General features: G+C 49.7%; 104 protein-coding genes and 3 pseudogenes (2 of these 107 only partly in view). 33 read left to right on the top strand and 74 right to left on the bottom strand.

Annotation, left to right across the window (positions count from 1 at the left end):
* The 3 genes in view from L0M14_RS02340 to L0M14_RS02330 are tightly spaced (at most 2 nt apart) and all read right to left on the bottom strand, a layout consistent with a single transcriptional unit that may run on beyond the window.
* On the bottom strand, positions 1-665 hold the 5' portion of the coding sequence (locus tag L0M14_RS02340; RefSeq protein WP_311198819.1) for an ATP-binding cassette domain-containing protein. Its footprint begins 34 nt before the window's first position; 665 of the gene's 699 nt are visible here — the first part of the coding sequence; it begins with the start codon at positions 663-665; its stop codon lies beyond the left edge, outside the window.
* On the bottom strand, positions 658-1,035 hold the full coding sequence (locus tag L0M14_RS02335) for a GntR family transcriptional regulator (RefSeq protein ID WP_235120488.1): 378 nt from the start codon (positions 1,033-1,035) through the stop codon (positions 658-660). Before L0M14_RS02335 ends, L0M14_RS02340 begins: the two co-directional genes overlap by 8 nt.
* Positions 1,036-1,037: 2 nt before the next feature.
* Positions 1,038-1,778, bottom strand: a complete 741-nt coding sequence (locus L0M14_RS02330) for a hypothetical protein (protein WP_235120487.1) — start codon at positions 1,776-1,778, stop codon at positions 1,038-1,040.
* A 319-nt stretch (positions 1,779-2,097) separates the two neighbouring features.
* Here L0M14_RS02330 and L0M14_RS02325 point away from each other — a divergent pair, with 319 nt between their 5' ends.
* The 3 genes from L0M14_RS02325 to L0M14_RS02315 all read left to right on the top strand — a co-directional run bounded on the left by L0M14_RS02325 (position 2,098) and on the right by L0M14_RS02315 (position 4,521).
* A complete protein-coding gene (locus L0M14_RS02325) occupies positions 2,098-2,532 on the top strand; it encodes a MarR family winged helix-turn-helix transcriptional regulator (RefSeq protein WP_235120486.1) in 435 nt (144 codons plus the stop codon).
* Between the two features lie 182 nt (positions 2,533-2,714).
* A complete protein-coding gene (locus L0M14_RS02320) occupies positions 2,715-3,254 on the top strand; it encodes an NAD(P)H-dependent oxidoreductase (protein ID WP_235120485.1) in 540 nt (179 codons plus the stop codon).
* 361 nt (positions 3,255-3,615) lie between these two features.
* Positions 3,616-4,521, top strand: a complete 906-nt coding sequence (locus tag L0M14_RS02315) for an SDR family oxidoreductase (RefSeq protein ID WP_235120484.1) — start codon at positions 3,616-3,618, stop codon at positions 4,519-4,521.
* A gap of 59 nt (positions 4,522-4,580) precedes the next feature.
* Here the strand turns inward: L0M14_RS02315 and L0M14_RS02310 are convergent, their stop codons facing one another.
* From L0M14_RS02310 to L0M14_RS02290, 5 genes and pseudogenes are all read right to left on the bottom strand, one after another.
* A complete protein-coding gene (locus L0M14_RS02310; RefSeq protein WP_235120483.1) occupies positions 4,581-4,913 on the bottom strand; it encodes a hypothetical protein in 333 nt (110 codons plus the stop codon).
* 16 nt (positions 4,914-4,929) lie between these two features.
* The gene (locus tag L0M14_RS02305; protein ID WP_235120482.1) at positions 4,930-5,628 is read right to left on the bottom strand and encodes a pirin family protein; all 699 of its coding nucleotides are present in this window, start codon (positions 5,626-5,628) and stop codon (positions 4,930-4,932) included.
* 91 nt (positions 5,629-5,719) lie between these two features.
* Positions 5,720-8,212 carry a stalk domain-containing protein gene (locus L0M14_RS02300; RefSeq protein ID WP_235120481.1) on the bottom strand — a complete coding sequence of 831 codons (2,493 nt, stop codon included), beginning with the start codon at positions 8,210-8,212 and terminating at the stop codon, positions 5,720-5,722.
* A gap of 199 nt (positions 8,213-8,411) precedes the next feature.
* Positions 8,412-9,446: a FecCD family ABC transporter permease gene (locus L0M14_RS02295; RefSeq protein ID WP_235120480.1), complete on the bottom strand. Its 1,035-nt coding sequence runs from the start codon at positions 9,444-9,446 to the stop codon at positions 8,412-8,414.
* Positions 9,439-10,439 (bottom strand): annotated as a pseudogene (locus L0M14_RS02290) (FecCD family ABC transporter permease). The gene L0M14_RS02295 and the pseudogene L0M14_RS02290 overlap by 8 nt, the downstream one beginning before the upstream one ends.
* A 249-nt stretch (positions 10,440-10,688) precedes the next feature.
* On the opposite strand from L0M14_RS02290, the gene L0M14_RS02285 reads away from it, so the two are divergent.
* Positions 10,689-11,657, top strand: a complete 969-nt coding sequence (locus L0M14_RS02285) for an ABC transporter substrate-binding protein (protein ID WP_405031025.1) — start codon at positions 10,689-10,691, stop codon at positions 11,655-11,657.
* Positions 11,658-12,044: 387 nt separating this feature from the next.
* Here the strand turns inward: L0M14_RS02285 and L0M14_RS02280 are convergent, their stop codons facing one another.
* The 28 genes from L0M14_RS02280 to L0M14_RS02150 form a co-directional block, all read right to left on the bottom strand.
* On the bottom strand, positions 12,045-13,019 hold the full coding sequence (locus L0M14_RS02280; protein WP_235120479.1) for an aldo/keto reductase: 975 nt from the start codon (positions 13,017-13,019) through the stop codon (positions 12,045-12,047).
* A 200-nt stretch (positions 13,020-13,219) separates the two neighbouring features.
* Positions 13,220-13,693: a Cys-tRNA(Pro) deacylase gene (gene ybaK, locus L0M14_RS02275; protein WP_235120478.1), complete on the bottom strand. Its 474-nt coding sequence runs from the start codon at positions 13,691-13,693 to the stop codon at positions 13,220-13,222.
* 88 nt (positions 13,694-13,781) lie between these two features.
* Complete coding sequence (locus L0M14_RS31355) at positions 13,782-14,039, bottom strand: PhzF family phenazine biosynthesis protein (protein ID WP_311198818.1); 258 nt, start codon at positions 14,037-14,039, stop codon at positions 13,782-13,784.
* Entirely contained in the window at positions 14,036-14,575 is a 540-nt protein-coding gene (locus L0M14_RS02270; RefSeq protein ID WP_311198817.1) for a PhzF family phenazine biosynthesis protein, read from the bottom strand. The genes L0M14_RS31355 and L0M14_RS02270 overlap by 4 nt, the downstream gene beginning before the upstream one ends.
* Complete coding sequence (locus tag L0M14_RS02265; RefSeq protein WP_235120477.1) at positions 14,572-15,975, bottom strand: PAS domain-containing sensor histidine kinase; 1,404 nt, start codon at positions 15,973-15,975, stop codon at positions 14,572-14,574. The genes L0M14_RS02270 and L0M14_RS02265 overlap by 4 nt, the downstream gene beginning before the upstream one ends.
* A gap of 551 nt (positions 15,976-16,526) precedes the next feature.
* Entirely contained in the window at positions 16,527-16,754 is a 228-nt protein-coding gene (locus L0M14_RS02260; protein ID WP_235120476.1) for a hypothetical protein, read from the bottom strand.
* 344 nt (positions 16,755-17,098) lie between these two features.
* The gene (gene comI / locus L0M14_RS31350) at positions 17,099-17,194 is read right to left on the bottom strand and encodes a competence inhibitor ComI (RefSeq protein ID WP_311198816.1); all 96 of its coding nucleotides are present in this window, start codon (positions 17,192-17,194) and stop codon (positions 17,099-17,101) included.
* Between the two features lie 336 nt (positions 17,195-17,530).
* The gene (locus L0M14_RS02250; RefSeq protein WP_311198815.1) at positions 17,531-17,920 is read right to left on the bottom strand and encodes a nuclear transport factor 2 family protein; all 390 of its coding nucleotides are present in this window, start codon (positions 17,918-17,920) and stop codon (positions 17,531-17,533) included.
* Between the two features lie 168 nt (positions 17,921-18,088).
* Positions 18,089-18,304: a hypothetical protein gene (locus L0M14_RS02245; RefSeq protein WP_235120475.1), complete on the bottom strand. Its 216-nt coding sequence runs from the start codon at positions 18,302-18,304 to the stop codon at positions 18,089-18,091.
* A gap of 266 nt (positions 18,305-18,570) precedes the next feature.
* Positions 18,571-20,286 (bottom strand): hypothetical protein, encoded by a 1,716-nt coding sequence (locus L0M14_RS02240; RefSeq protein ID WP_235120474.1) that lies wholly within the window; start codon positions 20,284-20,286, stop codon positions 18,571-18,573.
* A 40-nt stretch (positions 20,287-20,326) separates the two neighbouring features.
* On the bottom strand, positions 20,327-22,435 hold the full coding sequence (locus L0M14_RS02235) for a phage tail protein (protein ID WP_235120473.1): 2,109 nt from the start codon (positions 22,433-22,435) through the stop codon (positions 20,327-20,329).
* A gap of 36 nt (positions 22,436-22,471) precedes the next feature.
* On the bottom strand, positions 22,472-24,721 hold the full coding sequence (locus tag L0M14_RS02230) for a putative baseplate assembly protein (protein ID WP_235120472.1): 2,250 nt from the start codon (positions 24,719-24,721) through the stop codon (positions 22,472-22,474).
* Between the two features lie 217 nt (positions 24,722-24,938).
* The gene (locus L0M14_RS02225) at positions 24,939-28,013 is read right to left on the bottom strand and encodes a baseplate J/gp47 family protein (protein WP_235120471.1); all 3,075 of its coding nucleotides are present in this window, start codon (positions 28,011-28,013) and stop codon (positions 24,939-24,941) included.
* 52 nt (positions 28,014-28,065) lie between these two features.
* A complete protein-coding gene (locus L0M14_RS02220) occupies positions 28,066-28,467 on the bottom strand; it encodes a GPW/gp25 family protein (protein WP_235120470.1) in 402 nt (133 codons plus the stop codon).
* 28 nt (positions 28,468-28,495) lie between these two features.
* Entirely contained in the window at positions 28,496-29,221 is a 726-nt protein-coding gene (locus L0M14_RS02215; protein WP_235120469.1) for a phage baseplate assembly protein V, read from the bottom strand.
* Complete coding sequence (locus tag L0M14_RS02210) at positions 29,221-30,312, bottom strand: phage late control D family protein (protein WP_235120468.1); 1,092 nt, start codon at positions 30,310-30,312, stop codon at positions 29,221-29,223. The genes L0M14_RS02215 and L0M14_RS02210 overlap by 1 nt, the downstream gene beginning before the upstream one ends.
* Positions 30,313-30,359: 47 nt before the next feature.
* Entirely contained in the window at positions 30,360-30,941 is a 582-nt protein-coding gene (locus tag L0M14_RS31785) for a CIS tube protein (protein WP_350340489.1), read from the bottom strand.
* Between the two features lie 27 nt (positions 30,942-30,968).
* Positions 30,969-36,497 carry a hypothetical protein gene (locus L0M14_RS02195; protein WP_235120466.1) on the bottom strand — a complete coding sequence of 1,843 codons (5,529 nt, stop codon included), beginning with the start codon at positions 36,495-36,497 and terminating at the stop codon, positions 30,969-30,971.
* Between the two features lie 21 nt (positions 36,498-36,518).
* On the bottom strand, positions 36,519-36,956 hold the full coding sequence (locus L0M14_RS02190) for a phage tail protein (protein ID WP_235120465.1): 438 nt from the start codon (positions 36,954-36,956) through the stop codon (positions 36,519-36,521).
* Between the two features lie 9 nt (positions 36,957-36,965).
* Positions 36,966-37,121, bottom strand: a complete 156-nt coding sequence (locus L0M14_RS31345) for a DUF6760 family protein (RefSeq protein WP_350340504.1) — start codon at positions 37,119-37,121, stop codon at positions 36,966-36,968.
* Between the two features lie 41 nt (positions 37,122-37,162).
* Positions 37,163-37,540 carry a phage tail assembly protein gene (locus L0M14_RS02185; protein ID WP_235120464.1) on the bottom strand — a complete coding sequence of 126 codons (378 nt, stop codon included), beginning with the start codon at positions 37,538-37,540 and terminating at the stop codon, positions 37,163-37,165.
* Positions 37,541-37,618: 78 nt separating this feature from the next.
* Complete coding sequence (locus L0M14_RS02180) at positions 37,619-38,053, bottom strand: phage tail protein (protein ID WP_235120463.1); 435 nt, start codon at positions 38,051-38,053, stop codon at positions 37,619-37,621.
* A gap of 46 nt (positions 38,054-38,099) precedes the next feature.
* A complete protein-coding gene (locus tag L0M14_RS02175) occupies positions 38,100-39,833 on the bottom strand; it encodes a phage tail sheath subtilisin-like domain-containing protein (protein ID WP_235120462.1) in 1,734 nt (577 codons plus the stop codon).
* A 127-nt stretch (positions 39,834-39,960) separates the two neighbouring features.
* Positions 39,961-40,764 (bottom strand): hypothetical protein, encoded by an 804-nt coding sequence (locus L0M14_RS02170; protein WP_235120461.1) that lies wholly within the window; start codon positions 40,762-40,764, stop codon positions 39,961-39,963.
* Between the two features lie 43 nt (positions 40,765-40,807).
* On the bottom strand, positions 40,808-41,314 hold the full coding sequence (locus tag L0M14_RS02165; protein ID WP_235120460.1) for a Pvc16 family protein: 507 nt from the start codon (positions 41,312-41,314) through the stop codon (positions 40,808-40,810).
* A gap of 261 nt (positions 41,315-41,575) precedes the next feature.
* Positions 41,576-42,184, bottom strand: a complete 609-nt coding sequence (locus tag L0M14_RS02160) for an ATP-binding protein (protein ID WP_235120459.1) — start codon at positions 42,182-42,184, stop codon at positions 41,576-41,578.
* A 38-nt stretch (positions 42,185-42,222) separates the two neighbouring features.
* The gene (locus L0M14_RS02155) at positions 42,223-42,918 is read right to left on the bottom strand and encodes an ATP-binding protein (RefSeq protein ID WP_235120458.1); all 696 of its coding nucleotides are present in this window, start codon (positions 42,916-42,918) and stop codon (positions 42,223-42,225) included.
* Between the two features lie 92 nt (positions 42,919-43,010).
* The gene (locus tag L0M14_RS02150; RefSeq protein ID WP_235120457.1) at positions 43,011-43,778 is read right to left on the bottom strand and encodes a hypothetical protein; all 768 of its coding nucleotides are present in this window, start codon (positions 43,776-43,778) and stop codon (positions 43,011-43,013) included.
* Positions 43,779-43,965: 187 nt separating this feature from the next.
* On the opposite strand from L0M14_RS02150, the gene L0M14_RS02145 reads away from it, so the two are divergent.
* From L0M14_RS02145 to L0M14_RS02135, 3 genes are all read left to right on the top strand, one after another.
* Complete coding sequence (locus tag L0M14_RS02145) at positions 43,966-44,931, top strand: diguanylate cyclase (RefSeq protein ID WP_235120456.1); 966 nt, start codon at positions 43,966-43,968, stop codon at positions 44,929-44,931.
* A gap of 94 nt (positions 44,932-45,025) precedes the next feature.
* Positions 45,026-45,388, top strand: a complete 363-nt coding sequence (locus tag L0M14_RS02140) for a response regulator (protein ID WP_235120455.1) — start codon at positions 45,026-45,028, stop codon at positions 45,386-45,388.
* Positions 45,389-45,484: 96 nt separating this feature from the next.
* Positions 45,485-46,129, top strand: coding sequence for an SOS response-associated peptidase (locus tag L0M14_RS02135; protein WP_235120454.1), 645 nt, complete (start codon positions 45,485-45,487; stop codon positions 46,127-46,129).
* A 381-nt stretch (positions 46,130-46,510) separates the two neighbouring features.
* Here L0M14_RS02135 and L0M14_RS02130 read toward each other — a convergent pair whose 3' ends face one another.
* The 6 genes from L0M14_RS02130 to L0M14_RS02105 all read right to left on the bottom strand — a co-directional run bounded on the left by L0M14_RS02130 (position 46,511) and on the right by L0M14_RS02105 (position 52,276).
* The gene (locus tag L0M14_RS02130) at positions 46,511-47,443 is read right to left on the bottom strand and encodes a sugar phosphate isomerase/epimerase family protein (protein ID WP_235120453.1); all 933 of its coding nucleotides are present in this window, start codon (positions 47,441-47,443) and stop codon (positions 46,511-46,513) included.
* On the bottom strand, positions 47,415-48,224 hold the full coding sequence (locus L0M14_RS02125; protein WP_235120452.1) for a phytanoyl-CoA dioxygenase family protein: 810 nt from the start codon (positions 48,222-48,224) through the stop codon (positions 47,415-47,417). The genes L0M14_RS02130 and L0M14_RS02125 overlap by 29 nt, the downstream gene beginning before the upstream one ends.
* 165 nt (positions 48,225-48,389) lie before the next feature.
* Positions 48,390-49,244, bottom strand: coding sequence for a helix-turn-helix domain-containing protein (locus L0M14_RS02120; protein WP_235120451.1), 855 nt, complete (start codon positions 49,242-49,244; stop codon positions 48,390-48,392).
* Between the two features lie 273 nt (positions 49,245-49,517).
* Positions 49,518-49,943: a DUF1284 domain-containing protein gene (locus tag L0M14_RS02115; RefSeq protein ID WP_235120450.1), complete on the bottom strand. Its 426-nt coding sequence runs from the start codon at positions 49,941-49,943 to the stop codon at positions 49,518-49,520.
* Between the two features lie 36 nt (positions 49,944-49,979).
* Positions 49,980-50,549 (bottom strand): NUDIX hydrolase, encoded by a 570-nt coding sequence (locus L0M14_RS02110; RefSeq protein WP_235120449.1) that lies wholly within the window; start codon positions 50,547-50,549, stop codon positions 49,980-49,982.
* Between the two features lie 299 nt (positions 50,550-50,848).
* Entirely contained in the window at positions 50,849-52,276 is a 1,428-nt protein-coding gene (locus L0M14_RS02105; protein WP_235120448.1) for a hypothetical protein, read from the bottom strand.
* Between the two features lie 409 nt (positions 52,277-52,685).
* On the opposite strand from L0M14_RS02105, the gene L0M14_RS02100 reads away from it, so the two are divergent.
* Entirely contained in the window at positions 52,686-52,907 is a 222-nt protein-coding gene (locus L0M14_RS02100; RefSeq protein WP_235120447.1) for a hypothetical protein, read from the top strand.
* A gap of 16 nt (positions 52,908-52,923) precedes the next feature.
* On the opposite strand, the gene L0M14_RS02095 is transcribed toward L0M14_RS02100, so the two are convergent.
* The 5 genes from L0M14_RS02095 to L0M14_RS02075 form a co-directional block, all read right to left on the bottom strand.
* Complete coding sequence (locus tag L0M14_RS02095) at positions 52,924-53,253, bottom strand: ArsR/SmtB family transcription factor (RefSeq protein WP_235120446.1); 330 nt, start codon at positions 53,251-53,253, stop codon at positions 52,924-52,926.
* A gap of 1 nt (position 53,254) precedes the next feature.
* Positions 53,255-53,680: an SRPBCC family protein gene (locus L0M14_RS02090; RefSeq protein WP_235120445.1), complete on the bottom strand. Its 426-nt coding sequence runs from the start codon at positions 53,678-53,680 to the stop codon at positions 53,255-53,257.
* Between the two features lie 85 nt (positions 53,681-53,765).
* A complete protein-coding gene (locus L0M14_RS02085; protein WP_235120444.1) occupies positions 53,766-54,863 on the bottom strand; it encodes a Ger(x)C family spore germination protein in 1,098 nt (365 codons plus the stop codon).
* The gene (locus L0M14_RS02080; RefSeq protein WP_235120443.1) at positions 54,860-55,918 is read right to left on the bottom strand and encodes a GerAB/ArcD/ProY family transporter; all 1,059 of its coding nucleotides are present in this window, start codon (positions 55,916-55,918) and stop codon (positions 54,860-54,862) included. The genes L0M14_RS02085 and L0M14_RS02080 overlap by 4 nt, the downstream gene beginning before the upstream one ends.
* Positions 55,919-55,949: 31 nt before the next feature.
* The gene (locus tag L0M14_RS02075) at positions 55,950-57,302 is read right to left on the bottom strand and encodes a spore germination protein (protein WP_235120442.1); all 1,353 of its coding nucleotides are present in this window, start codon (positions 57,300-57,302) and stop codon (positions 55,950-55,952) included.
* A 310-nt stretch (positions 57,303-57,612) separates the two neighbouring features.
* Between L0M14_RS02075 and L0M14_RS02070 the strand changes: the two genes are divergently transcribed.
* Positions 57,613-58,830: an MFS transporter gene (locus tag L0M14_RS02070; RefSeq protein ID WP_235120441.1), complete on the top strand. Its 1,218-nt coding sequence runs from the start codon at positions 57,613-57,615 to the stop codon at positions 58,828-58,830.
* Positions 58,831-58,956: 126 nt separating this feature from the next.
* Here L0M14_RS02070 and L0M14_RS02065 read toward each other — a convergent pair whose 3' ends face one another.
* The 3 genes from L0M14_RS02065 to L0M14_RS02055 all read right to left on the bottom strand — a co-directional run bounded on the left by L0M14_RS02065 (position 58,957) and on the right by L0M14_RS02055 (position 62,205).
* Positions 58,957-59,607 (bottom strand): DsbA family oxidoreductase, encoded by a 651-nt coding sequence (locus tag L0M14_RS02065; RefSeq protein WP_235120440.1) that lies wholly within the window; start codon positions 59,605-59,607, stop codon positions 58,957-58,959.
* Between the two features lie 152 nt (positions 59,608-59,759).
* Entirely contained in the window at positions 59,760-60,596 is an 837-nt protein-coding gene (locus L0M14_RS02060) for a VanW family protein (RefSeq protein ID WP_235120439.1), read from the bottom strand.
* Positions 60,597-60,690: 94 nt separating this feature from the next.
* A complete protein-coding gene (locus L0M14_RS02055) occupies positions 60,691-62,205 on the bottom strand; it encodes a DUF4153 domain-containing protein (protein WP_235120438.1) in 1,515 nt (504 codons plus the stop codon).
* A 131-nt stretch (positions 62,206-62,336) separates the two neighbouring features.
* Between L0M14_RS02055 and L0M14_RS02050 the strand changes: the two genes are divergently transcribed.
* Positions 62,337-64,139, top strand: coding sequence for an ABC transporter substrate-binding protein (locus tag L0M14_RS02050; protein ID WP_235120437.1), 1,803 nt, complete (start codon positions 62,337-62,339; stop codon positions 64,137-64,139).
* Between the two features lie 540 nt (positions 64,140-64,679).
* Here L0M14_RS02050 and L0M14_RS02045 read toward each other — a convergent pair.
* On the bottom strand, positions 64,680-64,940 hold the full coding sequence (locus L0M14_RS02045) for a YqkE family protein (RefSeq protein ID WP_235122780.1): 261 nt from the start codon (positions 64,938-64,940) through the stop codon (positions 64,680-64,682).
* Between the two features lie 59 nt (positions 64,941-64,999).
* A complete protein-coding gene (locus L0M14_RS02040; protein ID WP_235120436.1) occupies positions 65,000-65,461 on the bottom strand; it encodes an ester cyclase in 462 nt (153 codons plus the stop codon).
* A gap of 263 nt (positions 65,462-65,724) precedes the next feature.
* Between L0M14_RS02040 and L0M14_RS02035 the strand changes: the two genes are divergently transcribed.
* Positions 65,725-66,198, top strand: coding sequence for a MarR family winged helix-turn-helix transcriptional regulator (locus L0M14_RS02035; protein ID WP_235120435.1), 474 nt, complete (start codon positions 65,725-65,727; stop codon positions 66,196-66,198).
* An 18-nt stretch (positions 66,199-66,216) separates the two neighbouring features.
* Here L0M14_RS02035 and L0M14_RS02030 read toward each other — a convergent pair whose 3' ends face one another.
* The 4 genes from L0M14_RS02030 to L0M14_RS02015 all read right to left on the bottom strand — a co-directional run bounded on the left by L0M14_RS02030 (position 66,217) and on the right by L0M14_RS02015 (position 69,837).
* A complete protein-coding gene (locus L0M14_RS02030; RefSeq protein ID WP_235120434.1) occupies positions 66,217-67,449 on the bottom strand; it encodes an NAD(P)/FAD-dependent oxidoreductase in 1,233 nt (410 codons plus the stop codon).
* 237 nt (positions 67,450-67,686) lie between these two features.
* Positions 67,687-68,454: an EcsC family protein gene (locus tag L0M14_RS02025; RefSeq protein WP_235120433.1), complete on the bottom strand. Its 768-nt coding sequence runs from the start codon at positions 68,452-68,454 to the stop codon at positions 67,687-67,689.
* Between the two features lie 200 nt (positions 68,455-68,654).
* Positions 68,655-69,095 carry a GNAT family N-acetyltransferase gene (locus L0M14_RS02020; protein ID WP_235120432.1) on the bottom strand — a complete coding sequence of 147 codons (441 nt, stop codon included), beginning with the start codon at positions 69,093-69,095 and terminating at the stop codon, positions 68,655-68,657.
* On the bottom strand, positions 69,073-69,837 hold the full coding sequence (locus L0M14_RS02015) for an MBL fold metallo-hydrolase (protein WP_235120431.1): 765 nt from the start codon (positions 69,835-69,837) through the stop codon (positions 69,073-69,075). The genes L0M14_RS02020 and L0M14_RS02015 overlap by 23 nt, the downstream gene beginning before the upstream one ends.
* Positions 69,838-69,964: 127 nt before the next feature.
* Between L0M14_RS02015 and L0M14_RS02010 the strand changes: the two genes are divergently transcribed.
* From L0M14_RS02010 to L0M14_RS01995, 4 genes are all read left to right on the top strand, one after another.
* Positions 69,965-70,393, top strand: coding sequence for an Lrp/AsnC family transcriptional regulator (locus tag L0M14_RS02010; RefSeq protein ID WP_235120430.1), 429 nt, complete (start codon positions 69,965-69,967; stop codon positions 70,391-70,393).
* A gap of 44 nt (positions 70,394-70,437) precedes the next feature.
* A complete protein-coding gene (locus L0M14_RS02005; protein ID WP_235120429.1) occupies positions 70,438-71,397 on the top strand; it encodes an AraC family transcriptional regulator in 960 nt (319 codons plus the stop codon).
* 244 nt (positions 71,398-71,641) lie between these two features.
* Complete coding sequence (locus L0M14_RS02000) at positions 71,642-72,847, top strand: MFS transporter (RefSeq protein WP_235120428.1); 1,206 nt, start codon at positions 71,642-71,644, stop codon at positions 72,845-72,847.
* 31 nt (positions 72,848-72,878) lie between these two features.
* Positions 72,879-73,097, top strand: coding sequence for a hypothetical protein (locus L0M14_RS01995; protein ID WP_235120427.1), 219 nt, complete (start codon positions 72,879-72,881; stop codon positions 73,095-73,097).
* A gap of 73 nt (positions 73,098-73,170) precedes the next feature.
* On the opposite strand, the gene L0M14_RS01990 is transcribed toward L0M14_RS01995, so the two are convergent.
* Both L0M14_RS01990 and L0M14_RS01985 read right to left on the bottom strand, forming a co-directional pair.
* A complete protein-coding gene (locus tag L0M14_RS01990; RefSeq protein WP_235120426.1) occupies positions 73,171-75,213 on the bottom strand; it encodes an ATP-binding cassette domain-containing protein in 2,043 nt (680 codons plus the stop codon).
* Positions 75,210-76,085 carry an ATP-binding cassette domain-containing protein gene (locus tag L0M14_RS01985; RefSeq protein WP_235120425.1) on the bottom strand — a complete coding sequence of 292 codons (876 nt, stop codon included), beginning with the start codon at positions 76,083-76,085 and terminating at the stop codon, positions 75,210-75,212. The genes L0M14_RS01990 and L0M14_RS01985 overlap by 4 nt, the downstream gene beginning before the upstream one ends.
* Before the next feature lie 125 nt (positions 76,086-76,210).
* On the opposite strand from L0M14_RS01985, the gene L0M14_RS01980 reads away from it, so the two are divergent.
* From L0M14_RS01980 to L0M14_RS01960, 5 genes are all read left to right on the top strand, one after another.
* On the top strand, positions 76,211-76,816 hold the full coding sequence (locus L0M14_RS01980) for a biotin transporter BioY (RefSeq protein WP_235120424.1): 606 nt from the start codon (positions 76,211-76,213) through the stop codon (positions 76,814-76,816).
* Between the two features lie 147 nt (positions 76,817-76,963).
* Positions 76,964-77,305, top strand: a complete 342-nt coding sequence (locus L0M14_RS01975; protein ID WP_235120423.1) for a YrdB family protein — start codon at positions 76,964-76,966, stop codon at positions 77,303-77,305.
* A 56-nt stretch (positions 77,306-77,361) separates the two neighbouring features.
* Positions 77,362-78,198 (top strand): aminoglycoside phosphotransferase family protein, encoded by an 837-nt coding sequence (locus L0M14_RS01970; RefSeq protein ID WP_235120422.1) that lies wholly within the window; start codon positions 77,362-77,364, stop codon positions 78,196-78,198.
* A gap of 339 nt (positions 78,199-78,537) precedes the next feature.
* Positions 78,538-79,584, top strand: coding sequence for a stalk domain-containing protein (locus tag L0M14_RS01965; protein WP_405031022.1), 1,047 nt, complete (start codon positions 78,538-78,540; stop codon positions 79,582-79,584).
* A 276-nt stretch (positions 79,585-79,860) separates the two neighbouring features.
* Positions 79,861-81,291, top strand: a complete 1,431-nt coding sequence (locus tag L0M14_RS01960; RefSeq protein WP_235120420.1) for a sensor histidine kinase — start codon at positions 79,861-79,863, stop codon at positions 81,289-81,291.
* Between the two features lie 94 nt (positions 81,292-81,385).
* Here L0M14_RS01960 and L0M14_RS01955 read toward each other — a convergent pair whose 3' ends face one another.
* Positions 81,386-82,384, bottom strand: coding sequence for a virulence RhuM family protein (locus L0M14_RS01955; RefSeq protein WP_235120419.1), 999 nt, complete (start codon positions 82,382-82,384; stop codon positions 81,386-81,388).
* Between the two features lie 191 nt (positions 82,385-82,575).
* Positions 82,576-83,004, bottom strand: coding sequence for a MarR family winged helix-turn-helix transcriptional regulator (locus L0M14_RS01950; protein ID WP_235120418.1), 429 nt, complete (start codon positions 83,002-83,004; stop codon positions 82,576-82,578).
* 157 nt (positions 83,005-83,161) lie between these two features.
* Between L0M14_RS01950 and L0M14_RS01945 the strand changes: the two genes are divergently transcribed.
* A complete protein-coding gene (locus tag L0M14_RS01945; protein WP_235120417.1) occupies positions 83,162-84,472 on the top strand; it encodes an amidohydrolase family protein in 1,311 nt (436 codons plus the stop codon).
* Positions 84,473-84,646: 174 nt separating this feature from the next.
* Here L0M14_RS01945 and L0M14_RS01940 read toward each other — a convergent pair whose 3' ends face one another.
* The 3 genes from L0M14_RS01940 to L0M14_RS01930 all read right to left on the bottom strand — a co-directional run bounded on the left by L0M14_RS01940 (position 84,647) and on the right by L0M14_RS01930 (position 86,120).
* Complete coding sequence (locus L0M14_RS01940; RefSeq protein ID WP_235120416.1) at positions 84,647-85,114, bottom strand: phage tail protein; 468 nt, start codon at positions 85,112-85,114, stop codon at positions 84,647-84,649.
* Between the two features lie 25 nt (positions 85,115-85,139).
* Entirely contained in the window at positions 85,140-85,619 is a 480-nt protein-coding gene (locus L0M14_RS01935; protein ID WP_235120415.1) for a GyrI-like domain-containing protein, read from the bottom strand.
* Between the two features lie 93 nt (positions 85,620-85,712).
* The gene (locus L0M14_RS01930; RefSeq protein WP_235120414.1) at positions 85,713-86,120 is read right to left on the bottom strand and encodes a DoxX family protein; all 408 of its coding nucleotides are present in this window, start codon (positions 86,118-86,120) and stop codon (positions 85,713-85,715) included.
* Between the two features lie 155 nt (positions 86,121-86,275).
* Here L0M14_RS01930 and L0M14_RS01925 point away from each other — a divergent pair, with 155 nt between their 5' ends.
* Positions 86,276-87,241, top strand: a complete 966-nt coding sequence (locus L0M14_RS01925) for a helix-turn-helix transcriptional regulator (RefSeq protein WP_235120413.1) — start codon at positions 86,276-86,278, stop codon at positions 87,239-87,241.
* Positions 87,242-87,408: 167 nt separating this feature from the next.
* Positions 87,409-88,704, top strand: coding sequence for a hydroxylamine reductase (gene hcp, locus L0M14_RS01920; protein WP_235120412.1), 1,296 nt, complete (start codon positions 87,409-87,411; stop codon positions 88,702-88,704).
* 232 nt (positions 88,705-88,936) lie between these two features.
* Here the strand turns inward: hcp and L0M14_RS01915 are convergent, their stop codons facing one another.
* From L0M14_RS01915 to L0M14_RS01900, 4 genes are all read right to left on the bottom strand, one after another.
* Complete coding sequence (locus L0M14_RS01915; protein ID WP_235120411.1) at positions 88,937-89,536, bottom strand: response regulator transcription factor; 600 nt, start codon at positions 89,534-89,536, stop codon at positions 88,937-88,939.
* A 304-nt stretch (positions 89,537-89,840) separates the two neighbouring features.
* The gene (locus tag L0M14_RS01910) at positions 89,841-92,057 is read right to left on the bottom strand and encodes an S-layer homology domain-containing protein (RefSeq protein WP_235120410.1); all 2,217 of its coding nucleotides are present in this window, start codon (positions 92,055-92,057) and stop codon (positions 89,841-89,843) included.
* 44 nt (positions 92,058-92,101) lie between these two features.
* Positions 92,102-94,663 (bottom strand): carboxypeptidase-like regulatory domain-containing protein, encoded by a 2,562-nt coding sequence (locus tag L0M14_RS01905; RefSeq protein WP_235120409.1) that lies wholly within the window; start codon positions 94,661-94,663, stop codon positions 92,102-92,104.
* Positions 94,560-98,264 carry a TolB family protein gene (locus tag L0M14_RS01900; protein WP_235120408.1) on the bottom strand — a complete coding sequence of 1,235 codons (3,705 nt, stop codon included), beginning with the start codon at positions 98,262-98,264 and terminating at the stop codon, positions 94,560-94,562. Before L0M14_RS01900 ends, L0M14_RS01905 begins: the two co-directional genes overlap by 104 nt.
* Positions 98,265-98,583: 319 nt before the next feature.
* Between L0M14_RS01900 and L0M14_RS01895 the strand changes: the two genes are divergently transcribed.
* Positions 98,584-99,285: a glycosyltransferase family 2 protein gene (locus tag L0M14_RS01895; protein ID WP_235120407.1), complete on the top strand. Its 702-nt coding sequence runs from the start codon at positions 98,584-98,586 to the stop codon at positions 99,283-99,285.
* A gap of 31 nt (positions 99,286-99,316) precedes the next feature.
* On the opposite strand, the gene L0M14_RS01890 is transcribed toward L0M14_RS01895, so the two are convergent.
* Positions 99,317-100,231 (bottom strand): LysR family transcriptional regulator, encoded by a 915-nt coding sequence (locus L0M14_RS01890; RefSeq protein ID WP_235120406.1) that lies wholly within the window; start codon positions 100,229-100,231, stop codon positions 99,317-99,319.
* Between the two features lie 159 nt (positions 100,232-100,390).
* Here L0M14_RS01890 and L0M14_RS01885 point away from each other — a divergent pair, with 159 nt between their 5' ends.
* The 6 genes from L0M14_RS01885 to L0M14_RS01865 are packed head-to-tail and all read left to right on the top strand — an operon-like array spanning position 100,391 to position 106,319.
* On the top strand, positions 100,391-101,401 hold the full coding sequence (locus L0M14_RS01885) for an extracellular solute-binding protein (protein ID WP_235120405.1): 1,011 nt from the start codon (positions 100,391-100,393) through the stop codon (positions 101,399-101,401).
* Positions 101,398-101,523: a hypothetical protein gene (locus L0M14_RS30865; protein WP_260115432.1), complete on the top strand. Its 126-nt coding sequence runs from the start codon at positions 101,398-101,400 to the stop codon at positions 101,521-101,523. Before L0M14_RS01885 ends, L0M14_RS30865 begins: the two co-directional genes overlap by 4 nt.
* A gap of 4 nt (positions 101,524-101,527) precedes the next feature.
* Positions 101,528-103,240 carry an ABC transporter permease gene (locus tag L0M14_RS01880; protein ID WP_235120404.1) on the top strand — a complete coding sequence of 571 codons (1,713 nt, stop codon included), beginning with the start codon at positions 101,528-101,530 and terminating at the stop codon, positions 103,238-103,240.
* Positions 103,224-104,426, top strand: coding sequence for an ABC transporter ATP-binding protein (locus L0M14_RS01875; RefSeq protein ID WP_235120403.1), 1,203 nt, complete (start codon positions 103,224-103,226; stop codon positions 104,424-104,426). Before L0M14_RS01880 ends, L0M14_RS01875 begins: the two co-directional genes overlap by 17 nt.
* Positions 104,427-104,428: 2 nt before the next feature.
* Positions 104,429-105,457 carry a metallophosphoesterase gene (locus tag L0M14_RS01870; RefSeq protein WP_235120402.1) on the top strand — a complete coding sequence of 343 codons (1,029 nt, stop codon included), beginning with the start codon at positions 104,429-104,431 and terminating at the stop codon, positions 105,455-105,457.
* Positions 105,429-106,319, top strand: a complete 891-nt coding sequence (locus L0M14_RS01865; RefSeq protein WP_235120401.1) for a hypothetical protein — start codon at positions 105,429-105,431, stop codon at positions 106,317-106,319. Before L0M14_RS01870 ends, L0M14_RS01865 begins: the two co-directional genes overlap by 29 nt.
* 148 nt (positions 106,320-106,467) lie before the next feature.
* Here the strand turns inward: L0M14_RS01865 and L0M14_RS01860 are convergent, their stop codons facing one another.
* Together L0M14_RS01860 and L0M14_RS01855 are read right to left on the bottom strand one after the other, a co-directional pair.
* The gene (locus L0M14_RS01860) at positions 106,468-106,755 is read right to left on the bottom strand and encodes a hypothetical protein (RefSeq protein ID WP_235120400.1); all 288 of its coding nucleotides are present in this window, start codon (positions 106,753-106,755) and stop codon (positions 106,468-106,470) included.
* Positions 106,691-107,566: a hypothetical protein gene (locus L0M14_RS01855; protein ID WP_235120399.1), complete on the bottom strand. Its 876-nt coding sequence runs from the start codon at positions 107,564-107,566 to the stop codon at positions 106,691-106,693. Before L0M14_RS01855 ends, L0M14_RS01860 begins: the two co-directional genes overlap by 65 nt.
* Before the next feature lie 938 nt (positions 107,567-108,504).
* On the opposite strand from L0M14_RS01855, the gene L0M14_RS01850 reads away from it, so the two are divergent.
* Positions 108,505-108,831, top strand: a complete 327-nt coding sequence (locus tag L0M14_RS01850) for a hypothetical protein (RefSeq protein ID WP_235120398.1) — start codon at positions 108,505-108,507, stop codon at positions 108,829-108,831.
* Between the two features lie 1,219 nt (positions 108,832-110,050).
* Here L0M14_RS01850 and L0M14_RS01845 read toward each other — a convergent pair.
* Positions 110,051-110,782, bottom strand: a complete 732-nt coding sequence (locus tag L0M14_RS01845) for a ThuA domain-containing protein (RefSeq protein WP_235120397.1) — start codon at positions 110,780-110,782, stop codon at positions 110,051-110,053.
* 206 nt (positions 110,783-110,988) lie between these two features.
* Between L0M14_RS01845 and L0M14_RS01840 the strand changes: the two genes are divergently transcribed.
* Positions 110,989-111,951 (top strand): helix-turn-helix domain-containing protein, encoded by a 963-nt coding sequence (locus tag L0M14_RS01840; protein ID WP_235120396.1) that lies wholly within the window; start codon positions 110,989-110,991, stop codon positions 111,949-111,951.
* 207 nt (positions 111,952-112,158) lie between these two features.
* On the opposite strand, the gene L0M14_RS01835 is transcribed toward L0M14_RS01840, so the two are convergent.
* The 3 genes and pseudogenes from L0M14_RS01835 to L0M14_RS32175 form a co-directional block, all read right to left on the bottom strand.
* Positions 112,159-112,977, bottom strand: a complete 819-nt coding sequence (locus L0M14_RS01835) for an SPL family radical SAM protein (RefSeq protein ID WP_235120395.1) — start codon at positions 112,975-112,977, stop codon at positions 112,159-112,161.
* A 28-nt stretch (positions 112,978-113,005) separates the two neighbouring features.
* Positions 113,006-113,482, bottom strand: a pseudogene (locus L0M14_RS32180) (methylated-DNA--[protein]-cysteine S-methyltransferase); the annotation flags it as partial.
* Between the two features lie 154 nt (positions 113,483-113,636).
* Positions 113,637-114,211, bottom strand: a pseudogene (locus L0M14_RS32175) (bifunctional transcriptional activator/DNA repair enzyme AdaA).
* Positions 114,212-114,455: 244 nt separating this feature from the next.
* On the opposite strand from L0M14_RS32175, the gene L0M14_RS31340 reads away from it, so the two are divergent.
* Positions 114,456-115,343: the 5' portion of a DNA-3-methyladenine glycosylase family protein gene (locus L0M14_RS31340; protein ID WP_311198814.1), read on the top strand. Its footprint extends 225 nt past the window's final position; the window shows 888 of its 1,113 coding nt (coding positions 1-888); its start codon is at positions 114,456-114,458; its stop codon lies beyond the right edge, outside the window.

The raw sequence follows: 115,343 nt of genomic DNA, 5'->3' as shown, positions 1-115,343 counted from the left end.
CGAAGAGCCTCTGATTCATGCAATTCCTCCACATCAGCCATCCGAAGCAGCGAACCGTCTTTAAGTGCAATGAAGCCGTCAATTAAAGTCTCGATTTCCGAAACCTCATGGCTTGCCATAATAAGGGATTGGGATTTTAAATCCACGTACGAAATGATTCCTTTCACGATAGACTCGCGCTTCATTGGGTCAAGCCCGGATAAGGGTTCATCCATCAGGATATAGGGGGCCTCTCTGGCCAACGTAAGCACGATTTGCAATCGGCCGCGGTTGCCTTTCGAGAGCTCTTTGACCTTCATATGAGGATCCAGCCGCATAAGCCGCATAACTTCTTCCGCTTTAACAAGGTTAAAGTCGGTGAATTGCGAAGCTTGAAACCGCACCGCATCTCTCACCGAGAACGTCGGATAAAAGGAGCCTAAATCAGAAGAATACGAAACGACTTTGCTGGTTCTTCGATTGGCCATCTCTCCGTTTACCGTCACACTTCCGCTCGTAGGCATCAATAGACCGGACATTAACCTCAATAATGTCGACTTTCCGCTGCCGTTCCCGCCAACGATACCGATAATTTTACCTATCGGCACCGTCAATGAAATATCCTTAAGCGCAATCTGTTTGATATACCTCTTCGTCACGTTCGTCAGCCGGATCATATCACTCATCGCCCTTCTCAACGTTGTTCAAGTATTCTTCCAGCCCAGACAGGATCTCCACTGCGCTGTATCCCATTTCTTGCATGACGTGAACGAATTGTTGAATTTGTTCAAGCTTCAACTTGTCACGTTGTTGTACCAGGCGGTCCTGTCGTTCCGAGACGAACGTACCTTGGCCTCTTCTCGTCTCTAAGATCCCCTCGCGCTCCAACTCGCTGTATGCGCGTTGAACGGTGTTGGGATTCATGTTGTAATTGACCCCCATATCGCGGATCGAAGGAAGCTTCTCGCCCGCCTTCAATTCTCCGCTTATGATTTGCCTGTGAATGCGATCCGCTAATTGCAAATAGATCGGCTTTGAAGCATTAAATTCATCCATCGTTATCCCTCAACTTTGTGGTCCACGAGCCATGCGGCTAGTATGAATAAACCAATCATAATGATGAAGTCATATATATACCCGCCTACGTAGGTGTGTATCGGATCCGATATTAACGTAGGAAATTTATAAGTAAGGCATCCCCGATCCGCCATGAACCGATACAGCTTGGAGGTCTCGAACCAGGCATCTATGCCTCCCGCTAGGATGGCCGCTCCAGCAACCACCGTCCAGCTCCAACGCCCGATTCTCCGTTTGAGGTATTGGTACAGGGCCCAAAGAACCATCACCCCTAAGCCAAGCTCAATAGAAAACCAAATAATATGAGGAAAAGTGAATAATCCCACTCTCCAAATATCCGTCCCATACGGCTCAATGAAGCTAAACTTGGCTGCCACCAGCAGTCCGGATAACGCAAACAATAAAATTAATGAAATCATAATCATCAACAAGCCGTTCACAATTTTACTGAGCAGCAATTTAGAAGCCGATTGGGGATTGCTCAGCCAGATGTGCAAATGGTTACCCTCCGACTTCAAACTGATGAATACAATAATCGGAACGTACGCCACATGAATCACAGCGGCAACCGCTAATGGTACGAACATAAGCAAAGAATCCCCAGCTGTCCTCTCCAAGTAAAGCGTCAGCATCGCAATCAATATGTTCATGACGAGACCCATTAGAAACACGCTTCTTGATAACTTGAAGTCCTTAACAAATAAAGCTGACCATTGATGCATAGGCGCCTCACCCTTTTTAGTAAATTAATCACAAACAGTGCACTAATGAAATAGTACACTAATTCACTATAACATGTAAATGGGTATATGAAAAAAAGGCAAGCAGGAGTCCGCTCGCCGTTCCACCATTGCCTAGGGAGCAGAATAACCGGGCTTACTTAACAGACTAATTTATAACCTGGTAACATTAGCATGTACCGCGTTATCTTGCCCGCTCGCCTAACAACAGCAGCCAATTTTGTACTATATTTTCTGTACTTGACCTTCCTATCTTTTCATGTTAATTTGTATATGCAAATGAAAAAAAGGATTTGATCTAATGAACGAGGAAGAACAGGTACTCATCCACTGTCTTTACTTTACAGCCAGCCGATTTGCTCGTAACATTACCAAACTAGCTGAACATACATTCGATTTTGGGGACCTTGCTCCTTCGTATCTGTACATGATTATGATTGTGAAGTTCCATCCGGAAATCACACAGAAGGAACTATGCCACAAATTGTCCATTGCTCCTTCGACTAGTACGAGGTTTATTGATAAACTTGAAAAATTAAAACTCGTCACTAGAAGAATGGATGGAAAACAAACATTTATCTCATTAACAGAAGAAGGCGAAAAGATGTACCATCAATTTCGTATTTCTTTAAAAGAATTGTATAACAGCTATTCCAAAGTCCTAGGAAACGAGTTCAGTAAAGATTTAAGTAACATGCTTCACGAGGCGAGCACTAAGCTAGAAGGAGATCTATAAATTTTTTTACCCTTTCATTTGCATATACAAATAAAGATAGGAGGCATGTAAGAAGGAATGAAACAATGATTGTTAATGAAATGAAAATTTTTTAACCCTTCATTTGTATATACAAATATTATGAGAGCAACGAAAAGTGAAAGCATTTCTACAATACTTTATTTAAAAAAGGAGACTTCCTAATGAAAACTCTTGTTATTATCACTCACCCTAATTTAGAACAATCTCGAATTAACCGCGCCTGGATGCAGGAATTGAAAAAACATGAAGAAATTACGATTCATACTCTTTATCAGGCGTACCCTGACGGGAAAATAAACGTAGCTCACGAACAAAGCCTGTTGGAATCACATAACCGCATTATTCTTCAATTTCCGTTCTACTGGTATAGCACACCTGCTTTGCTCAAACAATGGCAGGATGAAGTGCTCTCCTATGGCTGGGCATATGGTGATGGCGGTGACAAGCTTCACGGTAAAGAGTTAGGTCTTGCGATATCGACTTTTGGACCGGAAGAATCGTATCAGTCTAGTGGATACAATCGTTTTACCATGGAGACCCTAACAACTCCTTTACAGCAAACAAGCAATCTGATTGGCACGAAGTTTTTACCCCTGTTTGTATTGAATGGTGTTATGCATGTTTCAGAGCAAGAGCTTGCTGACAATGCTAAGGCATATGTTGAGTACGTTCTTCGGCCTTCAAAGATAGAAGAAGCATAAACTTAGCCGAAAAAAATACCTTGACCTCAACTTAGGTTTAGGATGTATCCTCTACATTGTAACTAAACAGTAGAACCTGGATTATTCCTTGGTAGGACAATAAGGAAATCCTATGAACTATCCGAAATAAAAAATGAGTAAAAAAAGACCAATGACTGGTCTTTTTTTTACTATTATGAGGGCATTTACACAAAACAGCCGGTTTGCAGTTATTTCCCCTGTAGGAAGTGTCTTGTGCGGCTAAAAATAGTTCGATCTCCCTTTTTCATCCTTACTCCTTCCCTGTCTTTCCGAACCGGTTGGGCTCCTCATGAATATAGTAACTCGAATTGTTATTTTCTGATGATGTGGAGGCCCTGTTATGCATCCTTATCCGGTATATCCGTATTACGGCAAGAAAACCGAATGCAAAGAGCAGCCTGTTGCTTTTCCGCCCCAGCATCAAGATCAGCAGCCCGGTCTGGAATATCTCATGACTCCGCAGCCTATCTTTGAGAATCCGTCCTACAAAGGCAGCGGTAAGCTCTCGGGCCGTGTTGCCATTATCACGGGTGGAGACAGCGGCATCGGCCGGGCAACTGCGATCGCTTTTGCCAAGGAAGGAGCGGACGTTGTTATTGCTTACCTCTATGAACAGGAGGACGCTCACGTAACCGCCGCGAGAATCCAAGAGCTCGGTCGGCGCTGCTTACCCCTTTGCCTCGATTTGCAATCCAAAGCAGCTTGCTCGTCCGTTGTAAAGCAGACCATGGCTGCCTTCGGCAGACTGGATATTCTCGTTAACAATATCGGCGTTCAATACCCGCAGGAAAGCCTGCTGGACATCTCCGAAGAGCAGCTCGAGCAGACGTTTCGCACCAATATCTTCTCTTTCTTCTTCATGACGCAAGCCGCGCTCCCGCATTTGCAGCAAGGAAGCTCAATCATCAATACAGCCTCCATAACGGCGTACCGGGGCGAAAAGACATTACTTGATTACTCCGCAACCAAAGGAGCCATCGTTTCCTTCACCAGATCCCTAGCTCTGAACCTCGTCGAGAAAGGCATTCGCGTCAATGCCGTCGCACCTGGTCCAATTTGGACCCCGCTGATCCCCTCAAGCTTCTCTGCCGAAAGGGTTGCTACCTTTGGTACCGATACGCCCATGAAACGCGCGGGGCAGCCTTTTGAGCTTGCGCCTGCTTATGTGTATCTCGCCAGCGATGACTCGCGGTATGTAACCGGAGAAACCATTCACGTCAACGGCGGAGATTTTCTTACATCCTAGCCAAATCATCCCACATTGAAAACGGGCCTCCTTGGTAGGGAGGCCCCGTCACCACATATTCAATAATTGCCGCTAAACTTGTCTGGCACATACTCCAGTTTGGAGGAGGCTGCAAAGGTTAGTGCAGCCTTCTGCTCATTGTATTGAACGGACCCTTGCTTCACGTAGTACCAGATTTTCAGAGTAGGTTCATTCTCAAACTCCCGGAAAACAAACACGTTCAGCTCATCCTTCCAAGCCAAAAGCTCCTGCATCGCCTCATCAAGAGGAGCTTGAACTTCAAACAACCATTCTTCGCCATCCTGATGGATTTGGTAGGGGACAGACTGCTTCGCCGTATCAACGAATGTCCGTCCTCCCACGGCATGCTTGATCAAAAAGGTTTCTTTCATAGCCGCTTCCTCCTGTCTATGGCAGATCAATCAGCATCAAATAAGCGTCTTCCACCGCTTCCAGGACGAGCTCAGGCGTATCCTCAATGCGGGCTGTATCCTTCGCTTTCATGTCCAAGCCGTTTACATGCAAGGCGCCCTCAATGACGAACAAGAATATCTTCCGTCCCGCTTCCTGAAGATACTCAAGCTTCTTGCCAGCGTCCAGCCTGCTTAAATAAATGGTCATATCCTGATAAATTCGCGCCGCCTGATCGGAGCCTGTTGGGGATACAACCGCTAGTAAGGCATTTCTCATGAGCTCTGGATTATACACGCTGTTCTCAAAGGACGGCTCCCGCCCCCGCTCTGCAGGCATAAACCACAGCTGGAGCAAACTCAAGTCCTCCGTATCTGAGGCGTTATATTCGGCATGGATCACGCCGGTTCCCGCAGACATACGCTGCACGCCGTTGGGACCAGTAACCGCTGCATGGCCTAAGCTGTCTTCGTGCTTGATATGCCCCCGCAGGACGATGGTGACAATCTCCATGTCACTATGCGGATGCGGCCCGAAGCCTCTTCCCGCGGCAATATCATCATCATTACATACTCTCATTACGCCGAAGCTGGTATTATCAGGATCATAATAATCCCCGAACGAGAAGCTTCTATGGCTAGTCAACCAACCAAGATCAACCGAACTGCGCGATTTCGCCGGATAAATATGTATCAAAGGAATGCCTCCTTCATATGGAAAACTGTTCAGCTCCATTGTACTCTTTTCAAATGCAAGAACCAACTACATCCCCGTTGACAAAAAATGACTAGTTCGTACCGCCTACGCTCGAGGTTGAAGATTCGCCGTCTCCGCCTGCCATATTCATCGTCCGAGTTGCATCTTCCCATGTGACCTCATACCCGAACGCTTCTGCAACAAAACGTGCAGGCGCCATGGTGCTGCCTTCAATCAGGCGAGGGGGTAGCTCCAGACGGACCTCTTTACCATCGATTGTTGCCTGATTCGAATCCAGAGACAGCCTAACTGTGATACTTCCCTTTGTGCCTGTCACCGTCTTCGTACTTTCATCCCAAACTACTTGCGCTCCTACCGCTTGAAAAAGTGCGCGAACCGGCAGCATTGTCGAACCTTCCACAATGACAGGGTGTACATCCAACTTGAGGTTGTGACCGTTCACTCGGACACGGATCATGGATGCCGGCATACCGATCAGGATCGTGCCGCCCCGGCCCGCAGCTACGAATTTTTCGCCGTCCCAGGTCACGGACTTGAGGTCATGATTGGTGACAGGTGTCTGGCGTTCATAGCTCATGCCATTGTTCGAGACGAATACGGTTCCATCTGAGCCAACAGCTGCGAATGACTCTCCGTTCCATGCCAGCCGATTGATATGTTCGTCCACATGCTGAGTGTACCAGTGAATGCCATCCCATGAAACAGCCGCCGTGTTTTCTAAATTATATGCACCAATCAGTGCAAATTCATTACCCGTATATACGATGTCGCTGACGAGAATGTCCTGCTCATATTTTCCATTTTTCACAGTAACCTTATCCCAGTTCACTCCGTCGGCAGAGCGGTATAGGACATCCTGATCCATTTGCTCATCACTAAGGCCAACCATGATACTGCCATTGCTCAAAATCTTCTTCATTCTGTGAGCGGTCTGCTGAATCGGGCTCCAGTTCACCCCATCCTGGGAAGTGACATAGCCCTCAATACCAGATACGTAAAACTCTCCATTCACAATCACAGGCTGCAGAAGTCCGTGCAAACCCTCAGGGAACTGTTTCTGTTCCCATACGCCCGGCTTTTCCGAGTAATAATAGATTTCCCGATCCCTGCTGCCCATACCATAGCCTGAAGCAAGCAATACGCCGTTTCCTGCTGCCAAAGCGCTCCAGTGAAAGCCGCTGCTCACATCTTTGACTTCTGTGGGCTTCCAGTCATACCCATTGTCAGATTCCCAGATGACACCTGAATAACCGGTAGCCACATAGCGGCCTGCGCCGTCATATATCATATCGTCGAATTCCGCAGCCTGCTTCTCTGCCGCAACCTGCCAGTCATCCAGCTTGCCCGCTGTCAAAATCGTACCGTTGTTTCCTACTGCCACATATCGGCTGCCGTCGTACGAAATCTTATGAATATCGGCTCCCATACCGGCATATTTGACATAGCTCATGGGATTAAAGGATCCCTCGCTCTCCTTCTCCACCTTCCAATTCCGTCCATCCGGAGAAGTTAGCACGATCCCCATGTTGCCGCCCACAACGAACTGATTGCCATCCCATAGAATCGTGTTCATGTCGATATAAGCAAATCCGTTATAATCCAGTTCCTTCTTCGCCCATTCTACATCGGTGGAGCCTAGACTCGCATCTAAGACAACCTCGCTCCAGTTGATGCCGTCTGTAGACGTATATACAATGCCTGTCAGCCTAGGCTTGTTCTCTCCCATGCCTAAAGCTCCGTCCCAGCCTACCGCTACGAATTGACCGCCGTGAAAAGCAAGTCCGGCCAGCTCACCTTTAATCCCCGGATCGTGCACTGTCCAATCGTATAGGTCGGACGAAGTCAATATGTAGGAGCCTGCTGTCAGTAAATACATGGAGCCTGTGTACACCAGCTCGCCTAATTCCTGCGGGTACTTCGATCCTGTGTCCATGCTCGACAGTTGAGGCTCAACCCCCATCATTTGAAAGCCCCAATCATGTCCATCTGTGGAATAGCACTCGATAAAGCGGCTCATCAGAATCGTTCTGCCCGTGGCGTAGGTAAGCTCCCCCACAGCTGCATACCGCCATCCATCCCAAATAACCTCTGTGAATTGCAGGTTTGCCTGCGTAAACGGTTCATTCCAGTTGATATCGGGATATCTGCTGCTGTAATCATCGCGGTCGCTCCCTTGGATGAATTGTCCTAGTGTATAAGGAACGTTAACTGATGCCTTTGTCCAGCTTTTCCCATCGTTAGAGGTGACAAGTGCACCGTGATCGCCAACCGCTACAAATTGGCTGCCATTCGTCGCAACTGCCTTTACATTCCCTGACACGCCGGAAGCCTCATGCTCCCAATGATCGCCATCGGATGAGGTCAGAATGGTTCCGTCATCCCCTACAGCCGCATAGGTATGCGAGCTATTGAAAGCAACATCGTGAAGATCGTTAGCCTCTGATGTGCTCGTTGTTTTGGACCAAACTATAGGGTCCGTCGACTGCGCCATAGCCCCAGATACAGGTAACAATGAATACATAAGTGCCACAGCCATGAAACAAAGAATGATGCGTCTTTTCAACAATCTTCTCCTCCAAGCTCTTTTATGAATGTCACTTCCTTATTTAACCATAGGTTATTTATTGTGAAAATAGGGAAACAAAAAACCTTCCAAGTCAAGGCACTTGAAAGGTCAGACTGTTGGTCTATGATTGCGCCCCAATTTGATGAGCAAACCGGAACTTGAAAATTGTTGGCTAACGCGGTCCACTGCTCTCCAATTAGGATCGCCTAAACAATAGATACAAGAAGAACGGAGCCCCGATTCCTGCCGTAAACACACCCGCAGGTACGTCCAGAGGCTGAAACAACATTCGTCCCGCAAGGTCTGCCAGAAGCAATATGAGTCCGCCAATGAATCCGGAGACGGGCATCAGAATGCGGTAATCGCTGCCGACAAGCCGGCGGGCCATATGGGGAGCGAGCAGTCCGATGAATGTAATCGTACCGGCGATCCCGACCGCAACGCCTGCTAATGCTACACTGAACAGCAATAGAAGAAAACGGTCCCGCTGCATACGACTGCCTAAGCCGGTTGCGAGGACATCGCCCAGTGCTTGGATATTCAGCTTGTAGGCAAACAAGCAAGCGAGAGGAACAAAGACAGCCAGATAGGGCACGAGCGCCGCAATATGCTTCCAATTGGTTCCGTAGATCGTCCCCGTCATCCAGCCTAGCACCTGAGAAGCCAGATAGGACGGGCCGCTGATCAGTAAGAAAGTCGTCAGTGCTCCCATTGCCGTCGATATGCCGATTCCGATCAAAACAAGTCTAAACGTAGACAATCCATGCTTCCACGCGAGCACATAGTTCAAGGCTGCTGTCGCAAAAGCCCCTGCCACCGCAATCACAGGAACCCAGTGGATGCTGTATTGATTGGCAGTCAACGTCATAAAGGCTACAACGGCCACCGACGCACCGCCGGTTACACCAATTAAGTCCGGTGATGCAAGTGAGTTACGGATAACTCCCTGCATCAGAGAACCTGCGATCGCCAAGGCAGCCCCAACCAGCACTGCCGCCACGACTCTAGGCAGTCTGAATTGGAGAATAATCAGCGCATTGCTGCCGCTTGTGTCACCGAACAGCACGCTGACAATTTGTCCAATTGGGATGCGCAAGCTGCCAAGCGAGATGCTAACTAGCGCTATAAGCACAGTCGCGACAAGCATCGCCACAAGCACGATCAGCCCTTTTCTCCGTTTACGGCTTAATAGTACTGTAATTTCATTCGTGTAGATGTCCTGTTTAGGCATAGTTCCTCCTCCTCGCGACATAAATGAGAAACGGAACGCCTACCAGCGCTGTAGCAACACCTACGGGGACTTCCTTGGGCATTATGATGAATCTGGATGCCAGATCCGCCAACACCAGCAAAATCCCCCTGCCACAGCACTATAAGGAATCAGCCAGCGGTGGTCGTTCCCCACCAGAAACCGGCACAAATGCGGAACGATAATACCTACAAAAGCAATTGGACCTGCAACTGCTACGGAACCTCCTGCAAGAAGAACAATAGCGATGGAAGCCGCAATTTTGACAAAGGCAGCTCTTTGACCAAGGCCCTTGGAGACTTCGTCGCTCAGCGCCAGTACGTTCAAGGAAGGGGTGAGCATCATCGCAATGAGCCATCCCGCGGTTAGAAATGGCAGGACCAAAGTGAGATGATGCAGCTCACGATTGGCAACAGAGCCTATCAGCCAAAACAGCGCCTGCTCAAGCGATTGCTGATTTATCAGCATGACTCCGGAGGTCACCGAAGTAGCAAATGCTGCTACTGCCGCACCGGCAAGCGTAAGCTTCACAGGTGTAAATCCCTCCTTGCCCTGAGAGCCCAGGAAGAACACGAATACAGCCGTTACACCTGCACCTGCAAGCGCAATCCAAATCATACTGTTTAAGGACAGGTTGACGCCGAAGATCGTAAGACCCAGCACAATAAAGAGAACGGCTCCCGCATTTACTCCGAACAGTGAGGGAGAAGCCATGGGATTTCTTGTAAGCACCTGCATGAGAGCTCCGGCGATCGCGAGGCTTGCACCGACGCCTGCCCCAATCAGCGCTCGCGGAACTCTTGTATGGGTCAGAATAATATGATCGTTCGATCCGTTAAAATGAAAGTACGCATTCCAGAGCATAGATATATCGAATTGCTTGAGTCCGAATAACGTGCTTGCAAGCATGCAAGCCAGCAGCAGCAGCGTCCCTGCGACTAATCCCACAGACTTCGCTTTGCCGCTCAACAGCAGATGCACCAAGGAAAATCCGCCTCCTGGTAGTAGAATATGAAAGCTTGTGCATAACCTTTATCCATTGTAGAGTCGCTTACAAAGACTGTCAATGATTATGAGAATCATTTTCATAATTATGGTTGACAACAATGATGATAGACCGTATAGTTGTTTCTGATAATGAGAATCGTTATCAATATATAATTAATCCATATGTCCTAGGGGGATACCATTGTGCCATTTTTTCAAAAAATACGATTCCAATCAATGCTTCTACTAACCGCCATCGTAATGCTGATCGCGGGTTGCGGCAATACGACAGATTCAAAGAACGAAACACCGGATGGCAGTCCTGCTGCATCAACTGCTGCCGCAAAGCAAGATGAAGTGAGAACCGTCAAGCACGCCATGGGTGAAACACAAATAAAAGGAACACCTCAGCGCGTCGTTATTCTAACCAATGAAGGTACGGAAGACCTGCTTACGCTAGGCGTTAAACCGGTAGGCGCTGTGAAATCGTGGATCGGCAGTCCATGGTATGATCACATTAAGACGGATATGGAGGGCGTACAAGATGTAGGCGAAGAAACGCAGCCGAATTTGGAGATGATCGCAGGACTCAAGCCCGATCTGATCATCGGCAACAAAGTGCGCCATGAGAAAATCTACGAACAACTCAAGCAAATCGCTCCAACCGTATTCGCCGCCGATCTTCGCGGGGACTGGAAGAAGAATTTCGCTCTATATGCAGAAGCGGTTAACAAAAAAGCCGAAGGTGAGAAGGCCATGGCTGATTTTGATCAGCGGGTCGCGGATGTCAAAGCGAAGCTTGGCGACAAAACCGCAACCAAGGTATCTGTCGTGCGTTTCAGCTCTGCCGATGTCCGTATCTACCAAGAGCAAACGTTCAGCGGTGTTTTACTCAAGCAGCTAGGTATTGCAAGACCCGCTTCACAAGCGAAGGACCAGTTCATGGAACAGCTGACCAAGGAACGTATTCCTGACATGGATGGCGATGTGCTCTTCTATTTCGTATCCGGCACCGGTAATTCAGGCGACGCTTCCACGAAGGTGGCGAAAGAGTGGACGGAAGATCCGCTGTTCAAGAATTTACAGGTTTCCAAAAATAACAAAGCGTTCCAAGTCAATGAAGTCGTGTGGAATTTGGCCGGAGGCTACAAAGCAGCGAACCTGCTGCTCGACGAGATCGCCAAATATTTCGAAGTCGCCCAATAAAAATATTTATTTTGTATGATATCTTACAGAATTGATGGATCCTTTGACCTATAATAACAACTGACGATATGAAGCGTGCGACCGAACCGAACCGAACGTCACTCCCCGCAAGTTAGCCTCGTTAGAACCTCCTCTCTCTCCTATGCGCAAAAGCCACACCCGCCAAGGTGTGGCTTTTGTCTTCCTCTCGATAAAGCAGAAGTGGAGAGCTCCGTAGTTTTCGGAGAAGCGTAGCGGTCGCCTTTGACAGTTTGTTATCACATTAGAAGCCTTTATTTCAATCAAATAACAAATGTCAACAGCGATTGGAGAAAAGCTGCGGAAGCTCGTAATGGACCCTACTTTATCTACAAAAGCCACACCCGCCAAGGTGTGGCTTTTGTCTCTTTATTCCCCTCTATAAAAGTTACGGATCCAGCGATGCGCCTTCAGCTTATCCTGAACATCGACCGGCAGACCGCGTCCGTCTCCAACTTTCATATTCCGTTCCACGTTGCGAACCGACCGCATTCCGGGAATGACCGTAGACACGGCCGGGTGGCTCAGCACATAACGAAGCGCCGTTTCAGGCATATCCTCCAAAGAGATGTTCAGGTCCGATACGATGCTCTGCACACGATCAAAAACCTCCTGCTTCCGTGTATCTCGGAAATAGCCGTTGCGGAAATCCCCTTCGCTGAACACGGTATCCGGCGTGATGCTGCCGGTCAATCCGCCTTCATCCAGCGCTACACGAACGATCACACCAACATTGTGTTTAAGACAGGCCGGCAGCAGCTGGTCTTCCGGACTCTGTTCAAAAATATTATAAATCACCTGCACCGTGTCAACCAAGCCTGTCTCAATCAGCTTAATCGCATTGTTCGGTTGATGGTCATTAATCGAAATGCCAAAATGTCGGATCTTTCCCTGCTCCTTCAGCTTACGAACAGCTTCTAGCCAATCTCCCTCACCGACCCATTCATCGGACCATACATGAAACTGCTGAACATCGATCGTATTGAGGCCCAGATTGCGAAGGCTTTGCTCCGTACATGCTATGACATGATCCGCTGGGAAGGCTTCCTGTGCCTTGACTCCATCTCTTGCGGGCCACTGGAGGTTCTTGGGAGGAATCTTGGTTGCCACATAAACCTTACTATCACTTTCCCTAACGACTTGTCCGACTAGCCGCTCACTGTGCCCATCCCCATAACCTAGTGCTGTATCGATAAAATTTAAGCCGAGCTCAATCGAACGGTTCAGCGCCAGAATGGATTCATCATCCGATGCGCCGATCCAGGCTGTTTTGCCAATCCCCCACGCTCCATAACCAACTTCGGATACCTGTAAGCCCGTTTTCCCTAATGTTCTGTCATTCATAATTGAAGTTCACACTCCTGATCGGAAAATGTACATCGTTCTCTATTTCAGTATAGTTGAACGCGCGTTCATTTGTAAGAACTGAAAAATTGTTCAGTTAGTTACCTAGAAGTAAGGGCAAGGGGATGCTTACGATAGTAACATACAATCCGCTAATCAGCTCCAAGCGACCCCCCATTGGTTCTGGCCTCATTCCCAAATCACTCGGTCAAATCGGCCAGGATCGCCTCAGTCGCCGCAGCCAGGTCGTCACCCTTAAGGAAAATTTGCAGTCCTCGCTTCCCTCCGCTGATGCTGACCAATTCCCTGCCTGCGACCGACGAATCCAGATAAAGCGGGTACTTTTTCTTCATCCCTAGCGGCGAAACGCCGCCCCGGATATAGCCAGTGAGAGCCTGAAGCTCTTTTACCGCGACCATTTCCACTTTCTTATTACCGCTTGCTGCGGCTAGCTTTTTCAAATGCAGCTCCTGATCACCAGGAATACACGCCGCAATCACACCTGTTTTGTCTCCACGCAGCACCAACGTTTTGAACAGCTCTCCGACAGACAGCCCTACCTTCTGCGCCACTGTGGCAACGTCTAACTGATTCTCATCCCATTCGTATTCATGAAGTGTGTAGGCAAGTTTCAGCCCGTCTAACAGGCGGCATGCGTTCGTTTTTGATGACAACGCTCATTCACTCCTTTCTTCCTATATACGATGATTCATCCTGCTGGGCGTCAGCGCTTTATCCTCTACCATTAGGCTAACCTCTACATCAAACTTGAACCAATTCACTCTTGAGTACCGTGACAGCCTGGCCTGACAGCCTAACTGCGTCATCCATCACCTCTACCCCAAGAACTCCGCCTCTGCGGGAGGCTTGATAAGCGCGCAGCTTGCTTTTGCCCAACTTGCTCTTCCAGTACGAACCCAGCGTGCAATGCGCAGAGCCGGTAACAGGATCTTCCGAAATGCCAACGGCCGGGAAAAAACAGCGGGATACAAAATCATATTTCTTCGAACGTGCTGTCACCAGCACCCCTCGAGCCGGATCCGCTCAAGCGCAGCGAAATTAGGTGCCAATGTTCTCACCTGTTCCTCTGTTTCAACCTCCACTATGATGTCAGCCACCCCTTTGCCTATATAAAGCGGCGTTTGTATTCCTAGAGCTTGGAGCAGCTCATTGTCATCATCCAAGAAAGGCGCAGGTTCGTCTAAGGGAAAGCTCATCTCGATCCAGTCTCCCCGCTTGAGTGCCGTCAGCAATCCGCTTCTCGTATGAAAACGGGCCTGCTCACCCTCCCCCAGATAGCCCTGCTCCCACAACGCATGAGCAGTCGCAAGCGTAGCATGACCGCAAAGATCCACCTCCGTCGCGGGAGTGAACCATCGCAGTGAATACCCATCCGAAACCTGTTGGATAAACGCTGTTTCTGACAAATTCATTTCAGCGGCCACCTGCTGCATCCACTCCTCATTCACCGGTTCGCTCAAGATACAGACAGCGGCTGGATTTCCTCTAAAAGGCTCATTAGTAAAAGCATCTATGACGTAAATAGGCGTATTCATTCGTTCTTCTCCTGCTTCGTTGTAGGATGTATAGGTAAATGGATCAAAACTGTCGTACCTTTCCTTTCTTCACTCGACACATTAAGGAGGCCACCGTGAGATTGGATGATTTTAAAAGTCGTCATCATTCCAAGACCCGTACCTTTTTCCTTCGTCGTATAGAAGGGTGAACCAATTTGCTTCAAAAAGGCTTTAGGAATTCCATGACCTTCATCGATGATCTGAATCTCGATCTGTTCTTCGCTTACTTTTCTTGCTGCTATGCGGATCTTGCCTCCTTGCGGCATTGCTTCAATTGCATTTTTAATCAGATTAATGAATGCCTGCTTTAATTGAGTGTTAATGCATGAAACTTGGGGGAGTGCATGGATATCCGTAACATCAAACTCAACATTGTTGATCAGCGCCTGCGGGCCTAACAGCATGATCACATCATTTATGATTTTGCCTATGTCCTCACATTTAAATTCTTGGGCTTGCGGTTTAGCAAGGACGAGCAGCTCACTTGTAATCATTTCGATGCGGGTCAGCTCATCCGTCATAATGGTGAAATATTCCTTCTTGATACCCGGCATTGTATTTTCGATTAACTGGAGGAACCCTTTCAGAGAGGTAAGCGGGTTTCTGATTTCATGTGCGATCGAAGCTGCAAGCTGGCCTACCGCCGTAAGCTTTTCGGAATCCAACAGCCTTATTTTATTCTTGTTCTCTTCCGTAATATCCCGGGCCACGCCATAGACCCCTACAGCCGTATCATGCACAATAATGGGCATATTCGTTACTTTGACATCTACAACAGTGCCGTTCTTATGCATAGCCTTGGTCTCATAGTGCTGGGTATTGCCTTTAGCAGCCTCTGAGAAATGTTCGACGGTCATGGCCAACTCGTTGGGAGGGATTAAAGGGAGAAACGACATTTGCAGCAGTTCTTCCTCCGTATAGCCTAACAATCGTTCCATGGCCGGATTAACGCTCATATAGTTTCCCTTCAGATCGAACGAAAACACCGCATCCGGATTATATTTGAATAGAGATTCATAATGCTGGTCGATTTGCATCCAGGCCATTTTTTTCTCTGTAATGTCTCGAAAATAAACGGTAAGCCCATCGGTAATGGGATAAGCCTTGACCTCAAACCATCTGGAAAGCGGAGGGAAGTAGGCCTCAAATTCAACCGTGACCTGTTCGTGCATGGCTTTGTTGTAATGTTCAAAAAAGGGCAGCTCCACCGCTTCGGGGAACTCGTCCCATATGTTTTTGCCAATGACATTCTCCGTTTCGCATGACAAGACTCTACCCGCCTCACGGTTCATGTAGATAAAGGTCCAACTATTGTCGACAGCAAAGAAGGCATCCGTAATTCTGTCCAGTATCTCATTTAGCTTCAGTCTTTTCGGCATGTATGTTCCTCTCTTGGTGCCTATAATCCGTTAGGTATGTAAACCATTACATAAATCAATTTACTTAATAATAGATCATAGCATAAAATGCCGCGTGAAACTGTATTAGATGGAGTCCATCTCTTCCTCCAAAAACCCACAAAAAAATCTGCAACCATTATTGCAGACGCTTTAACTCTAAATTGAATAAATCAATATTAAATTTCCCATCTAGTAGGATGTCGAGGCCCAATAATCCATTAACATTATGGTATTTAAAAGATGTAAAATCTAATTCCACGTTTTCTATTATATAATCACCTAGTGCGATGGACTCACAGTTTTAATAAAAGCGTGTACTTCTCCCCCATTCCGAAACTTGTAATAAAGTGATCCTCGCGTGCTGCTCTTATCTCAATTTCATCTACAGCATCTTGCGAAATCAAAGTATGACTTGCATCAGTATCTATTACTATATTATCAATCTGGCTAGCCCTTACCATTAAATTGAATTGTAACTTCGGTAAACAGGAGACCGTCACGATAAGCTAGCTTCATCTACAAATATCTCCTTAATCGATGTTTTTTCTAATAATGACTTTAACTTTTTCCTTTGACGTATGATATATGAGAGTTCGGTTTTTACAGTTTAGCAATTCATGAGTAGCATCCTCATCCTTTACCGGACCTATCAAAGCAAATTGATCAATGATTTCTTTATCTCCCTCTTCAAATGAATGAAGAATCTCAAACTTTACAAATTGATCTGGATAAATGCTTTGAACTTCTTGCCACTTCACACATAAACCCTTCCAAAATGCTTTTAAATTTATTGTATCATTTATTGAATTAAAAAGCCTTAGATAGAATTTCACCTAACGTTCTTGTTTCTTGTATTCACAAACCCTCACTGCCTTAAAAGACCGAAGGGAGTGGCCGCGAGGCGGTTAGGCTGTGCAAGGTTGTTCAGATCTTTATTCACTTCTCATTTTCAGGTTTTCATCGTCTCGTCAATATGGTATCATTTGTATTAGAAAAACCGAGTGCGGGAACACTCGGCTATACAATTGGCTTGGATGGGGTTATCCCTTCTAGTCAAGAGGACAAAGAACCCACCTTCGGCGGTCAACCTTGGGGTGGGTTTTTACTTTCTCTTGTTGTTAGAGTTTATGTAAGTTAAAAGTGCAAGGATAAACATCCCAAATAGGAACATGATCTGCAATGCATCTTTAACCTCCATGGCCTCACCTCCTTTCGAAGGGAAACCATGACCACCCAAGATTCAATTGTACTTTCCTAGTTTACCACATTTATCCATCATTTGATAGAACGTTTGTTCGGTTTTGTCTTTTATATGGTTTGCCGGAATTTCCTATAACGTTCCAGCATTCACGAACCCTCACTGCCTTAAGGGAACGTAGTGACCGGCCGCGATGCGGTTAGGCAATGCAGGGTTGTCCGCTGATTAAGCTGCTTGAAGAAATGCTGCTCGCGGACCGAGGGCCGTTAGGCCCGATGCGTGAATGCGATATTATCTGATGTCAGGGCCATCCATGAATAACTTTCAAAATCGGTCCTAACTGTAGTCTTCAATTAATACTAACTTCTCATCCTTCATTTGATATATAGATTTACCCTGAAGTTTTAATGATTCTCCTGCCTTCATACCATTAGGTAAATCAATTGACAATATCCCTTCATAATCAATTTCAACTTCTGCTTTAACATCTGTAAGAGTAATGCTCTTAATCACTTGACATCTTTGGGAAAAGATCTGGACTGACTGTTCTGCCAGAGCACGGAATTCCTCAGTTCCCTTTGTTTCCGCATTTACCTCACCGTTTGAAATGTTTTTAAAATGGATGTTTTCATGTAAAAGATCTACCATTCCATCAATGTTAAACGAATTGTACTCCCTCAAATATTGTTCAATTAAATCATGCAATTTCGAGTTTTTCAATTTCAACTCACGCTCCTTGGTTTTGATTTGTCGGTTTTGCCCTGATTTCAGATAACTAATGTATTCGCGATGCGGTTGAACTATCCTACCAGTTAGTTTAATAAAAAGAACGCTTCCGCGCTTTCGCTTGGGCTACCCCGAAGCTCTCTGTACTATATTAATGCCCTCGTTTTATTAAGATGGCACCGAAAAATTGCATACTATTTCCGTTCCCGTTAATTTCCCAGCTAATGAAACAGCACCTATCCTCTCCGTTTTCATGGGCAGCGGTAATTTCAGCAAATCTGTTGTAAAGGAGTCAGCAATCAAATCGTTTACTAATGGAATGGTTATGAAAGATAAAATAATGGCAACAACAGTTGTAATCATGATTATCAGTGCCTTTCTCAAAATCACACCTCTTTCTGAAATGAGCCTCCATCCGATTATTTACCTCCCTAACTATAGGATTTCTCGCAAATATACGCATTCAACGACACTTCATATATAGCAATATATATCTCCTTAATAGCTTGTAGCTGCCTATTTGCCGATAACTTATGAAGCGATTCTCTAGAAAGAATAGTTAGAAATTCCCACGTGTCAAACATACAAAAAAAGCCTTCCGAACCTTGATTCGGAAGACCTTGTGCTTATTTTAGGTATATTAGAATTGACTACTCCTGCTCCTCCGGCTTACTGCCCGCCGATGCTGCTTCCATCATGGCCGAGAAAGCTGCGTCAATCGGGTCCTCTTTCCCTTTCTTGAAGCCAATCTCGGGAATAGCCGCATTCCCCGCCGAATCCGCCTGTGTATAAGCCCACCAGCGAATGCGTACATTGGAAGCCTCTGTACCTTGCTGAACCTTGACCCCAACACGGAAGGTGCCTTTCTGGGGATACGCAATCGTACCGATTTGCACGTCCGGAAGATCGGGCTCGAACTCGCTTCCCTTGAAAACATCCGCCGCTCCATAGTAGACCCTATCACTGCTAGAGAGCATATCCGAGAAGGCATCGATGCTGCTCTCCTCTAGGCTTGTGACGATGAGGACATTGCCCTCACCTAAACCGTGCGCAATTTCTCCTGAGAAGAAGCTTTTTGCCGCTTTTCCAAAGGGTGAAACGGATATTTTCGTAAACGGCGCAATCGCAATATCAACAGTACCTGTTCGAATACCTGCTATTCCCATGCCTCCAGTAGGTATGGATAAGTCAACGGACAGCTCGCTGCTGGCTTTGTCGAACTCGACCTTCAGCTCAGGCGGTTGACCAGGGGCAACACTTCTTACCTTGGATTTGGTGATCAATTGCCCTGTTGCAGTATCCACTCTATCTTGCTCCGCCTTCTGAAGACGGTGCATAACCGAAGAATTATAGACATACTCTCCAAAAGGCACCTGCTCGACACGCTCGATGACATAAGTAGGTCCCATTTGCAGCAGGCCGATCCGGGCTAAGTAGATGCATGGCTCTGACGGGGCATCCAGAGAAGCTTCCAAGGAATGCTTCACAAAATCATCCATTAACCTGTCAGCTACCGATCCCATGATGATTTGGATCTCTCCCGCATCCTTGGAAGTCAAATCAAGCTGACGGTCTCCGAGTCTTAGCACGGCACTGCCCGGCTTTACGCCAATCGATCCTTTGACCGAGGCGGTACTGTCAGCCCTCAGGAGTACCTTCATTTCATACTCCGTCTCCTGCAGCTCCTGCGGCTCCATAAACTGAATGGTTTCCCCGTTGATAGCTTCTAGACGGTCTGCTGCCACATCGTATTGGAATAAGATTTTGCCCGCTTGCAATGTCTTCTCGAAACGCAACGTCATCTCAAACAGCTGACCCGGATTTACATAGCGGGGGGTAGTTTGCAAAACGCGAAGCTGTGCATCCTGATACAGCACGACGGTCTGATCGGTCAACTCGGCAAGCGGCAGTTGCGATGGGTCAGGGGCGTCTTCCCGGATAAAAAGCCGATAGCTTTCCAGAACACGGTTGTACTCGCTAATCTCATCGGAACGAACCGTCGAGTTGGCTACTGAATGGACCGGCTCCTTGCCCTTTTCGTCATAAGCGATACACAGATATACATTCTTGGCGTACTCATTATTGGTGAATCCATCCATCATCGAGAGCTTCAAGGTCACCGGAGAAGGGACAATGATCTCCCTGCCGAGCGCGTCAATCGCCGCTCCCATCTCAACGGACACCGACTTGTCATCCACCGCGATGACCTGCAGGCCCGTCATGACGCCGGACCCATGCAGCAGACGGTTCATCATGCGCCGCTTGTCATTGAAATACTTTTGCTCCGACTCAAAATCACGCACGGTCAAAAGCTTGCCGTAAAAATACCGATTTCGTTCAAACGGATAATAGCGCGTCTTCTTCATAGCAATCTCCTCACCCTCACTTTGTCATGGCTCGTATCATTTAATCAAGCTCAGAATCCAGTTCCAGTCGTGTATGGATATCCATCCGCTTATCGCGGTCCACATCAATCAGTACGGTATTGTAAGGCATGGATGAACGTTCATCCAGCGTAAGCAGCGTAGGCTCAGACAGGTATGTATTAATACCCAAGTAGGTATGCATATCCGCATACATCCAAGGCTGCAAAACAATTAGCTTTCCATCCGTATAGGCGGGCTTGCCATCTTCAATAATCGACTCGATCGTCATCCTCTGTTGATCGGTCCGCACGTATTCCGGCGGAAGCATGACACAAAAGCAGTAAGGATTGTCTCCATATAGCTGTTCGAAGAGCCTCCTAAGCTCGGACGTTTCTTGCATTTGCTTGAACTGAAAATATTCCAGCAGAAACGGTTCGGTTCCTGTATAAATGCGCAGCATCCGAATTAACCCTTCACGGGTTCCGCGCAGCTTATACAGTGTGGGCGCCTCACGGATCAATTGCCTCAGCTTGACCTCTCCCCATGAATCCCGGTCTGAGATAGCCAGCCATCGGCCGAGCCACTCCAAATAAGGTCCCGAGACTGCATCTGCGTCGAAATTCGCGCTTATCCGTTCGATCCGATCCTCCATATCGTCAAAAAACGTACCGAACAGAGCCAGGAATCGCTCTAGGAAAGGGCTGTGCTCCTCGTCCTGCTGATAGATCGCAGGCAAATAGGTCAGAAGCGAGGTCCTTGGAAAATAGACGCGCAGCTTACGGATCAGCGGCGATTTCTGTCCGCTGCCGAGAAGCTCGATTTTCAGCCATAGATATTGTCCCTGCGCCTTCATCAGCAGCGCATCTTGAGGGTTGACAATCGGCTCCGACCAAAGGTGTCCGGTAGCACGAAGCTTATCTCGGATGGATACCTCCTCACTTGTAAGGAAGTCCGTATAATCCACGAATTGCCCGTCCAGCAGTCCTTCTTTCCTATCGGATGCGAAATAGGAAATCCGTATTTGCGTTTCCTCGGGAATATCGGCATCCAGGCGGATTTTGTGCCAGATCGTCTCCGTCTCCGTCGTGTCCAGCTCCGCAGAAAAATAGACACCCTGCGGCAGTCCCGTCTCTGCCAGAGTCATGGTGCGGGCTTGCAGCTCCAGCCGTGTAATCTGTCCGCTGAAGCGGTCAAATACATACATGCGGTTTCGGCTGTCGTGCAGGAGCTTCTCGGCCCTGCCCCGAAAGCCCGACACCTTTTCCACGAATTCCCCATTCCCTCGGTATTTCAAAATAAACCGTTCATTTCCGCCTTCGTGCCAATCGGCACCACTGCTGCCTATATACAGATTATGATTCGTATCAATGGAAATACCCGCAAAGCTTCCTTCTTGGTCGACCGTAAAGCTCATCGCGCTGCGATCCGCACCGAAAAAAACGGTTACGCCCTTTCGATGCGAGTCGAGCACAGCCACCGTTTCATCATAAGCTGACAGGGAAAACCGGCCCCGCAGCTCCTCAATAGAAGCTGCTTCTTCGAGTCTGAGCGATTCATGCTCGTACACCTGTATCGTCTCTCCCGCTTCGCTCCACTCCAGAACAACCAATTGCCCGCCCGCAGGCACTTCAAGATTTCCATTCATGCCAACCGTAATGGTTATAGGCACCAGTGTATATACGCTTCTCAGCTTACCTCCGGCATACAGGGATAAAGGAAGCAGCTCCAGACCGTTCCACTCGCTCGCAGCCCACAAGGTCTGCCCGTTGGACATGGCGTATACACCTAATCTGCGTTCACTGTTCGGATCTGCCGTCACCCAGACGTCGCTTAAACTAGCAAGCATTGCGCTGCCGCTAAACAAGGGATGGCCTTGACGAAACAGCGGTTCGCGGTGCTGGTTCTCATCATCGTACACCCATACTCCCGCATGGTCATCCATGAGAAGAAGCTTTCCACTCGGAGTAACGCTTGCATCGCTGATGGATTCCATACCTTCCAGCTCGTCCAAGCGAACGATGCGGTATACACCGTATTTTTCCGTGCTCCGGATGGATAAGCCTTTTGTCGACATATCCATGTTGGCTGCGCAGCCTTGCTCCCAGTCCAGTGGTTTATTAAATGAGAAAAATGACTGAGTATCCTGCATCGTTCATCCCCCCTTGTCTCATATTGGTAACTGTGATTATAAGTCTGTCTGGCTGATCAGCTCGACCTCGTGATCGCCTGAATATACAAGTGCGTAGGGCGGGATTTGAATATCTCCGCCAGCATCCCGGTACATGCCTGTGCCCTCGGCATCGAGCCAAATGTCCTGCACGTAGACAACGCCTTTCAGTCTGCTGATCACGCCGTAAATATCGCCTTTATATACCGTCCGGCCAAAACGCCAGCCCTCAGTCCCGTTCCTGTGGTCCATCGGTTGAAGCAGCTGCCGCAGCTCGCGAAGCACCCGCTGCGCATCCTGCTTGTACTGCGGCTCTACCACAACGACGGCGTGCACCGTGACTTTGATGTACGCCGCCGGGATCACGTGCAGCTCTGTAGTGAGCAGCCGATGCCGGTCCAGATGGCGACGGACCGTTTCCAGGTAGCCTTGGCTCGCCGTCGGCTTATCGTTCTCGCTGTACGGAACGACGGCGACGGTCATCTGGGCCGGAGCTTTCACCTTCGGATAGTCCCGCAGCCCCGGCTTGTAAAGCGGAATCGCCTTCACCCTGGCCACCCGCAATCCCGGCGTAGCCTTCGCGATCGCCTCGTAGTCCTCGGCGGTCACGGCGCGGGTCGGCGCATTCAGCTCAATCTGAGCGCGCAGCTTCGCTTCCTCCAGCGATTCCGCTTCGGCTCCGCCCCGCGCCGGAAATGGATTGGTCATGGTAATTCCCGACCAATCCGGGTGCCCATTCGTGAAGGCGGCCACCATGCCGTCCTTCACGTTGCCCCGATCGCCCCCGCCCGCTTGCAGCGCCAGGAACCGAATGTTCGGTTCTGTCATCTTGGGCGGGATGAGGCCCGCTTCGTTGTTGCCGAAGCGGATGAGCCCTGCCGCAGCGTCGTAGACGTAATGCCTGTCCGTGGACGACGAGTTGTCGAAGTCGTCCACGGACTGCCAGTCGTCCCAGACGACGCTGTCTGAGCCCTTGGGCCGGCGGCCTACCTGCAGCAGCATGCTGCCGAGCTTGTAGGTCCGGCCCCTGGGCAGCTCAAAGGTCTGGCCTGGCAGACCATTGCTGCTGCCCACCAGACGGCCGTAATCAAACTCGGCCGTATACGCAATCAGCCGCACGCAATCAGCTCCTTGCGGCGGGATGCTGCCGTGCTTCCCGTCTCCGAAGCGGATTCTTGTCGTCCTGCTCGCAGAATCCTGCTGCATCTCGCAGCAGAAGTCGTCGGGGCCGCATGCGCTCAGCTCGCTGACAGTACTCCAGTCACGCCAAAAGCCATCCTGCTCCTGCACCTGAATCGTGTGCAGGCCCGTGTAGGCCAGATAAGAGCTGACCGTGAAGCTCTGTCCAGGCTCGCCGCTGCTGTCAAACGTGGAGACTTCGCTAAAGGTCGTCTGTTCCATCGCTTTCACGGAATTCAAACATAACTTCTGAATCTTGGGCGCCAGCTCATAGCCTTCTATTTCCAGCGTACAGCAAATCCATACGCGAGGCTTGTCATCGGCAGGGTACAAGAGGATCGGCTGCATGTCAGAAGGGACTTTGAAGAGCAGCTCCCCACTTTGAGAAAGGTGCAGGGAGCCATCACTGACCACTTCAAGCGGATGCCACGCCTCAGCCCTTCCCTTTGAGCCGCTGCCCGCATAGGTCCATGCCACCTGTGCCGAGGATACGAAAGCTTCTTGCTCTTCATGCACGTGACCGCCTTTGGCTACCGGATAATCCTCAAACAGCTTAATCGTAAGCGCAATCTCCGTTTGCTCCGGAAGCGGCCGATCAAAACCAAGGTACAAATGGGCACCTTTCTGTGCCTTTGGCCCGAATGCGTAATAAGCAACTCCCGCGTCATTATTGGAGGTGTAATCCCCAGCGGACGTCTCCGTTCGCACAATAACCTTTTCCAGACGCGCAGGAATCAGACGCAGCGTTTGCAGTGTTTCGAACTGTTGGTCCATGGCTTGAAGCGGTGTACCTTGAGGCAGCACAAGCTGCTCGTCCATACCAGAAAATACAACCTCGCATACGGCGGACGCTGCTTCTCGCTGGCGAACGCCAAGCAGCTTCAAAAATTTCCGCTCATTCTTCTCCGTTACACGGTTCAAATAATACTGCTGCATCTCGGTCATCCATGACATGAGCTCCAGCAGCGTCATACCCGGGTCGTGCGCATTCTCATCCGTCCATTGCGGATACAGCTTGGGAATCGATTTGCGCGCTTCCTGCAGCATCTCCTCAAACATCCGGTCATCCAAATTCGGTATAGGCAGCACTCGTGCTCACCTCCTTTTCCAGTTCACTCACTCACTCACTCACTCATTCATTCGCTCATTGCTATTCAACTTAAGATTCTGTTCTCACACGTTCATTCAATCATTCAATCACTCATTCAATCACTTATTCATTTATTCATTCATACATTCACTCAGTCACTGATTTTCACTCAGAATTAGAGTTTACTCCACCATTCCTAGTCCTAGCCCTAGGGCATTAAAGAACCTGTACAACAACCTTGTGTTTGCCGCTGACGACAATGCCATGGGGCAGTGCCGGCAAACGGTTGACATCCAGCTCTTTTCGCTCTCCGTCCTCAATCTGGAACACAGTCATGAAGAGCTTCTCCACATGGTTGATAGCCCGGATGGATTTCAGCAGCGCATAAAACACGGAACTGTGAATTTGCTGCCCGATGCTCCAACCCTTGCCGTCAAAATTACCGGTCAGCGGATCAAGAAACTTATCCAGCTTCTCCAAAGCCTGAAGCTCCGTTACAACCACAGCATCCATGCCTTCAATCGCGACTACCGCTGTTACGGATATTTCCATATACACCGGTTCAATTACCTGAATCTGATCCGGAAAGGCAATCAAGCTGGGCGCCCTTTCCATAAGGTAAGCTTCAACTTGCTTTTTAAGCTCCGGAAAAGCTGCACTCCCCTGTTGGCCTTCCTTCGGTAAAATGACCAGTGTCATAGCGCCGACCTCTCTGGCCATATACGCATTGTGGTTAGGAATACATCTAACTTTCGCTATATTCGGATAAGCCTCACGGGCCAGCCATTCATAATCCTCCGCCGTTACGGCGCGCCCTCTGTGCTTGATCATCTCAGGACCGCGCTGCAGCGCCGAATCCAGCTTCTCAGCTTGACAGCCCCCTGCGGCAGGCTCGGGATTGTAGACCTCGCCGACAAACGCAATCGAGTCCTGCATTTGATTGATCTGCCTGGCTCCGACGTTACCGACTTGACCCGAGGTCACCTGATACGTTACCTTGACCTGATCAATGCCTCCCTTTGGCGGCTTCATACCATGAACGCCATTACCAAAGCGAATCCGCCCGAACGTTCGGTCGATCGTATAGTGCCGTTCGGAGCTGCCTGAATCCGCTAGCTGCGATACCTGAGACCACTTCACCCACAATCGCTGGACGTTCCCCTCGCTGTCCCGAATAAGATCCAGCTGAGGTTCACCGGCTTGCTCATATTCAGCAATCAGCTCATCCTTGATACAACCCGTTTCATCCACCCATACTTCCTCAGATACAATACCATTTCGGCTTAATTGATACTCCGTTTCTTCAATACCCTTGGGTTCGGGTACCTCACCGACAATCGTTTCCTGCTGAATGACCTGAACAGTATTCATGTACAAACCGTGAATGACAGGAATCGGTGTCCGTTCTTCCACATCGTCATATTTGTCATCCCGATTCACGGCCCGAATAAAGCAGCCTGCCGTACCAAATAGCATCGAATAGGCGAAGTCGGAGGGCCCTACGAATTGGAGAGTGCCGCTTTGTGTTAGGGAACGGGTACCGTCAATGACCTTTAATGCGGCCCAATAAGGAGAATCTCCCGGAAGCTGACCTTCCCTTAAATACTCCCACTCCAGTAAGGGGATATCCTGCTCGGCCATCCGCTTCTGCTTGACGGAAACATAGAGAGACACAGGACCCTTCACAGGCGCAGTTTGAAAAGCAAGATGCAGGGAAGGATGCTCTCCTTGCAGGGGTTGGAAGGGCTCAAACCCTCCCTCCAGCTGCCGGCTGTGCCGCGTACGGTCCACAAACTCCGTATTGTTAAAAGCCAAACAGCGCCGTGCCGGATACATTCGGTTATCGTAGCTGTACGTCAGCTTCGTCCCCTCAATCCATGGAGATAAATAAATGGCCTGCGCCACATAGGCATTCTCAAGTTGTAAAATTCTTGCCCGAATCCAGTAGTTCTCATGGCCGTTCACATAGGTAGTCTCCACGTCGATCGGACACCGGAAATGAACCTCTTTCCGAACGTGCTCCTCCTGCGGATAATAAAACAGCTTCTCCGCATCTTTATTGACTTCAAGACGAACCCAAGAGCTTCCGTTCCAATATTCCCATACGACTTGGAGCACCGTAACGTGCATAACCGGAGCTTTGTCAAATTGGGATTTCTTCATAATCAGCTTCCAGTCGATCTGCTCGGCAGCCTCCGGTTGAAAACGGTTAGGTACAGCTTTGAGATCGAAGCTCAAGCTCACATCGCTGTCCTTCTTGGAGAACACTTCGCTACTAGATATATAAAAGCTGCCGTACAAGGCAAATTGGTCGCCAAACGGGTAAAAGCCCGCAGGGTCCGCCTCAATATCGTTGTAAAACATCTGCTCCGGCTGGATTCCGCCTGTTTCGTGCAAATCCACATAGTCAGTTTTCATCGAAAGCTTGTCCATGGACAGCCTGCTGTCCGCCAGTGTGCGTCCCGCTTCCTGAACAGATTTCAATCGGCACTGAATCCAGCGTCCCGCCGTTCCGTTCACCTCTTGCTGGGCAAGCTCTCCTTCGGCGGCCTTGGTCAATATTACGCTTACTCCCTTGTACTCCACCTTATCGAAAAGCTTCCATCCGTCCTCCGAAGCATACAACCACTCCGTAAGCGCCGGGTCCGCCAGCTGCCGGCAAATTTCCGCTTCGTCATAGCGCTGCCGGGAATTACGAAACTCAATCTCGATCCGGCAGGTGCTTCGCACCAGAAAAAGGGAGCTGTGCTCCAGAAATAGCGCATGGGCTTGCAAATTATCGCCCTGCTGTAAGCGAAACAGCGCTGTCGGCGCCGCTTGCCCTTGCCTGGAAGCCGCCAGAAAACCATCCTGTATGCGTAAGATCTTGTCCTGCCTGCGGCTCGTTACATAGACTGCTTGCAACGCTGCAGGCGTTAGAAGCACGCTTCGAGCGGTTTCATATAAGATGCTGCCCGCATCGCCGGAGGCTGCAACCTGAGTGCCTGCCGAAATCCAGACAGGTTCTCTTGTCCCCTCGTTCAGAGCGAAGGTAACATAGGCACTCGCCGGACGGGCCGGGAGAAGCGTCATATCGAACATGTTCAAGAACGCGATCAAATTTTTGGTCGGAACCCGGTTAAGCCGCTTGATATTCTCATAAAACATATCCGCGAACATCTGAAACAAAGCGCTGCCGGGATCGGGATTCTCGGGTGTAAACCGCCACTCCGGCGTGTAGTAAGGAGCCATTTCTTTCATCTGCGAAATTAAATCAGGTATATCTCGCGGATCAATTTGGGGGGGCTGCACAGCTCCACCTCCTTTCTGCAGGGATACAGGCTAAAATAGGGTGACCCAGGGTCTATTTAGAGCCCTCATGTAAGTAAAATGGATATACTTGGTTAAACAAATTATTAGTGGTTCGAACGACATAGCTAATGCGAATCATGACCTTGCCTGGATCTTCGCGATCGGGCACAGCCTGAACCTCCACCTCATGTACACGAGGCTCCCAGTTCCGAATCGCCTCTTTCATGTTGCTCTCGAGAAGCCGAAGCGTCGTTGCATCCGTAGGTCCGAATACGAATTCCTGAACGCCGCAGCCGAATTTCGGACGCATCACTCGTTCACCTTGGGTAGTCCCTAAGATAATCCGAATGGCTTCGGCGATATCCTCCTCATACTCGGAGGTGCGAATTCGCCCTGTTGCAGGATCAACCTGAATCGGGAATTTCCAGCCCCTCCCTAAGAATGCCTCGGACATCCGCTACCCGCTCCTTTCACCAACGCAATTAATTGATTTTAACCATACTACCCTTAATATTGATCATTCCGTCGGACTTGATATCCAGCGTCGCCGCCGCTTTCAGCGCCATCGTCGCAGAAGCCTCGATGTTGATCTGCGTCGATTTGATCTTAATCTCTTTGGCGCTCTCAATGGAAACCTCGCCTTTGGCATTCAGCACGATTTTGGTCGCGCTGCTTTTGACCGTAATCTCGTTGGCAGAACCGCCTTTAATCAAGATTTCGTTGTTCCCGCTTTGATCAGCGATTTTAATGCTGTCGTCTTTATCGGTCAGTTCTATGGTTTGGCCCTTTTTGGTTTTGACGGTGATGCTTTCATCCCCGCTTTTATCGTTAAAAATCAGCTCATGGCCAGAGCGTGATTTGATTTTGCGGATATCGTTCTTATCTGCAGGAGCCGGCGGTTGATTCTTCGGATTCCACAGCATGCCGATGACAAAAGGCTGACGAACTTCTCCAAGATGAAATGCGACCAGGACTTCGTCGTTCACCTCCGGTATAAAGAGGCTGCCCATGTCCTTGCCGCCCATCAGGGTCGCAATGCGTACCCAATCGGTCTCCGTCTCGGTTTCCTGAAGCGGAAGCTTCAGCTTGACACGCCCCAAATTATCAGGGTCTTTGTTGTTCGTCACGACAGCCACCATGACACCGCTGATTTTTTGACTAGCGAAATCAATGGAGCCGTTCCACGTAAATTCCGGCATATCGAACATTAGACTGCATTCCCCCCGACTTGGAACCTCGTCACGTACCCATCGTCGTTGTACAAGTGCGTCGCACCGGTAACATAATACGGCTGGTCCAGCTTGGAGCCTAATCCGCTCAGCTTGATATATCGGCCGGAACGAATCTCGGGAATCCTGATGCATTCCCCGGTTCCGCTGATCAAGCGCATAGACCGGCGATTTAACAAGGCGTCTGCATAGCTCTTGGCTTCCTCTTGGGAGGCAGCATTGGTGTACATATATTCCGTAAAATCACCGCTGGATGCCAGCAGATCTTTCCCGGTCTTCGAATTCGAGCCCAGCTTGGTAATCGAACCAGACTTTCCCTCAATGACCTTTAGTTCTTTGTTATCCCAAGCCCGAACGGTTACGCCGGTAATCTGCTCGGCCAGGTTCATATCAATCGAGAGATTACGCAGTGTTTTCCCCATCTCAAGTGTAAGGACAGGCGTCATGTTCGTAAGGGGCTTGCGAAAATACAAATTTTTGCCTACAACGAAAAAGTCATAATTCAGCAGCTTGGCCAAATGCTCGATAAAATGATAATCGTCCGCCTGGCTTTGCGAGATGGTCGGAAACTGGGTGGTGGTAGCGTCAACGTTCGCTTTCGCCCCGTATTCCTTCGCAATCTCCGAGACGACATCGCTGTATTTTTTATTATTCCATGAACGGGATTTAGGCCCCTTCATCATCAGATAAGATAGATCCATACCTCGTACGATCAGTCCGGGATTCTCTCCTTCGGGAAAATCAGCAACGACTGAAGTGATGGTTCCCGAAAACACAGGAGTAAACTTATCAACATAACCGAGACTGATATCGATCGATTTATTGAGCGTAAACACATTGAGCCACTTCAGCTCGCTATTGGTGATGTCGTACGCATTTGTAATCCGAAACGAGAAGGAATCCGCCGTACCCTCAATAGAGGTATCTACACGGATCATGGAAACGGCGATTTCATCGGCGATTTTTGTACCATCCACTTTGATCTCATACGCCGGCGCGAAAAAGTCCCGGTACTTTTTCTCCAATTGATCCATTGTATAAGAGGTGGTATCTAAGCTTAATTGTGCCATGAGTTAATCCAACCTCGGTACCGAGATGCGGCGCCCTGTCTGCACTCTCAGCGGATTATCAATTTGATTGGCCTTCGCAATTTCGCGCCACATTCCCGGGTCTTCATATTCCTGAGCCGCCAGCATCCAGAGCTGTTCGCCCTGCTTGAGCATCTTCTGCTTCGTACGATCGGCAGAATGCCGGGGAATCGTCTGCAGCTGCTCTTTTTGTTATGCCAGGAGCGAAATGTCACCTTCAGCTTGGCGCGAACAGGAATGCCGCTGTCCAGAAACATCGTGAAGCTCTGCGTAACTTTTTCAACGACACCTTGGAAATCCAAGGATCCCCAGACGAACCGGCAGATGGGAGGGGCATGAAGCTCGCTCTCCACATCCAGAAGCCCGGATATTTTGCGGGTGTAGTCCCGGACGTCGGTCCCTTTTTCATAGGTATCAAAAAAGAAATCCATCGTGAGCGAGGTCGTTCCCCCGCTAATAAACTGTCCGATCGGCATGGACATCCCCGGCACCGTATTCCACGAATAGCTGTTGCTCGTATCCAGGGAGTATTCGCTTGGATTGAAAAGCACTTCGAGATTCTCTTTGCTGTTCCCCTTGTCCACGATAATCATGGCTTTCTTCAGCGCCACGGGCGTCCATCCCTTTCTTCATATGATCTATATACCACGGCGCTGCCGTTCGAATTTCATTCGCTTCTCAATTTCGCGGTACACCTTGTCCGCGATTTTCTTAATGTCCGGCTGCGGCAGCTGCTTCATCAGCTCCTGCAGCTGCTCCATATCCAGCTGCGGGGATTGCTGTGCCGCAGGGACGGCTGAGGCTGAGGGAACCTCAGCTGCGCTCATTGTGCGCAGCCAATCCATCTCCAGCGGCTCATCTGCGAGCGGGCTGGATACCGGCTTCGGAGCCGACTTATGCTCCAGCTCTACTGCCGAGGCCTGCTGCCTCGGGTGCTCTAAGGAGCGCTGGACGGTGGAGCTGTCGGCCGCTGTGCCCGTTCGCGGCACGGTCGGGGATTGCTGCGCACCGTAGATCGGTGCGCTTGCGCTTGTCGCCGTGCCGGTTCGCGGCACGGCCAGTGCTTGCTGCGCACCGTAAACTGGTGCGCTTGGACTTGATGCCGTGCCCGTTCGCGGCACGGCTAGTGCTTGCTGCGCACCGTAAATCGGTGCGCTTGCGCTTGCCGACGTGCCGGTTCGCGGCACGGCCGGGGTTCGCTGCGCACCGTAAACTGGTGCGCTTGGGCTTGACGCCGTGCCCGTTCGCGGCACGGCCAGTGCTTTCTGCGCACCGTAAATCGGTGCGCTTAGGCTTGATACCGTGCCGGTTCGAGGCACGGCCAGGGTTCGCTGCGCACCGTTGATAGGTGCGCTTGGGCTTGACGCCGTGCCCGTTCGCGGCACGGCCGGGGCTTGCTGCGCACCGTAAATCGGTGCGCTTGCGCTTTCGACGTGCCGATTCGCGGCACGGTCGGGGATTGCTGCGCACCGTACATCGGTGCGCTTGGGCTTGACGCCGTGCCGGTTCGAGGCACGGCCGGGCTTGCTGCGCACCGTAGATCGGTGCGCTTGGGCTTGACGACGTGCCGGTTCGCGGCACGGACGGGGTTCGCTGCGCACCGTTGATAGGTGCGCTTGGACTTGATGCCGTGCCCGTTCGCGGCACGGCCGGGGCTGCGGCGCACCGTAGATCGGTGCGCTTGCGCTTGCCGACGTGCCGATCGGCGGCACGTGGGAGAGCATCTGCCGCTGCACCATCGGTGCCAGCGGCGCTGCTCCCATGGCAGCGGCTGATCTGCCGCTGCCTCTTGCCTGCTCCGCGCTCTGCGAAGCGGCGCGGAACAGGCTGCCGGCAGCATTGCCGTAGGCAGCTGCCGAACTCCCCAAGCCGCCCGATATCTGGGCGGCTTGCAGCATGTCAGCAGCTGGCGAAGCCGCTGCTGAATGCACGGCGGAAGCGCGCGCGAAGCTGCTTCCTGCACGTCCCGCTGCGTCCGGCGAAGCCGCAGCGTTCACATCAGGAGCCGCATTACCGGCTCCTGTGCGGGCTGTCAGCGTGGTCATGTCACGCTGAGTGACCCGCTGCGGCCGACTGCCGACTGCCGCTGCCGTACTGCTCGCGCGAGACGAAGGAGCATTGGCTCCGCCTATGATGCTTGGCAGCATTGGCTGCCGCTGCACGCGCGGATGATCGATAGCAGCGACGTTCCTGCGCACGGCTTTCGCCGTGCCAACACTGCCATGCTTCTTATCCGCCTGTGCAACCCCACCGGCTAACTGCATACCTTCCTCGGGTTGCAAGAAAACATCCGCCATTGCTTGCTGTTGTCCAATTCCCGCTTTGAGTCCCGCATACCCAATTGAAGGCGGCTTCGTTTGCAGCGCCGACCTCCGCTCGGAATGACGAAGCGGCTCCGCATCTTTCCTACTGACATTCGTATGTCGTCGAACAGCGTTAACGGATGAAGCAGACGTTGAATCAACAGGTAATACTCCAAGCTGAGATCCTGGAAGACCCTCCACAGAACCCTCGCCAGCCCCTGAAGCTCCCCTCCACTCATTTGGATGCGTGTATCGCGGACTCCTCCAGAGCTTCCGTTCTCCACTCTCAGGTATCTCGCCCGTTTCTTCATTCCGCCCTAAGAGGCTTGCCGAAACCTTGCTGAACATGTGCTCAGACAAGCTGGTGTTCCATTCCGACCGACTTGCCATATAACCTTGAGTAACAGCGGCTTCTTGGCTTTCCCCTGCCCCCTGTGTATGCATATCTCCTTCAATTTGCACGGAACGGTGTAATATTTGAGAGTAAGGCTGGCTTACCTTAGGTGTCTTTCTCGAGTCTGTAAGCTTCGAGCTCTCTTCCGAAAGTCTCGAGCTTGAATTCATTAAAGTTATCGATACAGGAATTTTACCTGATTGATGCTCATCTCGTCTTCTGGAAAAAGTATCAGGCTCCTTCTGCTTACCGCTTGATTCCGGCGCAGGTAGCGAGATTCCCCTTTTTGCAGCTGGCATCATCGCATTCGCACTTCTACCAAAAGCTATTTCCTTGAGTCCACTCACTTCTGAATTTACACTTGCTCTTACAACTGAGCTTACTTGATTCGCTGTATCTGTAAGTCTATTTGCACGTTTTAAAAGCACTGTATTGGATTGATTGCCGGGTCGCGAAGCTGCTCTCTGTATGGGTTCAGCAGCGATAGGCGATCGATTGATCTTCTGTGGGATTTCTCCTTGTCTATTCAGCAAGGGATATCCCGCTTGTAAGCTGCTCACCAAATCTCCGGTAAGCCTGAATGAGCTGCTCCGCTGCAGGAAGCCTTTAGCACTCGCTCCATCGATAGACACTTGATCTAGATAAATCATTTCACTACTCTGGCGGGAGCTAGCTTGTTTGCTGCTTCGCCCAGATGACCACACGTGACGATTTCGAGCGTCACCGGTTGCTGTGAGGAATGCGGCATCATCTCCCAGGCCTGGAAGATCACTCTCGAGCACGCGACTTGTCCGCCTGCTCGTGACTAATTTACCAGGATGGTTTTTACCAGCCGTTATTCCCATCGAAAGGAGTGACGCTCCTATACGATGAGCCTGCCATTTTTGTCTGAGGTCAGGTCTGGGACTTTTCTCAGTATCCGCACTGCTTTTACCTTGAATCAGCATCCGCAGTTCAGCGTCCTTGCTCTCAATCTTCGGATGACTCAATTGGCTTAACCACTGCAGACCTCTTCCAGACTCAGCTTGTACACCATGCTCCATAGCTGCCGAATTCCGGTGAATGAATTGAGGAGAGGGTACCCACCCTTCTGGCGCTATTACACTGCTGCGCTTGAACTGTTGAAGTTCTTCTCCCATGCTCTGATCCGCCGATTGTTGCCGTGACATTGGCCTGGTTGACTGCTGCGGTACTTTATCGGTAGCAGCCCTTTTCGCAGGGGGCAACGTTCTTTTCTCTTCTGACGACCTAACAAGTGAGGCTTTTCCTTCTAGATGCGACTGACTTGCGATGTCGCCTTGTTCATGACCCTGAATGCTTTGCATCCTAACAGCGAGAGACTGTCTCTTGCTTGGCCGATCCATCCGTGAGATCGCGTTGATGTATGCTGCCGATCGCATAATGAGCGGAACTGGAGTGGTCATATGCGCTGCTTGAACTGCCGACAGAGTATTTTTTCTCGTCAAGCTGCTTCTTTGATCCGTATGTAATCCTCTGTCTGGTACCCGAATACCCTTGACTTTTACATTTACAAGCTCTGATTTGTTTTCGCCTGCTTGTCTTGTCTCATGGCTTGATGACGAAACCGCATGGCCGTCCGTCATATTCCTTGACTCTTCTAACTCTCGCATTGCATTCGTGCCTATTGGCTCCCGACCGGTTGAAGAACTTGCCGTTACATTCGCCGATTGCGTATTCTTGCCTAGAGTTGGAGATGCAATTGTTGTTTCTGATCGTGTTACCGCCTGCTGATCTGGTGACGCTGCTTGATCCATTGCAGCAGCTGGTTCCGTTACTTGTCTATGTATTGTTGGCTGAATATGCGTGATATCCAGCTGTGCTGACGAAACAGCCCCCTGTGTGTAGCTAGAAGTTTGTTGCGACTGGGCTCCTTGTATGGGGCTTAATGCCATGGCATCCGTTACAAGGGGTTTCAGCCCTTGCTGCGATGCTTCAGGCGTCGATTGGTTCCCTTTAGCCCGCTTCCTCCGCTCGGCTACCTTGCTGCTTCCACGTGCTTGGCCACTTCCAGACGTTTGTTCAGAGGCAGTGCCCTTATGGGACTGCTGCTCCGCTTCTTGTCTTATGGTGACTTGGCTCCCTGCGACAGTTTGTTCCGCCAGCGCGTCTGGCGATGGCGTTGGCGATGCGGTCTGCGCCGCTTGTAAAGGTATAGCCGACGACACTAGCGACCCTTTAGCCTGCTCTGCGGATTGCTGCGCTTCGTGTATTGTTCGATGCTGCAGTCTGGCTTGGCCCGTATACCGTGATACTGAAGAAACCCGATTGCCCCCCGCATGCTGCTGATCATCCAATACCGTGGAGTGCCGCTGCTTGATACTCTTAAGAAGTGATAGAGATGCTTCCGAACCGGTGCTTGTAAAGGGGCCTGCTCCTAGACGCAAGGACTGTCTACGACGACTCCCCTTATCTTGTGTCGTTACAAACGTACTCCCCAGAAATTGTTTCCCATTCCTTGGTTCCTCCGTTTGTCCTTGAAGCTCTCGAATCCATTCGAATGCTTGTTTACTGGCTTCCACATAACGAATGACGTCGGCATGTTCAGGTGAACTTCTTGCAACGGTTGCGCGAGGCACTTTCATTGTGCTTGAAGCCGTCAAGCTCCTTGAACCTGTGCGATTGCCGCTATGTAACAGGCTGAATTCCCTTGCTGCCAACTGCTGGTCTACCCTAGGCGAGTCGAAACTGTTTTGCAGATTGCCTCGTCTAGCCTGATGAAAAGAAGGTGAAATCGTATCATATAATCGGGATGCCGGCTGTACAAGCGGCATTCCCTGCTTGTTGTCAAAGTTAACGGTCCCCTTCGACCGATGCTGAACCTTGTTTACAGGCTCTTGATCTGAGGTCCATTGTAAAGCTGCTTTATGGGTCGCGGGAAGCGATCTTCCTGCCATTTGTGATGCTGCTGTATCTTTCATTCGTGATTCAGGCTGTGTATCGCCAGACTTCACATTTCCAATGAATCGTTCATTCTGCCCACGTTGATAGGGATCAACAGCGGATGCTGCAAGTTGTTGGTTCTGCTGTACAAATTTAATTGGTGATTCAGATGTTTTGGGACTACGACGCTGAACAGCTTCCATCCCGCTGTATCTTTGAATCAAGCGCTCTAGACGATGAATCGTTTCACGCCTAGTCAACATATGTCTGGATTCCGCATGCTGTAAGCTGTCTAGCTGCATTTGAAGCCGAATGATCCACTCTCGTTCTGTTGGACCCGTGTAAGGCGTGTGCTCCTCGTCATCAAGCATGCTGCCTTGCTTGAATATCAACGCCATAAATCCTAAATAAGGCGACCTTGAGAAGCCATATTTCCCCATGATGCCATGGGCGAACTGTTTCGAAGCACGGGCTGTTTGCCCGGTATGGCTTTCGACCTTGACCTTCTTCGTGACCGGCGAAGTCTGCTTCTTTCCTTTATTGCGGGGGATATGCGATTGTCGGGACATGTTGAACAATCCCCCTGCCGATTATTTTTTGAAAATCGTCTTAATCCCTTCATGCACAAGCTCCACCGATTCAATCGCCACTTGACCGCTGATTGCGTTCAGATCGGGGCCCTTCCATTTCACGGGAAATGCATTAAAAAAATTCCAACGGCACAGTTCCTGACCTGTTGCATTGTGCAGAATAACCGCACCGTTCTTACGTTTAATGCTGCCGCTTACCACGCCGTCATACCAATCCCACAGCTCGCTGGAGCCCGCTATGCCTCTCTTGAGCACCAGGTTCGGGAACTTCGTATGCTCGATCATGTAATGGGGGTGTGTATTCACTCCACCTTCCCAAAAGGGCTTCACTTCGGTCTCCGACTGTAATCCGCCAACTTCCGAAAAGCCTCCGACAATCAGTCCGTCAAGCTCCACGAGAAAGCGAAAACTGCTGCCTATTTGATGCGGTTTGCTCATACTTCTTTATCACCTCTTGCCAAACACATCAAACGGATTGTCCGGCTTTTTGCCGTCATCATTCAAATTGCGGTTGATGCGGGAGATTTCCTCGCACCACTTGCGGCGTTCCCGATGCTCCATTGACATGATTTCATCGTGTGACCAGTGGAAGTAGTAGGCGATAAAGCCCGCTTCCTCATAAATCTTATCAATGGGGTATCCGGTTATGCCCCCGCCATCTCGTCCAAAAAAGACACTTCCACGTCGAATTCATGCTCGCATTTCGGACAACTTGTGTGTACGGTCGGCACTTCCATTTCATTGATTTGCCGGTAGAAGTTTTGCAGGAAAGCGAGGTCCGCCGTAAACAGCTTCTCTACTACGCGAGTATCAATGGCCCGTAAATCGCCAAGCTTCGTAATCACTCTTGTAAGCAAAATGATCGTCAAATAGCCCGGATTCTGCTGAACACGTTGGTCTCTCATAGGCAAGATCTCATCTGCCGCAGTTGCAAGACGCATCACGCCTCTTTTATGAAGCGTACCGTTCTCGTCTACATATCCTCTTGGAAGTTCAAATTCGTATTCTGTTTTAAACGCCATGACGGTTCCTCCTTCATATGGAAAAAGAAGAGATAGGAGCTGAAGCGCTTAGGCTCCAGCACCTCTATCTACCCTTTCTTATTTCGTGCGTGTCATGCCTTCGTGGGCAAGCTCAAGATTTTCAATTGCGACTTCATTACCGGAGCCGTTGAAGTTTGGCGCCGTATATTTGGAAGGCCATGCTTCAATAACCTGCCATGTAGCCACGTCGCTGCCTTCTTCATTGATCGCGATAATGGTTACGGTTTTCCGTGAAATTTTACCTTGGATCGACTCCGCCATCCAGTTGTACATATCCATGGAATCCGTCACACCCCACTTGAGTGTGATGTTGCCATATTTGGCAAGTCCAGGAAGCTTGCGGGGCGTGATTGTTTCATTGCCCTCGCGATATTCGATTACCGATAAAGAAGCGTCAAATCCGGAAATCTCACTGAATCCGGCCTGCTGGATACCTTCAACTTCAATTCTGAATCTAAAATTGCGGTATGGATCTTTACGTTCGCCAGCCATATAATACCCCTTTCCACGTTATGAGAACGTACGCTTTCATCCCAAATTATTCTTCTCTTGTTTTCTGAGTAATGCGGAAGATGACGAATTCGGCAGGCTTCACAGGCGCTACGCCGATGACACATATCAATCGTCCGTTATCAATGTCATCCTGTGTCATCGTGCTTCGGCCAATGTTGATATAGAATGCCTCGGAAGGACTGCCTCCCATGAGGGCGCCATCTCTCCACACACGTGTCATGAATGCGTCAATGGTACGCTGCACACGAGCCCACAGCTGTTCGTCGTTCGGCTCGAATACGACCCAGTTCGTGCCATTCTTGATCGACTCTTCAAGGAAGATAAACAAACGGCGGACGTTGATATATTTCCACAAGCCGTTAGAGGAAGTCGTGCGCGCACCCCATACGCGGATGCCTTGTCCGGCGAAATGGCGGATCAAGTTCACGCCTTGCGGGTTCAAAATATCTTGTTCACCTTTGTTATATTGGCAATCCAGACCTACTGCTCCGCGAACGACTTCGTTCGCAGGCGCTTTATGTACACCGCGAGTCTGGTCGGAACGGGAATAGATACCGATTACGGAGCCTGAAGGCGGGATGTAGATATTGCGTTTATCCAGCGGATCAAACACCTGAAGCCATGGATTGTACATCGCTGCGTAGCTGCTGTCGAAAATATTGCGGTGTGTCATCACATCCGCCACTTTCGTCTTATCGCGTGGAATATCCAGCACCGCGAAGCGGCTGCCCAAGTTCTCACAATGAGCGACCAGAGACAGCTGAACGTTAGGGTCTGTTACGCCCGGAACGGCCATGATGCTGACCACATCGTTGTCGATAAACGACTGAATGCCCGTACGCTTACCAGGGCCACGGTCTACACCCATAAAGTCGCCTGCGGATAGATTCGCTACAGAGCCGTTGCTACCGCCGGAAAGTGCGACTTGGAACTTACCAGTGGTCTCTGCTTCGCCGGAAAGGACCTCAAAAGGAGACACAGCGCCGAAGTCTTTACCTTCGGAAATATCTTTAACCGTTACAATATTGGAACGAGCCATCATTTTTTCCACATGATTCGCTGCGGAAATGTTAAGGGACATCTTCTCGTAAGTCTCTGCTTCATCCCCGTAGAATACGTGCATGGTGAATTCACAGGTCGTAAGCACTTTGGCAGGCAGCAGATTGGCATCTACAACCTCTCCGTCCAGCTCGGAAGCCAGCTTAATAATATTGTCCTGCGAAGAGAGAACCTTGTTATACTGCTTCTCGCCGTCCGCTTCGAAAGCCACGACATCGCCAACGTTAAAGCCGGCATTATTTTTCACGCGGTATTGATTGCCTTCCAGAACTTCATAAATTTGCGTCTTGGCTTTGCTGGATGGAACAATAACAACGCGAATTTGATTACCCCAGGTGCCTGGGTTTTTGGAAGTAATGCGCAGTACGGAAGCTTCTTTATTGCCGCTGCTTTGATTGGTTGCCAGCTTGGCATCCGATGGAGCGACACGCATAACATAGCAGCGGGAGCCTCCATTTAAGTAAAAGTGCTCGACTGCATAAGACAGAAAACGGTAATCCCCGAACTCATTCTCCGACAAGTAGCTGCCGAATAAGCGATGGAAATCCGCTACGCTGGTTACCAGCTGAGGCACACCTTCAATTTCCCCTCTTTGCGCAAGCCCTATAAAACCGGCCGTACTTGTGCTTGCACCCTCCAGCGGTTGCGCACCGCTGTCAAACTCTTCCACATAGACCCCAGGTGATAAATACTCAGCCATTGTTCCCCGGTTCAGCCTGCATCTGTGTAGCTTCTAGATGTACTGCAGCAGACATGATACCAGTTCTCTCCTTTCTGCTTGTGATTTTGTATAGAAGATGGAGCTTGAACCCATCCGCTAAATAAAGTTATGTCAATACCTGTGTTCCCAAATTCGTAACAGCGCCTTCTGACACCATCACCTCCTTCAAGAGCCTGCGGGATTCCCCGCCTTCTCTTGCGATTGTTATGTTAACCCCGAAGGAGGAGTTCCTGCCGGTTCTAAATGGAAGAACCAACTCTCCGCGTTCTGTACTGCGGGTCTGAATGACCGGAAGCAGCACTGCTCCACGGCTGAAGCTGCCTTCTAACGGCTGCTGCAGCTGAAGGCGTTTCTGAAATTCCAGAACTTCCTTGATGCAGATCCATTCATCAGCTGCTTTCGCCCCTCGTCCCCGAAGAACGAAGCTGCTTCCTGCTGTTATCGCTCCGATTACCGAGCCAACCGTAAGGAGATCAGCGCCTTTCTCAACCTTCTCGGACATCAACCTGGCGCTTGCGCATTCTTCCGATTCTACAGTGGCAGTAACCCTAGCTCCTCGAATAGGAGAACCGTTCTGATCCTGAAGAATAGCTCGAATCAAGGTAGCGCCTTGCGAAAATGGATAGGATGGCAGCGGTTGTAAAGGAATGTGTTCGATCATGCGGACTAGGTTCGTGGATAGGGGAACTTGTATATCGAAATAGTGTTCAGCATTTACCCGCAGTATATAGTCGCCATGCGGAAGGTCGCTGAATATGTAGGATCCGTTCGATTTGTTAACTGCTTTGGTTCTTACGCCTTCGAGTTCGAGCGTTATCTTGCCAATAGGAGCTTGGCAGGTCCAGGCATCGAGCAGAGAAATGACAAGGGAAACTCGCGAGCTAAAGCGAATTTCGCGTTTAAGTTCCAACACGATTGCCTCCTGACATGTAAAGTTCGCAGCGAGATTCCTGCTAACCCTCTATACGAATATCGCGCTCCAATACCCGCTTCGTTGTTTTGATACGGGTTGAATCGATATACACGGGTCCGACCGTATAGCTCATCGACAGGCGGAACGGCGTATCGGCAAAATTCCACATATTCATCATACCGTCGCCGGAGATCGGAGCCATGACAACCCGCACTTCTTCTTCTTTCTCGGCAAGTGTACCTACCGTAAGGGAGCCTCTCAGAACCGAATTATCATACAGCACCTGCATCGCTCTACCTAGGATCCGGTGCTCATCTAGAGCGCGGGACTGGAGCTCAGCAGGCGACTGTGCCGTCAGCAAGTAATGCAGGTCGACAACCATCGGCGGGTATTGAATTTCATTTGTTCCTCTCGCTACCATCTGGGTCCGGCGGTTATCCCCGCTTTCTTTGATGGCATACAAAAAAAGAGACAGATAGAAATCCCCTTTATCGACCGGCGATGCAAGACCGATCATCTCCGGCTGCGGGATGGGGTCCGGGGTCATGTTTTCTCTGAGCAGCTTGATTAAGGAAGCGCTGACATCAGCAATTACCGAATAGTCGCCTATGGGAATTCACTCCTGACTCTTTATACCAATCTATGACTATCAAAAAAGGGAGGATTGTGTCAAATGATGTATCTTTTTCTTATTATAATAGGTATTCGCTCCGGTGACTACATGATTCTTTTCAGGAAGTTTTCCCAGTAAGACGCAGCGTTTAAAAAAGACAGGCACACCCTTACGGACCGCTACCTGTCTCCGATTTTATTCGTAATCTTCCCATTCAGATCTAGCGACAATTTTTCCTGATTTCTGCAATTCGTGTCGAATTGAGCTGATGATATGCTTCATTCGAATTTCTTCTCCTGATTCTGCAGCGAGGAAAGCAGAGGAGAGCACGACATTTTTAATATTACCTCCGGCAATTTCAAACCTTTGCGCCAGATAGGTAAAGTCCACTTCTTCACTGACAGGTGCAGCCGGAGGAAACATGGAGCGCCAGATTCGCTCGCGGTACTCGCTGTCAGGGAAGGGAAACTTAATGACATAATTGATCCGGCGCAGGAATGCCTCGTCGATATTATTGAGCAAATTCGTCGCTAGAACCGTGATTCCTTGGTACTCCTCCATTTTTTGCAGCAAATACGCCGTCTCAATGTTCGCATACTTGTCGTGCGAGTCCTTCACTTCGGACCGTTTGCCAAATAAAGCATCCGTCTCATCAAAGAACAGAACGGCATTGCTGAGCTGCGCCTCCTGGAAGATTTCATGCAGATTCTTCTCGGTTTCTCCGATGTATTTGCTGATAACCTGGGAAAGGTCGATCTTGTAAAGCTCCAGCTGAAGCTCTCCGGCTACGACTTGAGCGGACATCGTCTTTCCTGTACCTGGAGGACCCGCAAACAGCATACTTAGTCCTTTGCCGTAAGCGAGCTTCTTCTCAAAGCCCCACTGACTGTATACGACTCCGCGATATTTGACCTGATTGCAGGCGTTGCGAAGCTGGTCTTTCTGCTCCGGGGCAAAATGACATCGTCCCAGCCGTATCTGGGCTCGATCCGTGTCGCCTTCCGCTCCAGCCTGTGCTGCACCTGCTGATAGCAAGCTCGATAAAGGGCCGCCGTCTCGATGCGCACCGTTCCGGATGCCGGCTCCCTGCCGGCTCCACCCGTTTGGCGCTGCCATGCCGAGTAACCGCTCGACAGCGTTAGAGCCTGACGGATCTGCCCGGGGGTGAACCGGAACTTCCCGCTCATAACTGCCCAGTCTATGTCAGATTCAATCAATAGCTCTTCAGCATACTGCTTCCACATCATCATTCTCTCTGCTTCATCCGGAACCTTGAGCTCATACTCCAGGAGCAGACGGTCGCTCGGCTTCCAGCCGAGCTTTAGCGCACGATCCGCTAACAGGAACAATAACCCTCCATAGGCGTCCAGCTGCTCGAACCATTGCCCAATCCTCTGCCTCGCAGCCAGGTCCGGCTCCTCGGGAAACATGGCCTCTACATGCGAGAAGCACAGCACAGCTTGATGAAGGATCGCTTCCCTGATAATTCTGCGCAGGTAATCGGCAAAATTAGGGACATGCAGGAGCATCTCTTCCATATTGACAATCAGCACCGGTTTATGAAAGCTGCGGCATAAGTGGCGAACGTGGTGCTTCTTGCCTGCCCCGGTATTTCCCCACAGACTGAATGCTAGACGCTTACGCTGAGGCGCAGCCCCTCGTAATGCTGCCGAATAAATTGCTGAAGCTGCATTTGAAAATTCTCATGAATATGCAGCGGATCCAACGGGTCGTCGGGATACAGCATGTTGGCAGCAGGCTTCAAGGTCTCGTCCGGTTCACCGGTATCCAGCAAGAAGGCAGCGATCCGCTTGTCCAGGCATACCGACTTGGATAGCAGTGACCTTCCAGGCTGATCCAGCTCTTCCCGCTGCAGCACATATTTCGCCAATTTGCCATTTGGCAGCAAAAAAGATACGCGAGCGGCACGCATGGCCTCTGGAGTACGGCACGCCGTTTGAAGCGCGAGACTGACATTAGGCGCTTTGTTCGTAAGGTCGTCCTGCAGAAAGCCGATAATCCGTTCGTATTTCCGATCCAATTCGACCGCGAGCGCCAGCATCACGATCCGCTGCTCCGCCCGGGAAAGCCCGAATACGGAAGACAAATAGAGCAGCGGCAGCGACACGCCGCTGCTCTTGCCGCCAGCCTGCAGCCTGCGTTCAATCCGTTCCTCCAAGCGTTCTATCTCCTCAAGAAGCACCGCTTCCTCCTCGGCAGGCACTTCATCCTCCTCTTGGGCTCCGATGAGCCTCATGAATTCGTCCTCCGACACGAACATGCCGCGGAATGAATCCGTTTGCACGTCTGCGGTTTGAACCTGTCTGCGCAAATAAATCAGCTGAAGCCTTTTATCTAGAAGGCGGAGCTCCTCGTCATAATGCTCCCAAGCATGCATATACGGTTGAATAACAACCCCTCCTCAACGAAGAAAAATGTCGATTTATTTATATTATTGTCGAAAGTAAATAGTCCCTCTTGCCTAAGTGTCATTCCTTTCTTACAATAACGGTAACACGCATTCTAGCCGTTTTAACAACTTCATATCTATCAGTCCTTCACAGAAGGAAAGGAGCTCAACATCTTTGGAAGACCTCCCCGTCAATGACCATAATTGGAACAAGAAGCTCATTCGAATTTTTTGGTGGATTTTTTTCATCTATGAAGTCGCCGCTGCCTTCGGATTCATTGTTATTGCGTATCAAACACCGGATCAATGGCTGCATGGCTTGCTGCGCTTTCAGGTTCTCCCATCCTGTCTCCAGCTGCTGTTAATGGCTGCAGGCTACATCAGCCTCCATACACTGAAGCGTTATAGTGATTTTATCATGATCCTATGGGCAACGACTATGGTCACGATCTATATCCTGTGTATTCCCGAGTTGACGAACAAGTACGAACTAATGTGCATTCCTATCGTGTTATCCTCTATTTACTTTCAAAAAAAACATATCATTTTCGCCTATTCATCAAGTATTATTTATATGACGGCAATGATCGCATGGAATATGACTCAGGACATCTATCTGACTATGTTTGAAGCCATTATCTACGCAGCAATTGTAACGGCCACAGCCTTTGTGTGCTTTGCCATTATGGATAAAGGACATTACATTATTAATCAGCTTAAAGATTCGATTGTTCGAGAGCAGGAGCTGCTGGTTCGCAGCGTAATGGTCGACCGGATGTCGAAAATTGATGCTTTGACCGATCTATTTAACCATCGTTCATTTCAAGAGCATACCGACCATCTGATTTCCCATCTTTCCTCGGACACCTCCTTAGAGCTGGCCCTGATGGATATCGATAATTTTAAAAAAATAAACGATACCTACGGACACTGGATCGGAGACGAGGTTCTCAAAACGATCGGTTCCATTGTGAAGGAAACGCTTAGCGCGGACGATATGGCTTTTCGCTATGGAGGAGAAGAATTGGCTCCTTATAATCGAAGCATGTTAAAGAAGGCCTGGTTCCAGCATGTGGACGAATGCTTGTACTCCGCTAAGCGCTGTGGAAAAAATCGCATTCACTCACGGGTTTTCGATTAAATCTCCAGAGTATTTTTTTACCAATCCATACCCCTAACAAAATGGCGCCTCCCATCCGAATATTATAGTATCGGACAGGAGGTAGTCAGTCGCCATGAAGCCAACTATTTTAATTGTTGACGATGCAACAAGTCTTCGCGGAATGATCAAACAAATGTTAACAAGCCTGGGCTTTCATGTCCTGGAGGCTTCCAATGGGGCTGAAGCGATAGAATCCTATCAAACTTACAAGCCGGACCTCATCACCATGGACCTGTATATGCCCGAAATGAATGGGATGGATGCTCTAAAAAAGATCAAAGAATTTGATCCGTCTGCCAAGGTCGTGATGTGTTCCTCCTATGCCAATTCGACCACAATGATCGAAGCGATTCATGCGGGCGCAAAAGATTTTGTACTGAAGCCGTTTCGCGAAACGAGCCTATTGGAAACCATCAAGAAACAGCTTGCTTTGTAGCCCGTATCGAATAGGATGCGGGTTTTTCTTTTGGGTATACATGGTTTTGGCGGAAACAGGTAATAATAGCCAAAATCGAATAAGGTGGTCTTACCCATGTGCACTTCCATATCCATGCTTGCCGACATATCCCGGCTTAGCACCCAATTCCGTATCGATCGGCTTCTATCCTATAGCTCTAACCGCTATGAAATTTCACCTAGACAATCTCTGTCCGCTATTGTCTCGAACCGCAAGTCCGAGCGGCTACTCGATGAATTCAGATGGGGTCTGATGCCATTCTGGGCCCGGGAGGCTGTTTGCGGCGATAAAGAATCCATCTTTCGCAATATGGCTTTTGACCGATTGATCCGCAAGCAGCGCTGCGTTATTCCTTGCAGCGGGTTCTATATCAGCCAAACCGCAGGCAAGCAGACACAGTGGTTCCGCTTTAACATGCGCAGCGGCACCTTCGGCATCGCCGGACTTTATGATGTATGGCGCTCTCCCTCCGGCGAAGAGCTGCGTACCTGTATGATGCTGATGACCGAGGCAAACTCACTCATCTCGCCTCACCACCATTCCATGCCCGCTATCTTGGAGGAAGCCGACATCGATGCCTGGCTGCAGCCACCTGTGAAGGAGGCTGCTCCGCTAAAATCGCTGCTCCAGCCAATGGATGAGCTGCGCATGGTTCGAAGCTCCCTCGCCTCCGAGCAGGAGAAGCTGGAGCTTCAAACCGATATGGGTGCGTTGGCATAGAGCATAGAGCGAAGTGAGAATATCATCGTTCAGCTGTTCAAAAAGGGCTGCCCATGGCGGTCACTTTACAGCTATGAACTGAAGAAGCCCTTGGATCTCATGAACATCTTCAGTTTGTTGATAAAGCAAGGTCCATTACGAGCTTCAGCAGCTTTTCCTCCGAGTGCTGTTGACATTTTGTTATTCGATTGAACTTAGAACTTCTAAGGTGATAACAAAACTGTCAAAGGCACCCGCTACGCTTCTCCGAAAACTACTGAGCTCTTCACTTCCGCTTTATCAACAGTCTGAAGAAGCCCATGGATCCCAAGGGCTTCTGATTATTACTAAGGCTATTTCCATTACAAGTTCTTCACAAGCTTGAACAGCTTGTCTCCAAACCTAGGCCCGTTCCCATAAGGATCGGGCCATTCTTGCAAACAGAAGCGCTTGCGTCCAGCGGTCACTCGCCTCTCGCTGCACGCCGTCCGGGCTTCGTGTCGTAATCGCATAAGGCGGCGGACCCAGCTCGCAAACAAACGGCAGCACATCGCCTTCCTGTGCCGATTGGCGCCAGCTGCGCATTCCTCCAAGCCACCAGTGTTGAAAATGCTTCAAGATAGGCAGTTCAGCTTCATAGTCGAACTCGATATCAGCAGCAGCCGCTTCACCTCCGGTGAAGCTAGGCACCGGCACCTCTACCTGCACTTGCTCCCCGTTCGATATGCGAGCATGCATGCTCTTCGTTCGGGGCAGCAGCTTCTGAAGAAGCTCATCTGCCTCCTCCGACACGGTCCGCATTTCACCGGCAACGACATAATGGGAGAAGTCGATGGTTAGCATCAGGTCAGGCAGTACCTGAACATACTCCACTGTGCGAAGCAAATCCTGCGTAATCGTGCCGCGATGTGTTTCAATATATGCCGGGATGCCGGCAGACCGGGACAACTCCATCATCTCGGCAAGCAGCCGAACCGCCTCTTCCCCGACCAGAAATGGCTTCATCACCTGAACGTTAACAAAGTCGGCTTTGCCAAATAATTTTGCTTTGTGAAGGAATGCATCTAGCTCTTCCGCTGTTTTCGGATACGCATTTACGCTGTAAGAAAGGTGATAGGTCTCCAGAAGCCGAAGCCACTCTTCCGCCTCTTCCCCTTCAGGCAGCATGCCGTTAATGCCGTCGTAACCCGCTTCAGCAATGCGCCGCACCTTCTCCTCCATGCTCCATTCGGCACCGGCGCCATTATGGGCTCCCAGTCCGTTCATCCCCCACCAGGACATCAGTACTTCGAGCCGCGGCTCACGCTTAGTGGACATAAGGGGTATCGTACTCAACGCCGCATGGACCTCCATTCGGATTGGTTTCTAGCTCCACCGCTGTGCCGTCCGCACGAAACAGAGGTCGATAATGTGTAGCAATTCGCATAGCCGAGCTGTTCGCATAATGACAAATGAACGAGCGGCGGAAGCGGTCTTTTGTCTTATTTCGGTAAGAGCCGTGAATCAAATTCCCATTGAAAAAGAGCACATCGCCCCGTTCCATCACTACGGGTATCGCCTTCTGATCTTTCGGCGGCTTCACGTAATGCGTGGTGAATGACTCCTTGGCATCGGACAGGTCGGGACATACAATCTCATACGTGCTTGTCTTGGGCACAACCAGCAGCCCGCCGTTCTCCTCATCCGCCGGATCGATCGCCGTCCATGCAGCAATGCAGTTTCCCGGCTCGACCTTTAAATAGAAGTTATCCTGATGCAGCGCCTGCCCACGCGCACCCGGAGGCTTATAATAGAACATGCTTTGCGCCGCCAGTGCTTCTTCCCCATACAAATCGGCGAGTACATCCAAAACAGGTTGATGGAGCATATATCGTTTGGCTGTTTCATGAAACCGATGCGGATGCATGACCCGCGGATAACGCTTCAGAGGATCGCTCGCTTCCTGCAGCAGGTCCGGCTCGAAATACCCCGGAATCACCTGATGGCTGATATCCTCAAAGGTACTATCGATTTCCGCCAGCTGCTCCGCCGTAAACAATCCTTTGACAATCAAATAACCTTCGGTTTCAAACTGCTGTTTTTGCTCCTCCGTTAACACCCGAGTCTTATATTCCATAGTATGATCCTCCTTTTTCTGCTAAAGACGATATTTGAATATCGTCATTATACAGCTGAAATACAGCCGAGATGAAGGTGGGATCTTGCTAACTAACCGTACGATCCTGCTATTTCAACGCAGGGACCCTGCTTTCTTTTATCCGTAAGATACACGACCCTGATCTCATGATCGTCCTCTCTCGGACGGTTCAAGCTTCATCTTGCGGTATTGGGATGGCGTTTGACCATAAGCCTTCTGAAACACTCTCGTGAAATGGTCAGTGCCTTCGAAACCGACATCATTTGCGATTTCCGAGATTTGCCTTGTTGTGCAAGCCAAGAGCTCCGCTGCCTTTTCAGCGCGAATCTTGTGCAGTACATTCAGAATGGACTCCCCGACTTGTTCTTTAAACAAGTGGGACAGCCTGGATGGAGACAAACAGCATCGTTTGGCAAGCTCAGGGATTCGAACGGATTCCCGGTATTCGTGCTGCAAATACGTTAATGCTTCAGCAACTCGGGAATCCATGGTCTCTTCGAGATTTGCAGGCGAAGCCGAGCATAGATGAAGGAGTCCCTCCTCAAGGGCTAGCATCGCCAGTCTTGTGTGAATCGTAGAACTGCTTTGGCTGCTGTAGCGATTCATACGCTCCCATGCCTGAACCACAGCAGTCCTCAATTCCAAATCTGTTAAAGACATTTTTATAAATCCATCTACGAATTGCGGTAAACGAAGCCAGGACAGCCATAGCGGGTCCGGAATAAAATGCACCCACCCAAATTCCCAATTGTCGTGGCTAGTACCATAGTGATGGGGTAAGCCCGGCAGCAGTATGGCAACGTCACCTTCCCGACATGCGATACGTTCTCCTTCCACTTGAACGATCCCCTCGCCCGCCACTGTATACATCAACAACCAGTCCATGGTGCCCGACGGCCGCTTAACTGAATAATTCTTGTCTCGTGAGTAGTATCCCGATATTAAAATTCCGTAAGGCTTATATTCTGATATAGCATAATCAATCGGTTTGTTAGGCATAAGCTACCACCTCATTTCTAGTGACTCAAGGATAATCGACTTCGTTGTCCTAACGGGACGGTCGCCAGTAGCAGGATTTATCGTTTCTTTATTTTATCTCGATAATGAGGCTCAGTGAAAGCATTCGGTATCAAATGCAGCTAAGGAGCTTCGAGTTTGTTGCAACACAAAAAGCCCCACCAGCTTGATCGAGGCCACTTAAAAGCACATAAAAGCACTTAAAAGGTTCAGCGGACTCACTTGTTCTGGAGGGGGCTTCGCTTTCCGTCACAATTATTTCTTAATCGGCGGCAGCTCCCGGCCTTCCGTAACGAGCCGGACGCCTTCGGCGCAAACGCCGTAATGCTCCCAAGGACATGTCGCGCAGATTATGCCGATGTCCTGGGGTTGTAATTCGGCAGCCACTGTCACCAGAATATCCGCCCACTTCCAGCTGGAGCCAAGCTTGATACCAAGCCTCTCCAGAATTCCTGCGTCCTTGCTGAGGACCGTGTGGTTCTCACAATGATATCGCTGGTCGCCGATAGGGAATGCAGCGCATATGTCATCAGGACCCTCGACAATCTCAATCTCCGTCTCGGGCTGACTGCGAAGCGTCTCATAGATTTTCGTCATATTGACGCAAAATTCCGGCGAATAGCCCATCCCCCGAAATCCCAGCAGACACAATAGGTGATGGCCTCGTAGCTTGATGATCATCGCAGAAAGCCTCCTTGATTTTACAAATTCATAGCCTTATTTCGCGGCGGGGGCTCGGTACAAGCCGTATCCATCCATAGGTACGATCGGATGCTCGTCCACTGTTAATCCTTCTGTATCGGCATGCACAACTACATCTACCAACCAGCGGGTGAAAGAAGCTACATTCATGGAGGCCATCTCTTCCAGACTATAGAATCCGGCGGCATCCACTTCTACATCATCCGGCTTCGGCTCTCCGCTTACATATTCCATTTCAAAGGCGATGTAAAGATTATGTATGCTTCTGGGCAAGTCGCGAATGGCTACAATCCGTTTTACCGTCGCTTCGACGCCTGTTTCTTCCATGACTTCCCGCTTGATCGTTTCATGAATTAGCTCCATCTGTTCGATGTAACCTCCCGGGTTAGTCCAGTTGCCCTTGCCGGGGTTCTGCGCTCTGCGGACTAGCAGCAGCTTGCCTTCTTTCATAACGAGCGCTCCTACGCCGATGCTGTAGTTACCCCAATGTACAAAGCTGCAGGCAGGACAAGCCCTGCGCTGCTCGCCTCCAACCTCACGAGTTTCCAGCCCCGTCCCGCAAGATAAGCAAAAATTCACTTCCATCCCATCCATCTCCATCCGGTACATACTTTCATGGCATTGTGTTTCCTTATTATCCTACGAAACGCAGGCCCTGTCTACGAATGCGCAGCTTACAGACAGATACTACACGCACAGCACCTTAAAGCCTCCCAAGGGATTCGCCGAAGGGAGGCTGAGGTATTACGTTATCTACATTGTATAGAGCCAAGCTGTCTCCCCAACCGGATCGTCAGGGTCGAAGTTGAAGGCGTAGAAGTTAGTACCGCCGCAGCCACGTGTTTCACTATATTTTCCGTAAGGGGACTGCCCTTCCTCTCTCGTTACACTAGGAACATAGCCACAACGGTAGTCACGGTTAGCCCGATCAACACCGGAACCAGGTTCCTTCTTGCCAGCTCGAACGGACTCACGCCGCAAATCGCTGCAGCCGGAATTAGTGCCCATGGGATCAAAGTACCGCCGCCTACCCAGATCGCCGCTACCTGGCCTAAAGCCGTGAGGGTCGCAGCCCCGGAGCCGATAGCCGTTGCAAACAGATGCGCGATGGACCCTGCCAGTGAGATACCCGAAAACCCTGAACCATCGAGACCCGTAATGGCTCCAGTCACGGTGAGCGTCACAGCGCCTACAGCCCCATTCAGAGGTACCGTATGAGCAAGCGCTACGCCAAGGTCATTGACGATCCCCTGTGAGCTCTCGGGAAGCACTTTCCCGAACAATTCTCCGAAAGCCGAGTCTCCCAAGTAAAAGAAGGCAGCAATCGGTATCACCGGTCCGAATACCTTAAAGCCGAATTGAAAGCCCTCAATGAGATAGGCTGTTGTTTGTTCCAACCCTTGATTGCGGTGCGCCAGTAAAGTAACGGCGACTAGAATAAGAACGGCAGTCCCTCCAATTAGGGCAGTGGCATCCCCGCCTTGGAGATGTAGGAGGAACATGGCGATGACATCTGCCGCGAATAACAAAGGAATGAGAACCGCAAGCCATTTCTTCAAGCCTTGCGGAAGATGCACTTGGACCTCCGTCGAGCTTGCATCTACTGGGCCCGTACTGCCATCAAGCGAATTCGCCGAATTGGACGATACAAGTCCATCTCTCCACGTGCCGTTCTTCATATCCCTGCGCATCATCCAGAATGCCGTTACTGTTGTCACGAGCCCCATAACAATGACCAGCGGCACGCTAGCCTCCATCACTGCCGAGACGGGCAGCCCTGCGGCATCTGCGGTAAGCTTAGGAGCCCCTTGGATGATGTAATCACCTGACAGCGCAATACCGTGGCCGAACAGGTTCATCGCCATTGCTGCCCCGAGCGCGGGTAAGCCTACGCGGACGGCAACCGGAAGCAGTACAGCTCCAATCAGGGCAACACCGGGAGAAGGCCAGAAAAACCAAGAGCCGATCATCATAATAATGCCGATGCCCCAAAAGGCTAGCGCCGGCGTACGTAAGAAACGCGTCAACGGCGCGACCATCTTCTCGTTGATGCCCGTGACGATGAGCACACGGCTCATCGCCACAACAATGGAGATGATGAAGATGGTTCCGATTAATTCCTTCGTCGCATAGATGAAGCTGTTAAAAATGCCTGTGATGGAACCGCTTACTGTTTCCGTTGCCATGAAGCCCAATGCTAAAATACCGACAACGCAGATCATTGTCGTATCGCGACGCTTAATCAACAGCGCCAGAATAAAAACGATAAACGCCAAATACACCCAATGAATCGGCAGCAGCTGAATATCCACTAGGGATCACCCTCTCATGAGTTGCAATATAGGTGATATATCCTATGCAGGTGCCTATGCAGGCGTTCGTACAGACACTACCTGAGACTCCTGAACTCGCAAGCCGCAGCCATCGTCTAACTAGGTACAACAATCAACAGCTCAGGAATATGCCGCGGCATGGATGCATCGGGACCCCGAGAATGGCCTAAAATGGGTCACGGAGGCGTGGAAAGCGGATAAAAGCGCTTTATGAATTTTATACCGGACAGAGCGATCAAGATATCGGACTTCCCTTTGATAAAGGGTATGGGATTCCGTTAGAGGTGGTCAGACAGGGAACAGACGAATGGGGTGAGGAGGTTTGGCGAGTCAGCCCTTAACCTGTGGTACAATAGGTAGCAGCACATGAATAAGGAGATTGCAGCACATGTCACGTAACCATCGATTACTCACCGACGCCGACTTCCAGGAGGCTGTAGACCGGCAGTCCAGCATACGCATATTCAAGGACGATCATATCGTCGACTCGAATGCGGTGATTCTGCGGTTCAGCGATACGACCGTCGTCGTTCAGACGAAAGTAAGCGAGATTACTTATTACGATCGCAACGCATGCGAGTTTTTTGAAATGAGAAAGGCTTCCCGATAGCGGGAAGCCTTTCTCATTATTGCTCCTCTTCTGATTCGACGAGGTGCTTCAGCACCGACAAACGATTCTCCCAGAATCGTTCATAGTAAGCAAGCCACCGCTTCAGCTCCTTCAGCGGCTCCGGCTCCAGACGATATCTCGTCTCGCGGCCGACCTTTCTCTCTTTGACAAGCCCCGCCTCCGCCAAAATCCGCAAGTGCTTGGAGACAGCGGTCCTGCTCATTGGATAATGGCCGCTAATGGCATTGACCGGCATCTCCTTGTCAACCAGCAGCTGAAGCAAGCTGCGCCTAGTCGGATCGGCGATAGCCTGGAACACGTCATGCTTCGGAGACGGTTCGGCCATCTTAAGCCTCGACGTAGGAAGACAGCTTCTGAACAATGCCTGTCCAGCCTTGATCCATGTGGCCGCGTACGACCGAGTGAGGCTGACCAAATTCCGTAACCATATCAGCATTCCAACCGGAATGGATTAAGGTAAATTCTGTTTTGCCCTCCAGCGCAACTAGTTCGAAAGTAAGCGTCCAATCCTTCCCCCATTTGAAGGACAAGCGGTTCGGAGGATCAAGTTCCGTCACTTTGCACGGCGATTTACCGAAATTACCTGCTTCAAGATGAAACTCATAGCCTACCTCAGGTTGAAAGTCATTGGGCATAAACCATGCTGCGATACCTTCGGAGGTCGCTACTGCACTCCACACCTTTTGAATCGATGCGTTTAGAATAAGGGTCTTTCGAATATCCGTTAATGTCTGCTGTTGGCTGTTATCCACTTATAGTCCCTCCACATTTTCCTAATGGCTCTCTTGCATGAATCCATTATATGAAACCATTTGGTTTCACGTCAAGCTTTTAAAGCTATTTAATTACACCTGATCCTAGTATTTTCATTTCCATGTTAATATCAATTGGAAGCTTCGGGTACATTTCCTGCCACTGCTGCCATTCCTTCTTGCTCGTGTGCCCCATCGCCCGGTAACGCAGCCCGAATCCGATAGGATCGACGTTGTTCTCCTGAAGCTGAGACATTAAATTTTTAACTCGCTGCTTCATTTGCCGCTCAGCCATTTCTTCAAGCACATGCCAATTATCGTCATACATTTGGCGGCTTGCCTCTTCGATCATGCCGTCTGCTTGAACATTGATTTGAAGCTTTGGCAGGTCTGCATTCGCTCCGTCCAAGATATTGAATTTTGTCTTTAAGTGATTGATTGCTATATCAAACGAATCACTGTCTTCTTTGGTATGAATGTCCACTTTTTCGAAATTTCTGACTAGCTCATTGAGGACCCGAGTTTCTTCGGTATCCAGTATGATCTTTACCTTCTGCTTATCCAGTACGGCAACCTGGTCAATTTCGAACGTATCCTTCACCGGGCGAATGATCGGAAGATATGGATCCTTCCCTCTTTCCGTAAAGCGCCGGTAAAAGTCAGACAAATTCTCCGTCATAATATAAGAGGATTCCGTCCCTTCCCGATCAAAGCTCAAAAAAAGTGCATTAGCCGGAAGACGTTCTGAGATAGCTCCTGAATTTAGCACCTCTTCCGCCGTCGGTTCTCCGATGGCCACAAAACCGATCATTTGAATATCTCTTCTTCGCACAAACCAATCCAATGGACTCTCTATATTTTTATTGGCGAGTTCTTTTCCAAATACGAACATTTTAGCATGACCAAAATCAAGTTCCTTATCCACTTTCGATTTTAACAGTCGGATAGCCTCTGTAATGCTCTCAGCATCCTGGGTAACTAGCTGGAACTTGTTGGTTTGCCCGGGTTCGATCTTAGGCGAGGGAATACCAAGCTTCAGCGATACATGATAGGGCTTATCGGGATTATCCGATTGATCCACGCCTATTGCAAGCACGAAAAAGCGTTTATCTATGTCCTTAAAACCGCAACCGCTGACCGCAAACATACATAGCAGCAAAAACACAAGGAAGCATTGTTTCATGACTTACTCCTTCTTCCCAGCCAAAAAATGAGCAAGACTAAAGCTACCTCACTCGGCAGGCGAAGCTGAAACCATGCTGAAGTAAGCATCATGTAGTGCTTTTCATCAAACATTCGCGCGGTCCATTCCGAGAGAAGCAAAAACACAGCAATGATGACCCCAGAAGTCATTCGCGGCCTCCGCCCTGCATACTCCTGATATTTCTTAGGGATTACAGACTTCATAAGCTCTGCTCCTACATGCCAGGTTACTGTGATAAATAACATAGCGACGTTCAGATAGAGCAGCAGAAACACGAACAAGACTCTCTCTACAAAACCAAATTCCATTCTCATGGAATCCGCCGTACTCACCCAGGTATAGATAAAATCATCAACTCCTAAAGTTCCAAAGAAACCAATCGGGATGATAAAGGTTGAGGTCAGCACTAATGTGCCTGTGAGTGTTACGATCCATAAGAAGGAGAGCCTGCCGTCCACTCGAAAGGTTCTATTGAAGATCGCCCAGTTGATATACCCTGTAAATACATAGGTGGATGCCGCTAGAGACTCCCAATTCGGCCATTGCCAAACGTAGTGTATCATGACCCGGACCGCATCCCAGTCCATATTCTCGTTGGTAACGGTTTTAAATAAAATGAAGCCGATCATCGGCAGATTCAGGAGGAGTACAATTTCCATCAGGTACATAACGCTTCTGCTGCCGTTCGTCGCTACCCAACCGCAGGCTATGCCGAGAAAAGCAATCAACAGGAACAAATTCAAATCCGGATTCACAAATCGCTGAAGGATTCGGCTGTAAGAAACCGCAACCAGCCCTCCCGATGCAAACCACATGAAGCCCAAATAAATCAGGAGTACGGCGTTCACCCATTTTGGCAGGAACATCTCGAGGATTTCGGGGATACCTTTACCGTTAAATGTCATCATCGCATGGGTGAACAAATAAGTCAGCACGGAACCAATCAACACACTTAAGAGCATAGAAGGAATGGTTCCGCTAAAACGATGCTTCATCAGTATGCTGGGGATGAACAAGATGGTATTGGTCAGCATACACATCAATACAGGGTAATAATAATAGCGATTAATCTGTATCACCTTCTGACTTGGGGAAACTCACATTCCTTTCTCCAATAAAAAGCTTCAAATAGGGCTCGCCAAAGCTGCGCAGGCTGGCCAGATAGCCGATTAGCATAAAGAGACCTGCCATGGTACCGATCAATCCGAAAAAGGATGCTAGCAAAATCAGGATATATTTAACGAACCTCATCGCAAAACTCATGGAATTAATGGGAATGACGAAGTTTGAAATCGCTACGGCGGACGTAATAATGATCATAATGCTGCTAACTAGTCCGGCTTGTTGGGCTGCTTGTCCAAGAATAAGTCCTCCGACCGTAGTGGCTGTTGACCCAATAAACTTGGGAAGCCGCAAGCTGGCTTCCATCAAGGCTTCAATCATAAATAACATAATCGCAACCTCAACATAAGAGGGATAAGGAACGGCTGCGCGGCTCCCCGAGATAGATAGGGTCAACTGTACCCTGAAAAACTCCGGGTTGTACGAAACAATAGATACGTAAATTGCAGGCAGCAAAATAGTAATAAACAGGCCTATATAACGCAGAACGACCAAAGCTCGGGAAATCCAAAATGACTGGTACAGATCATCCATCGCAGCCATAAAATCGAAGAACACAGCCGGTAAAATCAGAGCAAACGGGGTACCCTGAATAAAAAGCACGATTTTGCCGTGGGCTAGATTTAGTACGACACGGTCAGGACGTTCCGTGATCATCATCGTAGGAAATAAAGAATATTTTTGCTTATTAATGAGCTTTTCAAGCTGTCCTGCCGACTGAAGAACGTCAACCTCGATTTCAGAAAGTCTTCTCCTTACTTTATTAAGAAGCTCCTCGTTGGCAAATGAAGCGTCATACATCATCATGACCGAGGTTTTCGTCACAGAGCCAATATCAAATTCTTGCGAAGACAGTTCCTTTCGAAAATATCTGGAGCGAACGATAGCCATATTGACCATTATATTTTCAGTGAACGATTTATTGGGGCCAAGCACCGTATTTTCCGTTTGTGTCGCTTCGGGGGAATCATTCAGCGCTTTCTTGATCGGAAGGCCGTATACCTCCGAATAGTACACAACGATAACATATCCGTTAAGCATCCGGGGCACAATCTCCGATACATCCTCAATAGACTCGGCGCCGAAAGCAAGGAAAGCTGTCTTGAATCGCTCAAAGCTGTCGCTTCGTAAGAGTGGGGTCGAAACAAACGACTGAATCTGTTGGGCTTCAATCATGGAGCCTAGAAAGAGGACATCCATCTCAAAGCTGCCATTGTCTACATGCTGAACGTTTAAATCGGCCGACGATGACAAATTCATCTTGATGCGATTGACTATTAAGTTATCGTTACTCATACGTCCGTCAGCTCCATCACTTTTGTTTCTGTTCCTCAGTCTAACCATTTCATACCTCGATAAAACGATTTCAACCGAATATGTCTATTGGAGGAGCACAAACGAGCCAGAATTTTAAGCTAATTTTCAGGTGGCTTTGTCGAAGAGGGTTTGCTAAAGCAGTATTTGATTCATGAAGTGACCAAGTCGTTTCTAGATGTGATTATGCTTGCTTTACTGACTTAGTTTGTTCCATGCCGCTTTTGTTCATTGCCCCCTATATGCCGCCATGCTATAATACTGAAACTGTCAATCAGGAAGGAGTTTAATCATGGCGCAATTGGGTACTGCCCTTCACTCAGGGCAAACGATTCGGCAAACGAAGCCTTTGTCCAAAGCACTCATTATATTCATGGCGGTTTCGTGCGGCTTGACCGTCGCCAATCTGTATTATAATCAACCGCTCCTCGCCGATATCGGAAGAAGCTTCGATGTCGATGCAAGACACGTTTCATTTGTCTCCATGCTGACGCAGATCGGATATGCGGCCGGCATGTTTTTGTTTATTCCATTAGGAGACATTCGGGAGAGACGCAAGCTGATCGGGCTGCTTTTGTTAGCGGTCGGTATTTCTCTCATCGGGGTAGCTTCCGCTCAAAATCTAGCCTGGATGTATACAGCGAGCCTCGCTGTCGGGATCACAACCGTAGCACCGCAGATGATCGTCCCTCTCGCCGCGCAGCTGGCAGCTCCCCATGAGCGGGGCAAAGTAATCGGCAGCGTCATGAGCGGTCTGCTCATCGGTATTCTGCTCGCGAGGACCGTATCAGGGTGGGTGGGAGAATGGCTGGGCTGGAGATTCATGTACGGCCTCGCCGCTTTACTTATGTTCATACTGGCTTTCCTCGTATTTCGTGTGCTTCCCGTGAGCAAGCCCGACGTTCAAATGTCATATCCCGACTTGATGAAGTCCATGGGCACCTTAGTTAAGGAGCAACGGACACTGAGAGAAGCCGCCTTGATCGGAGTGTTCATGTTCGGTTCATTCAGCGTGTTTTGGACTTCACTTACTTTCTTTATGGAGGGACCTGACTATGGGTACGGCAGCGGTGTTGCCGGGCTATTCGGATTGGTTGGTGTTGTCGGGGCTGCCGCAGCTTCCGTCATAGGTCGATTAGCGGACCGACTAAGACCTGCTAGTATGGTGGGTTTCATGATAGCAACCGCCCTTGTCTCCTATGTAGGTTTTGAGTTATTCGGGACTTCCATCTGGGGGCTGGCTATCGGCGTCATCCTGCTGGATTTGGGTATTCAAGGCGCCCAGGTATCCAATCAGGCTAGAATCTACGGTATGCTTCCAGAAGCCAGAAGCCGATTGAATACGATCTATATGGTCAGCTCCTTCATCGGCGGAGCAATCGGGTCATCGGCGGGGGGATATGCCTGGAGTATTTCAGGTTGGAGCGGCGTATGCCTGGTGGGCGGCGGTATGGTACTGATCGCATTCCTCATATGGACTTGGCACAGATTGAAATCCTCTACATCCTAAATTTGTAATCGAAATGAAATGTGTTTTTCATCTGGCTTTAATGTAAATGGGCTATTCTATAGATGACCCCCTTTAAAATATAAAACTTAAGACCCGCCGGCTTCGAGCCAGCGGGTCTCTTTCTGTCTATTCAGCTTGCGAGTGCTTCTCGCTCCATGCTTTCTCCAGCACATCCAGGAAGACTTGACTCGGCTGTGCGCCGGATATGCCGTATTTGCGATTCACTACATAGAACGGTACACCGCGAATACCGAGCTTCTCTCCCTGCTTTTCATCTGCACGCACTTCGTCTCCGTACTGACCGCTCTCCAGCATAGCCGCGGCTGCTTGGCGGTCGAGTCCGGCCTCCTCTGCGATCGAAGCCAGCACGGAGTAATCGCCGATATGCCTCGATTCGGTAAAATAAGCCCGAAATAACAACTCCGCTACCTCTGCGCTTTTACCGGAGCTTGCGGCGAACCGAATCAACCGATGTGCATCAAATGTATTGGTCAAAACCATCGTGTCAAAACGGTATGTCAAGCCTTCCTCCGCAGCTTGGCTGCCAACCTGTTCGTTCATGGCGATCGCCTCTTCACGGCTCATGCCGTACTTAGCCGCCAGCATGCCATGTACATCAACTTCAGATTCACGCGGCGCGCCAGGATCCAGCTCAAAGCTTCTATACACCACTTCGACCTGCTCTTGATGAGCAAACTGTCGCAGTCCGGCTTCAAACCGGCGCTTGCCAATATAACAAAACGGACACATCACATCCGACCAAATCTCAACCAGCATCCCATATCCTCCATTTCAAGGGCTTTCAACCAAATGATACGATATCCCCTGGCAAAAAGATAGGCTGCCCAAGGTCATCTCGACCTAACCGGGCAACCTGCTTACACCACTCACATCTGGAATTTGATCAACTGAGTGTGTCGCTTCACGCCTCATTCCGAGTTGACAGCGCGCAGCGCATATTTGACTTCCGCAAGATTGTCTATAATCTTCTCTTCCTTCATGATAGAGCCCGACGGCTGCACGGTCAGACGCCAAATCTCATTTTGCCGGTACCATCGGCCCTTTGTCTCAAAGAATCGATGCCCCCGCTCTTCCACCCGATAGCTCGCTTCAGGCAGCGTCTCCCTGTACAGCTCCCCGACGAGAAAATCATCCGTTAGCTGAAGCTGAATCTGGTACGAGGTATTCGTTCCATTATAAATTCGCAAATCTACATAATTATAGAACACACTGGTCCCACTCCCGAATGGCACCGTTCTTCGATCATCCGGGAACATATCGAAGCTGTGATGATGTCTCTCTGCAATGGTTAGCGGAGAATGAAGCGCCAGCCAGAACAGCATGTTCGCCAGCTGGCAAAGACCTCCTCCCGTACCGCTGGTTACTTCTCCACGGGATAGCACCAGGCCATCGAGAAACCCTCTTGCCGCAGTGACCTTGCCAATCCGGTTCCAGAAGGAGAAGGTCTCCCCAGGCCGAATCACGATGCCGTGAACAAGCGGAAGGCTCAGCCGCAAGTTGACAATTTTATTTTCCTGCAGCTGCGGGTCCGTGCCTGCCAGCCTGCGGCGAAGCACAGACTTGTGCTTTTTGCATAGATACGGATATCTCGCCTCCGATTGCAGCGACGCGAACCGCAGTCCGGCTCGCGAATCGCGCCATCTTCTTGCCATTTGAAGCTGCCAAATGCGCACGTGGTACAAAAAGGGAAACATTCGTCCCAACCAGGCTTTCCAAGCCAGCATCGTCTCACCGACCTTTATCACATCATGTTTACCTACTTAGACGAGATATGATGCCGATTCGTTCGGAATTTGGCCCATTTTTCCCTTTATATCCCAATATAGATTTTTCGAACGCTCATCGATGGGCTTTCCATCGCGAAAGATTCCATGATGCCCATGTATGCTCATCAGACGAAGCCGTCCGCATTCGCTTCAGAACAGGCTGCAATGTGAGCAGCTCCGGATGACGGGACTGCAGCTCCGCTATTGCGGGCAAAGCATCAACCGAAAGCCTGCTTAGATACGGAATGTCGATAACACCCGTTTCTTCGAACCGCTGTATATTATTCAAAGCGATCCTCGCGTCGATATTCGCGTAATTCATGATCAAGTAAGCCGCCACGGATATGCAGACGGTCGCTTTTGCTAGAGAAAAGCGTTCCTTCCATATCCGGCACAAGGCGATTAGAAGCAGCACAGCCAAGTAGAGCATGAAGCCGTGAACCAGCAGCCTGGACTGCGTGTAGCCGTAGGCATGCTCATAGAGCGAGAGCCTGCTGTATGCCGAAACGAGCATGACAAGCGTACAGCCCACCAGCATGCTGAGCAGGAGCTTACGCAGCAGCTCCGCGGCTCTGCCTCCTGCCTCAATCAAACGCAGGCCCCCAAGCAGCAGCACAATATTGATCAGCGCAACAAGAACCAGCTCAGCGAAGCCTCTTCGCGCATATTCTGCATAAGCGACGCCCGTAGGCAGCATTCCATCCGCTGCGCCAAATAAATAAGAAAACTGAATCGCTGCAAACAGCACATACACGCTATTCACACTAACGAGAAGCACAGCCGCCGTAATGGGGCTCATGCTCAGATTGATAACCGGATCCGCGTCCGAAGCGGAGTATTCTAAGGCTGCATCTGCCCTTTCTTTGATGAGAGGGAAGAGCAGTCCCCATATGTAACAAAACGTATAAAGCGCTATGAAGGAACCTGCGGCAATTCGCGCAATGCCATCACCGATCGAAATTCCGCTCAACCACTGGGGAACCTCACTTACCCACGATTGAAAGATGGAATCGGCCGAAGCCAGCAGGGCAACCACAACGAACAGAATGGGTAGCGCCAGCAGCAATCCGAGCAGCCCTTGCCTGATTTTGCCCCAATTGGACTCCCGTTCCGAATGCTTCCCATTACCTGAAGGAAACAGCTCCTTGATCATTCGAAATGGAACGTTTAGATAACGAAGAGGCTTTGCCACACTTTGGCTGACAAGCTCCTGAAGGAACGGCCAGCGGTACCAAGGATTTGTGCTTGTGCGGGTCATAATGACCGTCTGGCCCAACACTAGAAGCAGCAAGGCAAATAGATTCAGAAAAGCAAACAATCTGTTGTCATACAGCACATAGGTCAGTGCAAGCAGCGCAATAACCGGCAGCAGCGCCCAGCTGGCCAAGCTTTGCCCCCGCCATTTATCGAAGCCCCCGAGTCTGCCTCGAATCGCATAGGCATAGATCCCATAGAAGCCTGCCACCGTTACTACGACCGATATGCCTGGCATCTTGTCGATAAATAAATACTGACTGACAACTCCAAACAAAATTGATAGCAGCAGCAGTCTGCCGTACCTTTTTTGCCAAGGTGCCGGATCTCTCATGTCTGTTCACTCCATTCGCCTGCATCAGAGGCGGTTTGTTATTTCCTCCCTTTTATTGTAACCTTGAAAACAAGAAGAAAAAGTGCAAGTTTGATTTTAAAAATTTCATATTTTACATGCAGGTGATTCTTATGAAAATACGTCGTCACTATTTAGCTCTGCGCAACGCTTTTCCCGATATTTCCGAAGATACACCTCTGGATATTACCGTTCAGGAGCTGGCCGATCTATTAACCTGCACCCATCGCAATATGGTGCTGCTTCTCAAACGGATGCAGCAGGAGGGTTGGCTCGTCTGGACTCCGAAAAAGGGCCGCAGCAACCGCTCCACCTTGATCTTCACCGCCAGCCGGGAACGGGTCATCCTTGAAGAAGCGCAGGAAATGGTCGATAAGCAAAACTTGCGATCCGCGCTGGACCTCCTGCACACCGAGAATTCTTCAACCGGTATCCGCGGACAATTCCAGGACTGGCTCTCTGAGCAATTCGGCTTTCACTCGGAAATTCAGGGCCAGCGCAGAATGGACATCCTGCGTTTCCCGCTGCCGCAGACGATTCATTCTCTGGACCCTGCGGCCATCCATTTCACAGGAGAGTCCCATCTGGTCAATCAATTATTCGACGGGCTTGTCCGCATCGATTATAAAGGGCAGTCCGTGCTGCCTCATCTGGCCCATGCGTGGGAAGCAGACGCAGCAAGGACAACATGGACGTTCTACCTCCGCAAAGGCGTCCGCTTCCATCATGGCCGGGACATGCACTCGGGCGATGTCAAATATTCACTGGAGCGACTGCAGCGAATGGCGCAGCGAGGTCTCTACAGCTGGGCCTATGCCGGGATCGAAGCCATCGAAACGCCCGACGATACGACGGTTCGCATTCATCTGGCAAAGCGCAATGAAGCCTTCCTCCCCTTCCTTGCAACAAATCGGGCCTCGATCGTTCCGCAGGACTTCTGTGAAGCGGCAGGCGGAGATTTCGGCTTGTCGCCAGTCGGTACAGGACCGTTCCGGCTTGCCGGGAAAGAGCAGGGGATCTGGGTGCTGGAAGCATTCCCGAGTTATTTTCAAGGGCGGGGCTTTCTGGACCGGGTAGAGGTTTGGAGCTTGCCTGAGGGAGAGCAGCATGACGCTTCTGCGCCGCTGCCTGCTTTTCAAGTCATGCATAATGCCCGAATGCCGGACATGGAGGAGAATTGGCGGCAGGTCCGGCAATCCGGCATGACGTGCAAATTCATCACCGTCAACGAAGAGAAGGAAGGCCCCCTCACAAACGAAGTCCTACGCGCCGCGGTGGATGAAGCATTAGACCGCATTTATTTGCTGGAGCTGCTTTCGGGGGATGTCATCGAAGGCGGAGACAGCTTCTGGCCGCAGCTGGAAGAGACAGCCGCTAGGCCGCTGCCGAAGTGTGTCAACGATGTTAAGCAGCAGCTCGTTAACTCGGGCTACAGGGGAGAGACGCTTATTCTTGCGACGATCCCGCAGTACGAGTTCGATGCTAGGGCCGTACAGGAAGTATGCCGGCGAGCGGGCATACAACTGGACATCCGGCTCCTTCCTGCGGAGGAGTTCAAAGGGGAAACCCGCATGTCGGCGGACCTATTGCTCTTTGCCGTAATGCTGGATGAGCACCGTGAGCTGCGTCTGATCGACCTGTTCAAGAGCATGCAGGAGCACGCCATGCCGGATGTGAAGAATTGGATGGACGACAAGCTGGAGCATATCCTGACGGAGTCAAACGCAAGCGAGAGAGCGCGCCATTTTGTAGAAATGGAAACGATGCTGAAACACCGGCACAGCCTCCTGTTTCTATACCGGAAGCATTTGAAAACGGCCTTCCACCCGTCCATCCGCGGTATTTCCCTAGAGTCGCTAGGCTGGGTGCGTTTTCGTGACCTGTGGTTTATACCGTCGGGTACGGATTCAGAGTGAATAGACCGAAAATGGTGTACGGGTTAATCGTTCTTTTTTTGTTTGTTTTTGTTCTCAATATATTCCCAAAGATCATATGTGCCCCAAAATACTACGGCTACAATCAATGTAAAAGGTCTTAATTCCCGAGGTAAATAAAATGCTAGAAATATTACAACCAACAGGAATGGTGGTAGAAGGATCCAATATTTTTTACTTCGCACAGTAGGACTCTTCCTCCCTATCACAAATGTAATTCCCATTATTGCCGTTTTAACGTATATGCTTCATTAATAACTTACATGCACATATACATACTACCACAAATTGGAATTCATCTACCCATTGATCTCTGACAGCAACTTCTGTCGATACGCTTTTACGTGCGCACATATCGCCCATAAGCAAATAATCAAGCCGCGAAGGTCCTTGCCCCTCCTGCGACCGGACTTTCACCGGCTGGAGGTTGCGTGTCTCTGGGCACGCTCACATCAAAAAAGGTTGAACAGAGGCATCCCCCTATCCAACCTTTTCTTTGACACAGTACGTACATCTTCATTGCTATTTATGCTTGCGCCAGTCCAGACTGCTTTTATTCAGCAGATGCTCAAAGTCGTTTTCCAGCCGCTTCTCTTCCGCCTTGCGGGCTTCTTCCGCCTGCTTCCTAGCTTCTTCTTTGCGCTGTGCTTCTTCCGCTTTCATAGCGTCCGCTTGTGACTTCAGTTTGTTCACGATATCCGGATTCAGCATATCCTTGAGCGTTGCCGGTTTCTCCCCGGCTGATGGCGCGGGAGCGGCGTTTTGCCATTTTTTCTTAGCCACTATACTCACCTCTGTTTCACTCCCATTATAACGCTTTATGGGCGTGATATACAGATCACCTAGCCTCGCTTGATTTGGCATACGGTTTGTTGATTCAATGTACCGCCGATTTGCGACAGTAAAGCGGCTGTGTCGAAAAGCGCCCAATGCTCGGCAATAAGGCCCTGCTCCAAGCGGTATTCCCGATATAGATTGACCTCAACAGACAGCCCCGTCGGCTCTACTCCTCGAAAGGTCCCTTGGTGAGTCCCTCGCAGCACAAGCCTTGCGACGACTCGATCCCCATCGCCAACGATGCTCTGAATCGAGGATTGTTGGTCCGGGAACGCCGCAAGCAGTACACGGGACATGCCGATCAGACCGTCCTTGGTCCCTGGTGTATACGCATGATCCTTATAATCGGTGCTGAGCATCGTTGCTGCCAACTCCGTACGATTCTCATTCCAGAAGCCTTCGATAAAACGGCGAACCAGATCCTTGTTCTCCTCCAATTGGTTTGATGCTTCTTGTAACATTTCCATTCCCCCACCTCGAACTATAATAGTCAATTTAGTTGACTACATAAGCATAAGATCTTCTCGGTTATGTTGTCAAGTAAATTGACTATATAAACTAAGAATCTCCTCAGCTCATTGTCAAAGAATGGACTATATAGTAATAAGTAACCCTCACACCCCTCAACTTTGCTAAAATAGTCAATTGATTTGACTACTTAACTGGACTTATAATAAACGTGCGCTTTACACCCGCATCCCAAACTTATTGATTCGAAAGGTGATCACTTATGGCACATGATCTGCCCCTACAAACTGATTTAGCAGCACTTCTATCCATGTCATTCAGCGCGATTATTCATGAACTTCATCAACGTCTGGATGCTTTAGGCTTTGACGATATAAGGCCTGCCCACGGATTCTTATTTCAACGTATCAATCCGGACGGCGCGACCGGCATGGAAATAGCCGAGCATCTGGGCATAACCAAGCAAGCGGTCAGCCAGATGATCGACTATTTGGAACAGCACGAGTATGTCGCAAGACGCCAGCACCCGAAGGACGGGAGAGGCAAGATCATCGTATTGACCGAACGCGGATGGCAGCTCATACATGCCAGAGAAGCCTTTTACAAGGAAATCGAACAGCAGTGGGCTGCCATAATCGGCTCAGAGCGTTTGGAGCATATCAAGTCCGATTTGAGCCATATCATCCTAAACATACATGCAGGAGAATTCCCTCAGCGGCTGCGGCCTGTCTGGTGAATGGAACAGATTCCTTCGCTACATCCATACATGATGATTCCCAGAAATTGCTCCTTGTTTAAAGATCATTTTCTTCCACACGAGGGGAATGCCGCCTATGAGATATAAATATCGCGCGTCAATGAGCTTTTTCAGCAAGGCTGCCTTGCGGCCCTTCACCTTCTTGACTTTCAGAAGCCCGACGGCCTCCCCTCGGCCAAGCGAAGCTACGGTGCCCTTATAGTCATAATCAAAAGGCTGCATAGGACGCATTCGTACCGAACAGACCAGATTTCTCGCCACATTATAGCCCTGCTGCACCGCAATCTGCGCATTGGCCGGATAAGGAGTTCCCTCGGGACTCATCACCATCGAGCAATCACCGATGATGAATACATGGGGAAACTGCGGAGAGCGAAGGCAATCGTCTACCCGCACACGTCCTCGTTGAACCTCAAAGCCCGCCTTCTCCAGCAGAGAATTCCCCCGAACCCCGCCTGACCAAATCACCGTAGCCGCTCGAATAAAATGGCCGTCCCCGAGCAGAACTCCCTCCGGCGTGCATTCCCGAATCGGCGTGGACAGCTTATATTGGACGCCTTTGCGGCGCATAACGTCCATTCCGTATTCCACAAGATCAACAGGCATATCAGGCGGTAACGCAGCCGGCGAAGCATCCACATTGATAATCCGAACCAGAGAAGGATCTACATCGTAGCAGCGGCACAGCACAGGTATACGATCGGCAAGCTCTCCTACAAATTCGGTTCCCGTAAACCCGGCTCCGCCTACGACGAAGGTTAAGTAGTCCTTGCGCTGCGGCTCCATTTTATACTTGGCAAACATGTACTCTACATGCTGGCGAATGAACCGAACGCTGTTGATGCTTTTGATCGACATCGCATATTCCTTTAAGCCCGGAATACCGAAGGTCTCCGCTTCGCTGCCCAAGCCAATCACCAAATAATCATACTCCAGCGTCTGATCCTCGAGGATCACCCGTTTATGCACGGGATCAACTCTCTGCACCGTAGATTTAATAAAATGAATCTTCCGTTCGTCAATTAAATCGGCGATTCGAACGCGCGCATTGTCATGGTGATCGGTACCCGCGGCAGGCATATGCAGATGCGTAGTCATGTAATGGTAAACGTGCTTATTGACTAGCGTGACCTCAGCTTCTCCGGCTCTGAGCTTCTTCTGGAGCCTGATCGAAGTGACTATACCGCCATAGCCTGCTCCCAGGATCACAATTCTCGGTGTCTTGGCCATCATATCCTCTCCTTCAAAAAGCCTATTTCTTCATGTACAAGGATAAACGACTTCATCGTCCTTAAAGACGAAAAAACCTCCCGAACAGTCCGCCATATTCCTAGCTCCCTTCTTCACCATGTATGTTGTGAAAATATTCACAAATACTTGCAAGGGAGAAGCCCTGACTGCTTCATATTCCTAGCCGGGCCCCTTTTCATCGAAAGTACGTCTCTTCCCACATTCACTTTAGCCTGCTTATTTAGTTGAGAACATCTTCTCTTTGTCCTGCAGCTTTCTCATTCGAAAGCAATTCATGCCCACCTCGCCCAGCTCCTCCAGCAGTCCGTAATTCGCCCATGCTCCTACAATCGCACCAATGCCCGGCACCAGCTGCAGCAGCTTACGTAAATCGAGCGTATCCCGGTACTCCTGCTGCAATTGCAGCCAGTCGACATGCTGCATATACGAGGAGGACGGGGGGAGTGAGCCCCTTGTTTGGTCCCATGCCCCAATCGCTGACAAGAGCTCAGGCTTCTTGCTTTGACTGGAAAAGGCCAGCTGAAATACGTACAAAAGAAACAACCGCTCCCGATAATCCTGCGTTGAATATCCGTAAGCGTGCGCGAGCTCAAACAAAAATTTCATCTTGATACCGATCAAGATCGGAAAATCCGCCAGCCCGAGCAAAATTCCTCCGGCACCTGTGCCTGCACCTTCAGCGGCGGCGATCTTCTTATATAGCGAGAGCAGCTCCTCCGCTCTGGCATCGCTTTGAGCGAGAGATGCCTCTGCAAGGGGCTCGCTCCGGGGCATGTAATCCATGCCGAACAGTGTCGTCTGGAACATCCCTTTCACCGTTGCTGTGATCGTTTTGTGCACCTGCTCCGGTATCATTTTATTTATGCGAGCCGAAACGGATTTAGACGCTTTTTCCATCATTCCGGGTTCTTTTAACATTCGGATCTTCCAACGTCTGAGCGATTTTATCGTCTGTTCTTCGTAAAGCGTAAAGCCCATATCCATTTCAAACATCTCCCTCATGTTCGACGAACCGGTCCAATGCGCACTGCTGATTACCGGCAGATATAAGTCATACGAGCGAGAGGGGAGCTGCGTTGCATGAAAGTGGACCCAATTTGCAGCAGGGGAGCCAGTCTAGGACGATTCATCCAAGGCTGACGCTATTTAAGATTTCAGGCACAAACCCTAATTTCGCTTCTACATTATTCTTGAAAAATCTGCATCCAATGCGAGCCATCCTGCAAGGGCTGAAAACCGAATTTGGCATACAGGCCGCCGGCGTCTTCAGTAACAAGAAGAAACCGCCGCAGTCCTTGCAGCTTCGGGTGTGCTAATACAGCCTCCATGAGCTTGCGCGAAAGACCTTTTTCCCGGTATTCCTCCAATATGAATACATCGGTGAGATAGGCAAATGTAGCACAATCCGAGATCACTCTTGCAAACCCGACCTGCCGGCCCCCATTCACTTCATCATAGAGTCCGAACACTACCGCTGAATGCTGGACGGCACGCTCAAATTGCTCCAAGGTAAGCGACTTTGCCCAGTACATCTGTTCATGCAAATAGCGGTAAACTAGCGGCATATCCACCCTTGCCGGATCGCTATCGATGTGTATGCCCTTATCTAGGATTGGCTGTCTCAACCCATTCACCATCTTCCGGAATCAATACTTGCTCCGATAAACCCGCTTGCTGTAAACCTTGCCTGAGATCACTCCTCGTTACTAGGCAGTGGTTAATGGCATCCATATGCACGGCGATGACCTTGGTATACGGCGCATAGCGGCATACATGAATGACATCTTCTTCATCCATCGTAATCGGCTCACCGATAAGAAACCGCGCTCCACCTGCGTTGACAACGGTAACATCCGGATGATAGGCATCCAATGCAGCCTTAACCTCCTCGCACCAAATGGTGTCACCTGCCACATAGACGGTCGGCTCCGCGTCAGATTGCAAAACAAACCCAGACACTTTGCCCATCTTTTGTCCGATCAGACCTGTTCCATGTTGCCCGTCTGTTCGACTGATCGTAATACACTGAAACGTAAGGCTCTGATCCACTGCTGTAACGGATGTGAAGCCATCCTCCATGAAGTTCCTTTCATCTCCTGGCTGACAAAAGATAGGGACCGATTTCAGCAGGCTTGAAGAAGCAGCTTTGTCCCAATGATCCTGATGGAGATGCGTGACGAGCACAGCATCCGGCTCCAACCACTGCTGCCGATCGGATGGCAAAGCCACCAAAGGATTTCTATGTAGATTCGCCGAATTCACGATAGGCGGATTCGCCTTGGCGTCGCTGAACATAGGGTCCACCAAAAGACGCAGCCCCGCATATTCCACCCATAATGTCGCATGCCGCACCAATTGAATATTCACTATAAAACACCTCTCTCTGCTTACTTTCGATCTGTTACAATTATAAAAAAGCATGGCGGCACATGCATACAACCCGGTGAAACAGATCCTGCCGTTTTATTTTCAAAATGAAAGGAATTAAGCCTAGATGAATCCTGCTACCCTCGATGAGACGGACACTCGCATTTTGCAAATCCTGCTGGAGAATAGCTCTCTGACCCATAAAGAAATCGGACACATGGTGCACCTCACAGGTCAGGCTGTCGGCGCAAGAGTACGAAGGCTTCAGGATCTTAGGGTCATCGAAGGATACACCCTTCGCTGGAACCCGGAAAAGATAGGCTTAACCGTTCAAGCCTTTATCGCGGTATTTATGAAATCCAGCACGGCTCATCAGGACTTCCAAAGTTACGTGAATGCTCACGAGCAGGTCGTAGAGACCCATCGTGTCAGCGGTGAAGGCTGTTACTGGATCAGGGTTCGCGTGCGATCATCGACCGAGTTAAATCAATTCCTTGATGAGCTTCTGCATTACGGCAACTACAGAGTCAGCATCTCCATCGGACAAATCAAATAATCGAAGGTCGAGATGTTAAGACGGTAAAGGAGGTTCATGGAAGAATGGGAGTAATTGAAGATCGTGCAGTTGCACGAAAGGACGGGGCAGCTGATGAATCCATTGAACTAGAAGCGGCCCGACTTGCGCATTTGGCCAACACCTATGCGCCACATGACGGTGTGTCTCAGCCTGGTATTCCGGGACTGTACATCAGCCGTTATTCACAAATGAATAACACTACTATCAAAACTTTCTATACACCCTCTTTACTTCTTGTTGCACAAGGAGCGAAGACCATTACAGCAGGACAAGAAACCTACCGCATCGCAAAATCGCAAATACTCCTGCTTCCTGTAGCCCTGCCGATTGCTACAAATTCCGTGCATGCCGCCCCCGGCGAGCCCTTTCTCGCCATACGATTGGAGCTTGATCTTAATCGAATCGCCGAGCTGGTTCTCAAGGTGTTCCCGCAAGGTATTCCTCCCGTTCAAAAGCGTCGCGCAGGTTACGTCGGGGATGCTGACCTCCGCATGATGAATGCGGCGAAAAGACTGCTAGAGTGCATCACCCAGCCTCATGATGCTGAACTCTTGGCCCCTCTCATCTTAGATGAGATCTTGATCCGAGTTTTGCGCAGCCCGATCGGCATACATGTCGCCGAAACCGGCTTTGCGGAATCAAGCGTACAGCGAGTAGTGAAGGCCATAGTATGGCTCCGTGAAAATTTCTCCCTGCAAATGAAGGTCGCGGAGCTGGCTGAACAGGTCCACATGAGTGAATCCTCCTTTCACGAGCATTTTAAAGCCGTCACATCCTTGAGCCCGCTGCAATACCAAAAAGCGCTGCGTCTTCATGAAGCAAGGCGTCTCATGGTCTCCGGTTCCATGGATGCGTCGACCGCATGCCAGCTCGTAGGGTATGTAAGCGCCTCACAATTCAGCAGAGATTACAGCCGCTTCTTCGGGAATCCGCCCCGAAGAGATATCGTGCAAATGCGGCAGCAGCCTCAAGCAAGGAACTGATCGTATCGCAGATGTCAGCATGCAGCCAATATCGAAAAGACTGTCTCCATCTCCACTCTGCTGCCGAGCTTGATTGAAGTTGATTTGGCTAGCGTATTTGCGAAATCACTCAGCAGTCCATCATTAGCGGTTTCTGGAGGATCAGGCAAGAAGTGTAAGGGAACAGGCAAACATCGAGGTAGTAAGCAAACTATAATAAGTTACAGAATTGCTATTGAACCCTCTTCTCGAAAGGATGTTTGCCATGACAGATCACGCTCTACAAGTAAGTCATCCCTCGACACCACGATACTCCATGCTAACTGCCATCTTCGTCTGGTGCGCCCTAGTGGTCGTATCGGGGTTATACGTTACCCTTCCCATGGGTCCCGTGTTGGCTGGCGTTTTTCACGTGTCGCCAGCTGATGCGGCGTGGACCAGCAGCGCTTTTTCACTCGCCTACGCACTTGGCTTTCTCGTGTTCGGGCCATTGTCCGATCGGTTCGGCCGGTGGCCTATGATGTTTTTTGGCCTGCTGGCATTATTTATCATCACGCCTCTGCTCGGTCTTGCTCCGAGTCTATCCGTCCTGGTCGCGCTTCGTGCCCTGCAAGGCTTAGCCTCAGCGACTTTTGCGCCATCTGTAATTGCCTATGTTGTTGAGAGGTTCCCCGCGGAACGGAGAGTGACGGCAGTAGGATTCATCAGCACCGGATTTCTTGTCTCGGCCATCGCCGGACAGCTGTTCAGCAGTGCGGTCAGTGAGTACTGGGGCTGGAACTATGTGTTTTATCTTCACGGGGGATTCGTGCTTATTTCCGCCTTGCTGTTAGGCAAGCTGATCCCCAGAGGACACGCGTTCCACACGAAAACGGGGTTGGCTGCTTTATACAAGCAGCTGCCTGAGGTATTTCTCTACAAACCGCTGACTCTCTGTTATTTGATCTGCGTGACTGTCCTGCTATCGCTTGTCGGCATGTACACGATTTTCGGGAGTTACTTGATGAAAGCCCCCTTTGAACTCACTGCTGCACAGCTTCTGCAGGTGCGGGCTATGGGACTCATTGGAATGGTCTTGTCGCCATTCGCAGGGCAATTGGTCGCGAAATTTGGCATGAAGACCGTGCTGCAAGCCGGACTTTTGCTTGCTGCAGCTGGACTGGGCTTCATCGGTTTTTGCACGTCGCTGCCCGTATTAATCGTCGTCAGCATCCTATATATTGCCGGCATATCCGTCATCATCCCTACATTGATTTCCCTTGTAGGAATGCTTGCGGGAGCTAGACGCGGCGCTGCCGTTACGGTGTATTCGCTGGTGCTGTTTATCGGGGCATCGGTAGGGCCGCTAATCGCATTGAATGCTCTGAAAACGGGCAGCGGTTTGGCAGCTTTTGAAGCGCTGGCTATGCTTTTGCTAATTGCTTTTGGAGTATCGTGCTTCATTCGAGTTTCTGAACGCACAGCGCATTGATCCTGAGACCTGTAGGAAAAGGAGAGATTCGATGTACCCGGAGATGGCATGCGGTGACTACCCATTCGCAAGCTCCTATAAGCTTTATGAAGAAAAGTCTGAGTTGCTTTTCGCTTATCTAAAGGAGCACGGAGCGGATCGTGCGGCTCTGCAGGAATTACAAAAAGAGCCGCTTCCCGATGCCTTAAAGGGGCCGTTCCCTCATCATCGAAGAATGATGGAGGATCGGCCCCTGAGACTATCCATATAACGGAGTGAAGCGTTCGGAAGTTTCCGCAGCTTTTTTCAGTAAAGCGTTGTATTCATTCATAGTGTCAAGTTCATCATCTGCCAGACCAAATGGCAAGTAAAATAAAGCAAACCACACCTGCAAGCACGGTGACCGTATCTCTCTTAGCCCAGTTCAGCATATGCTTCTGAGCCGTCAAAGGCTGTCCGCCCATACGTTTCAATTCCATCGCCATGGTCATCTCCTCCGCCTTATAGAACAAAGACAGCAGGAGCGGCACAACCAGCGCAGGAATATCCCGCATACGGACAGCGCCAGGGCGCAGCGATGCTTTTCCCCGGGCGCGGACAATCGTGGAGAACCTTTGCCATTCTCTTAAAATAAGCGGTAAAAAGCGGAAAATCAAAGAAACAGCCAAAGCAAAGGAATCCACGGGGATTTTTACCTTTTTCAAATATTTCAGCACCCAGCCGAGCCCTTGGACCATTTGTCCGTAAGGTGTTGTCACCGCAAACCAATAGCCCGCAACGACCACCAGCAGCAGCCGGGATACATTCAGTACGGTTTCCGCCGCACGCTGCGTATCGAAGCCCAGCGTAAACGGGCTGGGTTCGAATGAAATTTGCAGCCCGGCTAACGCGACAGATACGATCATGAAGATTACAAATGACCGCGCAACTTTCACGCCCCCGCGAATCACCATACGCGGCAGACCGATGAACCCAAGCAGCACCGGAACAGCTGCGGCCGCAAGCCCTGTCCAGTGATGCTGCAGCATCGCTGCGATGACCAGCAGCACATAGAGCATCCATTTGGCGCGGGGGTCCACGCGATGCCAAGCCGCTCGAGGCGGAAGTGCATCTTCTTCTGCTTGGACGGATGCTGCGCCGAGTGATTTCGGCGAGGTGTCAGTGGACGGCATCGCACCCGATGGGCCGGCCGATGACAGCGGAGAGGCTGCTCTCGGCAGTACCGATGAATCGGCAGCAGATGGCTGCACGTTTGATGGACCGGGCGAAGATGGCGAGGCTTCAGCACATGGTGCGGCGCGGAAAACGTCAGGTGTTGCCGAAGGCATATCGGCGATTATCGCAGCGTTTGCTTCAAAAGGCGGGCTCAGCGGTGCGGCTGCGTGCGGCTGCGCGTTCGCTGCGCCGGGCGATGCCGCCGGAGCTGCAGCTGCCGGAGCGGCCAGCGCAGCAGACCCACACGCGGCAGCCGCCCATGTCGGGCTGCCAGCTCCTGCGAGCGCAGCCATGCTTGCAGGCTGCGCTGCTGCCCCTGCGGAAGTGCGCGCCCGCAGCGCTTCCGCGATCGCTGCAGCTGCGCGCTCAGGCGTGAGCGTATCGGGCGGAATCACGATTCCGCCGATACGCTCCAGCGCCTGAGCTGCTTCCGCGCAGCTGGGCAGCCCTACGCCGGCTGCCTGCAGCAGCTCCGGCCGGCGGCAGACCGCCTCCGGCGTGCCGTCTGCTGCGACGGCGCCGCCGGCGAGCACGATCACACGATCCGCCAAGGGCAGGAACGTGTCCAAATCATGGGTGGCTATGACATAGCCGCCCATGGGTCTCTCGCTCCGGCGGATCAGCCGGAGCAGGTCGCCGACCGCCGCCGCTTCCATGCCGGCGGTCGGCTCGTCCATGAGCAGCCAGTCCGGGGCGGCTGCGAAGGTCGTGGCCAGCGCGAGCCTGCGCTGCTGGCCGCCGCTGAGTGAGAACGGCGACCGCTCCATGGCGAAGACGCCGTCTGGATCAAATTCCGCGCACGCTGCGCGGATGCGGCGCTCCCGCTCTTCTGCGCTTAGCCGATACGGCCGAAGAGAATACAGAAACTCCTGCTCTACGCTGCGGGCAAAAAGCTGCTGCTCCGGGAACTGGAACGTCAATCCAAGCCTCAATAGCAAGGACGGAGCCACCTTGCCTTTATGCCACATAGGCTGCTCATCCAAATAAATAGCGCCCGAGTCCGGCTCCACTATTCCCGCCAGCACCTGCAGCAGCGTGGATTTGCCCGATCCTGTATGGCCGACGAGCAGCGTAATACTCCCCTTTTCCAAGGTAATATCCATCTGCTTCAGCAGCTTCTTGTTCTTGTTATCTGGCGCGTTCACTTCCACATTGTGCAGTCGTATGCTCATAGCATCTTCACCGCCTCAGCAAGTTCTTCGGCACATAAGGGAAGCGGATGAAGCTCCCATCCCTGATCCATCAAGAGCAGCGCCGTTTGAACAACAAAAGGCGGCTCCACACCGAGCCTTTGATAAGGAGGCAGAATACCTTCATGAATCGTACCCGCAGATTGGCTCAACTCGGATTTTCCACATGCAGGCCCTGAAGATTGACCGTAGAAAAACTCCTTCGGACAGCCATCATAAGCAATCCTGCCCTCCCCGAAAGCAACCACACGGCTTGCCTCAGCGACCTCTTCCATTCTATGTGTAATCCACACGATCGTGGTTCCCCTCTGATGAGCCTCTTTCACTGCACGCAGCACATCATGTCTGGCTGCAGGATCGAGCATCGCCGTAGGCTCGTCAAGCACCAAGATGTCCGGCTCCGCGGCTAAAGCCGCAGCTATGTTGACCAGCTGCTTTTGACCGCCGGATAGACTAGCGAGCAGGCGGCCTACCGGTACTTGCAGCCCCACGCGGCTCAGCACCTCTTCGTATTTCATTTTCCTCGCTTCAGCGGAAATATCTTCAGCAAGCGGAATATGCTGCAGCTCCTCCTCCACGGTATCTCCGACAAACTGAGTGTCTGGAATCTGCAGGACCCCTCTGATCGTCAGACCCTCCCTGTCTTTCAGAAGCTGCCCGCTTGATAAAGGACATAATTCTAGTAAAACGCTGGCTAATGTGCTTTTCCCGCTTCCGTTCCTTCCTACTACTGCCACCCAATCTCCTCGCAGAATGTTCATAGAGATATCCGACCAAACCTGTTTGGCTTGTCCCGACTCCACTCTATAGGCTACGGAGGCTTTATGTAAGGCTATTGCCGCTCTATCAGACATATGGAAAAAGTTCCTTCCCCTTTTGAAAAGCTTGTGCTATAATCCTGATTGTCAACCGAATTGTTAACTATTAAGTTGACATTATATTAACAATAAGAATATCAGAATTAGGAGAGATGGACAATATGAAACTCACACTCCGAGGCATTGTTTTCAGCGCATTATTTGCGGCACTTCTCGTATTATTCAGCTTTGTTACCATTCCGTTAGGGTTTTCACCGGTTCCCATTACTTTACAGACCCTAGCCGTCATGCTAGCAGGAGGACTTCTTGGAGCCAGATACGGCTTCCTCAGTATGATGCTTGTCGTTGTTCTGACCGCGATTGGCTTCCCGATGCTGCACGGTACCGGCGGGATGAGCGTCATCCTAGGACCTACCGGCGGTTTTATCATGATCTGGCCGTTCTGCGCCCTGATTATCGGACTTCTCATACCGCGCATTCAAATGAAAGGAGCAGTCGGTTTTATTGCCACTTTCCTCGTTCTTGAGATTTTCGGATCGCTGATCATGTACCTATCTGGAGTTCCATGGTTGATGTACAAGGTTCCAACTTATACATTCGCTAAGGCCATGACAGCAGGCTGCTATCCTTTTTTACTTGGAGATGCGATCAAAGCAGTTGTAGCTGCACTCATTATTGCGCCGGTTCGCCAAGTCTTCCCTTATGAAAGATTGACAGGCACCTCCTCCCGCAATGTTGTTCAGCAAACGCAAGAAACCGCTATGTAATGGTATACAGCTTCTATATGAGGCAGTCCAGTATCCCCAGTAAGGGGTCTGTGACTGCTTTTTTATTTCCCACTTGATGAAACTAATATTATTAGTTAATATACTTATATATTTAGTTTTTTTGTATAAAGAAAGGATGATTCTACCATGTACATGGTCATCAAAATGTCCAACCTTGGATTACGGTTTCTACTCGAGCTTTGTATCCTCGCTTCCCTTGGATATTGGGGTTTTACTACTAGTAAAGGCATCCTGCTGAAAATAGCTCTCGGGTTAGGCGCCCCCTTAGCCGCAGCCGTACTCTGGGGAATGTTTGTCGCTCCTAAAGCTACCTTCGCCGTATCAGACCCCCTCCGATTCATCATTGAACTTATCATCTTCTCTTCCGCTTTTGCCGCACTTTCCTTCAGCGGACATATCAGACTGACTCTGGCCTTTGCTATTATTGCTATCGTTAATCGGATTTTGATGGCGCTTTGGAATCAATGATTCTATGATTAAGACTATCAGCACATATCGATCTCTACCAAGGAGGAACAGCATCCATGGATCTTGCCAGCCTTCTAAATATGATCAACGAGAAAGAGGACACTTCTTTTCAACTGGTATCTAAATTCAAACAAGGCACACAAGGTGCTTTTACGATTCAAGATCATGCAGGAAATGAGTTTGTTCTGAAGTGGGGACATTCCGCTGAGCTTACATCAAGATTAGACGAAGCCGCAGCCTACACCAGTGAGCTTAAACGGAAGGGCTATCCGCTTCCTCTATACACCCATATCGGTCATACTGATGGATGGAGTTACTCCATACAAGAGAAGCTTGCGGGAACACTATGTCCACCTGAGAATTTGCCTGTGCATCTCCCTCGCATACTGGAGATTAATGAGCTGCAAAGAGACCAAGTTAAATCTAGCCATTGGCCTGAACGGATCGTGAACGCTGTTATTTATGGTGAGAGTGAATTTTGTTCCCATCAACCGCTCCTTCACTTCTCTTCAGCGACTGCCGAATTGTTAATCGTTTTACAGAACGTGATGTACACGTATGACAGACACACTTATCGAACAACAGACATCGTTCATTTTGATTTCCATCATCAAAACCTATTAGTACATGAGGGGCAGCTAAGCGGTGTAGTGGATTGGCAGTTTCCGTGCGCAGGTGATTGTACATTTGATCTACTTACCTTGATGCTCTACACAGAGCCGGATTCGAAAGCTTGGAACCAGCTTAAACAAGCTGCCGAGAGACATGTAGGGAAAGATGTAGCATCCATTTACTTATCCTACCTGCTTCTCAGACAGATTTGCTGGTGTATAGAGCATTGGCCTGCATGGCTGGACCATTGGTTCCGTGTTGCCAAGAAAGCTTTAGATTAACGGATTTCACGCTGAGGAGGTATAATCCTTTGATAGTAGCCAATGAAGACTACTCCTATCACGACAGCTACTTTATAGTGGGTCATTTCTCCACATTTCTTGTACTTGCTATCCTTATAAGTGTTGTCGTCCTTATTGCAGCTATCTTCGTGAAACGACGACGAAAAAATCGTTGACGTAAATCATGCCCAACTCTCAAGCCCCTAGAGATTTGGGCATTTTGTTTTCTCAAACAAATATTTACATCATTTACTTTTATTCTAACAAGCAACAAATACTCGGATTTTCACGTATAAGATAAGTCAACTATAACTGAGAAAAGGGTGATTGATCTTGAAAATGAAGTCCGTTGCTTTGGCCGCTTTGACCTGCGGCATGATTTTAGGCGGTACGGCTGCTGCCTATGCGGCGAGCAATTTGGAGGAAATCAAGGCCTATCTCAACCACACCATTACATTCGAAATCAACGGCAAAGCATGGCAACCGCCCGTCGATCCGGATACTGACCAAGCCCTTGTCCCGATTACTTATCAGGGCAGCACCTATGTACCGCTAAGAGCTTTAGCGAATGCCCTGGACCAGCCTGTAGATTATGATGACGCGAATAAGAAAGTATGGATTGGCCAAATGATTGACGGTGTCAGCCACGAGTCGCCGGTGGTATCCTTCTCCTATACCGATGATCAGCTCAAAGACATTCAAAAGACCTTTTGGTTTACGGCCAATTTGCCGGCCAAGCTGGTGAAAGGCGATGCATTTCTGGAAGCAGGCTACGATGATGTAGATGGCGGCTGTTGGCTAAAGTATAAGCATCTCACGATTGGGCAGGGCCGAAGCTATTACCTGATACCCGATGATGTAGAGCAGAACGTAACGCTCGCCAATGGAACGAAAGCCTATTGGATGAAGGATGGAAATCTTAGCTTCCCGTTTGGTGACGTTAACATCACGATGAAATCGGAGGACTTGTCACTCAGTCATAAGCAAATTGAAGAGATTGCCGCTTCTATGTACGAAAGCCCGCTAAAGGTCGTTGATGCCAGCCAATTTGCGGGCCGCACATTTACGAAGCAAGGCTCTGACAAGTATGATACCTCCACAATCCAAATCAAAAAAATGGACGCGGACAGCGTCACCTTTAGCGTGATGGCCACCCATGCTGTTGGCGGTGATGCCGGAATTCAAAATGGTAATGTTCACACAGGAACTATTGATGATACGACGGTAAAAATTTTTGGAAGGAATGCTGAATACAGCACGGAATCCCCTGCCTATGATTTGATCTTTGAATTTAATCATGACGGTACGATTCAAGTAACGGAACAAGGCGAAAGCGGCTTTGGGCAAGGCGTTCAGCTTTCCGGTCTTTATACGCCGAGTAAGTAACATGGTAAAACCTTGGCATGGCTGACGACTGTCATACATCTTCCGTACCTCGCGCTGGAAGCATCGCGTTGTACGGAAGGCGGCAGCCTGCTAAAAATTTATTTTCCCCTTTGCTGCAAAATGTGAATTATGCACTTCCACGAACCCCTGGATTTAGGTAAAATAGAGAAAATAATGAAAACAACCCACGTTCAATAATCCATCCTATTCCGCCAGGAGTTGACTACTATCCTTCTCTATATTTTGATGTTTCTAACGTTATGGAGCATCAGTGTCATGGTCCTCATGAAGAAATCCCATGACTTTTACTATCAATGGCTGAGCTTTTCGTTCTTCATTGGCGGAAGCGCCAGCTTTGCGGTATCGATCCCCACAACGATTATTCCGTATTTCAAGCACCTTTCCTTCCTCACTGACGATGGAGCACTCCTGATCGAGCAAATAGCCATTCCCTTCTTTATCGCCTATTGGTATGGAATCAATTTTTGCTTTTTTATCTGCTCGCTCTACTTTGCCGATTGGGTGCCCAAACGATGGAGAGCCCCCGCTGCTGTTCTGTTGTTCCTTCCTGTTGGAGTCCAAGTGATGCGCACAGCAGACTGGACGCTGCCTTTCCACCTTGATATCTCAGATGTTAGATGGATGAACGGCTTCTATTTCATCGCTTCAAGCATCATCTATTTGATCTCCTGTATCCGAGAGCAGGACCCTTACATTAAGCGCAATCGGATCCGTACCGCGTTTGTCTTATCTTCCGCCGTGATGGGGTCCTATGTATCGGATTTCCTCGGCATGCAGCAAATTGTGATGGAGCACGGTTATTTTAACATCGAGAGCAACGGGGCCTGGAAATATAATTCCTTTATCATATTGTGGATTGTCCTTTTCTTTATCTTTTATTCCATCAAGTACGGCTTTATGGGGATCAAGCTGCGAATCGAGGAGCAGCGCAACGATTATTCCATGCAGAATATGACGAAGGGCACACAAATTCTGAATCACACGATTAAAAATGAGCTTCAAAAGATTCGCTATCTGAACACCCGAGCCCTGACCAGCTTGGAGCAAAATCGAACCGAAACAGCGGCCGCGGCACTACAAAGCATCGATACGGTCACCGATCATCTGCTGGAGATGGTGAACCGAATTCGAGATAAGGCCGAGGAAATTCGGCTGGAGCCTCGTGAACAAAGGCTCGGCCATCTGATCGACGGCGCAGCGGATGCCATTAAGACATTAGCCGGGGATCGGCTGGAGCTGCGAGTGGAACTATCGGTCGACGGCTGGCTGACCTGTGACCACACCCATATGAAGGAAGTACTGAATAACCTGCTTCTGAATGCCTTTGAAGCCGTTCCTGCCGGGCAAAAAGCCGTCATCCGCATTCAAGCGCGAACGCTTGGCAGCAAGCTCCTGATCACAGTTCAGGATAATGGGCAGGGGATATCCGAAGAGAATGCGAGCCGGGTATTCGCCCCATTCTTCTCCACGAAGAAAAGCGCACACAGCTACGGACTAGGTTTGAGCTACTGTTATGCCGTTCTGCAAAAGCACGGTGGTAAAATCACAGTAGAAAAAACAGAGCTCGGCAAAGGAACCACTATGCAGCTCTTGCTGCCTGGGAAGCTGCTTCGCACCGATACGTCCATACCGGGGGTCTCCGACTTCGCCAAACCAAATCGGCGTTCCATGAAAGTAAAGCATTAGACTAAGCCATGAAAAAAACAGCGGCAGGCCGTGACTTGAAGAAACAAGTCTTAGGCTGCCGCTGTTGGCGTTTAATCAAGAATTTGCATTGCTTTTATTTTAAACGATTTTTATTAATAAATTTGGTGAAGTCATCCTCTTGATTATTTTGCATTTCAATACGTTTATTGTTGTACTTCTCATATTGATTAAATGCTAATTTCTCGGCAACTTCTTGTGATACCTTCCCTGCATTGGTAAGAATTTCACGTTCATTAAATTTTAAGAATGAGTTCAGCTTTTCAATCCAATCTTTCATGTACATTGGGTTTTGTCGTTCCGCTTGGTCTTCTGCATAGTCCAAATACATGGTTACGATACGGTTCAAGGACTGCATTTCCTTGTCGGATAAGTATTTTTTTGCGATAGTAACATCGGACTTTCGTACTTTATCACCCTTCCAACTTGTGAGTCCCATATTATCCTTCTCCGCATCGGCACGATCCGCGATTAATTCAGCTGCTGTATGTCCGTGAATAGCAAAATGCAGTTTGTTCTGAACAGTAGCGAAGAACTCTTTAGACAAGTCTGCTTGTGAATCGTAATCGATGGACGTAGCATAGATATCCGTGATTTTACGGTAAAACCTCTTCTCTGATGCACGGATATCTCGGATACGCTGGAGCAATTCATCAAAATAGTCTTGTCCGAAATTACGCATATCCTTCAAGCGGTCATCATCCATTGTAAAGCCTTTGACGAGGTATTCATTGAGCCGTTCTGTTGCCCACTTCCTGAACTGCGTACCTCTGTGCGAGCGGACGCGGTATCCGATGGCAATTATCATTTCAAGGTTATAGAATGATACTTCTCGTTCGACTTGACGCTGCCCTTCAGTTTGAACTATTCGGTTTTTCCGAATAGTTGCTTCTTCGTTCAATTCACTTTCTTCGTAAATGTTCTTTATATGTTCATTTATTGTGTTTACACCCTTCTGATACAATTCTGCAATCGCCTTTTGTGTCATCCAGACTGTACCGTTCTCCATTTTTACATCAATCTTAGTTTTTCCATCTTCGGTCTGGTATATCAAGATATCCGTCTGGTTGTCCATCTCATTCACTCCGTTCCCCGACTAGAAAATAGCTATGTCCATTTTACCATATCCTTAACCTTTACACCGACAGAAAAAGCACCCTTAAAGGCTAATGCCCCAGAGTGCTTTTCACGCTTAATCCCGAACAGGTGTGTTTCAAACGACACTACATTCGTGCTGGTGAACTTCGGGTCAGATTCCCATCACAATCATAATCGTTCATTAATTCTAATCAACAATTCCTTTAAGGTATGCTTCTCTTCTTCGGTAAGGACTTGAACGATTTCGTCCTCCACCTTTTGGAAAGACTCATTAAAGTCTTCAATCAATTCAACGGCTTTGGGTAACACATAAATATTTTTTTGCCGTTCATTATTGGCTGGGATTTTACGCTCGATAAATCCTCTTTGCTCAAGACCTTGAAGCATACTTGTAATGCTAGCCCCGCGCAGATGAAACCGATCGGCAAGATCCCTCTGAATTAATTCCTTGTCTTGATTCTCGTAAATATAGCTAATTATTTTCCCTTGTTGAGCGTTTAATCCTAACTCTTTTATGCTATCGTCCGCTTTTTTCTTTAACTTAAGGCCAATAATCTGAAACAAATCCAGATAAGGCGTATCCTTGCGAGGCTTCATGATCGTACCTCCCCATATTGTTAGAAAACTAACTGTAAGTAAGTAAACTATACAGAGGGCAAGCCATTATGTCAAACTAATATTAGTTTATTGACAGTTAGTTTTCTAACAGTTATACTTCGAATCATTAAGTAACGAACATTTAGGAGGAATTCGAATGGAGAAAGCAACTCAAAATACTCTGATAGAGCAAGCTACGGCGATTACCAATGTACATATCTTTGATGGAGATCAAATGATTACGCCCAGATCTGTTGTCATTAAAGGGGAATACATTATTTCAGTGGGCGGAGACATTCCGGCCGATGCAACGGTGATCAATGGTGAAAATGCGACTCTAATGCCTGGTCTCATTGATGCACATGTCCATACCTCAATCGGAGGATTACGAGATGCCTTACAATTCGGGGTTACAACAGAACTCGAAATGAACGGCGATTTTACTAGAAGAGGACGCGAGATTCAGTTAAAACATGTCCATGACGTCGCAGACGTCCGTTCTGCTGGCACTGCGATCACCGCTCCGGGCGGACACCCAGATGAATTACTGCCGGATGGAGATGAAATACCGGAATTCGTATTAAAGGAACTGGAGAAATTAACGGAGGAAGACCGGGAAGCAATGTTGGCTGCTTACGCTCACGATCACGATGAAATACCGCAAGTGACGACGGTGGAAGAGGCGATTAAACATGTGCATACGCAAGTGGAACATGGAGCCGACTATATTAAAATCATGATTGAAGAAGGCACGGTCATGGGCGCACCTGGCCTGCCCGTACTAAGCGACGAGATTCTGAAAACGGCCGTGACAGAAGCCCACAAGTTCGATAAGTTGGTCATCGCTCACGTTTTGACGGCTCGTTCATCGCAAGAGGCCATCGATTTTGGAGTCGACGGTTTGGGCCACTTGTTTGTCGACAGACCTGAGTACACGTCCGATTTGGTGAAATCCATAGCGGCTTCAGGCGCTTTTGTCATACCGTGCTTGGTGTTGAATTCATCGATTATTGGAAATCCGGCATCGGAATTGGCGAATGATCCGCGTGTTCATTCCAAATTAAGTCCGGATTGGATCGATATCTTGAACTCCAGTTTCAACACGTTTCCACAAGGCAATATGGAGAACAGCTTTAAGAATGTGATGGACCTTCACCGTGCCGGAGTTGATATTCTTGTCGGGACGGATGTCGCTCCGGTTCCTGTTCCGAATCTTGGCGGTCTTGCTCATGGAGCCAGCGTCCATCATGAAATGCAATTGCTGGTGAAGGCAGGTTTCTCTCCGATAGAAGCGCTTCAATCGGCTACCGCGAAACCAGCACGCCGCTTTGCTCTTCACGATCGCGGCCGTATAGCTGAAGGTGCGCGAGCTGACCTTGTGTTAGTAAACGGTGATCCGACAACCAACATCTCGGATACCTTGTCAATCAAATCTGTATGGTTCAAAGGTGTGCAACAGCTACGTTAATCATCGTTGCTATCCCAATACTATCGCCATGATTTAAGCCCGGTTCACCGATCATTCCATCGGCAAATTTATTGCAAATAAAAAACACCCAAAAGGGTGTGAAATACGCCCCTTAGAATAGATATCGGACTAGCCTTCTCGGCAACCGATCCAATCTAAGGGGCGTTCATTGCTTCAATATTCTCTTTTAATCACGAAGAAAGAACCTCGAATCGTCCCAGCCAGCTTGGACTTCTGTCTTGCAAACTTGAACTTCTTTTCCTCCAGCTCCTTAGGTACTTCCATCCCCTCAGATAGCTTAAATCCAACGGCTCGCTTCTTAGGGTCATCCACCGTATACAGCACGTTGACCACTAGACCATCCTCATAAAAGACGAAGGCCCACTTGATATTTTCGACTTGAAAACGCGATGTTTCTAAGGGTTTGGCCGCAAACTCAATACCGCGTTCTTCTTTTAAAACTCGTTGCACATATGCAAGTGTCTCCTGGCTTTCACTAGCTGGCACGACCGTAAATTCGTGCTTGTATTTGTTCATAAAGTACCGGGCTTCATTCGCCCGCAGCCCTGCTAGCGTTTCCGCTACTGGTGAAGATTCCAGACCAACCGTAGATACATGTTTAAAATCAACGATCGTGGACATTCCACATTCCTCCTACTGATCCCGTTTACTTCTCTACAACCGGAATCCACATCTCCCCATATATGAGGCCGTCCCGCTGTCCCATCTCAACGGTTGCATTGGGCCCGCCAACATAGGCGTATTGATCAACTGTCGGCAGGACTTGGCCAAAAGCAACGCCAGTAAGCATACTACTGAGCTCATCAGCCGTCCTCCCCTCACCTTTAACGACGAGGTATTGTCCCTTAGGGAATTGGATCACTCTGTGTTCTTCCGGTATTGATGCTTCTGTCATGACGCCGGCGTAATACATCATCTTGTGATTCACCGCTTCGTTTACAGCAAAGATGTAGTTGTTCGCGGCTACAGCCTTTAACGTGTCAAGCCTTCCATCCTGCTCCACTGTCCGCCAAAAGGTTTCCTTCTCCTTGTTCATGCCTGCATAATCCGTGTAATTGCTTTTCAGCTCTGTTCCAATACCAAGAACGATAAAGCTGTCTTTTTCCTCAAAAGTGTACGTTGCCATGATCCCAGCTCCTTTTTTGAATGGATGAATTTGATTTGTATTTCACTTGATAGGTCTATCATAACCTTAAATCATGTCAAAATATGATACTGTTTAAAAAAGTTTGCGGCTTTTCGGACGCAGCGCCCAAGACGCGATAGCAAGCGCGGCATAGAAGAGTGGAAGAATCATATGAAATCCACCATCGCCGTAATCATGAGCGAACGCATGAGATAAGGCCGCACCCGTCATTAGAAAAAAGATGCCGCTGTAAGCCCACTCCTTAAGCCGCGGAAAACCTGGTATGACGATCGCAATGACTCCAAGCAATTTCCAAGCTCCAAGAATGTTTGTGATGTATAGCGGAAAGCCTATATGCGTCACTACATCCACATTACCACCAAATCGCATCAATTGCCCAATACCGCTTAATGATATAGAGATCGCAAGAAATATGGTGACGGTCCAATAAGCGATTATTCTCCCAATAGGGCGGGTTACAACCTCTGCGATTTTTTTCACTGCCGGTACTCGTACTCATTCCTATTCCTCCTTTAGTCTCGTGTATTTGACATCAAGCCTCCTCTTTAATTTCTTTAAGTCATTTTGTTTTTCTACTTGATAGGTTTATAATAATCACTAATCATGTCAAAAAATGATACTGTTTAGAGGTTACGATGAAAAAAGTAGAACGGATTAACATCATCATGCGGTACATCAACAACCGCGCTCATTTTACCATTTCGGAAATCATGCAAGAGTTTCACATTTCCCGTTCGACGGCGATTCGAGATATCAGGGAAATTGAAGCGATGGGAATGCCGCTAGTCGCCGAAGTCGGGAGGGACGGGGGTTATTTTGTGATGAAAAACTCTGTCCTGCCCACTGTCAGATTTACTGATAATGAGATTAAAGCCCTTTTTATCGCCTTCATGGCCACACGAAATTTACAGCTTCCTTACCTCAAGAGCCGCCACTCTTTAGCGGAAAAACTACTCGGTCTCATCTCTCAAAACCAGCAGGATGATCTTGTCCTGTTAAATCAAATCTTGCTCTTCGAAGGTACCAATCCCTACAATCCTGACCTCCTTGATTTGTCAGACCTTCCCCATCCTATGTTAGAACAATTCATTCAAACTCTTCTTGTAGACCGCTACTTAGTGATTTCCTTAGAAGAAGGAAGGGAGATCAAGTCCTATTCCGTCTATCTCTTGCGCCTATATCGTGAAAAAAGCTCTTGGCAAATCGAAGGCTTCGACCTGAAGGAGGAAAAGAGGCGGATCATTCCCGTCGATAATCTCACCGATGTCAAACCATACCCCGAGAAAAAAAGGTTAAGCAATAAGAAGATTGCAGAGCGGCTAAGCAAGCAGGAGAAAGCCATCAACCTGGTTGTCGAGCTTGGTCCCAAGGCGATTGCTCAATTCAAAAAGTACCATCCCTTAAACATTACACTTTCCTATACGAATCCTTTTCAGACTACGGCTATTGTAAAGACGTACGTCCATGTTCATTCTCCAGACGAATTGGCCGAAATTACGAATTGGCTGCTTTTCTTAGGCGGCGATATCAAAATTAGGGAAATACCGAAAGAAGTTATAGAAGGATTCCAGGAAAGAGCAGCTGTGTTAGGGAACAAGTAATTAGCCATAGCTCCCGCCTGTGAAGTTCATCTGGGCAAAAAATGTGGCGATGAAAAGAACAAATCGTGAAGGTTATGAGAAGCCCGTTGCAGGTGTGACAAGAATCACATATCGCCGAACTGCCGCCCTATATAATGGACCCATTACCAGATGGGGAGATGTGTGAGATGTTCTGTTATCAATGTGAACAAACGCCTGCGGGCGGATGTAAAGTGGTTGGGGTATGTGGAAAAGATGAGACTATCGCAAGCCTTCAAGATACGATGATCTTTGCTTTAAAAGGGATCGCCGCTTATGCAACGCATGCAAGGCAGCTTGGCTATACAGATCCTGAAGTAGACAAAATTACGCATGAAGCGCTCTATCTGACATTGACGAACTCCAATTTCAACCTGCAGGAGCATCTAGATATGGCCATGAAAGTCGGCTCTGCTGCAGTCAAAATTATGGATGTTCTGGATCGTGCACATACGACTCATTTCGGCATCCCGCAGCCGGTCGTCGTTTCCCAGAATAAAATTGAAGGAAAATGTATCGTTGTCACCGGTCATAATCTATATGCGCTTGAGGAATTGCTAAAGCAAACGGATGGCAAAGCCATCAATATTTACACCCACTCGGAAATGCTGCCTGCCCACGGCTATCCGGAGCTGAAGAAGTATAGCCATCTCAAAGGAAATATCGGCAAGGCCTGGTTTGACCAACGTCGTCTTTTTGAAAAATTCCCGGGCGCCATTCTAGCGACTACGAATTGCGTCATGCCGATTAAGGGAACCTATGCGGATCGCTTCTTCTCCTACGAAGTCGCTGGACTCGAGGGCGTAACGAAAATTGTTGGCGAAGACTTCTCCCCCTTAATCGAGAAAGCACTGTCTTTGCCGGAAGCGAATATGGAATCCGATCAGGTCCTGACCACTGGATTCCACCACGAAACGGTCATCGGATTGGCGCCTGAAATCATTCAAGCCGTCAAAGACGGCAAAATCAAACGCTTCTTCGTCATCGCGGGCTGCGATGCACCTGGCACGGGAGGCGAATATTATAGGGAACTGGCTACCTCCTTGCCTCCTGAAACGGTCATTCTCACCACCTCTTGCGGCAAATTCCGTTTTAATGACGTCGATTACGGAACGGTTCCAGGTACTTCGATTCCCCGGTATATCGACTTGGGCCAATGCAACAATTCCGGGTCCACCGTTAAAATCGCCCTGGCACTGGCCGATGCATTCGGCTGCAGTGTCAATGATCTGCCGGTGAGCATTGTCCTGTCTTGGTTCGAGCAAAAAGCAGTAGCGATCCTTCTCGGCTTGTTCAGCTTAGGCATTCAAGATATCCGCATCGGACCTAAGCCGCCGGAATTCGTAAGCGAAGGCGTATTAAACGTGCTGGTCGAAAAATTCGGATTGAAGCTGATCGGCAGCGCTCAAGAGGACATGAGGACTATGCTAGGCTTGTCACATTGAATTAGCAGCAAAAAGGGACCTGACATGTAAGCGTCAGGTCCTGAGAGTGTTGATAAGCTGGAATGAAGAGCTCAGTAGTTTTCGGAGAAGCGTAGCGGTTGCCTTTGACAGTTTGGTTATCACCTTAGAAGCTTTTATTTCAATCGAATAACAAAATGTCAACAGCACTCGGAGAAAAGCTACTGAAACTTGTAATGGACCCTGCTTGATCGACAAAATGAGGACCTGACATTTAAGCGTCAGGTCCTTTTTTACTGCCGAAGGGAAGCTTATCCCGGATACTTCGGAGTTGAGTTTTGATCGTGCTGAGCGATTTGTTCAGCGACCGGGACATCTCGGTCCGCGACATGCCCTTCTCGCGCAGCTCATAGATTTCCCGTTCGGACGGTGTTAGCTGGCTGAGCTTAATTTCCTGCAGCAGAGCAGGGCCTGCGTCCGGATGCAGCGACAGCTTGTTGGCCGCTGCGTCGCGGATGGCCTGCACCATATCTTTATAGTTGGATTTTGAGATGTAGTTGACAGCCCCGTTCTGGAAGGAGCGCACGATAATGTCTTTGTCCTGAAGCGATGTCAGCATGATGATCCTGGGTCCGGAAGAACCGGCCATGCTCATGATCTCCCGAGTAGCCTCCAGACCATCCAGACGATTCTCGGTCAGATTAATGTCCATCAGCACGACATCCAAGCCGCCTTCATCCGCGGCGGGGATGGCCTCCTCCTTGGATGAAACAATTCGGACTATCTCAATGTCCGGCTCCTCACCCAGATCCTCAGACAATGCCTGCTGCCAGAACGTATCATCCTCCACGAGCATCACTTTGATTTTATTCATGACCGCCGTTCCCCCAACTTGTCGGAATCGCATTCTTTTAAACCAGTATACCGGATTGCGCGTTCTTGCAATAGGTTGAATTTCCTTCATCCCTGCTGCGAAAACACCCCCGGCAATCTATCGCCGGAGGTGCCGCTTGGGTAGTACTAGGCATGCCCTTACATGGATGCAGCTGCCGGGTTGAGCTTACTCGAAGCTGCGTCCAATTATTCTACACGCGCCAATCTTGAGCGCAACTCATACTCTGCTCTGCACAGCGGTAGATCGACGGACCGGGCCGTTTTTCTATCCTGAAGTTATGTCCTTACTCACCTAAGCTCTCCATGAGACGCAGCAGCATAACCGCTGTCTGAGCGCGAGTCGCTTTACCCGTCGGATCGACAGCGTCGTCCTGTACGCCGTGGATCCAGCCTATTGCCACTGCTTGAGCAAAGTCCGCTTGGGCCCAGTCAGGCAGTTGGTTCGCATCACGGTAAGGCTTCAAAACGCTTGCGTCCGGCTTCGGCAGGTCCAGCTTCGCCAACCGGGCGAACCGGGTAAAGAGCAACGCTAGCTCCTGACGAGTTACAGGATCCTCCGGACGGAACTGTCCGTTCTCCCCTTCAATCAGACCGTTTGCCGCAGCCGTCTGCACATAAGGGGCGTACCAGGCATCGTTGGAGACGTCCTCGAATACCGCTGCTCCTTTTGTTGTGAGCAGCTCCTCCGAGGAGGCCCTATGCTGCAGGAGAGACACGAGCAGTTTGGTTACTTCCGCTCTGGTAATTTGGCGTTCGGGATCAAACGCGTTCTCGGATACCCCTGATACGATGTGCCTGCTTACCAGCACATTGACTTCAGTCTGGCTCCAATGACCTTTCATATCACGGAAAGGATGATCGTAGACCAGCAGCGCGTATTCACCCAGCTCTTTAACTTGAGCTGTGAAACGATGGTTCGCTGTATCTGCAGTCCCTCCGATAAATCTCCAGCCTTCAGGTGCCGAAGCATCCTTCTTGTAGATACCTAACCGGCGGGGATCCATTGAACCCAACGCTTCGGGACGGTAACTGACGGATAGCTTCAAGTTCTTAGCTAGACTGATGTTCTCTCCGCTTAGCAGTAATGTTCCGCCGTATGCTTGGTATCCGGCAGGCAGATTGCTTGCTCCATCAGGCTTAGCCAGGTATTGCAGCTTCGCCTCTCCAGCGAAGGCTTCGTTCGGAACCTCGAGCTGCCACATACCGTCAGAGGTACGGAATGTACCACCTGCAGCAGGAACGGTCCAGCTGGACGGATTGGAATCCGTGCTGCTTCCATGACCAGTGCCACCGCCGTTGTTTCCGTCGTCGTCGCTTCCACCATCGCCGTTTCCGTCGTCGCCGGTGCCACCTCCAGATACTACCGTAGTGGCCGTCACAGTTTCAGCACCAGACTCATTGCCTGCGCCATCCACTGCTGTAACGCTAATGTCATAGGCTGTTTCCGCTTTAAGACCAAGCATGGTGTAGCTCGTTTCTGTCTTCGGTATCGTTTGGATTTGCGGCTCTGCACCTTTTTCCAACCAATGCACGGCATAGTGGTCGAGATCCAGCGCCGATGAAGGATTCCATGATACGGCGATCCTGTCTGAACTTGCGGATGTAACCTGCAGTCCGCTGACCACCGGAGGCGCCGTCCAATCCTGCGCCGCGACGGCAGGCTGCCATTTCCAAGGCTCCTCATCCATTTCAGAACGGTTAGACCATTCATCAACCGCAGCTACCCTGATTTCATAAGCCTGCGATTCCGAGAAGCCCTCCTTCATCGCCCAAGTCTGAGACGCCGGTACCGTCCACACGGTGGAGGCACCGTCTTTTCCTGGCTGCGTCACTGTTATTTCAAAGGACTTCAAATCGCGGTCGACAGGCTGATCCTCTGCATCCTTCGGAATCGACCACATGACGGTTAATTTTCCGCCGGAGATACCTGCGCTGAGGTCCTGAACCTTATGCGGTATGATCGAATCCCCGACTGTAACAGTACCGGCTAGTTCCCCTCCAACCGGAACCCCTGCATAAGTCAAGAGGGTGCCGCTTACCGAATACCCATATTCTCCTCCCGGATTCAAGCTCGCCTCCGGTGTGAATTCAAACTCCATAGCCAGCGTCTTGCCGTCTACAGTCTCCGAATCGACTGCTGCTACTGTCCCCGCTACAACGGAAGGATTGTCAGAGGAGCCGTTTCGATCCGTAATCTTGATGGCTTGATTCAGGTCAACACCTGTCATATCAATCGGCTTGGTGAAGCGAAGCTTGATATGATTTTCGTTTTCAGTCGGATAGGCTCGGATCCAATCGAGCTTGGCAGTATGCTTGGATACCAGGGGGATGTTAACCTCAAAGCGCGGAGGCGGTACATCCATTTCACCGCTGTAGGCCGTGTCATAGCCATCTTTTTCATATTTGATTTTCCATGTTCCTTGCGGCACATCCCAGCCATATTTACCTTGGATGTCCGTACTCTGCGGATTCACCTGCTCATACCAGGAAGCATCCCACACATCCCAGCTGCCCGAATCCGGATTCAGCTCCAGGGCAGTGGCGGTTACTCCTCCAATCTGTTGCTCGTCATGCCTTCATACACGTATCCGCTCGGATCGTAAATGTATTTTGGCTTGGCTAAAGGCTTCTTAGGTGGCTTGGAAGGGAATGGTTTGATTTTGCAATCGTACTGCTTCAAATGCGATTCCAGCTCTTCCAGCTCGTTGTTCACAATATTATCGAGCTCCTGACCGGCCCAATAGGATTCAGCCCAGAATAGCAGGGACCCTACTCCTTCCAGCTTGGTACTCAGAATGTTAATCGCATTTTTGAAAAACTCATGCCAAGCGATATCATACTTAATTTCCATTGCAAAATCGGAATAGTATTCCGCTGCTTGGGGATCGCAGAGAGCCAACGCCGCTTCATAATCCGCGTTAATCCGTTCGATGGCGCCAGGGCTAACCAAAGACATGATGCCGCTGCTCAGGTCATAGGCTTGCGTTCCTCTGTTCAGCATTTCGATAATCAGGGCAATCTCCTGCGGATCAACGGCCAAGCTGCTCAGGGAAGAAGCCTTATTCGTATCACCTGTCAACGCTGCTGCCACCTCTCCAGGCACCTTCATCTTCACGGTGAAGGTTCTGGATTTGCTTCCGCCGGTCTGTGAGGTTGAGGTGCCGAACACCTGAATGCCGGTCTTTTCCATCTTCTGCTTTTCCAGGTCAGTTGGAGAGCCACTCGTCGTGGTGCGAGATATCGTAACCTTCGCATCAATATTTTCGTTCATGTGAATCAGCCCGCTAACCGTGTTGGAAGGCAGTGTTGTTCCATCAGGTGTTGTACCGCCCGGAGGCGTTACGGAAGAAACTTGATAGTTACGTAGGCTCTGAGGCAGCGTGCTGCGCAGCTCTCCCTCTGTTGGTGGATTTGCCGGTGTCTCCGACGCGACTTCCTTCTTATCGTAGGTGACTGTAATCGGACCCGGGTCCCCCTTGAGGATCATGGAAGTCACGAACTCGTTACCCACAAGTGTAGCATCGGCCGACTCCAGCCCCATCCAGACTTTTACATTCGAGATACGGCTCGGATCGCGGAACTTAAGCTTATATTGGAAAGGCTGTCCCGGCACATAGACGAACGGGAATACCGCCACTCCGCTATCTGTTAAGAAATTCTGCACACGTCCATCACCTTGGCGCATCGAAATCTGTTCCAAGCCAGGATCATTCGGATCAAAATGAACAAGCGCCGTTTGTCCGGCTACGCCCGGTCCACCCGTTTGAACGATGGTACGCAGCTCATGGTTGGACAATTCCGATCCTGGAAGCCGGATTCCCAGCACCCAGCCGCCCTGTAAGGAAACTTGCGCTTCACCTAGCAGTACGTCTCCATCGTATACGTCTACCTTGGAGCCGGGGAACGAGGTTCCGCTGACCGTGAACTCCTGCTTCGCAACTACCTCCGGCGCTTGGATCGTAGCATAGGAAAGCCGGATGGCAGCCGAGCCGAGGCGTTCCTCAGGTGCCCCTTTATAACGCATGGAGGCCAAGAAGGTCACATCATCCAAGGACTGATCCTTCACCTTCAGCGAGAACTGAACGGCCCCGGATACTCCGCCCTTAATCGTGCCTACATGCACAGTCAGCTTGCCGTCGGATAATGTACCCTCCGCAGGTTGACCGTTCACGACAAGCGAAGTCGGGATATATTCCAATGCATCCGGCAGCTCTACCATCACTTCCGCATCCTCCGCAGACACGACTTGACTCGCATCCCGGCTGGTATACAGCACCCGGGCTACGATCGTGCCGCCTGGAGTGGTCATATCCCTGGACACACTAATGCCATTGCCCTCCTGTCCGGCAAACTTCCCTTTGGCACTGAGTACTTGAGGTGAAAGCTCCTTGTTCTCCGAAGCCGCTGCTTTAAATTCGGTAACGGCCGTCTTGCCTCCCTGACCGTAAGCGACCAAGCGGTAGTCTCCAGGTTCAGGAATATCAATTAAATACTTGTCGCCGATACGGCGGTAGCTCACGTTCTTGTAAGCAATCTTCCCACCCTCAATTCGAAACACCTGCAGATTTACATTGTTCTCTGACGACGTTTCTTCATTGATATATGAGGCTGTCACCTGGGCGCCGATGCCTTGAAGAGTCATTTCCAGCTCGGCTTGATTCGAATCGGGTATCGTCACTTCATCGCAGGCTGTCGGAAGCGCTCCCTCACGTCCGTCTACACATACGCGGAACTTATCACCTGCTACACCGGCCACTTGGAAAGGCGGTCCATACGCGAGAATGGGAAGAGAGGTTTCCATGTGGTAGTGATAAGCTACTCGCCAATCAAAGGTGACAGGACCTTCCTTCACACCGTTTAGCACGGTATAGAGCTTGTAGTTCACCGTGGCGTAATCCAACAGCTGTAGATTCGCAGTAGCGTTACCATCATCCGGCACACTCACGTTCACATACTTGGATAGCTTTCCTTTGGACCCACTGTATGCCGCCCGTACTTTTACGTTACCTGCCGGGATGTCGATACGATACGTACCATCCTTGCCCGTATAGGCTTGGAAGGCCTTGTCGCTCCCCTCTAGAATAGCTGTAACGGAAGCGGCTTGCACCGGGGAACCGTCTGTTCCCCGTTACCGTTCCCTCCAGTTTGCGGGACGGCTTGGTTTCAACAGACACGTTTGCTCCTACGTTAATTTTATTTGCACTTACCTTTATTTCTTTAGGAAGGTAATACACGTCGTTCGGTATCACTTTCAGGGTATATTCCTGATCCTTCACAGCCGTTACACGAAGATCGTAGCTGCCATACGTATTGCCTTGGAGAACCACATTTCCGTCCGAATCGGTTAGTGCATAATCCGAACGGACCCTCTCTCCTTTTGGACCCTTGATATCTCCAGAGATCCGAACGAAATATTTAGGCGTAATCTTCAGCTCGGCCGTTTGCCCAAAATCAAATTCCGGTGCGTTCAGGTCCATTGGAACCAAACTTGAGCCATAGGACAGAAGCACTCTGTACGATAGGTTGTTATACGGCACATCGAAGCCGTAGCTCCAAACGTTGTCCTTTATCTGCTTCCAGTCGTAGTGCCGTCTCATATAATCCTTATCGTTCATATACATAACTTCAACGATTGAGCCTTGGAACGGATCTCTCCACTCTTGCCATTCTTTGCCCTCGGGGACATCCAGCGTTACATTCAAACGGCCTGCAACATTCTTGTGAATGGCAAAAGGCTCCGGTAAACGTTCACTGCCGATGAGAATCTCGACGGATTCAATACTTGCCGTTCCTTCCGTAACAAGATAAGTACCGGTGTAGCTTCCCCCTTGCTCTGTCTCTGACAGGTCTATCGGTGTTTCCACCCGCTCCTGCTTGCCATCTTTCCACTGTTGGGAAATGACCGCCGCCTGCAGGCTTAGATCGAGCTTGCCAGTTACAACCAAGGTTGCGGTAGAACCCATCACCGGGACCGTATCGCTACCCTGCCCAACCGTCTTGTCATATTTCATTTCAACCTTGGTAACGGAATCTAAAATCGAGAAGAGATCGAACGAAATTTCGTTCTCACCCAGATTCAACGGAACGACGCGTTCTCCGCCAGTCTTATAGCCTACAGGAGGAACGACTTCTACGGTTACGGATGTACCCTCCGGAAGTTTGCCGGGTAGAGCGGCGATTCCTTTCGAGTCAATGTCGATCATTACCGGCTCCATGCCCTCAGGAGTAAATTTGACCTTAATGCCTGCCGGTCGTGTTTGCCCAGTCGGCTCATTCACCAACACCTTCAACGTCGAGGAAAATTCCGGCGTCAGGTTGAGAGCCGTAGTACGGCCTCCAGCCAATGTGACTCCTTCCTGCTTCACCAATACCGCTTCTCCATAACGGATCCCCACTGTATAGACAGCACCGGATTTAAGCGGAAGCTGGTAGTCTAACACGTTGCTGGACATATCCTTATGTTTTTCTACCCCGTTACCATCCACTGCGAACAGTTCTAAGCCACCCAGTCTGTCGGTCTTGTCAGTCTGTACATGCACGGACAGTACGCCTGCCACCTTAACCGGGAAACGATCCAAGGTAATGCGAGAGGTACCGCCCTCCAATTGAACCACGCCGGATACAATCTCCGCTATGGTGTCATCCAATGTGAAGGTGGCTTTGTAATAGCCAGGTGAAGCTGGTTGTTCGGACATTGTCACTGTCTTCTGCTTGACTTCATCAGATCCAGCGGTTCTATACGAAATCACAGCTTCAACGCTCTGGCCCGTGGTCCCGCCTGCCTCCAATGTTACAATGCCACCTGCCATCAGTTGATCGTCCACCTGATTCACTACCGACCATTGGGCCGATTCCAGTGTGGAGCCGGGGTCCGTAGAATCGCAATCCGCTAAACATGCAGCGTAGAGGGCGTTCTCTTGTCCGTAGATCATGCGTTTGCCCGCACGGTCGATCGCAGCCCCGAAGGTATCCTCATTGAGGCCGGCCGGAATCGTAGGATTTCCCGGATCACTCAGCTGGAACAGCTCACTGTAGTGCTTAATCCGATCTGACGGGGTTTCTGTCAATTGAGCCAGTACCTGCTTTCCGTCACCGGTAATCATGACTTTATCGTACGAATTGTTCCAGACACTTCTGGACCCATTCACGTTCATTTCGATCCCTGTATCGACATCCATTACATAGGCATCGTCACGGTTAAATGAATATCCACTGTTATATGCGATGTGCTTACCAGCGTCATCCATCTCTAAATGGTCGTATCGGTTGTGGTCGGCAAAACGATTCACTGCCACTCCCTGACTCACATCATAAAGATAGATGAACACCCCCGGGTACGGTGCTGGCATTCCCTTAATGTTTCTAGAAGAAGAGACGAATGCGATCTTCTTGCCGTCGCCGCTAATGGCCGCGCTTGTGCTGGTGCCGTTCTCCGGAGAACCGTCCACGGTTTCGCTGATAAGCTTGCGCCGTTCAGAAGGATCTGCGTTGCGGTCGATCAAATAAATCCGGCCGTTCTCCGAGAACACGACATAGCGTCCGTCCCGGCTAATCCCCGGCTCCCGAGCGTCCACACCGGGTGTAGATAGTAACTCCAATCCGGACCTCTTCTTGTCATAGACATAGACGTGCTCACCGGCTTGCTCTGGGGATGCAGTCAGATTGGTGGCATTCGAAATAAAGACCACCCTGTCGCCGGTCTCATCAACACGAAGGCTGTGAATGCTTCCGTTCGGAAGGCCGGAGTCCTCCTTGGTCGGAGAGAACATATCCTTTTCCATGAACCCGCCGAATCCCTTTCTGACCATAAATACGAGCCGCTGCTCTTCTGTAGAGGCAGGAGCATCCGTATAAACAGCCGTGGACCCGTCTCCGCTGAGTACCGCCTCAAATCCGGCATCGGATGCCGGTTTATTGAGTTCCGCCAGCTTCGTCTTCTCATCGGTCGAGCTAGCAATGGTTACCGTCGTTCCGGATGATTCGTTGCCGGCGTGATCCACCGTAGTAATTCGAATGATCATCTCGGCTCCTGCCGTAATCGGCACAGTCAGTTGCGTTTCCGTAGTGTCACGCAGCTTAACTCCTGCTGTGTCATCATAGACCCGGTAGCCCGCAATATCCGGATTCGGAATGGGGTCTGGATTTCCCTCCACCATTGGCGGACTCCAGCTAAGAAGCGCTAAAGTAGAAGTCAGCAAGCTCCATTCCACATCAAAGACGTAACCTGCATCAATCCAATCCACCTCTAACATAATCGGCTCCGACTGAGCGCTTTCCTGTCCGTCAACAATGGATGAGGCCGAGAAGTTATACGTGCCATACCCAATATCATCCAAGGAAACATCCACAGTAAATCTGCCATTTTCGTCCGCAATCGCCGGTTCCCCAAGAGCAGAAGTCTCTTCCTCGTTCAGGGAATACCAGATCCGAACGGAAGCTCCTGGCTTCGCAGTGCCGCTGATCGTCACTTGATGTGCGTTAGTTACATCAAAACCCAGCGGATCGAGCACCGGAACGCTACTTGGGTCGATCGCAACGGACTGCCCACCGCTGCCATATACCGAGTCCTGAACGCTCAAGCCGGCACTTGCCATCTGACCTGCGCTGTCCGCGAACACTCCCTGCGGCACGATGCCCGTCAGCAGCAAGACCGATAGCATCAGCCCTGCGCTAGCCTTTCTTTTCTTTTTCAACCAACTCATTCCCATTACCCAACTTATTCCTCCTTCATCCCAACAGGCTTTCATGAGGCTTAGACGTACTCAGTCCACTCAGCCGTGTCTTTGCTACTGGCAATAACCGAAACATTCTGTATCATCCAAATGATGACAACGCCTTGGCAAATCAAATTGTAGTCGGATTTAAACGAGTTGAATAGGTTGAAATTTTATCATCCTAGCAGGAAAATCGGTGTGATTGTAAGTCGTTTTGCAGGGGATGCGGGGAGCAAGCTTTCGAGCATATTGCCCAAGCAAGTACCCAAGAAGTTCATAAAATAAAGAAAGTAGGAGAATGGAGGGGATACTTTTGACCAAGCCGGGAGTGTCCATCATCACGTGTACGAATCAGCCCCGTTTTTTCAAGAACATCCTGATCAATTACCTCAGCCAGCGTTACAAACGCAAAGAGTTGATTATCATCATCAATAAAGACGGAGTTAACGTTAATCAATGGAGGCGTAAAACTGCTGGTATTCCCAATGTGACGATCTATCAAGTGCCGGGGCGGATATCGCTTGGCCAATGCTTGAATTGCGGCATATCCAGAGCCAAATATCCACTCATTACAAAATTTGATCACGACGATTATTATTCGCCGTACTATTTGAGAGAGCAAGTCCGGGAGCTCCTGCGTACAAGAAGCCCGGTGCTTGGCAAGCACGCATGCCTGGTCTATTTGGCTGCCAGCAAAAGGCTCATCATCCGGTCTCCTCAAGAACAGAAAAAATTCGTGGGGTTCATTCAAGGTGGGACACTCCTATTTCGGCGAGAAGTCCTTAAGAATGTACGCTTCTCGGATCTTTCACTTGGTGAGGATGTCAAATTTTTGAGGGATTGCACTAAGAGAGGCTACGCCATATACGCGACTTCTCCCTACAACTACGTGTACATTCGCAGAAAAAATAAAAGCACGCACACCTGGCGGGTAGGCGATCATCGCTTCCTGGTCGGCAGCCGGCCTATAACTGTGACCAAGCATTTCCGCCGCTTTGCTGTACGCAAGCCTTGATGGCTGAAAGCACCTGCGTCAAGCCGCCATTTTATATGGATTGGACATGCGAACCTGGCAGGCTGCATCGGCTTCGCATAAATTGAATAAACGTTCGCACCTGATAGGGCATAACCTCCTCATCCCGGAAGACAAGACAAATATGCCGCCTGTTTACGTAACCGGGCAGGTTGCGCATGATCAGCTCACCGCGCTGAATTTCCTTCTCGACGCTGCGCAGCGGCAAAATGCCGATTCCAATGCCGTGCTTTACGGATTCTTTAATCGTCTCTATAGCTCCAAGCTCCATCCGAATGTTGAGGCGAAGGCCGTTATCCCGCGCCCAGGCTTCCGAAAGCTCCCGTGAGGTGGAGCCATGCTCATGGACAAGGAAAGGCTCCTTACTAAGATCGGACACCGTAATATGCTCTTTCCGGGACAGCGGGTGCTCCGGCGGAAGCATCAGCTTCAGCTCGTCTTGCACGAGCGGGACAAGCTGTAAGCCCTCTATATCGGTGAGAGGCAGCGAAACTACGGCAACGTCAACCTCATATTCTTTTAAAAGAATAAGAATGCTGCTCGCTTTTTTCACGGATAGCGTCGGTGTCACTTGTGGATACTGCGTTTGAAAATCCGCTAGATAAGGCGGCATGAAATAAGTAGCGGGTGTATAGCTCGCCCCAAGCTTAAGCAGCCCTCTTCCTTGCTCCCTGTATTCCATCATAAGCCTCTCCGCTTCACCAACCAACGCATAAATACGCCTAGCGAAGGGAAACAACGCCTGGCCGGTTTCCGTCAACTGCAGGTGGCGCAGCTGTTTGCGGAACAGCTCGACGCCAAGGTCTTCTTCCAGTTTTTTCAGATGAAAGCTGACTGTCGGCTGCTTGAGATCCAGCTGCTCAGCGGCTTCTGTCAAGGTTGAGCAACGGGCGGCATGGACAAAAACACGCAATTGCTGAAAGTTCATTCTCGAATCCCTCCTCCCCGTAATATAGAAGTTATCTATGGTTTTATCAATATGTATAGACGATATTTAACTTAATCTTATCATTGCGATAACCTTTCATTGACAAACTTCCATTAATCTAAATAGGAGAAAACTTAAATTCATGGAGGGGTACTTCATATGTTAGTCAATCTTTCGTCTAGAAAAAAATGGGCTTCACTCTTACTCATCAATGCCATGATGCTTACAACTGTTGCCTGCGGCAGCACAGAGGGGGCTTCCAGCAAGCCTGCTGCGGATGCCACTGCAGAGCCGAGCAAGGCTGCAGCGAGCACACCTGCTGCAAGTGAGAAGCCCAATACGGAGGAACCGGCCCAGAAAACGGACGAGCCGCTGGTCGTGTATTTGAACGACTTTGATGAAATCATCAAGCCGATGTTTGAGCAGGCGACCGGCTACAAGCTGGAGCTGGTTACCGGTAACGGTGCGGAGATTTCTTCGCGACTTGAAGCTGAGAAAGGCAACCCGCACTGGGACGTTGTCTGGATGGATGCTATGCCTACGATCGATAAGATGGGTAAGGATGGACAGCTGCTCGAAAACTGGAAGCCCCAAAATATCGGTAACCTGACCGATTTCGCGAAACAATTCGTACCTTCCACGAACAGCTATGTGCCAACCGGCGCTCATGCCGCTTCGGTTATCGTTTACAACACTAAAGCGTTCAATGCCAATACGGCACCGAAAACATGGAAAGAGCTCGCAAGCGCGACATTCAAAGGCTCCATCGGCATGGCAGACCCTGCTGTCGCTGCCCCGGCCTATCCCTTCGTCGCCTGGTTCTTCCAAGCTCAAGGCATGGATGCGGGCAAGCAATATTTTGAAAGCTTAATGAAGAACGGACTGCACGTATATCCCAAAAACCCCAACGTTGCCAAAGCTCTTACAAGTGGCGAGATCAAGGCGGCCGCCCTCCAGGAAAGCAACGCGTACATCATGAAAAATCAAGGCCAGCCTGTTGATATCATTTGGCCGGAGGAAGGCGCGCCGGCATCGGTTCGTGTCGCTGCCATTCAAAAAAACACGAAACACGCCGAAGCAGCCAAGGCGTTCATCGAATTCCTGCTCGATCCGAAGACACAGCAGACCTTGATCGATAAGGAGAAGAGAGCTACTTCGAGCCTTCCGTGAAAGATGTAACGACAAAGAAAGACCGTGCCGCTAACGCCAAGCTGGTTGTGGCCGATCCTTCCTGGGCTGGCGGTCATGAGGGCGAAATCAAGCGTTGGTTCGCCGACCAAGCGGTGAAGTAATCACATGCAGCGCATAATAGGCTATGGGAACAGAACGGGCTGGCTTGTACTGGCCGTTCTGTTCCTGCTCATTCTTCTTCCGCTGGCCGCCGTCATCATTCAAGTTCTGCTGCCCGGGGTATTTTTCGGAAAACTGGTGCTTGGGGACTTGTCTCTGCTGCTGGATGTATTCCGCAGGCCACTGTGGTACGTCTCGCTTAAAAACTCGGTGCTGCTCGGCATCGGAACGACCTTCTTCGCCACAATCATTGGCGCCGCCCTTGCCATGGTTCGTTCACGCTGGTCATTCCCCACTGCCAAAATGCTGGACATCGCCGTGTGGCTGCTTATTATTACCCCTTCCTTCATTCTTGCGCAGGGCTGGGTCATGTTCGCTTCGGCCGACGGTCTGGCGTCGAGCTGGTTTGGCTGGACGTGGATGCATGCGCTGATCTTTCAACCGGCAGGACTCATCACCGTCATGACGCTCAGCAAGTTTCCTTTTGCTTACCTAACGGTTTATACCGCTATGGAGTGGAAGGTTGACCGGCTTAGCGAGGCAGCAAGACTATCCGGGGCATCGCCATGGACCGTGTGGCGGACGATTCAGGCCCCGCTGCTGCTGCCGGCCTTTTGCTCAGGTGCCATGCTCGTATTCATGGACACAGTCGGAGATTTCGGACTGCCCGCCTCCATTGCGGCCGTCTTCCGTTTTCCTACGCTGCCTTATTCGATCTATTCCGCCTTGTATACGTCACCGATCCGGTTCGATATGGCTGGTGCGCTTTCTTTTTACCTCGTCTTACTGATTGCACTCGCCATGTCCGTGCAGCTATATGCGATGCGTAAATCGAGATTCGATTTTCTGTCTTCGAGGGCGACACGTACAGAGGCGAAAAAGCCAAAGAAAGGTACGCCTTGGTTCGTTCTCGGCAATTTGGTGTTCTTGGCCATCGTCATCGGTATCCCTCTAGGATCTAATCTGCTGATGTCCGTCTCGGATTCATCTGCAGCTGCAGGAACCGTCAGCTTCACTCTTGAGCACTACAAGCAGCTGTTTACATCAGGCGGAGCACTTGTGAGCGGCCTGCTTCATTCCCTTGAAATTGCCGCCGGAGCCGCCGTTATCGGGCTTGTCATCGGGTTTCTGATTGCGTACGTCCTGACTTATTCGCAGTTCCGCGGACGCAAAGCCATCGATGTCATTTCACTCATCTCTCTTGCCGTGCCCGGCATTGTTCTCGGGATCGGATACATATTCATCTGGAACCAGGCCTGGTCGGACAAAATCGGTCTCCTCCTGTACGGAACGCCCTGGATTCTCATTCTCGCTAGCGTAGCCGGAACGGTTCCTGTCATTACAAGGGTTGTGGTCAGCGCCATGGCGAAGGTACCGGCTCAGCTCTTGTCTGCCGCCCAGATGCAGGGCGCATCCTTTACACAGCGCGTGACGACGATACTCGTACCGCTGATCAAGGGAGCTTTGCTGTCAGCAGCCTTAACGGCCTTCGGCGCAGCCGTATTTGATCTGGCCATCGCCTCGATCCTCTATCCGCCAAACTTCATGACGCTGCCGGTCGTGATTAACAAGGCGTTCGAGGACTTGAAATTCGGCTATGCAGCTGCAGCTACACTGACTGGCGGCGGTCTGGTCATCGCCATCATTGCCTTGATGGAGCTGCTGTTCAAGTACAATAAGAAGCAAGCAAGGAGTTCTGCCCATGAATCCCATTCTTGAAGTCAATAAGCTGAGCAAATCATTCGGCACCAGCACCGTTCTGCACAACATCAGCTTCACTGTACATGCCGGGGAAATTATTAGCGTCCTCGGTCCTTCAGGCTGCGGCAAGTCGACATTACTGCAGCTGATCGCCGGACTTCAGCAGCCCGAGGCCGGAGAAATTCGGCTGCGGGGCGAAATTGCTGCCTCGGCTGAGCGGTTCGTACCTCCGGAGAAACGCCGGATCAATATGGTGTTTCAGGATTACGCGCTGTGGCCGCATATGAGCATTTACGAAAATATAGCGTACGGCTTGCGCCGTCAAAAGATAGCTTCCTCCGTGATCAAGGAGAGAATCTCCAAGCTGCTCGAGCTGCTCCGGCTGCACGGCTTGGAGAACCGTCTGCCCGCCCAATTGTCCGGCGGTCAGCAGCAACGGGTGGCGATCGCCAGAGCGCTCGCAACGGAGCCCGATCTGCTGCTGCTTGACGAGCCGCTGTCCAATCTGGATATGCGGCTCCGCATTGAAATGCGGGCGGAGATGGCTTTCCTGTTCCGCCAATTGGGCACGACCGTGTTCCATGTCACGCATGATCCTGACGAAGCGTTCGCGATGGCGGATCGGTTGATGATTATGCGTGCGGGAGCGATCGACCAGATCGATACGCCGCAGGTGTGCTACAGCCGGCCTGCTACGCTTAGTGCGGCCATGCTGCTTGGCGCCGGTAATCGGCTGACGGGGCGGCGTTATTCGCTTGGGGGCCAGCCGGCCGTGCGCGTTGGAGATGCGGTAGTCACCGGCGTGACGCCAGGTGTTGACGACTTGCCGGGATTCGGCATTTCACCAGACGCTGATGTCTCGCTGGGAGCTGGCATCCCGTCAGAAGCCGGTAACTTGCCGGGAGCTGGTATCTCACCGGGGTCCGGTATCTCGACAGGCGCTGGCATCTCACCGGGGTCCGGTATCTCGACAGGCGCTGGCATCTCACCGGGAGCTGAGGAGCAGCAGCTTGGGAACGAGACGCTGGAGCTGCTCTTCCGGCCTGATGCCGTCCGCTACACCGAGCGGATGAAGCTCGGCGATGCTGAGCTGGAGACAGCTGCTTATGCAGAAGCCGGAACCGCTGAGGCTGTTCTTCGCTCTGATGCGGGGATTGCTGCTTCAGAGCAATTGCAGAAGCAGCATATCAGGGCAAGGCTTTGAGCATGGCTACTAAGCAAACGGCCGATGCACCAATTCGGATGGATGCAGATAGCATGACTTCACAACAAGGAGCTGCCACAGCTGTACTTCATGCAAGCCCTGAGACTACTACTTCACAGCAAAGGCTTGGCGAATCTGCACGTAACCGCTTGCCGGTGCAAATTCTGCACAGCGTATTTGAAGGGAAGCATTGGCGCGTGCTCGCCCAGACCCGGGACGGGCAAAAGGTCTCGTTCCTGCATGAGGAGCACCTCCCATCAGGTGGACAGGGTGAGCTGCAGATCCCGCCCTCAGAAGCTTTTCTATATCCGTTCAGTCACGAAAGGCAGATTATCAACATGTCACGCATTCTTGTCATATCCGATATTCACGGGCATGTAGATGGGGCCCGCCTATTATTAAAGTTGGCTGCATATGAACCGGGCAAGGATGAACTCATCCTGCTGGGGGATTTTATTGATATGGACCCCGCCACCTGGGGCGCTCTCTCCTTCATTCGATCCCTGACTGAGCAAGGGGCTATAGCTATTGCAGGCAATATGGAGCGGATGCTGCTCAGAGAAGCAGCATCACGCCAAGGGGGGATGACCGCCGAATTTACCGCGAATATCGATTTTGTCAGTAAGCTTCCGCTCTATTACGTCAAGTCGCCTTACCTATTCGTACATGCAGGGCTGCGACCCGGTGTTCCGCTTGAAGAGCAGACACCGGATGATTTGACGACGATCCGGGATGAATTTTGGAGGGGCGAGCCGTTCGGGCTGCCCTACACGATTATCTTCGGACATACGCCTACGCAGAGACTTGGCGCTCCCCCCGGCGCTCCCTGGTTTAGCCCCGGACGACTTGGCATCGACACCGGCGCTAAGCACGGCCTCCGTTTGAGTTTGTTAGACTTGACCGAGCAGACTCTCTACTCCTGTTCGACCTCCCCCGCCACGCTGTATCTGGATGCCAGAAAGACCGAGGTAAGAGCTCATTTTGCCAAACGAAGGAGGAATCATGATGTCTATGAAAATCAGCAGCCGTAGTGGTAAAGCAGTTTGCACCGCTGCATTGTTCACCATTTTGCTCGGTACATTAAGCTTATCCTCGTACAGCAGCCCTGCCAGCGCCACCCCTCAGCCCGCAGTGCCCGACTACGAAGTCAAGCTGTTCTTAGATCCGGCGGATGTACTGGACTCCAACCACCAGCTGAAAAGCAGCGTCCGTACCTACTTCGGCATGCCGAGTACGAAGACGAAGATGAGCGTGGAATATCTGGACACCTCCGATCTTGATATCAACGATGCCGGTTGGAACGTCCGTGCCCGCAAGCTGGAGGATTACTCTGACGATGAATTCCAAATAACGTACAAGAAGCGTTATCCGATTACCAACGGAAACATCGACGCCGCACTGGCTGCTGCTGCCTTGGACGGCTTCGACGCAGGGGAGGACGACTATGAGGCTCAAGTGGATTGGGGCTACTCCAAGCAAACCCTAAGCTTTAGCAACAAGAAGACTGTCCACCATAACGGCTATGACGGTATGGAGCTCCTATCCGAGAACGACGCCATCGATGAAGCAATTAGCCATGCACCGGGTAAATTTGAGGATTGGGGCTCCAATAACTGGGGCACCGATAAGCTAGACGACTCCAAGGCCTATGGGCCGGTCGATGCGAAGCGCTGGATTGGAACGTGGCAGAACAAAACGATGTATATCGAGGTCTGGGAGATCAAAAAAGAAAGCGGAAGCGGCTACGATTATGTCGTCGAAGCCTCCTTCAAGACGCCAAGCCGTACGGATGCAGCTAATGGAATCGCCCAGCTTCAATCTGACCTGACGCAGCAGGGCTGGTTCCTGCCGACCGATGAGCTGAAGACACAAATGATTTTAGATCGATATTAGGTAAAAGGATTGAAAGAGGGCTGCCTATGGAATCGGCAGCCCTCTCCTGTTGCTATGTGCATGATCACGTTCAAATCTATTGCACCTTGTGAACCTAACCTCTGACAGCTCAGCTAAATCTGTTAGAAGCTGGTATCCCTTTTCCAAACTACTCCTCAGACAAATAACGCTTCTCCAGCCAATGAATGCCAGTCGGCAGCTTGCCGCCCGAAGCAACGTCGATAACAACGCCATCTCCGAGTTCTTTACTCATTTTTTTCAATTCTGCCCCCGTGGCGGTACCTTCGATCTCGGTAACACCAAACGATTTAAATCCGTGCACGGGGTACATATTCAGCGATGCAAGTACATCCGGGTCTTCATCGAACCAACTAACGGTGTACGTTTCCCCTTTTTTCCGTGACGCCTTCGCCGTAGATCTGATGGATTTCAGCATTATATTCCTTTGTAAAAGGTCTCACATCGGGGGAAATCGAACCTTCGAATGTAATGGCAAAGGGTACCTCTTCCGTGTCCCAGAGCATATGAACTCTCTTCGCCGCCGCAGATTTATATTGCTCCAAAGTTTGCTTCGAGTCGATACCCGCATAGCTTTGTTCCTTACCATTTTGATAGACCGAAGATTCTACACTGCTATAGAACGTATCCTGGTTCTCAGGTATGGGTATTCCTGATTCACGGGAATCAACATCAGCCGCCTCCTGCCACTCGATAGCGTTCAGCCAGTCTTCACTGCCAGGCAGGTCATTGACGTATCCGTGCCCTGGCTGGGCTAGGCGCTGTACCGATTGCAGCGTTACGACGGGATTGGACTTCGAGCTGCCGATAAAACCCCATGCTGTAAAAAATGTATACGCTTGATCAGCTTGCAGCGCTTCTGCATCATAGGAGGTTACTTGTACACTTACTCCCCGGCTCTCATCCACAAAGCTGCGTTTGAACTTAGCTCCAGGTAAGGTGGACAGCATCAGCTTCGGTTGAAGAATATCGGAGCGGTCTGAGGTGTACGACAGTGCAGGGAGAAAAAACTTACGGCTGGTCAACCCAATTTGATCGGCATTCCATTGGACTTGGGAGGTGGTGGCCAAATATCTGCCATCTACATGAAACGCCTCCAAGTTCCCTTCGGCAGGCCGGTCCCAATTTTTCTTATCTTGGTTCGCGAACTCATGCTGCTGCGCATACACCGTCGTTCCCATCAACAGCTGCATGATGACAAGAGTTCCCAATGCTTTGCTCAATCTCATCACTTCATCCCTCCTCTTCTTTAGATTAACACCTCCGCTTATTTTCCTTAATTATCCAAATACATATTGTATCATTACAGGCAGATATAACACTATCGTCGTTCTTAAAGGATGTTCTAGAGAAGCATCAAAATTCCCCTTTACATATGTCGTCATTATAACCAATGTAATGATGTTGATATGCTTATCGACCACATTGCTAAGGCGAAACATATGCCGCTCCAGATCATCTCTTTAACATAGCTTTTTTTATTAACGATTTTTTCGATAGCTTTCAGTAATGCAATAACAAAAATAAAACTAAAAATCGGCACAAGATATACGGAGCTAAAAAGAAAAACCACCATAGATATGACCTCCTTCTCGGTAATGATAAATTGCTGCTGTAATTTCAATTGTTACGCTCTAACCGTCGGAAAATGTCCCTTTATCTCAATAAATCAACAAGAAAGAGATTCTACCAATATAAATATATTAATGGAATCTATTGACATTTTTCATCAAATACATTAACCTATTAATTGGAATTAATTGTAAAAATATGCAAAGGATGTGTGTTTATGAAGAAAACATTTTTACCTGCGTTACTAGCTCTTTGCTTGTTAAGCGTCCCTTTTCAAGCTTCAGCAAAAAGAGGCCAAACCGACCCACTCGCAAAAAGTGAAGCTTAAGTTTACTTATGCTGATGTACCTGTTTCAGAAGATGTCAATTTTGTTAGAACCGAAACACCCAACTCTGTTAAAGTTGATGTTGTCGAAAAAGGTACAGGAAAAGTGTTAAATACATAGGTGAAAACATAGAAAAGAAGCAAATATCGGCTTCAACGAATTTCCTTCCTTTTGCAGCAGCGGCTGGAGATAATTACATCGTTACTACTTATTCAGAAAGAACAGACGGACCTTATGGTGCTGAAGCAGTAACTAGACTAACTGCAAAAATGGATGTTTATAGTTCCGGTAGTTTTAGACAAATTAATTCTATTCTTTCTAAAACAATGGCTGTAGTTAGTTCTGGTGATTTTACTCTTGAATCTGTAGACACAGTAGCAATTTCTTCGACAGGAAGTTTTCCAACTACCGCAATAAGTGCGAATGGAACAGGTGTGGTAACAATTAAAAAGACCTTCTCAAATTCCACACAAATGCAAGCAGGCATCGAGGCCTGGAAAATTGCTAACTTTAGCGTCAGCTACACTGGTACTAATGCAAAGGAATTCTATGCAAGAAAACCTGTTAGTTTGAGCTTGAACTATAGTTTATACTAAAATATTAAGTATCATTTTATAATAATTGGTAATTATACATTATTCAGAATATAATTAAAAAAAGGCGACATCTATTCTATAAGAATTAGGTCGTCTTTTCTTTTCAAAATCTGATTAGGAGGATGACAACATTGGATTTAAAAGAACTAATTCAGTATTTTAATGATATCATTAATAGAATTGGAAATGTCGCAGATCAAACAAATAATCTTACTTTTAAGATTACATCCGAAATAACTTTGTTAAAAGATGAATTGCATTTCACCAATATTTTGCTTTGTTCATTTTTGTTTATTAACATATTGAGATTGGCTCTTGAAATAAAGAATAGAAAATCAAAAAAATAGATTTTTTTCAATATTTAACTAATTTATACATTTCAATATCTAATATCTATATCCATGACTATGTGTTTACTTGAGGATATTCTATCAATTTATAAATCAGGGAAACGGTTTCTCTATACCGAGCTACTCCCTGATTTTTATGCGATCGATTCCATTTAACTCTAGCTTCTTTTCAATTATTTAGATCGTTCTTCGCTAGCTCCAAAGCTACAGCTATTTTAATCTGATTCGTTTTACTGCGTCCTTTATTCAAATTCTCTATTGGATACACATCTACTATCGGAGCTATTTTCTCATCGTAACGATCCAATTCAATTTTAATAACTGAATGTGTATCTACGAGAAAGCTAATAATATCTTCCCCCTGTTCAGGTATCCAATATAAAATGTATGCTGTCTTCATTACTGGAAAGGTATCTCTAATAATGCACGGAAATGCACAGAAAAATGATATTTCCCCTAACTAAGTTTCTCCAATTCCTTTTTAATGAACTTAAATACGGTCTTAAAGTGAAAATTACTATAAATCAAAGTAAGTAATGTATATAGCAAGTAAAAACAGTAATAAAATATCTCTAAACTTCTTGATAATCCCCCATTCTCATCTATTATGAGCGGCTCTCTCAATTATTCTATGTTCATTGTACTTTTGAAATAATGAAAAGCTTACTGAGATGATTAATGATAAAATGAATAGTAATTTGAATTAGATGTTTGTTCAGTTTTCTTAACTCCTTTCCATACCTTCGCTTCGTCCCCGTTCAAGGCATATTAATGATTATATCAAATGAGAATCCGCATAGGTGTAAGCACAAAAAACCGCCCCACCCCTCGCAAATACGAGAAAGTAGAACGGTTTTTATCTAATCAAATTAAGCTTTGCCTTTAATCGTTTCAAGCGGCTTGTGGTTGCCGTATTTCGGATATTCGCGGGTTGTCGGCGCTGCCCATTGCACGGCGTTGCTGATGACGCGGCGAATTTGCTCGTTGTAGTAGGTACGGTAGGTTTCGTGACCCGGGCGGAAGTAGAAAATCTTGCCTTGTCCGCGTGTGAAGGTGCAGCCGCTGCGGAACACTTCGCCGCCCTCGAACCAGCTGACCATGATCAGCTCGTCAGGCTGCGGGATATCAAAATGCTCGCCGTACATTTCTTCGGCTTCCAGCTCGATGTACTCGCCAATTCCCTCTACGATCGGATGGCTTGGAGCGACAACCCAAATTCGTTCTTTTTCATCAGCTTCGCGCCATTTCAGGTCGCAGCCTGTGCCCATCAGCTTTTTGAACACTTTGGAGAAGTGGCCGGAGTGCAGAACAATCAGCCCCATCCCTTTCAGGACGCGATCATGAACGCGGTTTACGATTTCATCCTGTACCTCATCGTGAGCTTTATGTCCCCACCAAATCAATACGTCCGTATTGTTCAGCACTTCTTCCGAAAGTCCGTGCTCTGCATCATCCAGTGTCGCGTATGTCACATCAACTACGCTGCCTAGCCCTTCACCAATGGCTGTATGTATACCGTCTGGGTAGGCCTTACGTACAATTTCACTTTCTTTTTCATGCCGGAATTCGTTCCATACGGTTACTCTTACTTTTCGACTCATCGCGATTCTCCTCCGTTATAGAAAGATGTTTGATTACTTTGAGTATAAGCCTGCTCCCCCTCTTAAAAAAGCCTCGATTCTGTTCATTTCTTATTCAAAAGTGTCCTCCCATTCTTTAACATGCTATACTCAATCTTAGGAATTCAAGACTACACAAGCATCAACTATATGCAAAATTGCACTAATCATAGAGAGGTAACGAAGCCATGAAACATGCCGCAAAGCTGGAAGAGGAGCTTGTAAAGGAAGAGGTTATCTATCAAAACCCGCTGCTTTTTTTGAAAATTTGGGAGATTGCTTCGGAAATCTCCGGATACGGCATTCCGGATACATGGAATTGGCATTACCACAAGCAAGTGGAGTTCCTTGTCGTTCGCAGTGGACATTTAGGCATTCAAACGAAACATGAATTTACGGTTCTGGGTCCAGGAGACGTGATCGTTCTTGGTTCTTCACAGCCTCACCGAACTTACAAGCATACGGCTGATCCGCTCTGTTACGTCGTCTTCCAGGTGGATCTCCTGCAGCATTTTGACCCGAGCACGATGCCTTATCTGCACTGTTTTTCCGAGCTGACACAGCCGCTGGAGATTTTTAACGAGCTGTTTCGCGGCAATGAAGAGGTCAGACGCTCTGCGCACGATCTGATCATGGATATTTATAGGGAATCACAATCACGCAAGCTTGGCTACGAACTAGCCATTACAGCTTCGATCAAACGGCTCCTGCTTCTATTAATGCGCAGCGGCAACCGTGACCTTTTCGACAGCGCCGAAGAGACAGGACTAACACGTCTGCGTCCCGCTCTTGATTACGTTGATGCGCATCTGACCGATAAAATTGCGGTCGAGGATGTCTGTGCTTTGCTGAATTTGAGCTATCACTATTTCATCAAGTATTTTAAAAAGATTATGGGGATGTCCTTTGTGGATTACGTTAACTACAAGAGAATCCGAAAGGCCGAACGCCTGCTGCTGACTGGCGACCTAAGTATTATGGATGTGAGCTATGAAGTGGGGATTTCCAATATGGCACAGTTCTATAAGCTTTTTAAGCGGCACAATGAATGCTCGCCCAAAGAATTCAAGCAGCGAATGCGTGGAGCGAGCAGCCTGGAAGCCTCGGCCGGGACGGGTGGCGCTGAGGCAGGAACTCTGCTTCGCTACTAGTATAACGCGTGACTCTAAGGCGAGCAGGCTGTTGCAATGCCCAGACGGTTCAGCTAAAGCAAAAAACTTGCTCCATGCACATGACAAGCAATTCCATGAAAGCAAGAACTAGCCCCGGACTGTACTGCTACGGCAGGTACAACCTTGCTTCCTGCCACACCGCAAGTGACTCCGTGACAAGACAGCAAAGTCGAACCTCAGACGAGGCTAAGGCAGGAAGCCCTCCTGACTGACCAATACCTGCTCAGGCGGAAAGTACCGCAGCAAGTCCTGATACACCCTCTGGTACGCATCACGGCTGTACCATTCTTCAAGGCCCAGCTGCTGATAGATGGCAGCAATGCCAATCCGTTCGGTTCTGCGCCCTTTACTGCCGTCACCCATGAAGTAATCATCGATGCATACGCGATCGACTACGCCTGCCAGCCGCGCGGCGAACTCAGAGGTACTCGGCAGCATAGGCGCGACCGCAGCTTGAGCGGGAATACCGCATTCCGCCAACTTCCGCAAGGCATTCAGCCTGGCTGGAATCGGCGGTGCATACGGAGAAAAGGCTCTGCGAATGTCTTCTCTGTCCGTTTCGACCGTCACACTGACTCTCACTCGCTCACCTAAACGCGCAAGCAAGTCAATGTCCCGTGTCACAAGCGGGCTTCGCGTTTGGACAAAAAGAAAGTCAGGTTGATGCTCCACCATAACCTCGAGCAGCGAGCGTGTGATTCGTTCTTTATATTCAGCGGGCTGATACGGATCGGTGCTGGAGGACATAAAGATCGTCACAGCCCCTTTACGCCTGGCCTTCTCCAGCTCCTTATGCAGAAGCTCCGACGCCCCCTCCTTCGCATCCACCCAGCTTCCCCACTCCCCTTCCCGAAATAGATTGACGGGCATCTGCCTGACATAGCAATAAGAGCACGCAAAAGAGCATCCGGTATAGGGGTTCAGCGTATGCGTGTAACCCTCCAAGAATCCGGATGCTTTATTCAATAGCTGTTTAGGCTTTTTCTTCGTATAATGAACGGACATGCGATCACCTAATTTTCCAATCTGAAGTTTATATAAGCCTTTCGCTATTTACTTGCCCATTTCCGCCCTGTTCCAAACGCAGCAATTCTGCTTTGGCCGTCAGTCCCCCGCGATATCCAGTTAAAGCTCCATTCTTGCCCATAACCCGGTGACAAGGTACCGCAATCAGAACAGGATTCGCTCCGATGGCGGTTCCTACTGCCCGGACAGCCCTCGGATTTTGCAGCTGAGCCGCGATTTCCGAGTAGCTTCGAGTCTCTCCATGTGGAATCTCGAGCAGAGCCTGCCAAACCTTCTTTTGAAAAGGTGTCCCTTTCAGATCAAAAGGAATAGCAAACGCCGTCCGCTTTCCTTCCAGGTAAGCAGCGATCTGTTCTTTGAACGGCTGCAGTCTTCCGACATCCTCTATCCATTCAATTTCGGAGGCGTGTCGCTCCACCCACTTCCAAAACATCGCGTATTCCTGATCCTGTGAATGGTGCGTTAGAATTTGTAAATAACAGAGCCCTGTCCCGGTCGAAGCCAGAAGGAGTTCCCAACCTTCACATGCTAGATGAGCCCAATAGCCAATTCGTGTTGCTGTCCCTGTTGCTGCTGCTGTTGCTGTTGCTGTTGCTGTTCCTGTGTCATGCTGATGGTCCATGCCGGTGACACCCCCTTTACGTGATACGATTGTGATATTGATTCCGGTATGTGGTCGGCCTGAGGCCGGTTTTTTCTGAAATAAGGTAGCAAAATGTGCTGCATTCACCACCCCGACTTGCATGGATATAGATGTAATCGGCAGATCCGTCGTAATCAGCAGTCTTTGCGCAGCTCGAATGCGAGTCTCCTGCAAGTAAGCGAGCGGGGACATTCCCTTCACCTTCTTAAAGGTCCTCTGCAAATGAAAGCTGCTTGCATAAAAATATTCCGCCAGCATCGACAGCGTAATCCCTTCCGCATAACGGCGATCGATCAACTCCGCAATCCGCTGCGCCCATTCCTCCTCGGGCAAATAGCGACTGTCCGGCTTGCAGCGTTTGCAAGGGCGAAAGCTATCGGATAACGCCTCCCGAACGGTGGCATACACGCGGACGTGCTCTCTGCGAGGCAGTCTGGACTTGCACGACGGACGGCAAAAAATGCCGGTCGTGGTCACCGCATAATAGAATCTGCCATCATAGGAAGCATCGTTCTCCGCAATTGCCTTCCATTGCTCGTTTGTCACGCTCCACTCTCCCCTTTCTTTCACTGCAAGCCTTACCCCCAGTATAACCAAATCCCAAGCCGCTTGTAAGCCGGACGGGATGAGAAAGCAAGAATGCAAAAGCGCCGCTTTGCCGATTATGGTATATATGTTGCTAGGTACGAATGAACGGGAACAGGGTGTGCTATCCGAGCGTAGCGAAGCGAGAGTACACCCTGACGTAAAAACCGAATCAAATCAAGGTTACGCTCTACACAATGAATTGCAAAACAAAGGAGACGCCATGCCTATGAAGCAAATAAATGAATGTAAACGTTCCTTCCATAGCTGGGACGCAGCCAAACAGCAGCTTACGGTACACCTTCCTCAGCCCTTTCGGTTCGAGCCCAACATCAGTTACCTGGCCCGCTCCAAGAATGAATGCATGTATCATGTGGATGCGGAGAATGGTCAAATCACCAAGCTGTTCCCTTGGAATAAGCGGAAATTTTTGCTAGAAATCAATTGCGAGGAAGATCAATTCCTGCATATTCGATTCGTTGGCGGAGGAGGACAGGAGGCGGGTCTAGGCGTGAGACATGATAACGACCTCGGGGAGTATGGAAAGGTTGCAAAGGAGCTTGCTGAGGAACTTCTTGAGGATCCTGCAGGGAGCGACAACGAGAGGCCCGACCAGAATCTTAGAGAGGAGTGCGCAGACAATGTGAAAAGCTTTGCAGATCCAGCACTACTCGACGCAGTCGCAAGCTACGTGTGGGAATGGTTTGACTTGGGAAGGGATCTGCAGCCCTTCTATGAGCTGGCTGAGCATGATCCGCTGCTGCAGAATGCGGCCCGCAAATTCTACGGCCTGCGCATCCTGGGCATTCCCGATTTGTTCGAAGCTATTAGCTGGGGCATTATCGGACAGCAGATCAATCTGCCGTTTGCCTATACGTTAAAAAGAAGGCTGGTAGAGGGCTACGGCTCCTCCAGCGTATGGAACGGACGGACGTACTGGTCCTTCCCCGAACCGGCACAAATTGCAGAACTCACACCGAATGCCCTTACCTCACTGCAATTTACCGGCAAAAAGGCCGAATATCTGATTGGCGCTGCACAGCTCATCACAGAGGGCAAGCTTTCAAAAGCCGCGCTGCTTTACCATAAGGAGGCTAAAGCCGCCGAGAACGAGCTC

This window comes from Paenibacillus hexagrammi, from assembly GCF_021513275.1.
Lineage (GTDB): Bacteria > Bacillota > Bacilli > Paenibacillales > NBRC-103111 > Paenibacillus_E > Paenibacillus_E hexagrammi.
The sequence above is the reverse complement of the archived record's forward strand: the minus strand, read 5'-3'. Positions and strand labels throughout refer to the sequence as shown.

Coding starts and splice junctions, on each gene's coding strand:
- L0M14_RS02335 (WP_235120488.1), bottom strand. CDS start 1,035: ATGGATGAATTTAATGCTTCAAAGCCGATCTATTTGCAATTAGCGGAT.
- L0M14_RS02330 (WP_235120487.1), bottom strand. CDS start 1,778: ATGCATCAATGGTCAGCTTTATTTGTTAAGGACTTCAAGTTATCAAGA.
- L0M14_RS02325 (WP_235120486.1), top strand. CDS start 2,098: ATGAACGAGGAAGAACAGGTACTCATCCACTGTCTTTACTTTACAGCC.
- L0M14_RS02320 (WP_235120485.1), top strand. CDS start 2,715: ATGAAAACTCTTGTTATTATCACTCACCCTAATTTAGAACAATCTCGA.
- L0M14_RS02315 (WP_235120484.1), top strand. CDS start 3,616: ATGCATCCTTATCCGGTATATCCGTATTACGGCAAGAAAACCGAATGC.
- L0M14_RS02310 (WP_235120483.1), bottom strand. CDS start 4,913: ATGAAAGAAACCTTTTTGATCAAGCATGCCGTGGGAGGACGGACATTC.
- L0M14_RS02295 (WP_235120480.1), bottom strand. CDS start 9,446: ATGCCTAAACAGGACATCTACACGAATGAAATTACAGTACTATTAAGC.
- L0M14_RS02285 (WP_405031025.1), top strand. CDS start 10,689: ATGCTTCTACTAACCGCCATCGTAATGCTGATCGCGGGTTGCGGCAAT.
- L0M14_RS02280 (WP_235120479.1), bottom strand. CDS start 13,019: ATGAATGACAGAACATTAGGGAAAACGGGCTTACAGGTATCCGAAGTT.
- L0M14_RS02270 (WP_311198817.1), bottom strand. CDS start 14,575: ATGAATACGCCTATTTACGTCATAGATGCTTTTACTAATGAGCCTTTT.
- L0M14_RS02265 (WP_235120477.1), bottom strand. CDS start 15,975: ATGCCGAAAAGACTGAAGCTAAATGAGATACTGGACAGAATTACGGAT.
- comI (WP_311198816.1), bottom strand. CDS start 17,194: ATGGAGGTTAAAGATGCATTGCAGATCATGTTCCTATTTGGGATGTTT.
- L0M14_RS02240 (WP_235120474.1), bottom strand. CDS start 20,286: ATGAAGAAGACGCGCTATTATCCGTTTGAACGAAATCGGTATTTTTAC.
- L0M14_RS02235 (WP_235120473.1), bottom strand. CDS start 22,435: ATGCAGGATACTCAGTCATTTTTCTCATTTAATAAACCACTGGACTGG.
- L0M14_RS02220 (WP_235120470.1), bottom strand. CDS start 28,467: ATGTCCGAGGCATTCTTAGGGAGGGGCTGGAAATTCCCGATTCAGGTT.
- L0M14_RS02215 (WP_235120469.1), bottom strand. CDS start 29,221: ATGTTCGATATGCCGGAATTTACGTGGAACGGCTCCATTGATTTCGCT.
- L0M14_RS02210 (WP_235120468.1), bottom strand. CDS start 30,312: ATGGCACAATTAAGCTTAGATACCACCTCTTATACAATGGATCAATTG.
- L0M14_RS02195 (WP_235120466.1), bottom strand. CDS start 36,497: ATGTCCCGACAATCGCATATCCCCCGCAATAAAGGAAAGAAGCAGACT.
- L0M14_RS02190 (WP_235120465.1), bottom strand. CDS start 36,956: ATGAGCAAACCGCATCAAATAGGCAGCAGTTTTCGCTTTCTCGTGGAG.
- L0M14_RS02185 (WP_235120464.1), bottom strand. CDS start 37,540: ATGGCGTTTAAAACAGAATACGAATTTGAACTTCCAAGAGGATATGTA.
- L0M14_RS02180 (WP_235120463.1), bottom strand. CDS start 38,053: ATGGCTGGCGAACGTAAAGATCCATACCGCAATTTTAGATTCAGAATT.
- L0M14_RS02175 (WP_235120462.1), bottom strand. CDS start 39,833: ATGGCTGAGTATTTATCACCTGGGGTCTATGTGGAAGAGTTTGACAGC.
- L0M14_RS02165 (WP_235120460.1), bottom strand. CDS start 41,314: ATGACCCCGGACCCCATCCCGCAGCCGGAGATGATCGGTCTTGCATCG.
- L0M14_RS02160 (WP_235120459.1), bottom strand. CDS start 42,184: ATGTCCGCTCAAGTCGTAGCCGGAGAGCTTCAGCTGGAGCTTTACAAG.
- L0M14_RS02155 (WP_235120458.1), bottom strand. CDS start 42,918: ATGGAAGAGATGCTCCTGCATGTCCCTAATTTTGCCGATTACCTGCGC.
- L0M14_RS02150 (WP_235120457.1), bottom strand. CDS start 43,778: ATGCATGCTTGGGAGCATTATGACGAGGAGCTCCGCCTTCTAGATAAA.
- L0M14_RS02140 (WP_235120455.1), top strand. CDS start 45,026: ATGAAGCCAACTATTTTAATTGTTGACGATGCAACAAGTCTTCGCGGA.
- L0M14_RS02135 (WP_235120454.1), top strand. CDS start 45,485: ATGTGCACTTCCATATCCATGCTTGCCGACATATCCCGGCTTAGCACC.
- L0M14_RS02125 (WP_235120452.1), bottom strand. CDS start 48,224: ATGGAATATAAGACTCGGGTGTTAACGGAGGAGCAAAAACAGCAGTTT.
- L0M14_RS02120 (WP_235120451.1), bottom strand. CDS start 49,244: ATGCCTAACAAACCGATTGATTATGCTATATCAGAATATAAGCCTTAC.
- L0M14_RS02115 (WP_235120450.1), bottom strand. CDS start 49,943: ATGATCATCAAGCTACGAGGCCATCACCTATTGTGTCTGCTGGGATTT.
- L0M14_RS02110 (WP_235120449.1), bottom strand. CDS start 50,549: ATGGAAGTGAATTTTTGCTTATCTTGCGGGACGGGGCTGGAAACTCGT.
- L0M14_RS02100 (WP_235120447.1), top strand. CDS start 52,686: ATGTCACGTAACCATCGATTACTCACCGACGCCGACTTCCAGGAGGCT.
- L0M14_RS02095 (WP_235120446.1), bottom strand. CDS start 53,253: ATGGCCGAACCGTCTCCGAAGCATGACGTGTTCCAGGCTATCGCCGAT.
- L0M14_RS02085 (WP_235120444.1), bottom strand. CDS start 54,863: ATGAAACAATGCTTCCTTGTGTTTTTGCTGCTATGTATGTTTGCGGTC.
- L0M14_RS02080 (WP_235120443.1), bottom strand. CDS start 55,918: ATGCTGACCAATACCATCTTGTTCATCCCCAGCATACTGATGAAGCAT.
- L0M14_RS02075 (WP_235120442.1), bottom strand. CDS start 57,302: ATGAGTAACGATAACTTAATAGTCAATCGCATCAAGATGAATTTGTCA.
- L0M14_RS02070 (WP_235120441.1), top strand. CDS start 57,613: ATGGCGCAATTGGGTACTGCCCTTCACTCAGGGCAAACGATTCGGCAA.
- L0M14_RS02065 (WP_235120440.1), bottom strand. CDS start 59,607: ATGCTGGTTGAGATTTGGTCGGATGTGATGTGTCCGTTTTGTTATATT.
- L0M14_RS02055 (WP_235120438.1), bottom strand. CDS start 62,205: ATGAGAGATCCGGCACCTTGGCAAAAAAGGTACGGCAGACTGCTGCTG.
- L0M14_RS02050 (WP_235120437.1), top strand. CDS start 62,337: ATGAAAATACGTCGTCACTATTTAGCTCTGCGCAACGCTTTTCCCGAT.
- L0M14_RS02040 (WP_235120436.1), bottom strand. CDS start 65,461: ATGGAAATGTTACAAGAAGCATCAAACCAATTGGAGGAGAACAAGGAT.
- L0M14_RS02035 (WP_235120435.1), top strand. CDS start 65,725: ATGGCACATGATCTGCCCCTACAAACTGATTTAGCAGCACTTCTATCC.
- L0M14_RS02030 (WP_235120434.1), bottom strand. CDS start 67,449: ATGGCCAAGACACCGAGAATTGTGATCCTGGGAGCAGGCTATGGCGGT.
- L0M14_RS02025 (WP_235120433.1), bottom strand. CDS start 68,454: ATGGATATGGGCTTTACGCTTTACGAAGAACAGACGATAAAATCGCTC.
- L0M14_RS02010 (WP_235120430.1), top strand. CDS start 69,965: ATGAATCCTGCTACCCTCGATGAGACGGACACTCGCATTTTGCAAATC.
- L0M14_RS02005 (WP_235120429.1), top strand. CDS start 70,438: ATGGGAGTAATTGAAGATCGTGCAGTTGCACGAAAGGACGGGGCAGCT.
- L0M14_RS02000 (WP_235120428.1), top strand. CDS start 71,642: ATGACAGATCACGCTCTACAAGTAAGTCATCCCTCGACACCACGATAC.
- L0M14_RS01995 (WP_235120427.1), top strand. CDS start 72,879: ATGTACCCGGAGATGGCATGCGGTGACTACCCATTCGCAAGCTCCTAT.
- L0M14_RS01990 (WP_235120426.1), bottom strand. CDS start 75,213: ATGAGCATACGACTGCACAATGTGGAAGTGAACGCGCCAGATAACAAG.
- L0M14_RS01985 (WP_235120425.1), bottom strand. CDS start 76,085: ATGTCTGATAGAGCGGCAATAGCCTTACATAAAGCCTCCGTAGCCTAT.
- L0M14_RS01980 (WP_235120424.1), top strand. CDS start 76,211: ATGAAACTCACACTCCGAGGCATTGTTTTCAGCGCATTATTTGCGGCA.
- L0M14_RS01975 (WP_235120423.1), top strand. CDS start 76,964: ATGTACATGGTCATCAAAATGTCCAACCTTGGATTACGGTTTCTACTC.
- L0M14_RS01970 (WP_235120422.1), top strand. CDS start 77,362: ATGGATCTTGCCAGCCTTCTAAATATGATCAACGAGAAAGAGGACACT.
- L0M14_RS01965 (WP_405031022.1), top strand. CDS start 78,538: ATGAAGTCCGTTGCTTTGGCCGCTTTGACCTGCGGCATGATTTTAGGC.
- L0M14_RS01960 (WP_235120420.1), top strand. CDS start 79,861: ATGGTCCTCATGAAGAAATCCCATGACTTTTACTATCAATGGCTGAGC.
- L0M14_RS01955 (WP_235120419.1), bottom strand. CDS start 82,384: ATGGACAACCAGACGGATATCTTGATATACCAGACCGAAGATGGAAAA.
- L0M14_RS01950 (WP_235120418.1), bottom strand. CDS start 83,004: ATGAAGCCTCGCAAGGATACGCCTTATCTGGATTTGTTTCAGATTATT.
- L0M14_RS01945 (WP_235120417.1), top strand. CDS start 83,162: ATGGAGAAAGCAACTCAAAATACTCTGATAGAGCAAGCTACGGCGATT.
- L0M14_RS01940 (WP_235120416.1), bottom strand. CDS start 85,114: ATGTCCACGATCGTTGATTTTAAACATGTATCTACGGTTGGTCTGGAA.
- L0M14_RS01935 (WP_235120415.1), bottom strand. CDS start 85,619: ATGGCAACGTACACTTTTGAGGAAAAAGACAGCTTTATCGTTCTTGGT.
- L0M14_RS01925 (WP_235120413.1), top strand. CDS start 86,276: ATGAAAAAAGTAGAACGGATTAACATCATCATGCGGTACATCAACAAC.
- hcp (WP_235120412.1), top strand. CDS start 87,409: ATGTTCTGTTATCAATGTGAACAAACGCCTGCGGGCGGATGTAAAGTG.
- L0M14_RS01915 (WP_235120411.1), bottom strand. CDS start 89,536: ATGAATAAAATCAAAGTGATGCTCGTGGAGGATGATACGTTCTGGCAG.
- L0M14_RS01900 (WP_235120408.1), bottom strand. CDS start 98,264: ATGGGAATGAGTTGGTTGAAAAAGAAAAGAAAGGCTAGCGCAGGGCTG.
- L0M14_RS01890 (WP_235120406.1), bottom strand. CDS start 100,231: ATGAACTTTCAGCAATTGCGTGTTTTTGTCCATGCCGCCCGTTGCTCA.
- L0M14_RS01885 (WP_235120405.1), top strand. CDS start 100,391: ATGTTAGTCAATCTTTCGTCTAGAAAAAAATGGGCTTCACTCTTACTC.
- L0M14_RS01880 (WP_235120404.1), top strand. CDS start 101,528: ATGCAGCGCATAATAGGCTATGGGAACAGAACGGGCTGGCTTGTACTG.
- L0M14_RS01875 (WP_235120403.1), top strand. CDS start 103,224: ATGAATCCCATTCTTGAAGTCAATAAGCTGAGCAAATCATTCGGCACC.
- L0M14_RS01870 (WP_235120402.1), top strand. CDS start 104,429: ATGGCTACTAAGCAAACGGCCGATGCACCAATTCGGATGGATGCAGAT.
- L0M14_RS01865 (WP_235120401.1), top strand. CDS start 105,429: ATGATGTCTATGAAAATCAGCAGCCGTAGTGGTAAAGCAGTTTGCACC.
- L0M14_RS01860 (WP_235120400.1), bottom strand. CDS start 106,755: ATGCTGAAATCCATCAGATCTACGGCGAAGGCGTCACGGAAAAAAGGG.
- L0M14_RS01855 (WP_235120399.1), bottom strand. CDS start 107,566: ATGAGATTGAGCAAAGCATTGGGAACTCTTGTCATCATGCAGCTGTTG.
- L0M14_RS01850 (WP_235120398.1), top strand. CDS start 108,505: ATGGATGTTTATAGTTCCGGTAGTTTTAGACAAATTAATTCTATTCTT.
- L0M14_RS01845 (WP_235120397.1), bottom strand. CDS start 110,782: ATGAGTCGAAAAGTAAGAGTAACCGTATGGAACGAATTCCGGCATGAA.
- L0M14_RS01840 (WP_235120396.1), top strand. CDS start 110,989: ATGAAACATGCCGCAAAGCTGGAAGAGGAGCTTGTAAAGGAAGAGGTT.
- L0M14_RS01835 (WP_235120395.1), bottom strand. CDS start 112,977: ATGTCCGTTCATTATACGAAGAAAAAGCCTAAACAGCTATTGAATAAA.